This is a genomic window from Arthrobacter sp. 01N442 (genome assembly GCF_056399345.1).
Genome location: NZ_JBFTRD010000003.1, coordinates 284,744 through 381,938, shown reverse-complemented (window position 1 = coordinate 381,938; position 97,195 = coordinate 284,744). Strand labels below are relative to the sequence as shown.

The following is a 97,195-nucleotide window of genomic DNA, read 5'->3' as shown; positions in this document are numbered from 1 at the left end:
AAACGCCCGGTCCCATTCCGAACCCGGAAGCTAAGACCCACAGCGCCGATGGTACTGCACCCGGGAGGGTGTGGGAGAGTAGGTCACCGCCGGACAACCATTACAGCCAGGCCCCGACACACAGTGTCGGGGCCTGCGCCATTTAACCCCAGAACCAACCCGCGGGGCCGGAACATCAGCAGGCGCCTCAGCGTTGATTACCCTTGAGTAGCTCGAACCCCTGAAGGACCAACCACCTCTGGAGACCCCATGACTGCACGGACCATCATCATCACCGGCGCCAGCGACGGGATCGGCGCATCAGCGGCCCGGACCCTCGCCGCACGAGGCGAGCGGGTCGTCGTCGTCGGGCGCTCAGCGGAGAAGACCGAGCGGATCGCGAAAGAGGCCGGGGCCGACTATTTCGTCAGCGACTTCGCCGAACTGGAGCAGGTGCGCCGGCTCGCCGCGCAGCTGAAGGAAAAGTACCCTCGGATCGACGTCCTTGCGAACAACGCCGGCGGCATTATGGGCGCCCGGCAGCTGACTGTCGATGGCCACGAGAAGACCTTTCAGATCAACCATCTGGCGCCGTTCCTGCTCACCACCGAGCTGCTGGACGTCCTCACCGCCAGCAAGGCCACGGTCATCAACACCTCCAGCGCCGCCAATTCGCTGTACGGGCGGCTGGACATCGATGACCTGGAGGTCGCCAACAAGTACTCCGCCAACTTGGCGTACGGCAACGCGAAGCTGGAGAACATCCTCTTCACAGCCGAGCTGCACAACCGCTACCACGCCGCCGGCATCGCCACGGCGGCGTTCCACCCCGGCGTGGTGGCCACCAACTTCGCCGCGGACACCACCAGCCCGTTCCGCTTCATGTACCGCAGCTTCCTGAACAGGTTCATGCTGTCGCCGGAACAGGGCGCAGACACCCTCGTGTGGCTCGCCAGTGCCGTCCCCGGGCAGGACTGGGTACCGGGCGCGTACTACGCCAAGAGGGCCCTGGCGAAGGCCAACAAGCAGGCCTATGATGCGGAGCTGGCCCGGGAGCTGTGGGAGCGCAGTGCTGCCATGGTGGGCAAGGACTCCGAGCGGCTCGATCCCCGCGGTTGAGCCTCACGCCGATCAATGGAATCTTGGGATAATCTGTCCCTGCCCCTCGCCGACACGCGGCCGAGGGCTTCTATTGGGGGAGTGCTCGAAGGTGCGCCTGAAGAAACTCATTATCGCCTCGCTGGCGGCCAGCGCCGTCGTCCTGAGCGGCACGGCCGTACCGGCGTCTGCCGCACCGGCGCCGAAGTCGTACAAGAACTGCACGGAGCTCAACAAGGTCTACCCGCACGGGGTCGGGCGCAAGGGCGCGCGGGACAAGAGCACGGGCAAGCGTGTCACCACCTTCCGCGTGGACAACACGCTGTACAGCTACAACGACGGCGGCGCGGTCCGGCACCGCGGCGAGTACGACCTCGACCGCGACAACGACGGCATCGCCTGCGAGAAGCGTTAAGCCGAGCCGGGCGTCACACCCACAGCGGCCGGATGTGAGGGAGCGACCCGACAAAGGCGGCCGGATGTGAGGGAGCGACCCGACAAAGGCGGCCGGATGTGAGGGAGCGTCGCTGGTTAGCCTGCGGCTTCGACCTTGTCGATCGCCATCAGGGCGCTCTCCATGGTGCCGGCCAGATCGCTGGCCGGGGCGGGCTTGGCGAACAGGTAGCCCTGGAGCGAGTCGCAGCCCAGGTCCATCAGGTACTTGGCCTGCGCCGGCGTCTCGATGCCCTCCGCCGTGACCTTCAGGCCCAGGTTCTGGGCGGCGTTGATCATGGTCCGGAAGAACGGCAGGTGCTCTTTGCCGGTCTTGATCATCGCCACGAACGAGCGGTCGATCTTGACCTTGTCGAGCGGCAGCTCCTTGAGCCGGCCCAGCGTTGAGTAACCGGTGCCGAAGTCGTCCATCGCGATCCGTACCCCGGCCTCACGGAGCTGCGCGAGTTGCCGGAGCACGTCAGAGTCGGCGTCGAAGAATACGCTCTCGGTCAGTTCGAGCATGAGCTGGCGCGGGTCCACGCCGGTGGACGCGACAATCCCCAGCACGTCGGTGGCGAAGTCACGGTGCTGGAACTGCAGGCCGGAGACGTTCACCGCCACGCTGTAGGCCGCGTCGCCGGCCAGCCAGGGCCGGATCTCGGCGCACGCCCGGCGCATGACCTCGTCGCCGATCTCGCGGATCAGGCCGCTTTGTTCGGCCACCGGCAGGAACTGGTTGGGCGGCACCAGCTTGCCGTGCCGCTCCCAGCGGGCGAACGCCTCGAACTGCACAACGGCGCCGATCCCGGGGGACACCACGGGCTGGTAGTGGACCGAGATCTGCCCCAGCTCCACCGCCTGCCGCAGCCCGGTCTCGCCCTGGTCCTTGTGCACGGCCGTGTTCAGCATCTCCGGCCGGAACTCCAGCCAGGTGTTTTTTCCCGCCGCCTTGGCTGCTGTCATGGCCGAGTCCGCCTGCCGCAGCAGTTCCGCGCCGTCGTGGGTCTGGGCCGTCTTGGACGCCAGGCCCATGCTGGCCGCGGGCCGCACCAGCGAACCGCCGATCCGCGCCGGGACGTACAGGGAGTCGGAGATGCGCTTAGCCACGGCCCCGGCGTTCAGGCACTCGGTCAGCAGCACCACGAATTCGTCGCCGCCCAGCCGGGCAACTGTGTCGTGCGGCCGGACGCAGTTACGCAGCCGGCTGGCCACCTCCACCAGCAGCTCGTCTGCAGCGGAGCGGCCCAGCATGTCGTTGTAGCTCTTGAAGTCGTCCACGTTGATCAGCAGCACGTCCACGGGGTCCGGCCGGCGCAGCGCCGCGGCGAGGCGTTCGTTGAACAGGGTCCCGTTCGGCAGCCCGGTCAACGTATCCCGCAGCACGGCCGCCTTGAGCTGGTCGTCTTGTTCCGCGGGGGTGAGCCGGGGGAGCACTCCGGTGGTGCCTGGCACCAGCTCCGCCTCCAGTGAGCTGAACGTCCGACGGCGGGGTGCTGCCGCCGCGGTTGCCGCGGGCACGCCGCCGTCGTGCGATGTTGCGGGCTGCTGGGCGACGGCGCGGGCCGGAACCCCGGGGCGCACGGAGACGGCGACGCTCCCGGCAGCGCCGGGGCCCGCCGGCAGTGCGGCGCAGGTAATCTGCGCCGGAAACTCGGTGGCGTCGCCGCGGCGGCCGGCTCCCGCGAAAGGCGACCGCCCCGCGACGGGACCCACTCCGGAACCTGCCAACCCGGCCAGGACCTTGTGGAAGCCCTCCCGTGACGACTCGGCCAGCAGCAGGCTGTAGTCGGAGCCGAGCAGCTGTGTCCGGGAATAGCCGAACAGCTGCTCCGCGGCAGTGTTCAGGAAAACGATGGATCCATCCGGACCAAGCAGCAAGAGCGCGTCGGGGCTGTGCTCAAGCACTGTCTGTGCGAACGCTGCGTCCATGGTGTGTACTGCCCCCAAAAGCGATGGATCTGTGAATGGCACCGCGCTTCGCCGGGAACCGGAAATGGGTTCGCCGCGGCCAGTGCCTGCTGAAATCATATGTGTTCGGTAGCACAGTCTCATGCCGCCCCGACACTAATCCCGAAAGCGTACGAATATGTCGTCCGGCCGCCCAGACAACGGGCTGCATCAGAGCACGACAGCGGGCTCCTGCAGGGCCGCGATGGCCTCCGCGGACTGGACCACGGCCGCTTCCCTGCGCGCCTCCGGCACGGGACGGGAGAAGAGGTATCCCTGCAGGGCGTCGCACTCATGTTCCATCAGGTACCGGGCCTGGACGGGTGTCTCGATGCCTTCCGCCGTCACCCGCAGGCCCAAGCTGTGCGCCATATGGATCATGGACGTCAGGATGGGCAGCCGCTCCTCGCCGGTGTGCAGCATGGAAACGAAGGACTTGTCGATCTTCACCGCGTCCACGGGAAGCTCCTGCAGCCGGCCCAGCGAGGAGTAGCCTGTGCCGAAGTCATCCAGCGCCACCCGGATGCCCGCGGCGCGGAGGGTGATCAGCTGCTGGATGACGTGCGAGTCGGCGTCGAAGAACACGCTCTCGGTGACCTCAAGGACCAGCTGGTGCGGATCGACCCGGCTCCAGGCCGCGATGTCCAGCACCCGCTCGGCGAAGTCCTTGTGCTGCAATTGCACACCGGAGACGTTGACGGCCAGGGTCCTTCCGGGATCCTCGGCCAGCCAGGATTGCAGTTCGGTGCAGCTCTGCCGGAGCACCTCGGCCCCGATGTCGCGAATCAGGCCGCTGCGCTCGGCGGTCTGGATGAAGGCGTCCGGAGCCATCAGCACCCCGTCGCGTTCCCAGCGGGCCAGTGCCTCGAACTGGATGACCTCGCGCCGGTTCGTGGAGACCACCGGTTGGTAGAAGACGGTGATCTGGCCGAGCTCGACGGCGCGGCGCAGCCCCGCGGTCAGTTGCGTTCGTTCCAGCAGCGTGGCGAGCATCTCCGGCTGGAAGTGCACGTAGCAGTTCTTGCCTGCCTCCTTGGCGGCGTACATGGCCACGTCGGCCTGGCGCAACAGCTCGGAGGAAGACATGCCCTCCGCGCCGCGCGTCGCCACGCCCAGGCTCAGTCCCGGGCGCATCAGGGTGCCTTCGATGGAGACCGGGGCGTTCAGCGTACTGACGATCCGCTGCGCCACCGCGTCCGAGTCGTTGCAGCCGACCAGCAGCACCACGAATTCGTCCCCGCCCAGGCGTGCCACCGTGCCGTGCGGGCCCACGCAGTTCTGCAGCCGGCGGGAAATCTCCACCAGCATCTGGTCTCCGGCGTGGTGGCCCAGGATGTCGTTGACGTCCTTGAAATCATCCAGGTCCAGCAGCAGCACCGCGACCGGGCCGGGGGACTCCAGCGCGTCGGTGGCGCGTTCGTTGAACAGCATCCGGTTGGCCAGGCCGGTCAGCGGGTCCTGGAAGGCGAGGGCTTTCAGCTGGTCGGCCTGCTGGGCCAGTTCGTCGAGGGCGCGCCGGGCCTGGTCCTGCGCCATGGTGCGGGAGGTGACGTCGCGGAAGTTCCAGATCCGGCCCACCACTTCATCGGCCACCTTTTGCGGGCGCGAGTAGAGTTCCACGGTGCGCCCGTCCCGGAACTCGAGCACGTCGTGGCTGTGCAGTTCATGGTTGGCGTACAACTCGGCGACCTTGGCCTTGAACGAGTCCGGGTCCAGCAACTGCTGCGCGATGAATTTGACCAGGGCGTAGGCGTCGTCCTCGGCCAGGATTTCGCGCGGCATGCCCCAGAGCCGCAGGTACTGATCGTTGACGCCGGTGATCTGGCCGGTGTTGGACACCACAAGGATGCCGTCCGCAGTGGTCTCCAGCGTCGCGTCCAGGAGCGAGGCGGCGTGGCGGCGGCCGGCGTCGTCGTCCTGGCGGTGGGTAGTGTCGCGGACCGCCACCGCCATCGCGGTGTCCGCCGAGGTGGTCACGAGCGAGCAGGTGATTTCCACCGGGATTTCGCTGCCGTTCCGGTGCAGCCCGACGGCGGGGAAGGGCTTGGTTCCGAAGGTTCCGGCCCGGCCCAGCCGGCTCAGTACCCGCAGGAACCCGCCGCGATCGTCCTCCACCAACAGGCGGTTGTGCGAGACGCCGATCAGCTGTTCCTTGGCGTAGCCAAACAGGCGTTCGGCCGCCGGATTGAGGAAGGAGATGTTTCCCTCCATGGTCACCAGCAGCAACGCGTCAGGACCCTGCGTGAGCAGGGTTTCCGCCAATCCTTGTTCCACGTCGATGCCAGCCCCCGGGCGTTCGGTATTCCAAGCCACCGCAGGGCGGTGGTCATTAAACTTCAAGCATCATAGGGCCATGAGACCCAAATCACAGCACTTACTGCCTTTGGGCGGCAGTGTCGTGGCTCAGCTCCGTGATGGTCCTGGCCGATGCCGAGAGCGCCGCGGCCAGGCTGGACGCCGGTTGGGGCCGGGAAAACAGGAAACCCTGGAGCGAATCGCAGCCGCGCCGGATGAGGTATTCGGCCTGCTCCCGGGTCTCGACGCCTTCTGCGGTGACCGTCAGGCCCAGGCCGTGGGCCATGTCGATCATGCAGTTCAGGATCGGAAGGTGGTCGGTATCGCCGTGGATCATGGCGACGAAGGACTGGTCGATCTTGAGCGTGTCTACCGGAAGGTCCTGCAGCCGGCCCAGCGAGGAGTAGCCGGTACCGAAGTCATCCAGTGCCACCCGCACCCCGGCGCTGCGGAGCTGCACGAGCTGGCGCTGGACCTGGCAGTCGTCGTCGAAGAAGACACTCTCGGTGACCTCCACGACCAGCTGGTGCGGATCCACACCGCAGGAGCTGGCGGTCGCGAACAGCAGCTCGGGGAAGTTGCCCTGTTGGAGCTGCACGCCGGAAACGTTGACGGCCAGGGATCGGGTGGGGTCCGCGGAAAGCCAGGGCCCCAGCTCGGTGCAGCCGCGCAGCAGGACTTCGGTGCCGATTTCGACGATCAGGCCACTGCGCTCGGCGGCGGGGATGAATTGATGCGGCGGAACCAGGATGCCGTCGCGTTCCCAGCGGGCCAGCGCCTCGACCTTGACTACGGTGCCCAGCCGGGAGGAAACGATCGGCTGGTAGTGAACCGCAATCTCCCCGCTGTCGACGGCGGTACGCAGCCCGGCCTCGAGGTCGGTGCGCTCGAGCAGTGCGGTCATCATTTCCGGGCGGAAGCGCAGGTAGCGGTTCTTGCCGGCCGACTTGGCCGCGTACATGGCGATGTCGGCGCGGCGGAGCAGCTCGGAGGCGTCGATGGCGTCCTCGCTGATGGACGCCAGTCCCAGGCTCAGGCTGGGCCGCAGCATGGTCCCGTCAATCCAGACCGGCAGCTTGAGCGATTCGACGATCTTCGCGGCGGCCGCGTCGGCATCGAGCGATCCGACCAGCAGAACCACGAATTCGTCGCCGCCCAGGCGTGCTACAACGTCGCTGGGCCGGACGCAGGCCCGCAACCGGCGGCCCACCTCGATCAGCATCTGGTCGCCGGCGTGGTGACCGTGGATGTCGTTGACTTCCTTGAAGTCGTCCAGGTCCAGGAGCAGGACGTCGACGGCGGTTCCGCAGGGGCCCGCGAGGGCGTGCGCCAGACGGTCGTTGAACAGCTGGCGGTTGGAGAGCCCGGTCAGCGGATCCTGGAAGGCGAGGGTCTTCAGCTGGCTGGCCTGCTGGGCGAGGTCCGCCATGGCCTGGTTGATCTGGTCCTGCGCGCGCCGGGCCGCGGTGACGTCGCGGAAGCTCCAGACCCGTCCCACCACCCGGTCTTCAACTTTTTGCGGGCGGGAATACCGTTCAAAGGTGCGTCCGTCGCGGAAGTGCAGCACGTCGTGGCTCTCGGCATCCGGGTCGGCGTAGAGGGCCGTGACTTTTGCGAGGAACTGTTCGGGGTCCGCCAGTTGGCCGAGGACGGAGCCCATCACGGATTCGTCGTCGCCGATGTCCACGAGTTCGCGGGGGATGCCCCACATCGAGAGGAACTGGTTGTTGACGGAGGAGATCCGGCCCTCGGCACTGACCACGAGGATGCCGTCCGCGGTGGATTCCAGCGTGGCTGAGAGCAGGGACATGGTTTCGCGGAGCCTGGCGTCCTCCTCGGTGCGCGCGGAAGTGCTCACGCGGCCGTAACCGGACACATTTGAGACCTGCCATGGTGCATTTTGAATCCTCCCCTCAGAAATCATAGGGGGCGATGCGCTGGCCGGACGCCACGGCGCCGTGTCCTGCGGGTTTCCTGCGGGTTTTCGGCGGTTCGCCGGCGCTGGGTGGGCTGCCGGTGCGCCAGCGGCAGGCGGTCAGTCGGCGGTGGCGAAGCCGCCGCGCGCGACGGCGTCCGCAGGGATCCCGGCATTGGCCTGGCCCAGCCCGCGCCCCAATCCCCGCACAGTCCAGCCGGCCTCGGTCCAAGCAGCGGCGTCGAGCGCGTTCCGGGCGTCCAGCACCGCCCGGCGTCGGACCAGTTTCCCGGCCCGCTCCGGCGACAGTGTGCGGTAGGCCTCCCATTCGGTGAGCAGGAGCACCAATTCCGCGCCGTCGAGGGCTTGTTCGAGAGAAGCCTCGAAGCGCAGCTGCGGGTAGCGCAGCCAAGCGTTGTTGATCGCAGCCGGATCGGTAACGGTGACGTGCGCCCCGGCGTCGGCCAGTTGTTGGGCCACATCCAGGGCCGGGGAGTCGCGGATGTCGTCGGTGTCCGGTTTGAAGGCAGCCCCCAGCACCGTCATGCGCCGGCCGCCCAGCTGGCCGCCGCAGAGTTCCCGGGCCGCCTCCACGGTGTGGGAGCGCTGGCCGCGGTTGATGCCGTCCACGGTGGCCATCCAGGCGTCCACCGAGTCCACGCCGAGCGCCGCAGCCTGCACCCGGAGCGAGCGGATGTCCTTTGGCAGGCAGCCGCCGCCAAAGCCGAGCCCTGCGTGCAGGTGGCGGCCTCCGATCCGCGGGTCCAGTCCCATCGCTTCGCCCAGTTCCGTCACGTCCGCACCGGAAGCCTCGCAGAGCTGGGCCATCGCGTTGATGAAGCTCAGTTTGGTGGCAAGGTAGGCGTTCGACGCCGACTTGATCAGCTCCGCCGTCGCGAAGTTGCAGACGAGCCGGGGGATTCCGGCGCGCAGCAGCGGCCCGTACACCGCATCCAGGGCGGCAGTGACGGCCGCGCCGGCGCTGGCCGGGCGCACGGCGCCGTTCGCTTGCTTGGCACCGTCCGTTTGCCTGGCGGTGTCCGGGTGCGTGGCGGTGTCCGCGCCGCCGGGGACGCCGTACACCAGCCGGTCCGGCACAAGGGAATCCTTGACCGCCGTGCCCTGGCGCAGGAACTCGGGGTTCCAGCCGAGGAGTACATCCGGGCGCCCGGCCAGCACACCGCGGAGCATGTCCACCGTTCCCACCGGGACAGTGGACTTGCCCACGACGGCGGCACCCTCCGCCAGGAAGGGGATCAGGGCTTCGACGGCGGAGACCAGGTAGCTGAGGTCGGCACCGTCGGACGTCTTGGACTGGGGTGTGCCGACGCAGAGGAAATGCAGCTCCGCGCCGGCGGCGTCGGCGAAGCGGGTGGAGAAGACGAGCCGGCCGTTGGCGCGGCCGTCGCGGAGGAGCTCGTCCAGCCCCGGTTCGAAAAAGGGGGCGGCGCCCCGGTCCAGCTGGGCCACCTTGGCGGCGTCGACGTCGATCCCCACGACGGTGTGTCCCATCGAGGCCAGGGTGGCGGCGTGCACGGCGCCGAGGTAGCCGCAGCCGATCACGGAAATCTTCACAGGGTTGCTCCTCTGGTGGTAGAACGGGGGCCGGTTGGCCTGGGGGCGCTCGAACGGGGGCCGGGTGAACCGGTCAGGACCGCTTGGTAGTGCTGCACCAGTTCCTCGCCCAGCGCATGCCAGGTCCGGCCCTGCACCGAGGAGTGGGCCGCGGTGGCGAAGGCGCGGCGTTTGGCGTCGTCGCCCGTCAGGTCGGCCACCCGGGACCGCAGCGCGGCGAGGTCGCCCGGTTCGTAGAGCCAGCCGGTCCGCGAATTCTCCACCAGGTCCAGCGGGCCGCCGCGGCCGGTGGCGACCACCGGGACGCCGGACGCCATGGCCTCCTGTATGGTCTGGCAGAAGGTCTCAAACTCGCCGGGGTGGACGAACAGGTCGAACGAGGCGACGGCACGGGCCAGGTCCTCGCCGCCGAGGAACCCCGTGAACACCGCCCGGGGGAGTGCAGCTGCCAGGGCCTCGCGCTGCGGGCCGTTGCCGACGATCACCAGCCGGGTGCCGGGGAGGTCCGCGAGTACGGCGAGATCCTCAACCTGTTTCTCGACCGCGAGGCGGCCGACGTAGCCGATGATGCGCTCGCCGCCCGGGGCCACCTTGGCCCGCCACGCGTCGTCGCGCTTCTCCGGGCTGAACCGCTGGGTGTCCACGCCGCGGCGCCACATTTCCACCCGCGGAATGCCGCGGCCGAGGAACTGGTTCAGGGCGAAGCTGGACGGGACCAGGGTGCGCGTGGCGAGCAGGTGGATCTGTTCCACCCGGTTCCAGGCCCAGTTTTCCAGGAACGGGACGCCGTAGCGGGCCGCGTAGCCGGGGACCTCGGTCTGATAGATGGCGACGCTGGGGATGCCCAGTTGATGCGCGGCCTGCGCCGCCCGCCAGCCGAGCACGAACGGTGAGGCGAGGTGGACGACGTCGGGGGCGTAGCCGGCAAGGATTCGCTTGACCCGGGCCACACCGCCCAACGCCACCCGTACGTTCGTGTAGCCGGCCAGCGGCATGGACGGGAGCCGGTGGACGCGCGCGCCGTGTACTTCGCGGGGGACGTCGGTGTCCTGCGTGGACGGCGCGATCACCAGCACCTCATCGCCGCGCTCCTGCAGGTGCTCCAGCACCCTCAGGATGGAGTGCGTAACCCCGTTTATCTGCGGCAGGAACGATTCGGCGACCAGTGCAATCCTCACGCCTCCACCGTGGCGGCGGCGGCTGACGCCGCGGGGTTACCGGTGTGGCCTGCGGGGGAAGAGTGGGTTAACAGGCGTGGACGGGTCCCGCCCCACCAAGGCCGCCTCTGATTCCCGCAGCCGGGTGAGCTCCAATTGCCGGAGATGGCCGCTAAGCCCACGTCAAAACGGCCGTCTCTGGCAAACGGACCGGAGTTTCCCGGCCACCGATCGTGCCGGCCGGCTTCGAGGGCCACGCTGCCCTGCTTCTTCACCGCGGTGAGCTCCATTTGCCGCAGATGGCCGCTAAGCCCGCCTTTAAGCGGCCGTCTCTGGCAAACGGCCGAGGTGATCGATTGGCCCGGACCTCACGGGCGTCCGGAGGACCCACAGGAGCCGGCGGCGCCAGCCGCGCTATCCGTGCCGCAGCACGTCCGGGAGTTCATCGACGTAAACCGTCTGCGGCGGCTCGAAGTAGATCACCAGCACCTCATCGCCCACGGCGAAGACGCTTTCCTTGTCGAACGGGTGGGCGTGGAAGGCGCTCGTCCCGCCCCGGAACGGCAGCATGACCTCCCCGATCGTGCCCGGGCCCACCCGCCCGGTGACCCGCCCGATCCGGCCAGTCAGGCTACGGTCGACATCCTTATGCATCCGGAGCTTTCGGCGGCTGCTTGGCTGCCTGCCGGCCGTCCTGCCGGCCGTCTTTCAATGCGGTCCGCAGCGCGGGGAGGTAGTCGCCGACCTGGGCCAGGATGCCACCGACCATCCGGTTGATGCCCTCCCCGCCGTTGAGGACGGTCATCTGCCCCACGTGCGCGAACGGCTCAGCGGCCGCCGCGACGATCGCGGGCATGTTCTCGGCCAGTTGTTGCGAGATGACGGCGTCCTGGTTCGTGCCCAGGGCCTCGCCGCGGGCCTTGATGCCGTCGGCTTCGGCGAGGGCTTTGGCCTTGATGGACGACGCCGCGGCGTCACCGCGGGCCTTCGTGGCGGCGGCTTCCGCTTCACCGGTGACGCGGGTGGCCCCGGCGGCGGCTGCGGCTGCCGTCGCGTTGGCCTGCGCCTGCAGCTCGGTGCGCCGGGCGTTGGCCTGCGCTTCGAGTTCGGTGCGGCGGGCCAGCGCCTCGGCCGCGCTGATGTCCGCGGATTTCTGCCCTTCCGCCTCGGTGCGCTTGGCGTAGGCCTTCGCGTCCGCGGGCTTGCGGATGGTGGTCTGGAGCTTTTGTTCCTCGCGGTCCGCTTCCAGCTTGGCGACTTCCGTTTCCTGCACCACCACTTGCTGCCGCGCCGTGGCCTCGGCCAGCGGGCCGGCCTGGGCGGCATTGGCCCTGGCCCGCTCGGCGTTGGCCTGGGCCTCCGACTGTTTGATCGCGGACAGGCTCTGCGCGTCGGCGATCTGCGCGGCCGCCTCCGCCTCGCGCTCCGCGGCCTCCCGGTTACGGGTGGCCTCTGCGATGCGGGCTTCCATTTTCACCTGGGCGATGTGCGGCTTGGCGATGTTTTGAATGTAGCCGGTGGGGTCCTGCAGGTCCTTGATCTGGAGCGAATCCACCACCAGGCCGAGCTTTTCCATCTCCACGCCGCTCGCGCTGCGGACCTGCGAGCCCAGTTTGTCGCGCTCGCGGATGATCTCCTCCACGGTCATGCTGCCGATGATGGAGCGCAGGTGTCCTTCGAAGACGTTGTAGACCTGGCTCTGCATCTTGGGCTGTTGGCCGAGGAACCGGCGCGCGGCGTTCGCGATGAACGGCGGTGCGTCGCCGATCTTGTAGATGACCACGCCTTCGACGATCACCTGGATGCCCTGGGACGTCACGCAGGAGACCTTGAGCTCTGTCTCGTTCAGGGTCAGGGAAAGCGCCCGCACGGTCTGCAGCCCGGGGAACACCAGCGCCCCTTTGCCGGTGACGATCTTGAAGTCCATGCCGTCCCTCGTCTCGAGGGTTCCACGGGTCAGGCCCGAGATGATCAGCGCTTCGTTTGGTTCGGCCACCTTCCACATCAGCTTCACCGCTATCCAGATGACGGCGACGACAACGAGTGCCCCGGCGAGGACCGCGAGGAACGGGATGAACGCTGAGAAGTCCGGCATGGAAACCCTTTCAAGTCGGTGGGTCAGGCCAGTCTGGGGTGCCGCCCTCAAATAAGTCCAGCATTTTGCGGAACGGCTTGGGCAAAAGGAAGCTGGTGCGGACTCCCCAGAAACGTCAGGCGCCCGCACCAGCAGGTAGTACGAATTTGTTGGATTACTGAGAATCGGTCCTCATTCGCGGCTCCCTTTTCCCGGTGTTCGACTACCGGGTTTGTGCGTCATCGGCCAGGTGCCTCGAAAGCAGCCAGCCGGCGCCAATCATTGCCACGCCCAGCACCATGTGTGTCCAGTTGTCCATGGTGTTGAACGCCAGGAAATTGGCCGCCGACCCCACGCCGACGATCAGCCCGTAAACGCCGAAGATGATGTACAGCAGGCCGAAGCCCATCAGGAAGTTCCGGGCTCCCATGCCGTTGCGGGACATGGTCAGGCCGGCGGCGCCGATGGCCAGCTGAACGACGTTCAGCAGCATGGACACCTGAAACAGGCCGAGGAACATGGCCCTGGAATCAGGTCCGAAGAACCTCAGTTCGCTGTACTGCGTGGTGATGCCGGGGATGAACCCCAGGACGCCCACGACAAGTAGGACAATACCCACACCCATGCCGACGTTTTGGACATCAGTCCGTCCGAAATGTACGCCGTGTGCATGTGGGGATGCGGTAGTCATTTTTGCCTCCAACCACTGATTGCGGACACTTAAAATTTTACGGCGGGGTAGCGGAAAAAGCGCCGCCGCAGGGCTAGCCGCGGTGGCCCGTGAAGCCACGGACGCGGCTGGCGGCAGGACCATTCACAGCGCCTGAAATCCGGGGACAAGAGCCTGTCGGAACCCGGGGGAGGGCCCCGCCCATGGCACCATGGAAGACGATGAAACTGCGCGCTGATCAGACCGGAAACCGTGGCCTCCCGATGCCTCTATGGCTGCAGGGGGCGCTGGAGTCCGCGCAGGCCGCCGTGATTTCCGCACTGGTTGTGATCGCCCCCATCATTGCCGTCTGGGCCACCGCAGGATTCAGCGAGGGCGGCTTCGAATTCCTCGCCCGGCTGGCCGGCCAGGCCTGGCTGCTGATCCACGGGGTGCCCCTGCTGCTGGAGACCGTCGGCTCCGGCACCGCCGGTCTGCCCGAATCCGGCACCTTGTCGCTCATCCCGTTGGGACTCACGCTCATCCCGTTCCTGCTCGCCTGGCGCGCCGGCCGGCGGCTGGCCCGGGCGGCCTACACGGACCAGCTCTGGCAGGCGCTGCTCGGTTCCTGGCTGATGTACGGCGCCTTCGGGTTCGCCACCGGCTTCGTCTGCCGGACCTCCGAGGTTGGTGTCAGCCTCTGGTCCGCCTCCATCGTCCCGCTGATCCCCTTCGCCCTCGGCATGGTGATCGGAGCACGAAGGGAAGCCGGCTCCTGGAGCCGGCTGATCGGCGTCGACGCCGTGGCCTGGCTCTCGCGCACCAGCCAGCATTCGCGCTGGGCCGGCTCCTACCTGGGCTCCGCCGTCAAGGCCGGTTTCGTGGCCGTGATGGCCAGCCTGGCGATGGCCGCCGCCCTGCTCGCCGTGGACCTGATCATCCACTGGAACCTCATCATCGCCGTCTATGAGGCGCTCGACGCCGGCCCGGTAGGCGGTGCAGCACTCACCATCGCGCAGCTGGGCTACCTGCCCAACCTGGCCGTGTTCGCGCTGGCCTGGACCTCAGGTTCGGGGTTCGCCCTCGGCGTCGGATCGCAGGCCGGGCCGTTGGCGACCGCCGTCGGACCCCTGCCCTCCATCCCGGTGTTCGCCGCCCTGCCCGCGGGTGCGTTGGACTACGGCTTCGTGGCCCTCGTAGTGCCTGCCCTCGCCGGGCTCCTGGCCGGTTGGTGGTTCCTGCGCGAGGGCGAAAACCATTTCGACGAGTGGCTCTCCATCAAAGTGAAGGCGCGCTGGTTTACCGCCGCGATTTCCACGCTGGTCCTGGGCGCCCTGGTCGGCGCCGTGGCGGGGCTCCTTGCCGCGGGACTGGCCTGGCTGGCGCGCGGATCCGCAGGCATCGGCCGGCTCACGGACATCGGCCCGGACCCCCTCGCCATGGCGCTGTTCGTGGCAGCGGAGACCGGCGTCGGCGTCGTGATTGGCTATGCCGCCGGTCCGTGGCTGGAACGCCGGCAGAGGCTGAGCGAAGCGGAGCTGGAACCGGCCGCCGCAGCCGACTGACCGGGCGTTTCCGGACCTTGGGCCGACGGGACTAGCGCAGTGGCGTGGGCAGCGACTTCTCCAGCTGCGTCCGGCACGCTGACGCCGCTTGCTGGGTCAGGGCGTGGCGGGCGCACTGCTGGTAGTCACGGATCTGGTTGAAGAACACCGCGGAGGCCAGCACCATCAGGACCATGACCGCGGACACCACCAAGCCGGAGATGGTGCCGAACAGCACCAGGCGGGACTCCTTAAGCTTCGTTGCACGCACGATCAGCGTGATGCCGAGCACCAGGGCAGCCACGGTGAGAATCGCGGTGAGCCAGAGGTAGTTCACGTCCAGCTGGAAGACGAAGAACGCCCCGAGCACCGTGACGATGAACATGCGGAACAGGTTGTGCGTCCGGAGCAGCGAGGCCTTGGCCGCTTCGCTCCGGGGATTCTGTCCCCGCTCGGCTCCGCCGGGGTCCTGGGGGGAATTCATGTTTTCCAGCGTACGCGAATGGCCCCATAAGCTAAGTCAATGCGCATAGTTGTCCTCGTCTCAGGCACCGGCTCCAACCTCCAGGCAGTCATCGACGCCGTCACGGCCGGGGAGCTGGACGTGGAACTCGCCGCCGTCGGCGCGGACCGGCCCGGAACCTACGGGGTGGAGCGCTCCGCGGCCGCCGGAATCCCGACCTTCGTGGTGGATTTCAAGGCCTACCCGGACCGGGCCGCCTGGAACGCCGCACTGACCGAAGCCGTGGCTGCCTACCAGCCGGACGTCGTCGTGTCCTCCGGCTTCATGCGGATTGTCAGTGCCGGCTTCATCGACGCCTTCGGCGGCAAGTACCTCAACACCCACCCGGCCCTGCTGCCGGCCTTCCCCGGCGCGCACGGCGTCCGCGACGCCCTGGCATACGGCGTGAAGGTCGCTGGCTGCACGGTGCACTGGGCCGACGCGGGCGTGGACACCGGCCCGATCATCGCCCAGGAGGCCGTGACCGTTGCCGACGACGACACCGAGGAGACCCTGCACGAGCGGATCAAGACGGTGGAGCGGCGCCTGCTGGTGTCGACACTGAAGTCCCTCGCGGCCGACTCCGCAACGTCACCCAGCTGAGGCGTGGACGGCCCATTTTCGAAGGAGAATGGCCCAACCAAGTAGTCGGGTCCGCAAAAGCGAGTACCTCGTGCAAAAGTCGCGTAGTAACCAGCGAAAATCGAGTAGCTCGCCGCCCGTAGGGGAGCAATCCGGGGCCATAGTCTGGCGCAGTCTCATTCGTCTCATGCGTCCCGGGGGTCCATCGTGTCTCACTTCAGCTTTGCCAAAACCAGTCCCAAGGTACTCGGCCTGACCGCCGCCCTAGTCCTCGGAACCGGTGCCGTTTCCGCCGCCTACGCCGTCTCGGCCTCGTCCGGCACCGGCGAAATCAACGGCTGCTACAACATCAACAACGGCGGTCAATTGCGGGTCCTTGCGCCCGGCGGATCGTGCGACGCCAAGAAGGAAACCGCCATCGCCTGGAACATGCAGGGCATCCAGGGGCTGCAGGGCATCGCCGGCCCGCAAGGCATCCAGGGGCGCCAAGGTGAGAAGGGCGACACCGGTGACAAGGGCGTCACTGGTGCGACCGGCGCCACCGGAGAAACCGGAACGACCGGCGCCCAGGGGGAGAAGGGCGACACGGGTGCAACCGGCGCCACCGGCGAAACCGGCGCCCAGGGCGAGAAGGGCGACACGGGTGCGACCGGCGCCACCGGCGAAACCGGCGCCCAGGGTGAGAAGGGCGACACGGGTGCGACCGGCGCCGCTGGTCCGCAGGGGGAGAAGGGCGATACCGGTGCAACCGGGGCCACGGGCGCTCAAGGGGAGAAGGGCGACACCGGCGCAACCGGTGCGACCGGCGCCCAGGGCGAAAAGGGCGCCTCCGGAGCCACCGGCCCCGTCGGGCCCGCCGGTGCCACCGGGGCAACCGGCGCCGTCGGGGCGGCGGCGTCCACTTCCGTGACGGTGGCTTCGGTCACCGGCTCAGGGCTCACCGTCCAGGCCTTCTGCCCGGCCGGCCGCGTCGCCGTCAGCGGCGGTTTCACGCTCAATAGCGGGAACGGCAACCAGGTGACCGGCAGCCAGCCGATCGTGACATCCGGCAAGCCCACCGGCTGGTCCGTTACCCAGTTGAAGGCCAACGACCTCTCGGTGTCCGTCACCTGCATCCAGTAGCGAAACCGCGGGATGCTCTCTCACTTATGGCGCTTTTGAGGTCCTCAAAGCAACCAGAAGTGAGAGAGCATCCCGGGCGGGCGAGTCGGCGAGTCGGCGAGTCCGGCGAGCATCCAGGGCGGCGACGGGAGTGGTCACGGGCGGGTCCGCCGGCAAGGCTCCGCCGGGTTACTCCAGGCGGCTCTGCTTGGTCTCCGGGGCGAAGAACGCCATCCACAGCACCGAGACCAGCACCAGGCCGCCGGCCAGGGCGAACGACGTCGCCAGCCCCAGTTCCGGCCACAGGAATGCGGCGAAGACCAGCGGTCCGAAGCCTGCGCCGAGCCGGGAGAACGTCGATGCCCAGCCGAAGCCGGAGCCGCGGAGCTCGGTCGGGTAGAGCTCGGACACGTAGGCGTACAGCACTGGGATCGCCACCTGCACCACGAAGCCGAACACCAGCAGCCAGAAGACGGCCGCCGTCGGGATGTCCACGACGACGGCGACGATCACCAGCAAGAGTGCCGACAGCGGGCCGGTGACGGCCAGGATCCATTTCCGGCCCGTCCGTTCCACCAGCAGCGCCGCGACCACCACGCCGAGCAGGCCGACGGCCGCCATCGAGGCCGTGGTGAGGAACGCCTTGTACTCCTCGAAACCCGCGCCGATCAGGATCCGCGGCATCCAGGTCAGCGACAGGTAGTAGACCAGCAGGATGCTGAAGAACAGGGCCCAGGCCGCCGTCGTGATCTTCCAGTTGAACTGCCAGAGCGCGCGGAGCTGGGTCCAGGCGCTGCCGGCGGAAAGCCGGGGAGCGTCCTGCGGTGCGGGCAGGCTGTACACGCGGGCCTCGGCGCCGGTGGCCGCAACCAGGTCATCGATCACCCTGGCGGCTTCCTCCCGGCGGCCCTTGCGGATCAGGAACAACGGCGACTCCGGGACGCTGCGGCGGATCCAGAACACCAGCAGCGCGGGCAGCACCATGACCAGCATGGTCAGCCGCCAGTCCGCGAAGGCGGCGACCAGCCCTGCCGAGACGAAGCCGCAAAGCGCCGCGCCGATCGGCCACCAGCCGTCCATCGCGGTGAGGACCTTGCCGCGCTGTTTGCGGGGCGTGAACTCGCCCACCAGCGCGTAGTCCACCGGGATGCAACCGCCCAGGCCGAAGCCTGCCAGGAAACGGAACACCACGAACCAGCCGAAGTCGGGGGAGAAGGCACCCAGCACCGTGAAGATCGAAAAGATCAGCAGGGTGGCGGTGAAGGCCTTCTTGCGGCCGATCGTGTCCGCGATGGTGCCCCAGATGAACGCGCCCAGGGCCATGCCGATCAGGTTCGACGTGCCGATCCAGGCGGCGTCCGCCGGGGTCAGCGACCAGTGCTTGGACAGCAGCGGAATGAGGATGCCGTTGAGCGTCACGTCCCAGGCGTCGAACATGAAGCCCAGGCCGCCGATCAGGAAGATCCGGCCCTGGACCTTCCACCGCCAGGGCAGTTCCTGGACCACCTGTTCGCCGCTGGGCACAGTGGTGTACGTATTCATTTCGGCCTCCTGGGAAAACTCTACGTCGCGGGGCGTGCCGACGGGGAAGCTTCACACTCCGGCGCGCGGGCAGTCCCGGGGGGAGGTAGGGTTCGCCGACGCGATAAACTGGCCGCATCCCCACCACCCGCGGCCGCGCCGCGATATAAGACGGAGACTTTTGTGAGCTTTACGCAGCTTGAACGTGTATCCATCGACCGTGTTCCCATCCGCCGGGCCCTCATCTCGGTCTACGACAAGACCGGTCTGGAGGAACTCGCGCAGGGCCTGCATGCGGCCGGCGTGAAGATCGTCTCCACGGGCTCCACGGCCAAGAAGATCGCCGCCGCGGGCATCCCGGTGCAGGAAGTCGAGGAAGTCACCGGCTCCCCGGAAATGCTGGACGGCCGCGTCAAGACCCTGCACCCGCGCGTGCACGGCGGCATCCTCGCCGACCGCCGCGTCCCGGCCCACATGAAGACGCTCGAGGACATGGAGATCGAGCCGTTCGACCTGGTCGTCGTGAACCTCTACCCCTTCGTGGAGACCGTGAAGTCGGGCGCCGCGCAGGACGACGTCGTCGAGCAGATCGACATCGGAGGCCCCGCGATGGTGCGCTCCGCCGCGAAGAACCACGCCGCCGTCGCGATCGTCGTGGATCCCGCGTCCTACGGTTCCGTGGTGGAGGCCGCCTCCTCCGGCGGCTTTGACCTGAAGACCCGACGCCGGCTCGCCGCCAAGGCGTTCGCGCACACCGCCTCCTACGACACCGCGGTGGCGACCTGGACCGCCAGCCAATTCCTCGACGAGGACGGCGACGGCGTCATCGACTGGCCCGCCTACGCCGGCCTGGCGCTGGAGCGCTCCGAGGTGCTCCGCTACGGCGAAAACCCGCACCAGCAGGCCGCCCTCTACGTGGACAAGGCCGCCCCGGCCGGCATCGCTCAGGCCGACCAGCTGCACGGCAAGGCGATGAGCTACAACAACTTCGTCGACGCCGACGCCGCCCTCCGCGCCGCGTTCGACTTCGCAGAGCCGGCCGTCGCCATCATCAAGCACGCAAACCCGTGCGGCGTGGCCGTGGGCTCCGCCGACGCCGCAGACCCGATCGCCGACGCGCACGCCAAGGCGCACGCCTGCGACCCGGTCTCCGCGTTTGGCGGCGTGATCGCGGCCAACCGCGCCGTCACCGCCGGCATGGCCCGGACCGTGGCGGGCATCTTCACCGAGGTCGTCATCGCGCCCGGCTTCGAGGACGAGGCAGTTGAGATCCTGTCCAAGAAGAAGAACATCCGCCTCCTGACCCTGCCCGAGGGGTACGGACGGTACCCGACCGAGTTCCGCCAGGTCTCCGGCGGCATGCTGGTCCAGGCCACGGACAAGGTCGACGCCGAGGGCGACAACCCGGCCAACTGGACCCTCGCCGCGGGGGAGGCCGCCGACGCCGACACCCTGGCGGATCTGGCCTTCGCATGGACGGCGTGCCGCGCGGCCAAGTCCAACGCGATCCTGCTGGCCGCCGACGGTGCCGCAGTCGGCATCGGCATGGGCCAGGTCAACCGGCTCGACTCCTGCCGGCTCGCCGTCGAACGGGCCAACACGCTGGGCGTGAGCGTGGAGTCCGACGTCGAAGGTGCGGGCGGGGCGTCGAACGCTTCGGACGCCTCCGGGGCGCCCGAGCGTGCCCGCGGCGCCGTCGCGGCCTCGGATGCGTTCTTCCCGTTCGCCGACGGCCTGCAGATCCTGATCGACGCCGGCGTCCGCGCCGTCGTGCAGCCTGGCGGCTCCGTCCGGGACGAGGAAGTCATCGCCGCAGCCAACGCCGCCGGCATCACGATGTACTTCACCGGCGCCCGGCACTTCTTCCACTAGGGATCTGCCCGGCATCTGACGCCAGGAATGGACATGCCCTCCCGTTGCGGGAGGGCATGTCCATTTTTTTGTGGGGGCTTGGTGTGATGGCGGGTGCCTCGGGCTGCGGAGCGGAGTCCCCAGATGCCAACGCGGCACCGCCGGCTGGGCACACAGCAACGCGGGGTCACTTGCCGCCCTGTCGAGGGGGTGGGAGGCAAGTGACCCCGCGTCGCCCTGCTCCTTTCCAGGGTGGGGTTTCGTCGGGGAATGGGCTTTAGGAAGCGGCGGCGGTGCTGTAAGCCTGCTGGATGACCGAGCCCCAGTACGGGCCGTACATCACGGTGGAGCGGGTGCCGTAGCCGTAGCTGTTGATGGAGTTCTGGTAGCCGGTGGAGCTGGTGCCGATGAACCAGGGGCCGCCGGACGAGCCGCCGGTCATGTCGCAGGGGATGCCCTGGGCGTTGAACTGGGGATTGTTGGGATCATCCGAGGCCGGGCCGGTGCAGCTCACCAGCGACTGGCCGTCAAACGGCGACGCGGCAGGGTAGCCGTAGGACTTGTAGGTGAGGCCGCGCGCGGCGTTGAACTGGACACCGGAGGCGCCGACGACGTCGGACAGGTTCTGCCCGTTCAGCGGGGACACGACGGCGAAGCCGGTGTCGTACTGCATGTCCCCGGCCGAGCTCCACTGCGTCGTGGTGTAGAGCGCCTTGGCGGCCCACTTGCCGTAGGGCGCGGCGCCGTTGAGGTAGGCGGGAACGAAGACGAAGTTGGTGGCGAAGGCGCCCGGGCCCTCATTGACGCAGTGCCCGGCGGTGGAGACGGTGCTCTTATTGGTGGAGGTCACCGAGTTGCCGGAGCAGACGTAGTTGCTGCCGCCCATCGTGAAGAACACCTTGCCGATGTTGGCGATCGGCGACTCGTTGGCATGCAGCGTGGTCTTGCCCTTGGCGGCCTTGCCCGAGATCTGCGTGCTCTGGCCCTTCTCCACGGTGGCGGCCGGGGACTTGTTGCCGCGGGCCAGGGCCTTGTCCGCGAGGATGTCGCCCGGGATAGCGGACTTCATGCGCTCGGGCGTCCAGTAGTCGGCGGCCTTCGAACCGTCAACGGACTGGCTGGTCACCTGCGGGGCCTTCTTGTCCTGCGCCGAGGCGGGCGACGCGGTGGCCGCGCCGGCCGCGGAGACGGCCAGGAGGGCCGCGGCGGAAAGGGTGAGCAGGCTGGTGGCCAGAGTCTTGGGTGTTCTCATGGGTGTCCTAACCGGGAGGAATGCGGAACGGCCTGCCGTGACGGGCCGCTGTGATGGGTTAGAAGCTACGTCAACTTGACGAACATGTAAAGAAATTTGTCAACAACTGTCACAGCAGAATCGCGCCGGGTCATGGCAGTCTCCCGCGTCACAGGCCCCTCCCGGCCGTCCCGGATGGGCGCCGAGGCGGCCACCTCGGGTAAGTTAGAGCCGTTGAGATAACACAAGATTTCCGGATATCCGCAGACTTTCAGGGAGACGCCCGAGCAATGGCCAAGATTATCTATACCCACACCGACGAAGCGCCGATGCTGGCTACCTATTCGTTCTTGCCGATTGTCGAGGCATTCGCGTCGACGGCCGGTGTGGAAGTGGAGACCCGCGACATTTCGCTAGCCGGCCGCATCATCGCCGTGTTCGGCGATTACCTCACCGAAGAGCAGCGCGTCAGCGACGCCCTGGCCGAGCTGGGCGAGCTCGCCAAAAAGCCCGAGGCCAACATCATCAAGCTGCCCAACATCAGCGCTTCCGTGCCGCAGCTGAAGGCCGCCATCGCCGAGCTCCAGGGCCAGGGCTACGCCCTTCCGGACTACCCGGACAACCCGGCCTCGGACGAGGAGACGGACATCCGCTCCCGCTACGACAAGATCAAGGGCTCCGCCGTGAACCCGGTGCTCCGCGAAGGCAACTCCGACCGCCGCGCCCCGCTCTCGGTCAAGAACTACGCGCGCAAGAACCCGCACAGCATGGGTGCCTGGACGCCGGAGTCCAAGACCAACGTCGCCCACATGGATGCCGATGACTTCCGCTCCAACGAGAAGTCCGTAGTCATCGAGGCGGACACCAACCTCAAGATCCAGCTGGTCAAGGAAGACGGCACGGTCAAGGTCCTCAAGCGCGCGTTCCCCGTGCTGGCCGGCGAGGTCATCGACGGCACCGTCATGCGTGCCGCCGCACTCGACGAGTTCCTGAAGGCCCAGGTTGCCCGCGCCAAGGAAGAAGGCGTGCTCTTCTCCGCGCACCTGAAGGCCACCATGATGAAGGTCTCCGACCCGATCATCTTCGGCCACGTCGTCAAGGCCTACTTCGCCGATCTCTTCGCCAGCTACGGCGAGCAGATCGCCGCCGCCGGCCTGAGCCCGAACAACGGCCTCGCCTCCATCCTCAACGGTCTCGAGGACCTCCCCGAGGAAATCCGCGGCGACGTCGAAGCCGCCATCCAGAAGGGGCTCAACGACGGCCCCGAGCTGGCCATGGTCGATTCGGACAAGGGCATCACCAACCTGCACGTGCCCTCCGACGTGATCGTCGACGCCTCGATGCCGGCCATGATCCGCAGCTCCGGCCACATGTGGGGCCGCGATGGCCAGGAGGCAGACACCCTCGCCGTCCTGCCCGACAGCAGCTACGCCGGCATCTACCAGGTCGTCATCGACGACTGCCGCGCCAACGGCGCCTTCGACCCGACCACCATGGGTACGGTCCCGAACGTCGGCCTGATGGCCCAGGCCGCCGAGGAATACGGCAGCCACGACAAGACCTTCGAGATCCAGTCCGCCGGCACCGTCCAGGTGGTCGATGACGCCGGCACCGTACTGATCGAACACCAGGTTTCCCCCGGTGACATCTGGCGCGCCTGCCAGACCAAGGACGTGCCGATTCGCGACTGGGTCAAGCTGGCCGTCACCCGCGCCCGCGCCTCCGCCACCCCGGCCGTCTTCTGGCTGGATAAGACCCGCGCCCACGACGCCCGGATGATCGCCAAGGTCGAGGAATACCTCAAGGACCACGACACCGAGGGCCTGCAGCTTGAGATCATGTCCCCGGAGGAGGCCACCGCCTTCACCCTGGAGCGGATCCGCAAGGGCGAGGACACCATCTCGGTGACCGGCAACGTGCTCCGCGACTACCTCACGGACCTGTTCCCGATCCTTGAGCTCGGCACCAGCGCCAAGATGCTCTCGATCGTCCCGCTGATCAACGGCGGCGGCCTGTTCGAGACCGGCGCCGGCGGCTCCGCCCCGAAGCACGTCCAGCAGCTGCTCAAGGAAAACCACCTGCGCTGGGACAGCCTGGGTGAATTCCTGGCCCTCGCGGTGAGCTTCGAGCACCTCGCCACCTCCACGGGCAACGCCCGCGCCCAGGTCCTCGCGGATACCCTGGACCGCGCCACCGGCACGTTCCTGCTGGAGAACAAGTCGCCCAAGCGCAAGGCCGGCGAGCTGGACAACCGCGGCAGCCACTTCTACCTGGCCAAGTTCTGGGCGGACGAACTGGCGCGCCAGAGCGAGGACGCCGAGCTTGCCGCGGCCTTCGCGGCCGTCTCCGACGCCCTGGCCTCCAACGAAGAGACCATCGTCGGCGAATTGCTTTCGGTCCAGGGCTCCCCGGTGGACATCGGCGGTTACTACCGCCCGGACGAGGCGAAGGCCTCCGCGGTCATGCGCCCCTCGGCCAAGTTCAGCGAAGTGCTGTCCCTGCTGAGCTAGTCCGCACAACGCAAACGGCGCACCGGGAGATCCCGGTGCGCCGTTTGCGTTTAAGTGCCGCCGGGCGACGACGGCGGTGCGGCCGCCGTCGTCGTATGGCGGCCGTGGCCCTTCCTAGCGGTCGGAACGCCGGCGGTCCGACCCTGCCTCGCTGGCCGGTTCGGTGGCCAGGTCCGGGTCCGCATCCAGCGGCGCGCCGGTCCCGATGACGTCGTACTCCGGATCGGTCACCGGAGTCAGGCCGCCGGCCAGCCCGTCCCGTTCCCCGCTGTTGACCCGCTCGCGCCACGAGCCGGTCTCGAAGTCGCGGTTTTCAATGAACTTTTTGAACCGCTGCAGGTCTGCCCCCACCTGCCGGGAGTCCAGGCCGACGGCTGCGCCGATCTTCTCGGTTGCTGTGTCGGGCTCCCAGCTGAGTTCGACGTCGACCCTGGTTTCAGCGGGTCCGAGCTCCGCGAAGCGCACGGTTCCCGCATTGCGGGGACTGTCCAGGCTTTCCCACGACACTTGCCGGTCCGGCTCCTGGCTGGTGATCCGGGCGTCGTATTCGCGCTTCACTCCGCCGATGCTGGTCTGGAAGTGGACGGTGGTGTCATCAAGCTGCTGGACGGCGTCGACGCCGCTCATGAACTGCGGAAAGTCCTCGAACTGGGTCCACTGGTTGTAGGCCTGGCTCAAGGGGACATTCACATCGATGGATTCCTGGACTGTTGCCATGCTTGCTTTCACTCCTTCGGCTGGCCGCGGCCTGCGCGTGGATTACGGGACGGATACAAGGTTCTAACAAGGCGCAACGCTCTAGCAAGGATCTGCAACCGCCCGGATGCCGGTCCGGGCGTCTCCAGGCCCGTTTCAGGCCTGACTGACCAAGCTAGCCGGATCCGGCCGATAGTGAAAGTCCGGGGGGAGGGGCGCCGTCAGTGGTCGCCCTTGCCCCTCTTCTTGGGTTTGGCTTTCTCTACGGGGGCGGGGGCCGCGGGGGCCGGCACCATGGCGGCGGCCTTCGCTGCTGCGGCCGCCGCGGCTTTGTCGGCTGCAGCCTTGTCAGCTGCAGCTTTGTCGGCTGCAGCCTTGGCCGCTGCTTTTTTCGCCGCCGCGTCCCGGGCCGCCTTCGCCGCTGCCGCCTGCTTGGCCGTGAGATCGGCGCGGACGGCATTGATGGCCGTCATGATGCTCTGGTGGCGTTTGAAGGACACGTGTCCGTCCGCTGCAGCCGCGTCAAGCCGGGCAACGAGTTCGTCCAGCTGTTTCAGCGCGCCGGCGGTGTCCTCGGCGGCTGCAGCCTTGGTTACGGAAAGGACCTGGGACTGGAGCTGGCCGGCAGCGTCGCCGTCCAGTTCGGGCGTCGCACCCGCGCAGCCGGAGAGCGAGCCGGCGATCAAGGCGGCCGTGATCAGGGGGCCGGCGACGGTTCTCTGCCAACGGCGGGGGCTTTTGGGGATCATGGTTCCACGCTCTTCTGCAGTTGCTTCAGGTGCTCGCCCAAGTCGCCCGGGACGGCCGGATAAGGCACCACCGCAGGCGGTGCCGGAATAGCGAGGGACACTGCGACGGCGACTAGGGCCAGGAGCGCCACCAGGGCCAGGACGACGGCGACCTTTGTGCGGCGTCGGGCCTGACGGAAACGTGCCAGCGGGCGCGCCACAAAGGCCTGCCTGCCGGCCCGGCGCGCCGGGGCGTCCGCCGGGGTCAACGCCTGCTGCCGACGGGTTGCGGGGACGCCGCGCGGGGCCAGCCCGGCCGGGTCCTGCGCTGTGTTGTGGACGGAGTTCTGTGCCGTGTCAGGAGCGGAATCCAGTAGGTCCGTCGCCGAGCGCGGAGGCCTGGCCGGCGGTGCGGGCAGCACCCTGGTCCGCTCTTCAGCCAGGACGCCCGGCAACGAGTCAGGGGAGACCAGGGCCTGACGCAGGGCAGCCTCCAGCTCTGCGGCCCCGGGGCGGTCCATGGGGTCCAGGGCGGTCATGGCCCTGATCAGCTGGGCCCATTCGGCCGGTACACCGTCAGGTATAACGGGGGCGCGGTGCAACCGGGCTACCGCCGACTCGACGGCGCTTCCCGGATATTCCACGGAGCCCTTGATGCACTCCAGCAGGACCAGGCCCAGCGAGTAGATGTCGCTGGCCGGCCCCATGTCAGCGCCGCGGGCCTGCTCCGGGCTCAGGTAGGCGGCGGTGCCCACCATCGTTCCCGTGGCGGTGAGCCTGGTTCCATCGACAATGCGGGCGATCCCGAAATCGGTCAGTTTCGGCCGCAACGGCTCGCCGGGCCGGACCTGCACCAGGAGGATGTTGGCCGGCTTGATGTCGCGGTGGATGATTCCGAGGGAGTGGACGTATGCGAGGGCGTCCGCGAGTCCTGCGCCGATCACGGCCAGTTCGTCGAAAGGCACGGAGCTGTGCCGGATGCGGCTCCGGAGGTCCTGGCCTTCGACCAACTCCATGGTCAGGAACGGCCGGGGCTCGTCCGGGATTCTGGTGTCCGTGCCGGCGTCGAAGAGAGTTACGAGGCTCGGGTGGTTGAGTGTGGCGAGGAGTTCGATCTCTGCCTGCTGGCGCTTGAGCTCATCGGCGTCCGCGGATTGTGGAGCGAAGAGCTTCAGAGCGACCTCCCGGCCGAGGTTCTCGTCGCGGGCGGAGTACACGGATGCCATGCCGCCCCGGCCGATGACTTCGCCCAGACGGTAGCGGCCGCTCAGAATCTCGGTCGTGACCTCACTGGGTAAAGCGTCCACGATGTTCCCCGTCTTTCGTCCTGGCGCCGCGGTGGCGTCCCTAAAGAATAATACGGGTGCGGGTATCGGGTTCCGGCGCGGGGCTTCTCACTCAGCAGTCGTCTGTCGTGGCGCACCAACCTTTCATGCGGAGGTAAGGGGTGCCGCCGGAGCCTGCGAGGCCGTTGAATCCCCCAGCGGACCCAACGACTTCGCTCCGGCGGCAACAGACCTGGACGGGAGCGGCCACAGCTTACGGTGGCCGTCCCGCGGGCGGTTCTTGGACCGGAACAGGGCGCAGCAGCCGGCTTGGGCATTGCCGCAGGGAAATGCAGCGTGACGGGACCGGGGCGGACGCGGAGTGCGCTGAGACGGCGCGACTAGGCGAAACGTTGGGGCCGGGTACCCGGTCGCGGACGGTGGTGTCCATGGGGAAATCTCCTGAATGACTGGTGGCGGGCGCATGAAGCAACCCAAAGGACCGTGCTCTGCGCAGGAAAATGGCAGAGGACGGCCCTACTAGTCAGGAGAAGACCCGGGATCGGCGGCGACAGCAGGATGGACGTGCTGCAGCGGGCCGCTGATGGGGTCGGTGCCCGTTGGGGGGACGAGGAAGAATGCGTTCGGCGTCCAGGCGGCGGTGCCGGAAGGCGCACTGGACGTGGAACCGCTGCCGGATCCAGATCCGGGGGTCGGGGGGAGGGCAACCGGGGCCGGCAGCCCGGTGTCACCGCCGTGGGGGCGTGGCGCGCCGTTGCCGCCGCTGGGCGCCGTGGGTGCGCCTTCGCCGGTCGACCGGGGCGCGGCAGGAGTGCGGCTCCCGGTGGCCAGGACCCCCGGCAGGCTCCCGTGCCACTGGGCTTGGGGCAGTGCCAGAAGCGGTGCGTAGCCGGAGCTGGCCGACACGTAGCCGGCGTCGGCACTGACGCGGGGCGCCGGGGCTGTGGTGCCCGGACCTGCGGCCAGCGCAGGGCTGCCCGCGGTGGGCGCTGCCGGCACGGACTTCACCGGGCGGACACTCGGTGCCCCCGCAGGGATAACCTGGGCCGGGCCGGCCGCCGGACCCGGGACCGGGGGCACCACTACAGGCGTTGCCGGCGGCGTACCGGGAGCTGGCTGCCCCGCGGGCGCCGAAGGATCAGGAGCGGGCTGGATGACCGGCAGGGAGCCGGTGCCCGTGGCCGGATTGCTGACCGGAACCTCCGGGTCAACGGCCGGCGGCACCGGGTTGGGGGCGGGGCTGGGAGAAGGGCTGGGGGCTGGTGCGGGCGCGGGGTCTGTTGGCGGGACGGGCGCCGGCTCAACCACCGGCGGGACGGGGGCCGTCTCAGTGACCGGCGGGACGGGGGCCGCCTCAGTTACCGGCGGAACGGGCGCCGGCTCGGTGACCGGCGTGACCGACACAACTTCAGTCAGCGGCGGGACGGGGGATTCGATGAGTTGCGGGGCCGGTTCCGTCGCGGGCAGCGCAGGGGCGACCGGCACCGGGTCGGTGGCCACGTCGGCGACGGGTGCCGACGTGACTGGGACTGGAGCCGGGGCCGGAGCCGGAGCCGGGGCCGGAGCTGGAGCCGGGGCCGGTGCCGTGGCCGGAGCCGGGGAACTGGGGGAGATCGGATCATCGGCCTTCGGCAGTTGGATCATGGTCGCGATGGCCGAATTGGGGGCGAATGAAACGGCGCTGGAAATCCTGGGTGCGTCGGCGTTCGCCGTGGCTGCGGAGAGCGCCAGCCAGGTCAGCCCGGCTCCCAGGGCCAGCAGGCCCCGGCGCAGGAAGCGGCGCGCACGGGGCCTGCTAGCTGCAGATTCCATGCGCAACACACCTCCCCGAAATCTATCGACGATTGGACTACAGGGTAAGTCCGGGGCCCCGGGCGAGTCCAGAGGCGACGGCAAATTCGGGCCCTGAAAGCCCGGAAAATCAGGGTCAGCGCGCGTCGTTCGGGTAGCTCACTCCCAACTGGGCGCGGACGCCGTCGAACAGCCTCATGGTGTTGAGGGAGTCCTCCAGTGGCATCACGGGGCTTTCGGTGAGTCCCTGCTGGATGCAGCGGGTGACCTCGCGGAGTTCGTAGCTGTAGCCGCGGCCCACCACACTGAACTGTTCCGTGCGCGGCTCATCGAAGCCGACCCGCACGATCAGTTCCTTGGGGTTATTGACCGAGCCCACGCTTTGCAGGAACCCATTGCTCCCGGCCACCGTGGCGGCGCGGGGACCGTGGGCCAGGAGCGAGGAAGTCAGCTGGGCCTGTGCGCCGTGGTGGTAGCCCAGCGTCAGCGCGTTTTGAGCGTCCACGCCGTCGTCGTTGATCCAGCCGGTGGCACTGACCGTCTGCGGGAAGCCCAGCGTGCCCAGCGCCCACAGCAGGGGATAGATGGTGATGTCCAACAAGGCGCCGCCGCCGTCCCTCGGAGCCCAGAGCCGCGAGGTGGGGGAGTAGGGCGCAGGAAAGCCCAGGTCGGCACTGACCCATTTGACCTCGCCGATCTCGCCCGAGGCGGCGATCTCGAAGGCCCGCTGCATGCTGGGCAGGAACCGGCTCCACATCGCTTCCATCAGGAACAAGCCCCGTTCCCGCGCCAGCTCCACAAGCTCGGTGGCCTCCCGGGCGTTCACGGTGAGGGCCTTCTCGCAGAGCACGTGTTTGCCGGCCTGCAGCGCGGCCATTGCGATTTCGTGATGGTGGGCGTGCGGCGTGGCGACATAGATGACGTCGACGGCGTCGTCGGCCAGCAACCGCTCATAGCCGGCCTCGCCGTCGTGATCCCCGTAGGCCCGGGTGAAACCGTAGTCGGCCGCAAACGCGTCGGCGGCGGCCTGGCTGCGCGAGCTGACCGCGTACAGCTCCGCATCGGAGAGCAATTCCAGGTCCCGGGTCACGGCGGCGGCGATCCCGCCGGTGGCGATGACACCCCAGCGCAGGCGGGCGCCCGTGGCGCTCCGCGGGTCCTGGTCGGGTTGATCGGACAGCCAGGGCCTGGCGATGTGGGCGCTCATGCTGCCATCCTCTCACCCGCGCATGAAAAGAGCCCCGGCCCTCCCGCGGTGAACTGGTCACTGCGGAGGAGCCGGGGCCCTAGTGGTGAAGCGTCAGGCTACTTGGTGATCGGTCCGAGTACCGGATCGTCGACGTAGGCCGTCTTGACGTTTTCCTTGGTCACGATGACCGGCTCCAGCAGGTACGCCGGGACGGTCTTGACCTTGTTGTTGTAGGACTTGTCATCGTTGATCTCAGGCGTCTTGCCGGCCTGGATGTCCTTGACCATGGTGATCGCGTGCTCGACGAGCTTGCGGGTGTCCTTGTTGATGGTGGAGTACTGCTCGCCGGCCATGATGGACTTGACGGATTCAACCTCGGAGTCCTGCCCGGTGACAACCGGCAGCGGCTTGCCGGCGGCCTTGACCGAGGTCAGGATGGCGCGGGCCAGCGTGTCGTTCGGGGACAGCACGCCGTCAAGCGTGCCGCTGCCGTAGGTGCCGGCGAGCAGGGTGTCCATACGGCGCTGGGCGTTCTCGGCCTTCCAGCCCTGGGTAACGGCCTGTTCGAAGGACTTCTGGCCCGACTTGACCACAAGGGTGCCGTCGTCGATCTTCGGCTGGAGCACCTTCATGGCGCCGTCGAAGAAGACCTTCGCGTTGGCGTCATCCGGGGAACCGGCGAACAGTTCGATGTTGTACGGGCCCGAGGGCTTCTTGGCCTTCATGCCGTCCAACAGTGCCTGGCCCTGCAGCTCGCCAACCTTGAAGTTGTCGTATGCCACGTAGTAGTCCACGTTGGGGGTGTTCAGGAGCAGACGGTCGTACGCGATGATGGTGGCGCCGGCGTCCTTGGCCTGCTTGAGCTGGGTACCCAGCTGGGCGCCGTCGATGGCACCCACGATGATGACCTTGGCACCCTTGGTGACCATGGCGCTGATCTGGTTCTGCTGTTCCGAGACGCCGCCGTTGGCGAACTGCACATCAGCCTTGAACCCGGCACCCTTGAGGCCGTCGTTGAACAGCTTCTCTGCCAGCACCCAGTTTTCGCTGGTCTTCTGGGGGAGTGCGACGCCGATCGAGGAGTCCTTGGGGAACGCCTCGCCACCGCCGCTCGCGCCACCGGAAGTTCCGCTGTCGGAACGGCCGCAGGCTGTCAGCGCCAGTGCCGCAATAGCAGCGATTGCTGCTGCCTTTCCTGCTTTACCAATCATTTGCATTGCTTGGTTCACTTTCTTTAGATGGTGTTCGGAGATTCAGGGGTTAGGGGAGCCAGTCAGCCGATCAGGCTTCCTTGGCGATGACCTCTTTGGTGGAAGTGGTCTCGTCGGGCTTGATCTCGTTGCCGCGGCCGAAGTTCTTCATCATCATGCCGATGATGGACCGCTTGCCCTGGGACTTGTTGTAGACATCGAAGGCGACGGCGATCAGCAGCACGAGGCCCTTGATGATCTGGGTGAGGTCGGCGCCGACGCCGAGCAGCTGCAGGCCGTTGTTCAGCACAGCCATCACGAGGCCACCGACGATCGAGCCGATCACGGTGCCGACGCCGCCGGTCACAGCGGCGCCGCCGATGAAGACTGCGGCGATGGCGTCAAGTTCCCAGCCGACGCCGTCGAACGGGCCCGATGCGGTGGAGCGGCCGACGAAGATCATGCCGGCCAGGCCGGCCAGGATGGACATGTTCATCATGACCAGGAAGTTGACCTTCTTGGACTGCACGCCGGAGAGTTCGGCCGCGTGGCGGTTGCCGCCGACGGCGTAGATGTGGCGGCCGACGATGGTCTTGGAGGAGATGAAGCCGTAGACCAGGACCAGGACGGCCAGGATCAGGCCCGGGATCGGGAACGAGGTGCCCGGGCGGCCGGTGGCGAACAGGTACGTCGCGTAGAGGATGGCGCCGCAGATCAGGACGAGCTTGGTGATGGACACCCAGGCCTCGGTCACCTCGGCGCCCAGGGCCTTGGCCTTCCGGCGGGAGCGGATCTCGCTGACGATCACGAACGCCACGCCGGCCAGGCCCAGCAGCAGGGTCAGGTTGTTGTAGCCCGTGTTGGGCCCGAACTCAGGCAGGTAGCCGGAACCGATGTACTGGAAGTCGGCGGGAACCGGGATGGTGTTGGACTTGCCCACGAACTGGTTGAAGCCGCGGAAGAGCAGCATGCCGGCCAGGGTGACGATGAAGGCCGGGATGCCGACGTAGGCGGTCCAGAAGCCCTGCCAGGCGCCGATCAGGGCGCCGAGCAGCAGGCCAAACAGGATGCCGAGGTACCACGGGATGCCCCAGTCCTGGATCATCAGGGCGACGCTGACGCCGACGAACGCCGCGACCGAGCCGACCGAGAGGTCGATGTGGCCGGCGATGATCACCAGCACCATGCCGATCGCGAGGATCAGGATGTAGGAGTTGCCGTTGAAGAGGTTGATCACGTTGCCCGGGGTGAGGGTGTTGCCCCCGGTGGCGATCTGGAAGAAGACGATCAGTGCAACCAGGGCGAAGATCATGCCGAATTGGCGGGTATTGCCGCCAAAGAGCTTCTTGAGCGCGTTCATTTTGTCAGTCCTTGTTGTCCGGAATGTTCTGGATGGTCCAGAGGGTCAGGCAGTCTTGCGGGCGGAAGTCATGAGTTTCATGAGGCTCTCCTGGCTGGCGTCCTCTTTGTTCAGCACGCCGGTGATGGCGCCTTCGAAGATGGTGTAGATGCGGTCGGAGAGACCGAGCAGTTCCGGGAGCTCCGAGGAGATCACGATTACGCCCTTGCCCTGGTTGGCCAGTTGCTGGATGATCCCGTAGATCTCGTATTTGGCGCCGACGTCGATCCCTCGGGTCGGTTCGTCCAGGATCAGCAGATCCGGGTCGGTGAACATCCACTTCGCCAGCACCACCTTCTGCTGGTTGCCGCCGGACAACTTGGCCACGCCTTCCTCAACGGACGGCGTCTTGGTGCGCAGCGACTTGCGGTACTGCTCGGCGACGGTGAATTCCTTGTCGGCGTCGACGACGTTGTGCTTGCTGATCTTCTTCAGCGCCGCCGAGACCGTGGTGGCCTTGATGTCGTCGAGCAGGTTCAGGCCCAGGGACTTGCGGTCCTCGGTGACGTAGCCAAGGCCGGCGTCGATCGCCTGCTTGACGGTCTTCAGGTGCAGTTCCTTGCCGTCCTTGTACACCTGGCCGGAGATGAAGCGGCCGTAGGAGCGGCCGAAGAGGGACCGTGCGAGCTCGGTGCGCCCGGCACCCATCAGGCCGGCGAAGCCGACGATCTCGCCGCGGCGGACGAAGAAGTTCGAGTTCTTGCAGACCAGGCGGTCCTGGATCTGAGGGTGCCCCACGTTCCAGTTCTTGACCTCGAAGAACGTCTCGCCGATCTTGGGCTCATGGTCCGGGAATCGGGATTCCAAGGTTCGGCCCACCATGCCCTTGATGATGCGGTCCTCGTCGACGCCGTCGGCCTTGACGTCCAGCGTCTCGATCGACTTGCCGTCGCGGATGATCGTGATGGAGTCGGCGATCTGCTCGATCTCGTTGAGCTTGTGCGAAATGATGATGGAGGTGATGCCCCGGCCCTTGAGGCCCAGAATCAGGTCCAGCAGGTGCTGGGAATCGGATTCGTTCAGCGCCGCGGTGGGCTCGTCCAGGATGAGGAGCTTGACCTTCTTGTTCAGCGCCTTGGCGATTTCGACCAGCTGCTGCTTGCCGACGCCGATCTCCTTGACCGGGGTGTCCGGGTCCTCGCGCAGGCCCACCCGGGCGAGCAGTTCGGTAGAGCGGATCCGTGCCTCGGCCCAGTCGATCACCCCGCGCTTGGTGGGCTCGTTGCCCAGGAAGATGTTCTCCATGATGGAGAGTTCCGGGATGAGCGCCAGCTCCTGGTGGATGATCACGATGCCGGCGTGCTCGCTGGCCCGGATGTCCTTGAACTGCTGGACCTCGCTCTGGTAGACGATGTCGCCGGTGTAGCTGCCGTAGGGGTAAACGCCCGAGAGCACCTTCATGAGGGTGGATTTTCCTGCGCCGTTTTCGCCGCAGATGGCGTGGATCTCGCCGGCCTTCACCCGCAGGTTCACCTCGGACAAAGCTTTAACGCCGGGGAACTCTTTGGTGATGGAGCGCATCTCGAGAATTATCGGATCGCTGTGCGTGTTGAGGGACGTCATCTGCCCTTACGCCTCCAATGCATGACTTCGTTGTCCGCCCCTGCAAACCGCAGGGCCGTCTGATGGAAAAGTAAACTGGATCACGCCGTTGTCGTCAAGTCTTTAACGCAACAGCTGGGTAACGGCTGTTTTAGTTTCGCCTGATTCCGGCGTGTTGGAAGACCAGGGCCGTCGCCCCCAGGGCCTCCGCACGGTCGCCAAGCGAGGACATGGTCAGGACCGTGGTCTCGCCGATGACCGGGACGGCGTGCCGGACCAGGCCGCGGCGGATCGGGTCCAGGAGAAGCTCGCCGAGACCCGCCAGCGGGCCTCCGACGACGATCACTTCCGGGTTGATCAGGTTCGCGACGTTGCCCAGCGCCCGCCCGGCGGCGAGCCCTGCGTCGTCAATCACCCGCATGGTGGCCGAATCGCGGGCGAGGGCCTTCCGGACGATGTCCTCGGCGGTCAGCGGCTTGTCCTCGCCCCGGCTCAGGAGCTCGATCATGGTGGTGGTGGAGGCAATCGTTTCCAGGCAGCCACGGTTGCCGCAGCGGCAGACCAGGCCGTGCTCGTGGATGGTGGCATGGCCGATTTCGCCGGTGATTCCGACGTTCCCGTAGTAGGGCATGCCGTTGAGGATCAGGCCGGCACCGATGCCCGAGCCGATCTTTAGGAAGAGCAGGTTGCTGATGCCCGTGTGCGGGCCCCAGGTCACCTCGGACAGGGCGCCAAGATTGGCGTCGTTATCGACCCAGACCGGGAGATCCAGGGCTTCTTCGAGGCGCTGGAGGATGTTGATGCCCACCCACTCGGGCAGGATGGCGCCTTGCGCCACGGTGCCGGTGCGGCGGTCGATCGGGCCGGGGATGCCGACGCCGGCACCCACCAGCGCGCTGCGTTCGACGCCGCTGTCGGCCAGCAGCCGGTCCAGCACCCCGACGGCGGCCGTGATGCCCTCTTCGGCATGGTGGCCGAGGGGCAGGAGGACCGATTCCTCGGCGATCACGTGGTAGCTGAGCGAGGCCAGGACCACCCGGAGGTGGCGGCGGCCGAAGTCGATGCCCACGGCGACGGCGCCGTTGCTGTTGAGCCGGACGTTCAACGCGCGGCGCCCGGAGCTGGTGGTCGGTTCGGTGGAGGCGAGCCCGGCATCCTGCATGATCTTGACGATGTTGGAGACTGTGGCCGTGGAGAGGCCGGTCTGGCGGGCCAGTTCCGCCTGGGTGGACGGGCCGGCCAGCAGGCATTCGATGATCCGCTGCTGGTTCAGGTGCCGGAGGGCGGACTGTGACCCGGGGTTTTTAGTGCGGCTCCTCGTTGAGCGCGTTGGTGAGGGCATGCAATGAAGAGTGCCCCATCGGCGTCTTGTAGTCAAGAAGTTAACGCAACGGCCCGGGCGCGTCGCCGTCTCCGTTCAGCCTGCGTGCCTGCGCGGAAGGGGCCGTTCGGCCCGGACAGCCCTGCCTGCCGGCGCGATCGCCCCTCGGGCCCGGGACGGGCCCGCTACCGCGTGTGCTGGGCACCAGTCCCGCGTCCGCTGCCGGGACGTTCCGCCCTGCCCGGCCGCCAGCCGGGCCGAATTGCACCGGGCCCGCCGGTGCGGGCCGAGGTTAGGCTGGAAGAAACCCCGCGGCGAGCATGCCGGGGCGTCCAAAGAATCCCAAGGTGGTAATGGTGCTGCTGGCCCTCATGCAAGCGAACTCGGCCGTGCTCGATGTGGCGGCGAACCTGGCCACCGTCGAGGAGGCGGCGCGCGCAGCATCCGCGGCGGGCGCGCAGCTGCTACTGACGCCGGAGCTCTTCCCGGTGGGTTACGCGCCGCGCCGGCTGCGGGCGGCCTGGGATTCCGCCGAGCTTCCGGCGCTCCGAGCGGCCCTCGCCGACGTAGCCCGGCGGCACGACATCGGGCTGGTGTACAGCCTGCCTGACGTGACCCCGGCGGGGGAGTGGCACATCGCGGCGACCCTGGTGGACGAGTCCGGCGACGAGCTGCTCGGCTACCGGAAGGTGCACTTGTTCGGCCCCGATGAGCGGGCTGCGTTTTCGGCCGCCGTCGAGGCCCCGGCCGTCGTCGGGTTCCACGGACTGAGGGTCTCGCTGGTCATCTGCTACGACATCGAGTTCCCCGAGTCTGCCCGGGCCGCAGCCCTGCGCGGCGCCGAACTATTGCTGGTGCCTACGGCCCTCGCCGGCGGATTCAACGCCGTGCCGGAGGTGCTGGTCCGGGCCAGGGCGCTGGAGAACCAGCTGACCGTTGCCTATGCCAACCACACCGGAGTGGAGGACGGCTGCGAGTTCCGCGGCGGCAGCATCGTGGCCGGCCCCGACGGCGATGTCCTGGCCGCGGCCGGACCCGGCGCGGAATTGGTGTTCGCCGACGTCGGTGTCCCGGCGGTCGCCGCCGCGGACTCCGCTGCGGACGGTGACGTGGCCTACCTGCGTGACCGTCGCCCGGACCTCTACCGTTCCTGGGGAGTCTGAGCGGCGGCGACATCCCCGGCGTCGGTCCGCTCCGGGGCGGCCTGGTACTGGAGTGCGACCCAGAGCTCCGCGCGGGCCTGGGCCCGGTTGAGATCCAGGCCCAGCAGCTCGGCAATGACGCCGACCTGACGGCGGACGCTGTTGCGATGCAGCCCGATGGCCTTCGCGGTGGCGTCCCAGCTGCCGTGCTCGCCGAGCCACGCGCGCAGGATCCCGAGCAAAGCGTCGCGCCGGTCCGGCTCGAGCTCGAGCAGGGGTGCCAGCAGGCGGTCCGCGAGCAGGGTGCCCGCCTCGGGGCCGAGAAGGCCCGTCACGGACCAGGTGACATCGTCCTCCCGAACGCTGCGGCGGCCCGTGAGAACCTGGTTCCGCAACGAGGAGGCCCGGCGGTAGGAGTCAGCCAGACCCTCGAAATCGGTCACCCCGCCAATCACCAGACACCAGCCCAGCCGTTCCACCTCGGCGAGCAGGGCGTCATCGACGCGGAGCCGGGTAATGGCGGCGAAGCCGTAGTCGGTGAGCTCCACCAGCTTGGTGTCAAACAGCCGGCGCCATTCGAGCAGCTCCCGCACCGGGCCTTCACCCGTCCGGCGCGGAGCATCCGAGGGCCGGGCGCTGCCGGCGGGGGTGCCGAGCCGGAGGCCCTGGACGACGCGCAGCTGCCCGGACCGGGTTGAGGAAATGCTCTGGGCCAGCAGGTCCTTCAAGCCGGTGACGTGCCGTGCCGTCCCGGAAACCAGGCTGTCCCGATGCAGCAACAACGCTGTGGCCAGCTGGCTCGGGGCCAGCGAACCGCTGGTGCGCTGGCGGACCAGCAATTCCAGCAGTCCGACGGTGGTGGAGACGACGCTGTTCTGCGCCGGCGTCAGCGGTGCGTCGGTGCCGAGGATGAGCGCGCCAAGGTTGGCGTCCCGGGTGCTGCGCAAGGGATGCCCGAAGACCAGCGAGGAGCCGGCGGCGTCGAACGAATCCATCTCCACCCGGGGGCCGCTGCCGGCGAGCAGCCGGACGAGCAGCGGCTGCAGTGCCGCCGAATCGACGCCCGCTGCGGCGCCCGGGCCACCGGGTCCCGGGCCCGCGGCCCGGGACCCGGTGGAACCGGCTGCGCCGCGGGCACGCACCCGTCCGTCCGCGCCGAACAACACGGCCCAGACGGGGACACGCTGCACGAGGGCCGCGAGGAGTTCATGTTCGGGGCGTGCGGACAGGACCGCGCGCATCAGCTGACGGTTGGTCTCGGCGAGCTGGCGGAAGGTGCGGGCGTTGTCGGATTCCAGGAGCCGGGAGAACTCGAGCCCCAGGGCGGCGAAGGGCAGATTGCCCGGGATGGCCACGAGGGTCAGCCCGTGCCGGCGGCAGGCGCTGACCACGGCCTCCGGGACGGCGTTGAAATAGGGTTCCAGGCCGAAACCGAGGGCCCCCACCCTGGCCCGGACCAGACGCTCCACGTAAGCATCCACCGCGGCCTCGGTGCCGCCGGCGCCCTCGAACGGCAGCCCGGCGGTCAACAGGAACTCGCCGTCGAGCAGGTAAGGGGTGGGGTCGTCGAGCTCGCTCGGTTCAACCCAGCGCAAGCGTTCGTCCGCGTTGCCGGCGTCGTGCAGCACAACCAGGGACGGGAGTTGGCGCAGGAACTGTGCCAGCGTGACGAAGCCTAAGCTCTCGGCGTCGTCAGCGGCCACGGCCGGGGCTTTCATGGAGGCAGTCCGAGGACCCCGGCGCCGGTGCATTACGTCTCATGAATGATGACTATAGGTCATTTTGCACCGCGGTGAGAGGTGGCTCACACGCCTAGGGTAGGTCAGGGGAAACCGACCAACACTGAAGATAAGGACGTCAACGATGACTGCGCCAACTCTGATCGGGGAACGCCCGCCGGCCGCTGCTGCCGGCCGTCCCGGGCTTGCCGCCCAACTCCTGCGCCGCAAGCCGATCGGGCAACTGGTCCGCGAGGCCGAAACCGGACACGGCGGCACCCGGCTGGTCCGCAGCTTCGGTGTGCTGCAGCTGACCATGATCAGCGTCGGCGCCACGCTCGGCACCGGAATCCTGGTGATCCTGGGCGAATCGGTTCCGCTGGCCGGCCCGGCCATCTGGATCTCCTTCGCCATTGCCGGCCTGGCCGCCCTGCTCTCGGCCGTTTCCTACGCCGAGATGGCCGGCCTGGTGCCCGCCGCCGGGTCCAGCTACTCCTACACCTACGCCACCATGGGTGAGGGCATGGCCTGGATCTGCGGCTGGTGCCTGGTGCTCGAATACGCCGTCTCGGTGGCCGCCGTCGCGGTCGGCGCGGGCCAGTACGTCAACGAGGCCCTGGCCGTCTTCGGCGTGGCACTGCCGGACACCATCTCGCAGCCGCCGGGCGCCGGCGGCCTGCTCAACGTCCCGGCGATCGTCATCGTGGTCCTGGCCATGGTGCTCCTGGTCCGCGGCGCCAAGGAAAGCGCCTGGATCAACACCGCGATCGTCCTGGTCAAAGTCGGCATCCTGCTGTTCTTCTGCGCCGTGGCCTTCACCGCGTTCAATGGCGGCCACTTCGAGCCGCTGATGCCCATGGGCGCCGCCGGAGTCTCGGCCGCTGCCTCCCGGGTCTTCTTTTCCTACATCGGCTTCGACGCCGCCTCCACGGCGGGCGAGGAGGCACGCAATCCCAAGCGCGACCTTCCGCGGGCCATCCTGCTCTCCATGCTGATCGTCACCAGCATCTACGTGCTCGTGGCCGTCGCAGCGATCGGCGCCCGGCCCTGGGGCTGGTTTGACGGCACCGAGGCGGCGCTCGTGAAAATCCTCGAGGAAATCACCGGGCAGCCGTGGGTCGGAGTGCTGTTCGCCGTCGGCGCCGTGCTCGCCATCGCCAGCATCGTGCTGACCGTCCTCTACGGACAGACCCGGATCCTGCTGTCGATGTCCCGCGACGGCCTGGTCCCCAAGGTCTTCGGCCGGGTCTCAGCCCGGACCGGAACCCCCGTTGCCGGCACCCTGATCGTGGGCACCGCCGTCGCGCTGACCGCCGGGCTGGTTCCGCTCGGCGCGCTCGCGGACGCCACCAGCATCGGCACCCTGTTCGCGTTCGCACTCGTCAACGTGGCGGTCATCCACCTCCGGCGCACCCGGCCGGAGCTTACCCGCAGCTTCCGCGTCCCGCTGTTTCCATTGACCCCGATCCTTGGCGCCCTCATGTGCGCCTACCTCATGGCCAACCTCGGGGCCGAGACCTGGGCGGTCTTCGGCGCCTGGATGCTCGTGGGCCTCGCCGCCTACTTCGGCTACGGCCGGCGGAATTCCAGGGTGGCAGCCCTGAGCCACGAGGAATACCGTGAACTGTCAGGCCGCCAACCCGCTAACTCCACCCCCACCCAGGAATTGAAGGCAGACATCTCATGACCACCGCCACTGAACTGCCGGCTCCCGGCCCGGATTCCACTCCGGCCCAAGTCCCGGCCGGGACGCCCATCACCATGCTGAACCCGGATTTCCCGTTCAGCTACGACCACTACCTGGCCCACCCCGACGGCCTGGGCTCCGTGCCGCCCGAGCTGTACGGGGCGGAGGTCGCCGTCGTCGGTGCCGGCCTGTCCGGGCTGGTAACCGCCTACGAACTCATGAAGCTGGGACTGCGGCCGGTGGTCTATGAGGCCGACCGGATCGGCGGCCGGCTGAGGACTGCCAGCTTCCCGTCCGCCCCGGGCGTCGTTGCGGACCTGGGCGGCATGCGGTTCCCGGTCTCAGGCAAGGCCTTCTACCACTATGTAGACCTTCTCGGACTGCAGACCCAGGAGTTCCCCAACCCGCTGGCGCCGGCGACGTCCAGCACCGTGATCGAGCTCGCCGGCCAGAAGTATTACGCCGAGACCGCCGCGGACCTGCCCCCGTTCTTCCTTGAGGTGGCGGAGGCATGGAAGGCTGCCGTGAACGACGGCGCCGCGTTCGCCCAGATGCAGGAGGCCATCCGGGCGCGGGACACGGGCCGGATCAAGGAACTGTGGAACGCGCTGCTGCCGGAACTGGACGAACAGACCTTTTACGGGTTCATCGCCGGCAGCGAAGCCTTCAAGAAGGCCGGCTTCGCCCACCGCGAGGCGTTCGGGCAGGTCGGGTTCGGCACCGGAGGCTGGGACACCGACTTCCCCAACTCGATCCTGGAAATCCTGCGGGTGGTCTACACCGACGCCGACGACCAGCACCGGCTCATCACCGGCGGCGCCCAGCGGCTCCCGGAGGCACTGTGGGAACACGCGCCGTCGGGAATGGCCCACTGGCCGGACGGGACCTCCCTCGCCTCGCTGCACGCCGGTGCCCCGCGCGGCGCCGTGGACCGCATCGCCCGCGACGGCGCCGGGGACTTCCGGGTGAGGGAACGCTGGGGGCGCGAAGCCAGCTACCCGGCGGTGGTCACGACGTGCCAGTCCTGGCTGCTGTCGACCCGGATCCACACGCAAGAGTCCCTGTTTCCGGCTGAGCTGTGGACAGCGATCGAACGCTCGCACTACATGCAGTCGTCCAAGACTTTCGTCATGGTCGACCGGCCGTTCTGGAAGGACGTCGACGCCGAGACCGGCCGCGAGGTCCTGTCGATGACACTGACCGACCGGTTGAACCGGGCCACGTACCTGCTGGACAACGGCCCGGACCAGCCGGCCGTGATCCTGCTGTCCTACACCTGGAACGACGACGCGCTGAAGTGGCTGGCCCTCGATGCCGAGCAGCGGGTGGAGCTCATGTTGCACTCGCTGGAGCAGATCTATCCCGGCGTCGACATCGCCAGCCACATCGTTGGCCAGCCGATCACGGTCTCGTGGGAGGCCGACCCCAACTTCATGGGCGCGTTCAAGGCCAACCTGCCTGGGCACTACCGCTATCAGCAGCGGCTCTTCACCCACTTCAAGCAGGACGGGCTGCCCGCCGAACAGCGGGGGATCTTCCTCGCCGGCGACGACGTGTCCTTCACAGCAGGCTGGGCGGAGGGCGCCGTCAGCACCGGCTTGAACGCGGTCTGGGGTGTGGTCAACCATCTCGGTGGCCGGACCCCCGCCGGGAACCCGGGGCCGGGCGAGCTGCTGGACGAGCTGGGCCCCATCCCGCTGGACTGAGAGCGCCGCCCGCACCCGGGCAGGGATCAGCCGTGCAGTTCGCGGTGGGCGCGGGCAAGCTCCTGGTAGTGGGCAGCGTTGTGCTTGACGCCCTCAAACTCCTCGTCGCTCAGTTCCCGGCGGACCTTGGCCGGCACGCCGGCGACGAGCGACCGGGGCGGCACGACGGTCCCTTCCAGGACGACGGCGCCGGCGGCCACGAGCGAGCCGGCGCCGATCACCGCGCCGTTCAGGATGGTGGCGCTCATCCCGATCAGGCAGTCGTCCTCGACGGTGCAGCCATGCACCACTGCGCTGTGGCCGACGCTGACCCGGGCGCCAATGGTGCAGGGGAAGTCGGGATCCGCGTGCAGCACGACGTTGTCCTGCAGGTTGGTGCCGGCGCCCACGGAAATCGCGGCGGTGTCGGCCCGGACGGAGACGCCGTAGAAGGCGCTGGAGTTCTCTGCCAGCGTGGCCTTGCCGATCACCGAGGCGCTCGGGGCGACGAAAGCGGATTCGTGGACGGCCGGGGTGTCACCGGCGAAGGCGTAAACGGGACTCATGCCTCCAGCCTAGGACCCTCCCGCAGATCCGGCGGTCAAATAGCCGACGCTCCCTCAGGTTCGGCGGCCCGAAAGCGGACGCTCCCGCAGGTCCGGCGGCCCGAATGGCGACCCTCCCTCAGGTCTGGCGGCCATACTGCAGACCCTCCCGCAGGTCTGGTGGTCAGATAGCGAACCCTCCCACAGGTTCGGCGGCCAAACGGAAGACCCTCCCTCAGATGCGGTGGCTATCGACCAAATCCTCCCGCCGTTTGTGAGGGGGCGTTGGGTGGAAGACGACCGGATGTGAGGGGGCGTTGGATGAATCGTCGCCGGATGTGAGGGAGCGTCGGGTGGAGGGGTGCCGGATGTGAGGGAGCGTCGGGGGTGGGCGGGATTAGCCGGGGGAGCGGAGGATGGTGAAGCCGCTCCCGGGTTCCGGGTTTCCGCGGTCGGGGAGGACGACGGCGATCGGTGCGCCGGGTTCCGCTACGCGCGTCAGTTCCCGCACGACGTCGTCGGCCGCCTCAGGGGCAAGCCCCGCCAGCGCGTCCACAGCCCAGACGGCGGCAAACGCGGCGTCTGCGAACGGCAGCGCCCGGCCTGCCGCGACCGAGGCGGAGAGCCCCCGGGCCCGGGCAGCATGGATGTTCTCCTCGGACGCGTCCACGCCGGTGAAATGGATGCCCGCGCGGACAAAGAGCAGCCCCTCCGCACCGGATCCGCAGTCCAGGCCCAGCACTCCCCGCCGGCCCTCCGCCTTGAGCAATGCGAGGAAACCGGTGAGCTGGTCCTGCCGCGTTGATCCCATGGCTTCAGTTAAGGGTGGGGCAGGACCGAAGGCAAGCCCTAGCTGAGTGCCCTTAGCTGAAAACAACCGTCCGGTTGCCATCCAGCAGCACCCGGTGCTCGGCGTGCCACTGGACTGCCTGGGCGAGCGTACGGCCTTCGACGTCGCGGCCCATCTGGACAAACTGCTCGGCTGTGCGCCGGTGGTCCACCCGGATGACTTCCTGCTCAATGATCGGGCCCTCGTCCAGGGCCGCGGTGACGTAGTGGGCCGTGGCGCCAATGAGCTTCACGCCGCGGGCGTGGGCTTGGTGGTACGGCTTGGCGCCCTTGAAGGAAGGCAGGAAGGAGTGGTGGATGTTGATGGCCTTGCCGGTGAGCTCGGTGCAGAGTTCGTCGGAGAGGATCTGCATGTACCGGGCCAGTACGGTGAGCTCGATGTCGTGTTCGGCCATGAGCTTCCGCAGGGCGTCCTCGGCCTCGGTTTTGGTGTCCTTGGTGACCGGGATGTGGTGGAACGGGATGCCGTAGAACTCGGCCAGCGACTCGAGGTCCCGGTGATTGGAGACAATGGCCGGGATCTCGATCGGCAGGGTGCCGGAGCGCTGCAGGAACAGCAGGTCGTTCAGGCAATGCGCGGAGGTGCTCGCCATTAGCAGGGTGCGTACCTTACGGCCGGCCGGGTTGAGGCTCCACTGCATCCCAAAGGCCTGGGCCACCGGCTCAAGGGCGGCATGCAGCTCGGCCGGCGGGGCCGCCGTCGTCGCCTCAACCCGCATGAAGAACGTTCCGGTGCCCTGGCTGCCGTACTGCTGCGAGTCCGTAATATTGCAGCCGGCCACGAGGAGGGCACCCGCCACGGCGTGCACGATCCCGGGCCGGTCGGGGCAGGAGAGGGTCAGAACGTAGGAGGCAGTCAGCTGGTCTTCAGTCACGAAAGACAGCCTACCTGCGGCTGGGATAGTCTGGACTCGTCGCAACTGGCGTTGGGTGGCTAACCACCAGGGAGCGGCACGCACGCAGACCACGGATCGTACGCCTGGGCCGAGGGTCATGTTTTTCCGGACGGCAGCCCGCTGCCGTCCCGCCGACGGCACCCCACCAAGGGTGCTGCGCTCGCGGTATGGGTCCCCGTTTCCGGGCCCGTAATTTAGCGGCGCCTCGGCGGGCCAGCCGGTAACCTGACCTTAAAGCAGTGACCGTTGCCAAGCCAGGAGTTCTTCGTGACTACTTCCCTTCGCCTTTCCTCAGCAGCCGTAAGCAACCAGCCGCTCGCTGAACTCGATCCCGAAATCGCCGCCGTCCTGGACCAGGAGCTCGGCCGCCAGCGAGGCACCCTGGAAATGATCGCCTCCGAGAACTTCGCGCCCCGCGCCGTGATGGAGGCCCAGGGTTCCGTCCTGACCAACAAGTACGCAGAGGGCTACCCGGGACGCCGCTACTACGGCGGCTGCGAGTACGTCGACGTCGCCGAGCAGCTCGCGATCGACCGGGTCAAGTCCCTCTTCGGCGCCGAGTTCGCCAACGTCCAGCCGCACTCCGGCGCGCAGGCCAACGCCGCCGCGCTCTCCGCGATGATCACCCCGGGGGACAAGATCCTGGGCCTCTCGCTGGCCCACGGCGGCCACCTCACCCACGGCATGAAGCTGAACTTCTCCGGCAAGCTGTACGAAGTTGCCGCCTACCAGGTCGAGGAAGACAACTTCCGGATCGACATGGACAAGCTGCGCGAACAGGCGCTCGCCGAGAAGCCGCAGGTCATCATCGCCGGCTGGTCCGCGTACCCCCGCCACCTCGATTTCGCCGCCTTCCGCTCCATCGCCGACGAGGTCGGCGCGCTGCTCTGGACCGACATGGCGCACTTCGCCGGCCTCGTCGCCGCCGGGCTGCACCCCAGCCCGGTCCCGCACTCCGACGTCGTCACCTCCACCGTGCACAAGACCCTTGCCGGTCCGCGTTCCGGCGTGATCCTGGCCAAGCAGGAGTGGGCCAAGAAGATCAACTCCAACGTCTTCCCCGGCCAGCAGGGCGGACCGCTGATGCACGTCATCGCCGCCAAGGCCGTGGCGTTCAAGATCGCCGGCACCGAAGAGTTCAAGGAGCGCCAGGAGCGCGTCCTGGAAGGCGCCCGGATCATCGCCGACCGGCTGAACCAGTCGGACCTCTCCGACGCCGGCGTCAGCGTCCTGACCGGCGGCACCGATGTGCACCTGGTCCTGGTGGACCTGCGCAACTCCCAGCTGGACGGCCAGCAGGCCGAAGACCTGTTGCACTCGGTCGGCATCACGGTCAACCGCAACGCCGTCCCGTTCGACCCGCGCCCGCCGATGGTCACCTCCGGCCTGCGGATCGGCACGCCGGCCCTGGCCACCCGCGGCTTCGGAGCCAAGGAATTCACCGAGGTCGCCGAGATCATCGCCACGGCGCTCAAGGCAGGCTCGGCAACCGACGTTGAGGCGCTCCAGACCCGCGTGGACAAGCTTGCCGAGGACTTCCCGCTGTACCCGCAGCACGAGCAGTGGTGATTCGATGACTGCCACTGACTCCGTACGCGAGCACTCCGAAGCCGGGACACAGACCGCCCGGATCCTCGACGGCAAGGCCACCGCGGCCACCATCAAGGCTGAACTGACCGAACGCGTCGCCGCGCTCAAGGCCAAAGGCGTTGTCCCGGGCCTCGGTACCATCCTGGTCGGCTCAGACCCGGGCAGCACCTGGTATGTGGGCGGCAAGCACAAGGACTGCGCCGAGGTTGGCATCACCTCGATCCGCCGCGACCTCCCGGAAGACACCACCCAGGAGGAGCTGCTGGCCGTGGTCCGGGAACTCAACGAGAACCCGGAGTGCACCGGGTACATCGTCCAGCTCCCGCTGCCCAAGCACATCGACCAGGACGTCATCCTGGAGGCGATGGATCCGGAGAAGGACGCCGACGGACTGCATCCGATGAACCTCGGCCGGCTCGTGGCCAACGTCAGCGGACCGATGAAGTCCCCGCTGCCCTGCACGCCCAAGGGCTGCGTGGAGCTGCTGACCCGGCACGGGATCGACCTCAAGGGCAAGCGCGTCCTCGTGGTGGGCCGCGGCGTCACGATCGGCCGGCCGGTGGGCCTGCTGCTCACCCGCAAGGACGTCAACGCCACGGTCATCCTGGCCCACACCGGCACGGTGGACCTCCCCGCCGAACTCCGGCAGGCCGACGTCGTGATCGCCGCCGCCGGCCAGCCGCACATGATCAAGGCGGCGGATCTCAAGCCGGGCGCCATCGTGCTCGACGTCGGCGTCAGCCGCGTCGACGACGGCTCGGGCAAGGCCGTGGTCACCGGTGACGTGGATCCGGCCGCGGCCGATGTCGCCGCCTGGCTCTCGCCGAACCCCGGGGGAGTGGGCCCGATGACCCGCGCCATGCTGCTGGCGAACGTGGTGGAAACTGCGGAACGCCAGCTGGAAAGCGGACACACCTCCGGCCTCTGACCCAACTGACTCGCAGTAGTTGTCGTTTTGAGCCCTCAAAACGACATCTATTGCGAGTTACTTGGGTGGCGGAAGCGGAAAACTCCGAAGTTTTTACGAAAAGACTCTTTCATAGTTTGCGCGGATCGACTACCGTGTTCCGGGTGTCTGAACTTGTGTCGAAAGAATCTCCCGGGAGCAGCCCCGCCGGAAGCAGCGAACCGCAGTACGTCATCACCGCCGAAAACCTCACCAAAAGCTACGGCGACGTCACCGCCGTCGACGGCATTTCCTTCCGCGTGCCCGCCGGCGAAGCCTTCGGCCTGCTCGGCCCGAACGGCGCCGGAAAATCCACCACCATGAAGATGATCGGCGGGGTCTCGCAGCGGACCTCCGGCAGCCTGAGCATCATGGGGCTGGACCCGGAACAGCACGGTCCCGAGGTCCGAGCCCACCTGGGCGTTGTTCCGCAGCAGGACAACCTCGACGAGGAACTCAAGGTCCGCGACAACCTGCTGGTCTACGGCCGCTACTTCGGCCTGCCGATGAGCTACCTCAAGCCCAAGGCGGACGAACTGCTGGAGTTCGCGCAGCTGACGGACAAGGCCAAATCCAAGGTGGATGCGCTTTCCGGCGGCATGAAGCGACGCCTCACGATCGCCAGGTCCCTGATCAACGAGCCGCGGATCCTGCTGCTGGACGAACCCACCACCGGGCTCGACCCGCAGGCCCGCCACATCCTCTGGGACCGGCTGTTCCGGCTCAAGGAACAGGGCGTCACCCTGATCCTCACCACCCATTACATGGACGAGGCCGAGCAGCTCTGCGACCGCCTGATCGTGGTGGACAAGGGAAAGATCATGGCCGAGGGGTCCCCGGCCAGCCTGATCCGCGAGTACTCCACCCGCGAGGTCCTCGAACTGCGCTTCGGCTCCGAACGCAACGCCACCGTCGGCGCGGAGCTGGAAGGGATCGGCGAGCGGATCGAAACCCTGCCCGACCGTGTCCTCATCTACGCCCACGACGGCGAAGCCGCGCTGGAGCAGGTCTCCGCCCGCGGGCTGCACCCGGTCACCTCGCTGGTGCGCCGCTCCTCGCTGGAGGATGTCTTCCTGCGCCTGACCGGTAGGAGCCTTGTTGACTAAGGAAGCAGAGTTGACTGAGTCCATTCAGTCGGCGACGGCGGCGCCCCGCCCGGCCGCGGGCCGGGCGCACTCGCCGGCCGTCTCGGCCGCCCGGGCCCGGCGTTGGGGGGCGTTCTACTACGCCGAACAGGTCCTGCGCGTGATGAAGGGCTACGGCTGGACCATCGTCATGTACGGCGTCGGCCAGCCGGTCGCCTACCTCTTCGCCATGGGCGTGGGCCTCGCCACGCTGGTGGACACCAACTCCACCGCGGCTTTCGGCGGCGTGAGCTACCTGGCCTTCATCGCCCCCGCGCTGCTGATCTCCGCCGCCGTGATGACAGCTGCCAACGAGTTCACCTTCCCGGTGATGGACGGCTTCAAATGGCGCCGGGTCTACTACGGCCCGCACGCCTCGCCGCTGACTCCGGAGCAGATAGCCGCCGGGCAGATCATCGCCGTCACGGTGCGGTTCGTGCTGCAGTCCGCCATCTACTTCGGCGTCGTGGCGCTCTTTGGCGCATCCCCGAGCGGCTGGGGCTGGGTCTCGATCCTGGTGGCCACGCTGGCCGGCCTGGCCTTCGGACTGCCCTTGATGGCCTACGCCGCGACCATCAAGAACGACAAGGGCCAGTTCGCCATGGTCATGCGCTTCATCGTGATGCCGCTGTTCCTGTTCTCCGGAACGTTCTTCCCGCTGGATACCCTGCCCCTGGCGGTCCGCTGGATCGGCTGGATCTCACCGATCTGGCACGGCACCGAGCTGGGCCGGGTGTTCAGCTACGGCTACCAGGAGGAGCCGCTGCTCACCCTGGTCCACGTCGTTTTCCTCCTCGGTCTCGCCGTTCTCGGCTGGGTCCTGACCCGGCGCCAGTTCGCTAAAAGGATGGCATCATGAGTGTGCTCGCCGGACGTAACGGCGCCAGCCACCACGACAAACACCACGACGGCGGCCTGAGCGTCACCGACGCCGCCCGGAACCGCCGCTTCGGTCCGCTTTACTCACGCAACGTGCGCGCCGTCGTCGCGCGCGGGCTGATGGCCACCAAGAGCAGCAACTGGATGGTCATGGTCTCCGGTTTCTTCGAACCCGTGCTGTACCTGATCTCGATGGGCGTGGGCCTGGGCGCAATTGTCGGCGCCGTACAGGGCCCCGGCGGCCAGCAGATTTCCTACGCGGCCTACATCGCCCCGGCCCTGCTGGCGGTCTCGGCGATGAACGGCGCCGTGTACGACTCCACCTGGAACGTCTTCTTCAAGATGAACTTCGCCAAGCTCTACCAGGGCATGCTCTACACTTCCCTAGGCCCGATCGACGTCGCGATGGGCGAAATCTTCCTCGCCTTGCTCCGCGGCCTCATGTACGCCACCGGGTTCACCGCGGTGATGGGCGTGATGGGCCTGATCACCACGCCTTGGGCCATCCTGATGATTCCCGCCTCGGTGCTCATCGCGTTCGGTTTTGCGAGCTTCGGCATGGGCATCACCAGCTTCATGAAGACGTTCCAGCAGATGGACTGGATCAACTTCGTGATGCTGCCGATGTTCCTCTTCAGCGCCACCTTCTACCCGTTGAGCGTGTACCCGCAGTGGATCCAGTGGCTCATCCAGGCGATGCCGCTGTGGCACGGCGTGGAGCTGCTGCGCCAGATCAGCGTGGGTGTCTTCACCCCCGCCACCGCGGTGCACATCGGCTACTACCTCGTCATGATCGTGCTCGGCGTCGCCCTCACCACCGGCCGGCTCCGCCGCCTGTTCCTGAAGTAACCGTTCCTGAAGTAAACCCCGGACCGAACGCCCCAAGGAGCCCCATGATCGGCAAATGGCATGCCCTCGTCATCGACTGCGAGGACCCGGACCTGCTGGCGGGTTTCTACCAGGAGCTGCTGGGCATGGTCCGGGTAGAGGAGGACCCGGACTGGATCACCATCGGCGACGCCGCGGACCGCCCCGCCGTCGCCTTCCAGCGCGTCGACCGCCTGGTCCGGCCGCTATGGCCGGATGCCGAGCACCCGCAGCAGATGCATATCGACGTCATGGTTCCGGACCTGGACGCCGCCGAAGCCGAGGTGTTGAAGCTTGGTGCTGCCAACCTGAACGCCGGCGGGAAGTCCTTCCGCGTCTACACCGACCCCAGCGGCCACCCTTTCTGCCTCGTGCTGTCCTAGCGCCGCCGTTCGCCCGGGGTGGAAGCGCCGCCCCGGGTCCGGACGGTTTGCGATAATGGGCTCATGCGCTCTCTGGACAACCCTTCTGCCAAGCCGTCCGCGTTCAACGCGGCCACCGGAAAATTCTCGATGTTCCGCATCGGCGGACTCGGGATGACGGTCTTCATCATCGCCTTCCTGGTGGCCGTCATCTTCGCGGCAAACCAGAACGACGTCGTGGGCTGGGTCGTTGCGGTCATCGCCGCCTTCTGGCTCGCACTGGCGTCCTTCGTGGTGTTCAGCATCCAGCGGGCCGCCAAGAAGGCCGGCGCCAAGCTGAATGAGGCGCAGAACGCGTTCAACTCCGCGGTGGGCCGGGCGCCGTCGTCCGGCAGCGCCGACCACGGCGGCACCCGGCTTGTCGGCGACCGCCGCGAAGGCGACGAGATCCGCGACATGAAGCTTGACCACTCCTTCAAGATTGTCCAGGTGCAGGTCCGGGTGGTGGAGCAGGAGCGGGCCAAGGGGGACGCCTCGGACCAGGACACCATCCGCCGTGCGCTGGAAACCATCGAGATCACTGCCACCAATGCGCGGGACATGCTCAAGTCCGCCGGCGGCACCGACGAACCGGTCCACGGAACCATCATCGACTAGAGTGGAACGGGTGAGCTCGGCATTGAAGAAGGACCACCTTCGCATCGCATCGGTAAACGTCAACGGCCTCCGCGCCGCCTACAAAAAGGGCATGGCGGAATGGCTGGCGCCGCGGGAAGTCGATATCCTCTGCCTGCAGGAGGTACGCGCCCCTGATGCGATCGTCCGGGAGCTCCTCGGCGAAGGCTGGCACATCCTGCACGCCGAAGCCGAAGCCAAGGGCCGCGCCGGCGTCGCGATCGCCTCGCGCATCGAGCCGCTCGCCACCCGTTCCGGCATCGGCGACGACTACTTCGCTACGGCCGGGCGCTGGGTCGAGGCCGACTACATCGTCCGCGACGCCGCGGGCCAGGCCTCGCAGCTGACCGTCGCCAGTGCCTACGTGCACTCCGGTGAGGCCGGCACCCCGAAGCAGGACGACAAGTTCCGCTTCCTGGACGTGATGTCCACGCGGCTGCCCGAGCTGGCCAAGCACAGCGACCATGCCCTCGTGGTGGGCGACCTTAACGTCGGCCACACCGAGCTGGACATCAAGAACTGGAAGGGCAACGTCAAACGTGCCGGCTTCCTGCCCGAGGAGCGTGCCTACTTTGACCGCTTCTTCGGCGAGGAAATTGGCTGGAAGGATGTTCACAGGGGCCTGGCGGGTACCGTCGACGGCCCCTACACTTGGTGGTCGCAGCGGGGACAGGCCTTCGACAACGACACCGGCTGGCGCATTGATTACCACATGGCCACGCCCGCTCTCGCCGCTGCGGCGGTGTCAGCAGTTGTTGACCGGGCGCCGTCCTGGGACACACGTTTCTCCGACCATGCCCCGCTGGTAGTGGACTACCGGCTCTAAGTTCGAAGGCTTTTATCAACATGACTAGCTCAACCGCTGCTGCACCCAAGAAGCGCATTCTCTCCGGTGCCAAGCCGACCGCGGATTCCCTGCATCTTGGCAACTACATCGGTGCCGTGCGCAACTGGGTGGACATGCAGTCCGAATACGACGCCGTATTCTTCATCCCGGACCTGCACGCCATCACCGTCGACTTCGAGCCCTCCGAACTGGCCAAGCGGACCAGGATCGTGGCCGCCCAGTACATTGCGGCCGGGATCGATCCGGACAAGTCCATCTTCTTCGTGCAGTCGCACGTTCCCGAACACGCCCAGCTGGCCTGGGCACTGAATTGCATCACGGGCTTCGGCGAAGCCTCCCGTATGACGCAATTCAAGGACAAGACGCAGAAGTTCGGAGCGGAAGCCGCGACCCTGGGCCTCTTCGCCTACCCAACGCTGATGGCCGCCGACATCCTGCTGTACCAGACGGACCTGGTCCCGGTGGGCGAGGACCAGCGCCAGCACCTGGAGCTGACCCGAAACCTGGCCCAGCGCTTCAACACCCGCTTCGGCGAGACCTTCACGGTCCCAGAGGCCACGATCCTCAAAGCCAGCGCCAAGATCTACGACCTCCAGAACCCGGCGGCCAAGATGTCCAAGACCGGCGAGTCGCCGAACGGGTCGATCCAGCTGCTGGAGGACCCCAAGGTCGCCGCCAAGCGCATCAAGTCCGCCGTGACGGATGCCGGGACGGAGATCCGGTTCGATCCGGAGGAGAAGCCGGGCGTGTCCAACCTGCTGACCATCTACTCGACGCTGACCGGCAAAACGGTGGCGGAGCTGGAGACCGAATACCAGGGCAAGATGTACGGGCACCTGAAGACGGACCTGGCCGAGGTGATGGTCGACTTCATCACGCCGCTGCGTAACCGCACCAACGAGCTGATGGCCGATCCCGCGGAGCTGGACAGGCTGCTGGCCCAGGGCGCGGAGCGTGCCCGCGAGATCGCCTCGGTCACGCTGGCCCGGGTATACGAGCGAATGGGGTTCCTGCCGTCGCTCAGCTTGGCCGGAGTCCACTAGCGCAATGTCGTCCTCCGCCAGCAAAGTCACCGCCAACGACACCGGGCGCGCCGTCCACCACGCCGCGCGCAAGGGATCGGGCGCCGCGCGCCACCAGAGCTCGGCGGCCGGCAACGGCAAGACCCCGGACGAGGGCATCAGCATCGGCGTGATCCTGGGCTTCCCGCCGGAAATCGCCGAGGAGCTGCAGCGCTGGCGGGCCTCCTTCGGTGACCCCATGGCCGCGTCCATCCCGGCGCACATCACGCTGGTCACCACCACCATGACGCAGGACTGGGAAGCCACACGCGACCACGTCCGCGAGGTGGCGCGGCGGCAGGAACCCTTCACCGTGACGATCGCGGGCACCGGGTCTTTCCGCCCGGTGTCGCCGGTGGTCTTCCTGAACGTCGAGGCCGGCTTCGGCGAGTGCGTCAACCTGCACCGGCAGCTCCAGACCGGGCCGCTGGAGCGCGAACTGCCGTTCGCCTACCATCCGCACGTCACCGTGGCCCACGACGTGGCTCCGGAAAGCCTCGACGAGGCCGAAACGGTGCTGAAGGATTACAAGGCCAGCTTCCCGGTGGCTAGCATGGGACTTTACGAGCACGACGACAACGGCATCTGGCAGCTACGGGAAGAGCTTGACTTTGGCACCGAACCTGACGACCACCGAGGCGCGGCCGACGCAGCAGGCACCCGCTGAACCTCCGCTTCCCACCGACCTGGCCCAGCTGAGGCTGGAAGTCATCCGGAAACGGGTGGACTGGGGCAAGGCACGGCGTTCGTCGGGCGGTCCCTTGGCGGCGCCGCTTGCCATGGTCCAGTGGCTGCTTGCCCGGCTCAACGCGCTTCGGCCGATGCGGTCCTTCCGGCACTACAACCTGCAGCACGGCCCGCTGATGAGCGCCGGCATCGGCTTCAATATGTTCTTCTCCATCACCGGCCTGCTGGCTACCGGCTTTTCCGTTGCGGGACTGCTGCTGCGCGGCCAGCCGGCCCTGCTGGACAGGGTGATCAGCAGTGTCGCCACCAGCGCCCCGGGACTGCTCAAAGTCGACGGCCGGGAGGGGCTGGTGGATCCGCAGGAGCTGCTGAACCCCAACGGCTTGGGCTGGACGGCGGTGATCGCTGCCGTGGTCACCGTGGTCACCTCGCTGGGCTGGATCGCCGGCCTGCGTGAGGGACTGCGCGGCGTGCTGCGGCTCGGCCCGCTAAAGATCAACCCGGTCCTGCTGAAACTGCACGATGTCGGCACCCTGCTGCTGCTGGGCGTGGCACTGGTGATCAGTGCCGGCGCCTCGCTGGTGTTTGGTACGGCCGCCGGCTGGGTGGCCGATCAGCTCAACCTCGACCCGCTGGTGGCGGGTCCGCTCACCACGTCCATCAAGATCGCGGTGCCGCTGGTGCTGGGCTGGGTCACCGCACTGATCATGTTCCGGCTCGCCGGCGGCCTCAGACTCCGGCGCCGGGCCTTGCTGGAAGGCACCGTCCTGGCCGCGGTGGGCACCAGCATCCTGCAGATCTTCAGCGCCGAACTCCTGGCCAGCGCCGGCCGGAACCCGATCCTCGCGCCCTTTGCCATCATCATCGGCCTGCTCATCTGGTTCAACCTGGTCAGCCAGGTCTACCTCGTCTCGGCCGCGTGGTCCGCGATCCGGGAAGAGGACCTCACCGCCGCGCCCTCAGCCAAGACGGCCGGCTGGGGATCCCGCCAGGTCCAGCCCGGGAAGACTCCGGCCGAGCCGCGGGAGCGACGCCGCCCGGCGGCTAGTTTCCGGCGTCGAGGTACTGATCGGCCCACGCCGAAATAATCTTGGCCGCGCGGGCGGCCTGGCCCTTGCCGGTGAGCAGGTGGTCCGAGCCTTCAAGCGAGACAAAGCTGCGCGGGTGGCGCGCGGTCTGGAAGATGCTGCTGGCGTTCTCAATGCCCACCGTGTTGTCGGTGGGGGAGTGCAGCACCATGAGCGGCTTGTGCAGCCGCCGGATGCAGTCGGTCAGGTCCGCGTTTTCCAGGTCCTCGACGAAATGCCGCCGGATCTCCACCCGCTTGCCGCCGAGGTCCACCTCGGCGCTGCCTTCGCTCAGGATCCGGTCCAGTGCCGCGTCGAAGACGTGCGCGACGTGCTTGGGCGAGAACGGCGCACCCACGGTGGCGACGGCGTCGAGCCCCGGGATGCTCCCGGCGGCCGCCAGCACCGCGGCGCCGCCGAACGAGTGCCCCACTAGCAGCGACACGGGACTGCCGGAGTCGCGCATGAATTCCGCCGCGCGGACCGTGTCCGCCACCTTGTGGCTGAAGGACCCCTCCGACCAGAGCCCAGCGGACTCGCCCAGGCCGAGGTTGTCGAAGCGGAGCATGCCCACACCGTTGTCCGCCAGCGCCTTGCACATCCGGGAGGCCGACGGGCTGTCCTTGCCCAGCGTGAAGCCGTGCGAGAAGACACCCCAGCCCTTCACCGGCCCCTCGGGGAGGTCGATCACGCCGGAGAGCAGCTCGCCGGTGGAACCTTCGAAGGAGACTTTTTCGGAGCGGGACACGTCGGTCCCCTTTCAGCTGGGCGGGTCGTCTGGTCGGGTAGACGACGGCGGCGCCCCCACCGGAGGGTGGGAGGCGCCGTCGTCGTTGAAGCTGGTAGCAGCAGTGCGTTAGATCTTGCGGGCCAGGATGGCCTGCTTCACCTCGGCAATTGCCTGCGTGACCTGGATGCCGCGCGGGCAAGCCTCGGTGCAGTTGAAGGTGGTGCGGCAGCGCCACACGCCTTCCTTGTCGTTGAGGATCTCCAGGCGCATGTCGCCGGCGTCATCACGGGAGTCGAAGATGAAGCGGTGCGCGTTCACGATCGCCGCCGGGCCGAAGTACTGGCCGTCGGTCCAGAACACCGGGCAGGACGAGGTGCACGCGGCGCAGAGGATGCACTTGGTGGTGTCGTCGAACCGTTCGCGGTCCTCGGCGGACTGCAGGCGTTCCTTGGTGGGCTCGTGGCCCCGGTTGATCAGGAAGGGCATGACTTCGCGGAAGGACTGGAAGAACGGCTCCATGTCCACGATCAGGTCCTTTTCCACCGGCAGGCCCTTGATCGGCTCGACCGTGATGGGCTTGGTGGTGTCCAGGTCCTTGAGCAGGGTCTTGCAGGCGAGGCGGTTGCGGCCGTTGATGCGCATGGCATCGGAGCCGCAGACGCCGTGGGCGCAGGACCGGCGGAAGGAGACGCTGCCGTCAATTTCCCACTTGACCTTGTGCAGGGCGTCCAGGACACGGTCCGTGCCGTACATCGTGACGTGGAAGTCGTCCCAGGTGGACTCGTCGGAGACCTCCGGGTTGTAGCGGCGCACGCGCAGGTGGACGTCGAAGGAGGGGATGTCCCCGCCGCCGCCGACGCCGGCGGGCAGTTCGATCTTGGAGGCTGGCTCAGCGAGTTCAGCGGTCATCTTAGTACTTCCTCACCATCGGCTCGTAGCGCGTAAAGACCACCGGTTTGGTGGCAAGCCGGATGCCCGCGATCGCCTCGGCGGAACCGTCCGCCGGTGCGTGGTCATCCTTGTACGCCATGGAGTGCTTCATGAATTTTTCGTCGTCGCGCTCGGGGAAGTCCTCGCGGAAGTGTCCGCCGCGGGATTCCTCGCGGTGCAGGGCCGCCACGGTCATGACCTTGGCGAGTTCGAGCAGGAAGCCCAGTTCCACGGCCTCGAGCAGGTCCAGGTTGAAGCGCTTGCCCTTGTCCTGGACGCTGATGCGCTGGTACCGCTCCTCGAAGGACGCGATGTCCTTCAGGACCTGGTTCAGCGTCTCGGCGGTGCGGAACACCTGCATGTTGGCGTCCATGGTGTCCTGCAGTTCCTTGCGGATCTGGGCCACCTTCTCGGTGCCGTCGGCGGTGCGGACGTGCTCCAGCAGGTTCAGCGTGTACGCCTCGGGATCGGCGGGCAGCTCGACGAAGTCAGCGGTCTTGGCGTATTCGGCGGCGGCGATGCCGGCGCGCTTGCCAAAGACGTTGATGTCCAGCAGCGAGTTGGTGCCCAGGCGGTTGGAACCGTGCACCGAAACGCAGGCGACCTCGCCGGCGGCGTAGAGGCCCGGGACCACCGTGTCGTTGTCCTGCAGGACCTCGGCGCTGATGTTGGTCGGGATGCCGCCCATGGCGTAGTGCGCCGTCGGGAAGACCGGAACCGGCTCCGTGTACGGCTCGACGCCGAGGTAGGTGCGGGCGAACTCGGTGATGTCCGGGAGCTTGGCGTCGATGTGGGCCGGCTCCAGGTGGGTCAGGTCCAGCAGGACGTAGTCCTTGTTCGGGCCGCAGCCGCGGCCTTCACGGACTTCGTTGGCCATGGAGCGGGCCACGATGTCGCGCGGGGCGAGGTCCTTGATGGTGGGGGCGTAGCGCTCCATGAAGCGCTCACCCTCGGAGTTGCGCAGGATCGCGCCTTCGCCGCGGGCGGCTTCGGAGAGCAGGATGCCCAGGCCGGCCAGGCCGGTCGGGTGGAACTGGAAGAACTCCATGTCCTCCAGCGGGATGCCGCGGCGGAACGCGATGCCCATGCCGTCACCGGTGAGGGTGTGGGCGTTGGAGGTGGTCTTGAAGACCTTGCCGGCGCCGCCGGAGGCGAACACCACGGACTTGGCCTGGAAGACGTGCAGTTCGCCGGAGGCGAGGTCGTAGGAGACGACGCCGGCAACGCGCTTCTGCTTGTACGGGGTGCCGTCCTCGCGGACCGCGTCTTCCTCGACGGTGAGCAGGTCGAGCACGTAGTACTCGTTGTAGAACTCGACGTTGTGCTTGACGCAGTTTTGGTACAGCGTCTGCAGGATCATGTGGCCGGTGCGGTCCGCGGCGTAGCAGGCACGGCGGACCGGAGCCTTGCCGTGGTCGCGGGTGTGGCCGCCGAAGCGGCGCTGGTCGATCCGGCCTTCGGGCGTGCGGTTGAACGGCAGGCCCATCTTCTCAAGGTCCAGGACCGCGTCGATTGCTTCCTTCGCCATGACCTCGGCAGCGTCCTGGTCCACCAGGTAGTCGCCGCCCTTGATGGTGTCGAAGGTGTGCCACTCCCAGTTGTCTTCCTCGACGTTGGCGAGGGCTGCACACATGCCGCCCTGGGCCGCGCCGGTGTGGGAGCGCGTGGGGTAAAGCTTGGTCAGTACTGCTGTTCGCGCACGCTGACCGGATTCGATCGCGGCGCGCATGCCAGCGCCACCGGCACCGACAATGACGACGTCGTACTTATGGACCTGCATACCAGATGCTCTTTCTCTCAAAATTCGCTGTAAAACACCGCCGGCGGAGCCTGCGCAGTGAAATCTTGTGATCCGCTATCCCCGCGGGCAGGCAGGGATGAACGCCCGAAGCCGGGGTCGGCTACGGGGCGGGGCAGAACCCGCCGGGCAGCTGCACGCCGTCGACCACGGGGCACGGGTTGAAGGTGAAGATCACCAGCGTGCCGAGGATGACGATGGCTGCGGCCGCGGCGTAGAGCACGATCTTCAGCCAGAGACGCGTCGCGTCCTTTTCGGCGTAGTCGTTGATGATGGTGCGCACGCCGTTGGTGCCGTGCAGCATCGCGAGCCAGAGCATGGCCAGGTCCCAGACCTGCCAGAACGGGTCGGCCCACTTGCCGGCGACGAAGCCGAAGTCGATCGCGTGGATTCCTTCGCCCACCATCAGGTTCACGAACAGGTGGCCGAAGATGAGGACCACCAGGACGACGCCGGAGAGCCGCATGAACAGCCATGCCAGCATCTCGAAGTTGCCCTTGGACGAACCGCTGCGGCGGTACTGCGGAGCGATCCTGCCGCTGCCCACCTGGGGGCTGCGCGGGCTCTTGATCTCAGTTGCACTCATGGCTTAGTGACCTCCGAGGGCGAGGGACAGGTGGCGGATGGAGAAGCCGACCATGACGACGACCCAGAGGGCCAGGACCGTCCACAGCATCTGGCGCTGGTACTTCGCGCCCTTCTTCCAGAAGTCGACGGCGATGATCCGCAGGCCGTTGAAGGCGTGGAATACGATCGCAGCGACGAGGCCCGTTTCACCCAGGGCCATAAGGGGGTTCTTGTAGGCACCGATCACGGCGGTGTAGGCCTCGGGGGACACACGCACCAATGAGGTGTCCAGCACGTGGACCAACAAGAAGAAAAAGATCACTACACCGGTAACGCGGTGTCCAACCCAGGACCACATGCCTTCACGGCCGCGGTACAAGGTGCCAGCTGGTTTTGTCGGCACTGAATAAACCTCCCTGCAACACAGCGGCGCTGGCATGGGATCCACGCGGGGGGAACGCCTGCTGCGAGAGCACTCGTAAGCTCAAGCCTAAATCTAGGCTTCGCTCTCAGCTTATTCAATTCAGCGGATCGATGGTGACGGCGCCCGGCGCGGTTTTCGACGGGTTTTGAGACGAACGCCACATTCGCGTGCCCCGTCCCCGGCTCCGCTGCCGTGTGCCGCGTGCCAACTCCGGGGTGTTCCGGCGGCGTTCCGCTAAAGTAGCCGTGATGACTACAGACAATATGGACAGCCACGATTCACCCCAGGGCGCTGCGGCGGACTCCCCGCTCAGCCGTTTCATCGCGGTGATTCCGGCAGGCGGTGTGGGGACCCGGCTCTGGCCGCTGTCCCGGGCCGCCGCCCCCAAGTTCCTGCACGACCTCACCGGGTCAGGCAGCACCTTGCTGCGCGCCACCTACGACCGGCTGGAGCCCCTCGCCGGCAGCCGCGTGCTGGTTGTCACCGGAACGGCCCACCGCGACGCCGTGTGCCGCCAGTTGCCCGAGGTGGGCGAGGCGGACCTGGTCCTCGAAAGCGAACCCAAGGATTCGGGGGCGGCGATCGGCCTCGCCGCGGCCATCCTCTTTGAGCGCGATCCTGACACCATCATGGGCTCCTTCGCCGCGGACCAGGTCATCAGCCCGGATGCGCTGTTCCAGGACGCTGTCCGCGAGGCCATCCACACCGCCGCTGCCGGCAAGATCGTCACCATCGGCATCAAGCCGACGCACCCTTCCACGGGCTTCGGTTACATCCGCGCCGGCGACCGGCTCAGTGTGCCCGGCGCCCCGAGCGCCCACACGGTCGTCGAATTCGTCGAAAAGCCCAGCGAGGAAGTCGCCCAGCAGTATCTGGACAGCGGCGAATACGTCTGGAACGCCGGCATGTTCGTGGCGCCGGTCTCGCTCATGCTCAAGCACCTGGAAGCCAACCAGCCGGAGCTCTTCGCGGGCCTGCAGGAGATCGCCAAGGCCTGGGACACCCCGCTGCGCGACGAGGTCACCGCCCGTGTCTGGCCCACGCTGCCCAAGATCGCCATCGACTACGCCGTGGCCGAGCCGGCCGCGGCCGCCGGGGACGTCGCCGTCGTGCCCGGCACCTTCCGCTGGGACGACGTCGGAGACTTCGCCTCCGTGGGCCGGCTCAACAGCGCCAAGGAAGTCGACGACGTCACCGTGATCGGCGAGGGCGCCCGCGTCTTCACCGAAAACGCCAGCGGCGTGGTGGTCTCCGACACCAAGCGTGTGATCGCCTTGATCGGCATCGAGGACGTGGTGATCGTGGATACCCCGGACGCACTGCTGGTGATGACGAAGGCGCACTCGCAGCGGGTCAAGGCCGCCGTGGACGCGCTCAAGGCCAGCGGCGACACGGACGTGCTCTAGGCTCCGTCCGCGTTCCGGGCGGCCCTGCCGTAACCCGCCGACTGCGATGCCGCTATTCATCTGACTCTCGCTAGAGTGATTGTGTGCGCAATTACACTACTGAAGCTGAGCCAACCACCCTGGTCGGGCCGTGGCTGGAGCCACTCCTGCCGGAGCTGATCGCCTTCCGCCGCGACCTGCACGCGCACCCCGAGCTGTCCTTCAAGGAGTTCCGCACCACGGACAAACTGGCCCAGCGGCTCGAGGCCGCGGGCCTGCAGCCGCACCGCCTCGAGGGCACCGGGCTCACCGTTGATGTGGGCGAAGGTCCCATCGCCACCGCGCTCCGCGGCGACATCGACGCCCTGCCCATCATCGAAGAGACCGGACTGCCGTTCGCGTCCAAGAACCATGGCGTGACGCACGCCTGCGGCCACGACGTCCACACCACCACGATGCTGGGCATCGCCCTGGTCCTGCAGCGGATGCATGAGTCCTCGCCGCTGGGCGGCACCGTGCGGATCATCTTCCAGCCGGCCGAGGAAACCATGCCCGGCGGCGCGCACGCCTGCATCGAACAAGGCGTGCTGGAGGGGGTGCCGCGGATCCTCGCCCTGCACTGCGACCCCCGGATCGAGGTCGGCAAGATCGGCACCCGGATCGGCGCCATCACCTCGGCCTCGGACACCATCAAGATTGAACTGACCGGCCGCGGCGGCCACACCTCGCGCCCGCACCTGACCGAGGAACTCGTCTTCGCCCTGGCGCAGATCGCCGTCAACGTCCCCGCCGTGCTCTCCCGCCGGGTCGACGTGCGCAGCGGCGTGTCCGTGGTCTGGGGGCACATCTCGGCAGGCTCGGCCCCGAACGCCATCCCGGCGAGCGGCTACATGGCCGGCACCATGCGCTGCCTGGACCGCGACGCCTGGCACAGCGCGGGGGAGATCCTCGACGAGGTCGTTCAGCAGATCGCGGCGCCCTACGGCGTGGACGTGCACCTGGAGCACACCCGCGGCGTCCCGCCGGTAGTGAACTCCGAGCACGAAACAGCACTGATCGAGGCCTCGGCCCGCGCCGAAATCGGCGAGAGTTCCGTGGTGCTGACGCCGCAATCCATGGGCGGCGAGGACTTCGCCTGGTTCCTGGCCGACCTGCCCGGAGCAATGATGCGGCTGGGCACGAAGACCCCCGGCGGCGAGGAGTACGACCTGCACCGCGGCGACTACATCCTGGACGAACGCGCGCTGGGCCTGGGCATCCGCGTCCTCACGGCAGCGGCTCTGCGCACCCTCCGCGACCTCGAGCAGTAGCAGCGGCGCCTCCTCCCCACCGCCGAATCTCCCCACCTTTGCCGCCCCGGCGCCGCGACGCGCCGTCGGATCCCACGGACACGCCGCACGACGACGTCGAACGTGGGGAAAGTCCGCGCGGTCACCGCGGTCACCGTATTAGGTTGTGCACAATTGAATTGTGGGATACGCTTTTGGAGTGGCAAAAACCGATCCCCTCAACGACGCCCGGCCCGATGCGCCCAGGCTTGAGGCCCCCCGCCTCGACCGGCAGGTGTGCTTCGCCATGTATTCGGCGTCCCGTGCCGCCACGGCCGCCTACCGCCCCATGCTGGACGAACTCGGGCTGACCTACCCGCAGTACCTCGTGATGATGGTGCTCTGGGAGGACCAGCCCCGCAGCGTCCGCGAACTGGGCGAGGAACTCGGACTGGACTCGGGCACTCTCTCGCCGCTGCTGAAGCGGCTGGAATCGCTAGGATTCGTTGAACGACGGCGGTCCGCCGAGGACGAACGGCGCGTCGAGGTCTTCCTCACCGAGGCGGGCGCCGCACTCAGCGCCCGCGCCGCCGGAATTCCGCAGCGGCTCGCGGACGCCGCCGGACTTTCCGCCGCGGAACTCGACCAGCTCCGCGAGACACTGGCCCGGCTCACCGCTGCGTTGCACGCTGGGCGCTGAGCGCCGCGCCCGCCCCACGAACTTCCCTGACCCCCAACAGATTGGAAACCCCATGAAGACCCTCTACACGGCCGAGGCACTGGCCTCCGGCGAAGGGCGCGACGGCAACGCGCAGACCAGTGACGGCAAACTCAATGTCACCCTGGCCAGCCCGGTTGAACTGGGCGGCAACGGGGAAGGAACCAACCCGGAGCAGCTCTTTGCCGCCGGCTACGCCGCCTGCTTCCACTCGGCGCTGCGGCTCGTCGGCCGCCAGCAGAAAGCGGACCTGACGGATTCCGCCGTCGCCGCCCGGATCCACCTGGGCGCACTGGACGGCGGCAACGGCTATGGCATCGCCGCGGAACTCGAAATCGCCCTGCCCGCCGTGGACCGCGAAACCGCCGAGTCGCTCGTGGCCAAGGCCCACGAGGTCTGCCCCTACTCCAATGCCGCCCGAGGCAACATCACCGTAGACATCAAGATCCTGGAGGTCGCCGCATGAGCACCCACACTGAGAACACCACCCTGCCCGCCGCCACCCGCGAAATCCGGCTCGCCTCCCGCCCGCACGGCCGGCCCGTGCCGGAGAACTTCCAGCTCGCCGAGTCGCCGCTGCCCGAGCTGCAGGAGGGCCAGGTCCTGGTCCGCAACCAGTTCATCTCCGTAGACCCCTACATGCGCGGCCGGATGAACGACGTGAAGTCCTACTCCGCACCTTTCGAGCTGGACCGTGCCATGGAGGGCGGGGCCGTCGGTGAAGTCATTGCGAGCCGCTCGGCGGACCGCAAGGTGGGCGACGCCGTCGTGCACTCCCTGGGCTGGCGCGAATACGCCGTCCTCGACGCCGCCGCGACCTCGCCCATCCGCACCGACCTGGCGCCGGCGTCGGCCTTCCTCGGCGCACTCGGCATGACCGGCCTCACCGCCTGGGCCGGGCTGCTCAAGGTTGCCGAGTTCAAGCCCGGCGAGGTCGTCTTCGTCTCCGGCGCGGCCGGTGCCGTGGGTTCGCTGGTGGGTCAGATTGCCAAGGCCATGGGCGCCTCGCGGGTGATCGGCAGCGCCGGCACCCCGGAGAAGGTCGCACGCCTGCTGGACCTCGGCTTCGACGCCGCATTCAACTACCACGACGGCCCGGTTCGTGAGCTGCTGCAGCAGGCGGCGGGGGAGCGCGGCATCGACGTCTACTTCGACAACGTCGGCGGCGAGCACCTCGAAGCTGCACTGTCGGCGCTCACGGTAGGCGGCCGGGTGGCGATGTGCGGCGCCATTTCCCAGTACAACTCAACGGAACCCACCCCCGCACCAAGGAACCTCATGCAGGCCATCGGCAAGCAGCTGACGCTCAAGGGCTTCCTGGTCGGCGGCTACTGGCAGCACATGGGCGAATTTGTCGAGGCCGTGTCCGGCTGGCTGGCGGACGGCACCATCCGCTACGACGAAACCGTGGTCGACGGCCTGGAGAACGCCCCGCAGGCCTTCATGGACCTGCTGGACGGTGCCAACACCGGAAAGATGCTCGTCCGCATCTAACCTGCCCTCGAATAAATAGCGCGAAGCTGCCCGTAAGGCCCCGATTTCTCTGATTTCGGGGCCTTACGCGTGCGTTCATGCAGGCAGGGAGCGGCGGTTGGTAACAAGTTCTCAACAATCTGGGAAACGGCTGTGAAGTGTGTTACTCGACGTGTTCCATGACACTAAAGTAGCTTCCATCAGTGCGCCTCGGCGCAGTGCTGCGAATCCGTCAGTGACAACAGTGTTTCGGGGGAAAACCGGAAGCAGACACTCATTGAACTCCCGTCGTAGCGCCTATCTCTTTCTTCCTGGAGGAACTTTGAAGAACTCACTGCGCGCAACTTTCAAGCGCGGTTCAATGGCCGGCGTCGCCACCGCAGGTGCGGCCGCCCTGATGCTCACCGGTTGCGGGGCTGCCCCGACCGCCAGCAGCACCGCCAGCGCAAGCGCCAGCAACTACACGGGCTGCATCGTGTCCGACTCCGGTGGATTCGATGACCAGTCCTTCAACCAGTCCTCCTACGAGGGTCTGAAGAAGACCGAGAAGGACCTCGGCATCAAGGTCAACCAGGTCGAGTCCAAGACCAACAACGACTTCGAGCCGAACCTGCGCGCCATGGTCACCGCAGGCTGCAACCTGACCATCACGGTCGGCTTCCTGCTCGGCGACGCCACCAAGGCCCAGGCCACGGCGAACCCGGACAAGCACTTCGCGATCATTGACTTCGGCTACGACAAGCCGATCGCCAACGTCAAGCCGATCATCTACGACACGGCCCAGGCAGCCTTCCTGGCCGGTTACCTCGCAGCCGGCACCACCAAGACCGGCACCGTTGCAACCTTCGGCGGCATCAAGATCCCCACCGTCACCATCTTCATGGACGGCTACGCCGACGGCGTGAAGTACTACAACGAAAAGAAGGGCAAGAACGTCAAGGTTCTTGGCTGGGACAAGGCCAAGCAGGACGGCTCCTTCACCGGTGACTTCGAGAAGCAGGACAAGGGCAAGCAGTTCACCCAGAACTTCCTGGACCAGGGTGCGGACATCGTCATGCCCGTCGCCGGTCCGGTCGGCAAGGGTGCAGGCGCAGCCCTGAAGGAAGCGAAGGCGGCCGGCAAGGACGTCAAGCTCATCTGGGTTGACTCCGACGGCTTCCTGACCGCCCCGGATTACAAGGACATCATGCTCTCCTCCGTGATGAAGCAGATGGGCGAGGCCGTTGAGACCGTCGTGAAGGAAGACAAGGACGGCAAGTTCTCCAACACGCCGTACGTCGGCACCCTCGCGAACGACGGCGTGCAGCTGGCTCCGTTCCACGACATGGAGTCCCAGGTTCCGGCCGAGCTCAAGACCGAGCTTGACCAGATCAAGAAGGACATCGCCGACGGCAAGCTGAAGGTCGAATCCGCAGCGAGCCCGAAGGCTTAACTTCCGCCGCCAAGCGCCACGGCCCGGACGGTCCCAGACCGGACGGGCTGTGGCGCTTTTCGTTGCGGCGGCCCCGCCTGCCACGCTGGCGCAGGCACTAGGCTGGTTCTGCAGCCCCATCACCGGCTCCGGGCCCTGACCCGGACACACTTCGAGATTGGTCAGAGTTTTGAAACTTGAACTCAAGGGGATCACTAAACGCTTCGGCTCCCTGGTAGCCAACGACCACATTGACGTGGTGGTTGAACCCGGGCAGATCCACTGTCTGCTTGGCGAGAACGGCGCCGGCAAGTCCACGCTGATGAACGTGCTCTACGGGCTCTACGAACCCACCGAGGGCGAAATCCTCATCGATGACAAACCCGTCAGCTTCCGCGGCCCGGGGGATGCCATGGCCGCCGGAATCGGCATGGTGCACCAGCACTTCATGCTGGTCCCGGTCTTCACGGTCGCCGAAAACGTGGCCCTCGGGGCGGAAGCCACCAAGGCCGGGGGCTTCCTCAACCTCGATGACACCCGCCGGAAGATCCGCGAGATCTCCGACCGCTACGGCTTCGACGTCGACCCCGACGCCCTGATCGAGGACCTGCCGGTAGGCGTCCAGCAGCGCGTGGAAATCATCAAGGCCCTGGTCCGGGACGCCAAGGTGCTCATCCTGGACGAGCCCACCGCGGTGCTGACCCCGCAGGACACCGATGAGCTGCTGGACATCATGCGCCAGCTCAAGAGCCACGGCACCTCGATCGTCTTCATCTCGCACAAGCTGCGCGAGGTCAAGGCCGTCTCTGACACCATCACGGTGATCCGCCGCGGCAAGGTCGTCGGCACGGCCAGCCCCACGGCTTCGACGACGGAACTCGCCTCGATGATGGTGGGCCGCGCCGTCAACCTCACCCTGGACAAGGCACCGGCCAAGCCGCAGGAAACCACGTTCCAGGTCAAGGACCTCACCGTGATCGCGCCCAGCGGCCAGCACGTCGTGGATGGCATCAGCTTCGACATCGCCCGCGGCGAGATCCTCGCCGTCGCCGGCGTCCAGGGCAACGGCCAGACCGAGCTGACCGAGGCCATCCTGGGCCTGCAGGACCGGGTCCACGGCTCCATCCTGCTCGACGGCGAGGAACTCGTGGGCCGCAGCGTCAAGGACGTGCTCAAGGCCGGCGTCGGCTTCGTGCCCGAGGACCGCTCGGTCGACGGCCTGATCGGAACCTTCTCGATCGCCGAGAACCTGATCCTGGACCGCTACGACCAGGAACCGTTTGCCAAGGGCATCAGCATGAGCCCCGCGAAGGTGCTGGAAAATGCCAAGACCAGGATCGACGAGTTCGACGTACGCACCCCGTCCGGCTCGCTCGCCGCGGGCACCCTGTCCGGCGGCAACCAGCAGAAGGTGGTCATGGCCCGCGAGCTCTCGCGACCGCTGCGCCTCTTCATCGCGTCCCAGCCCACCCGCGGCGTGGACGTGGGTTCCATCGAGTTCTTGCACAAGCGGATCGTCGCGGAACGCGACCACGGCACGCCCGTGATGATCGTCTCCACCGAACTCGACGAAGTGATCGAGCTGGCAGACCGGATCGCCGTGCTCTACAAGGGCAGGCTGGTGGGCATCGTGCCGGCCGGCACGGGACGTGACGTCCTGGGCCTCATGATGGCCGGCCTGTCACCCGACGAGGCCCACGCCGACACCACCAAGACCCCGGCAACCGCGGCCGCTGCCCCGGCGCCCGCCGCCCAGCACGCGCAGGAGTCCACCTCCGGCGCCGTAGGAGAGCTCCATGACTGAAACCAACCGGCCACGCCACGCGGCTGAAGCGGATCCGGCGGAAACGCCGGCAACCCAGGAGCCGGCGGCGGCAGCCCCGGCAACGGAAACGCCGAAAACCTCCGCCGTCGAAACCGTCGAAGCCGCCGAAACCGCCGAAACCGCCGACGCCGCCACCGCCACCTCGCTCGACACCGCAGGAGGGGCGATGCGCCCCTCCGCCGTCCCGGTCTCCGGCCAGAGCGGCGTCGTCCCAGGCGGCCCCGATTCCCTGCTGCGCAAGATCTTCACCGGAAGCGGCATGGTCTCCGTACTGGCCGTCCTGCTCGCCCTGATCCTGGGCGGCCTGCTGATCGCCAGCACGGACAAGGACGTCAGCGCCAGCGCGGGCTACCTCTTCGCCCGCCCCAGCGACTTCTTCACCGCTGTGTGGTCCGCCGCGACCCGCTCCTACGTGGCCCTCTTCCAGGGCTCCGTGTTCAACCCGCGCGGCAGCGGCGCGGCCGGGCAGTTCGCCCCGCTGATGGAAACCCTCACCATCGCCACCCCGCTGATCACCGCGGGTCTCGGCGTCGCCCTGGCCTTCCGCGCCGGCCTCTTCAACATCGGTGCGCAGGGCCAGATCATCATGGCCGGCATCCTCGCCTCGTGGGTCGGCTTCGCGCTGCACCTGCCGATGGGCCTGCACCTGCTGTTGGTCCTCGTGGCAGGCATCGTCGGCGGCGCACTCTGGGCCGGCCTGGTCGGCTTCCTCAAGGCCCGCACCGGCGCCCACGAAGTGATCCTGACGATCATGTTCAACTACATCGCGCTGTATTTCCTGCGCTACCTGCTCAACACCCCGGCGTTCCAGCGGCCCGGCGAAACGAACCCGATTTCGCCGATCCTGGACCCCAGCGCTGTCTACCCGCAGATCCTCGGCACCCAGTACCGCCTGCACCTGGGCTTCCTGCTGGCAATCGCCGCGACCGTCTTCGTCTGGTGGGTACTGAACCGCTCCACGATCGGCTTCGAATTCCGTGCCGTCGGCGCCAACCCCAAGGCCGCCCTGACCGCCGGCATCAACGTTCCGCGCGCCACCATCCTGGTGATGGCCATCGCGGGCGCCCTGGCCGGCATGTCCGGCGTCGCCCAGGTGGCCGGCACCGAAAAGGTCCTCACCGACGGCGTCGCCGCCACCTACGGCTTTGACGCCATCACGGTTGCGCTGCTGGGACGCTCGACGCCGTGGGGCACCTTCGCCGCGGGCCTGCTCTTCGGTGCCTTCCGCGCCGGCGCAGTCCAGATGCAGATCCAGACCGGAACCCCGATCGACATTGTGCTGGTGGTCCAGTCGCTGATCGTGCTGTTCATCGCCGCGCCGCCGCTGGTGCGGGCGGTGTTCGGCCTGAACCCGCGCAAAAAGAAGGCCGCCAAGGCCACCAAGTCCAAGACGGCAGCAACCACCGGAGTAGCAGCATGAGCACAACAGCAACGTCGCCCCAGCCGGGGAAGCCGCAGCCTGCCCCCGTCGACGGGGGAGCCCGGCCGGCCGACCACCACCCGACGGCTGTGACCGCCAAGCCCGTGACCTGGAAGCTCCCGGTCACCCTGCTGGTGCTGGCTGTCGTGGCGTTCATCTTCTTCGGATTGATGGGGCCGCACCAGACCGCTAAGTTCGGGATCTCCACCGGCAGCGACTTCTTCCAGCTGCCGGCCCTGGAGGTTCAGGCCTTCCTCGGCGGCATTGTCCTCTCGGTGATCATGCTGGCCCTGGCCGGCTACGCCGTGTTCCTCAAGACCCGGAACCAAAAGGCTCCGGCCTGGCTGACCATCGCCTTCATTGCGCTGTTCGTCGCCGCGTTCCTGATCTGGGTGGTCGGCGGCGCCCGCACCACCAGCATTTCCCTCGCCGGGCTGATCGCAGGCTCCGTCACCCTGGCCGTGCCGCTGGTGTTCGGCTCCCTCTCCGGCGTGCTCTGCGAACGTGTGGGCGTGGTGAACATCGCCATCGAAGGCCAGCTCCTGGGCGGCGCCTTCACGGCGGCGATCATCGCCACCCTGACGCACAACCCCTTCCTGGGCCTGCTCGCGGCGGCCGTCGCCGGCGCGCTCGTGTCCATGGTCCTGGCCCTGTTCAGCATCAAATACGTGGTCAACCAGATCATCGTCGGCGTCGTGCTCAACGTCCTCGTCTCCGGCGTCACTGGCTTCCTGTTCAGCACGGTCATGCAGGCGGACAAGGACAAGTTCAACTCGCCGGCGCACCTGGACCCGATCACCATCCCGGTCCTGGGCGACATCCCGCTGATCGGTCCGATCCTGTTCAAGCAGTCCCTGATCGGCTACCTCATGTACATCGCCGTGATCGTGGTCTGGGTGGGCCTGTTCAAGACCAAGTGGGGCCTGCGCGTCCGCGCCGTCGGCGAACACCCGCAGGCCGCCGACACCATGGGCATCAAGGTCAACGCCACCCGATTCTGGAACGTCACCCTCGGCGGCGCCATCGCGGGCATCGGCGGTTCCTTCTTCACCCTGGTCGCGATCGACAGCTTCACCAAGGAGATCTCCGGCGGCCGCGGCTTCATCGCCCTGGCCGCGCTGATCTTCGGCCGCTGGAACCCGATCGGCGCCTTCTTCGCCGCGCTGCTGTTCGGCTTCGCCGACAACCTGCAAAGCATCGTGACGATCATCGGCACCCCGGTTCCGAGCCAGTTCATGGCAATGCTGCCGTACCTCGTGACGGTGCTCGCCGTCGCCGGACTCGTGGGTCGCTCCCGGCCGCCGGCGGCCAGCGGCATCCCGTACGTCAAGGGCTGACCATGGCGGATAACACAGGCAACACAGCCCCGGCCTCCGTCCAGGCCTCCGGCGTCGACTGGGCGGCCCTCGAGGCAGCAGCGGTCGCGGCGATGAAGAACGCCTACGCGCCGTATTCGAAGTTCGCGGTGGGGGCAGCAGCCCTCACCGCGGACGGCCGGATCGTCAGCGGCTGCAACGTCGAAAACGCCAGCTACGGGCTCACGCTGTGCGCCGAATGCGCGCTGGTGGGCAACCTGCACATGACCGGCGGCGGCTCACTCCGTGCCTTCTACTGCGTCGACGCGGACGGCAACGTGCTGATGCCGTGCGGGCGCTGCCGGCAGCTGCTTTACGAATTCCGGGCCCCGGACATGGAGCTCATGACCACGCAGGGCATCAAGACGATGGACCAGGTGCTCCCTGACGCATTTGGCCCCCAACACCTGGAGGAAACCCGGTGACCCACAACACCCAGAACGCAGAAACCTTCGACGCCGTCGACATCATCCGCATCAAGCGGGACAAGGGCGTGCTCAGCGCCGCCCAGATCGACTGGACGATCGACGCCTACACCCGCGGTGCGATCGCCGACGAGCAGATGGCCGCCCTCAACATGGCCATCCTGCTCAACGGGATGGACCGTGCGGAGATTTCGCGCTGGACCGCTGCGATGATCGCCTCCGGCGAGCGGATGGACTTCTCCAGCCTGCGCCGGCCCGACGGCGGCATGAAGGCCACCTCGGACAAGCACTCCACCGGCGGCGTGGGGGACAAGATCACCCTTCCGCTGGCACCCCTGGTGGCCGTCTTCGGCGTCGCCGTCCCGCAGCTCTCGGGCCGCGGCCTGGGCCACACCGGCGGCACCCTGGACAAGCTTGAGTCCATCCCCGGCTGGCGCGCGGAGCTGAGCAACGAGGAAATGCTGGCCCAGCTGCAGGACGTGGGCGCGGTCATCTGCGCCGCCGGCGCCGGACTGGCCCCGGCGGACAAGAAGCTCTACGCGCTGCGCGACGTGACCGGGACGGTCGAAGCCATCCCGCTGATCGCCTCCTCGATCATGAGCAAGAAGATCGCCGAAGGCACCGGATCGCTGGTCCTGGACGTCAAGGTGGGCAGCGGCGCGTTCATGAAGGACGAGGCGCGCGCCCGGGAACTGGCAGAGACCATGGTGGCCCTGGGCAAGGACGCCGGGGTCAACACCGTGGCGCTGCTGACCAACATGAACACGCCCCTGGGCCTCACCGCGGGCAACGCGATCGAGGTCGAGGAATCCGTGGAGGTGCTCGCCGGCGGCGGCCCGGAGGACGTCGTCGAACTCACCGTCCGCCTCGCCGAAGAGATGCTGGCCTGCGCCGGCGTGCACGACGCCGATCCGCGCGCCGCGCTCAAGGACGGCCGCGCCATGGACGTCTGGAACCGGATGATCGAGGCCCAGGGCGGCGACCCGCGCGCCAAGCTCCCGGTGGCCAAGGAATCCGAGACCATCTACGCGCCGGCTGACGGCGTGCTGGTGGAACTTGACGCGATGGCCGTGGGCGTTGCGGCCTGGCGCCTCGGCGCCGGACGCGCCCGCAAGGAGGACCAGGTCCAGGCCGGCGCCGGTGTGCGGATGCACGCGAAGCCCGGCGCCACGGTCCGCGCCGGAGAGCCGCTGATGACCCTGCTGACGGACACCCCGGAGAAGTTCGAACGTGCCAAGGAAGCGCTCGAGCACGCCGCGGTGATCGCCCCGGAGGGCTCGCGCCCGGCCCAGCAACTCATCATCGACCGCATCGCCTAGGTCCCACCCCCCGTTGCTCTCTCACTTGTGGCCCTCAAACCCTGGGTTTAGGGACCATGAGTGAGAGAGCAACCGGGGCCGGGACCCGGCAGTACACTGGCACCACAGAATTCCGGGAGAAACCGGGCACCGCCGTGCGTTAGGAAACCGTGCAGGCAATCAACGACTTCATCCTTGCCGCCGCAGGACAACCGTGGGTCCTGCTCCTCGTGTTCGCCTGCTGCCTGATTGACGGCTTCTTTCCTCCGGTTCCGAGTGAATCGGTGGTGGTGGGCCTGGCCGCCGTTGCCGCGGCGGCAGACGTGCCCAACCCGCTCCTGCTGGCGGTCGTGGCAGCCGCAGGGGCTTTCTCCGGGGACAACATCGCGTACTTGATCGGGCGGGCCACCGGAACCGGACGCTGGGCGTGGATGCGCGGGTACCGGGCGCAACGGGCCTTCCTGTGGGCCGGCGGCGAACTCCGGAAGCGGCCCGCCTCGCTGATCATGGTCGCCCGCTTTGTCCCGATCGGCCGGGTGGCTGTCAACCTGACCGCCGGCGCCACCAACTATGCGCAATCCCGCTTCGTGGGCCTGACGGTGCTGTCCGCGCTGCTGTGGTCCGGGTATTCCGTGGGCATCGGCATGTTCTTCGGGCAATGGTTTGAAGACAACCACCTGCTCGGCGCCACCATCGCGATCATCTGCGCGATCATCCTCGGCATTGCCATCGATCTCATGCTCAGCAAGCTCCGCGGCCGGGTGCCGGGGGGACTGCTGGCGGATGATCGGGACCAGTCCGCACCGCCGGCCGACGGCTAGGCCCCGCGCCGGGAGGGCCTTGCGCCATGGGCGGAATCATCGCTGCAGTGCGTAGCGCTGGATGGCCGGCCCGTGGGACACTTAGGTGCGATTCGCGTCACGTCTGTGCCGCGGCCGCTCATCCGTCACTCTTGTCCGTCCCGGGTACGTCCCCACCCCTGAAGTTTCTAGGAGCACAGCCCGCGTGGAGTTCATTAATGAAGCCGTGCTCCATGCAGCCGGCCAGTGGTGGATCTATCCGCTCCTGCTGGTGTTCTTCTTCGTCGACGGCTTCGCCATGGTGGTCCCCAGCGAGACGCTGATTGTGGCCCTCGCGGCGTACTCCCGGCACAGCGGAGAGCCCAACCTGTGGATTTTGGGCCTCACCGCCCTTGTCGGCGCCATCGCCGGCGACAATATGGCCTACCTGCTGGGAAGCAAGATCGGCCTCGAACGGTTCCGCTGGATGCGCAAGCCCAAGGTCCAGCGGGTCTTCGCCTGGGCCCGCTACGAACTTGAAAAGCGGGGCGCGGTGCTGATCTTCACCGCCCGGTACATCCCCTGGGGCCGCGTGGCCGTCAACTACGTCGCCGGCACCACCGGATTCCCGCACCGCAGGTTCTTCCTCCTGGACGCGTTCGCCTGCGTCACCTGGGTCATCTACTCCATCGGGATCGGCCTCCTGGCCAGTTCCTTCCCCTGGCTGCACCACAATCCGCTCCTGAGCGCCGGGATCGCCGTCGTCTTCGCGATTGTCCTCGGAGTGGCCGTGGACCACGCGCTGCGCTGGTGGCACAAACGCCTCGCCCGGAACGACGAGCCGTCCGCCGACGAGCCGTCCGCCGAAGAGGCCGCGCCGGCTAACGAAGCGGCGGTCCCAGGGTCCGAGCCGGCGCTGGCCGCCCGGTCGGAAGAATCCGGCGCTTCCCGCAAGTAGCGCACCGGGCCGTCCGACCCTAAGGTTGGAACGTGACTGAGACTATTCTTGACGCTGCCCCTGACCTCGAATTTGACCTGAAGGGCCTTCCCAAGGTTTCCCTTCACGACCACCTGGACGGCGGACTGCGTCCGGCCACCATCATTGAACTTGCCGAAGCTGTCGGCCACACCCTGCCCTCCACCGACCCGGTCGCGCTGGGGGAGTGGTTCCGCGAGTCGGCCGACTCCGGCTCGCTGGTCCGGTACCTCGAAACGTTTGACCACACCATCGCCGTCATGCAGACCAAGGAAGGCCTGTTCCGCGTCGCCAAGGAGTTCGTCGAGGACCTCGCGGACGACGGCGTCGTGTACGGCGAGGTGCGCTGGGCCCCTGAGCAGCACCTGCAGCAGGGCCTGTCCCTGGACGAGGTCGTTGAGGCCGTGCAGGCCGGCCTCGATGCAGGCGTCGACGCCGTTGCCGAGACCGGCCGGGAGATCCAGGTGGGCCAGCTGATCACGGCCATGCGCCACGCCGACCGCGGCCAGGAAATCGCCGAACTGGCCGTCCGCCACCGCTACAAGGGTGCCGTTGGCTTCGACATCGCCGGCGCCGAGGACGGGTTCCTGCCGTCCCGCTTCAAGGACGCCTTCACCTACCTCGCCCAGCACAACTTCCCGGCCACGATCCACGCCGGCGAGGCCGCCGGGCTGGAGAGCATCCAGTCCGCACTGGTGGACGGCCGGGCACTGCGCCTGGGCCACGGCGTGCGGATCGCCGAAGATGTCAGCGTCGAGTTTGAAGAGGCCGACGCCTCGGACATCGACCCGGACAGCGACGAAGTCGATGACAACATCGGCCTCGTGACGCTGGGGGAGCTTGCCAGCTGGGTCCGCGACCGCGGCATCGCCCTCGAAATCTGCCCCTCCTCGAACCTGCAGACCGGCGCCATTGCCGGTTTCGGCGAGGGCATCGAAAGCCACCCGGTGGACATGCTCTACCAGCTGGGCTTCAACGTCACGATCAACACGGACAACCGGCTGATGAGCGGCGTGACCCTGACCGATGAGTTCGAACTGCTCGTCGAGACCTTCGACTACGACCTCGATGACCTGCTCGAGCTGACCCTGAACGCCGCCGAAGCCGCGTTCCTGCCGCTGGAGGAGAAGGAAGCCCTGGTCGAATACATCAACGAGGCCTACGCCGACCTTGGCTAAGGACTCCAACCCGGTGGACGCGCCGCTCGGGGACTTGTTGCGAACCATCGCCGAGTTGCGCGTCCACTGCCCCTGGATGGGCGCCCTCAGCCACGAGTCCCTCGTGGAATACCTCCTCGAGGAGGCCCACGAGGTGGCCGAAACCATCGAGTCCGGCGGCGGTGACGCCGAGTTGCGCGAGGAACTCGGCGACGTCCTGCTGCAGGTGGTGCTGCACGCCCGGCTCGCCGAGGAGCGCGGCGCCTTCGACTTCGACGACGTCGCGCGCGGCTTGCGGGACAAGATGGTCCGGCGCAATCCGCACGTCTTTCGTCCCGACGGCTCCCTGCAGGATTCCTTCCCAGCCACGGTGCAGGAGATCGTGCTGAAGTGGGATGCCGTCAAGAAGGCCGAGAAAGCCGGCCGAGGCCACGCCTTCGACGGGGTCCCCGCGGCGCTGCCGGCGCTGGCCCGCGCGCAGAAGCTGCTGGATCGGGCCGAACGCGCCGGCCTGGCCACCGTGCTGCCGCCCGCCGTCGTCCCCGCCGCCGGAGCGCCCGCTGAGATGGCGTCCGTCCCGGTGCCCACGGCTCCGGCGACCGAAGAGGAGCTCGGAGAACTGCTGTTTGGCATCGTCGCGGCCGCCCGGCGTGAGGGCCTGGACGCCGAACGCGCCCTCCGCGCGGCCAACCGCCGCTTCCAGGACAGCCAGACCGGCGGCAGCGGCGCCGAACCCGGCGCCGGAGTACAGCGTCCGGGGACTGGATAGCTTTCCGTAACTTAGCCCACTCTGGACTAGGCTAGGGGCGACGAGGACGTCGGTTTCCAGCTTGATCCACCGCTAGATTTCCAGCAGTCAGAATCCCAGCAGACCGCTTCACCCAAAGGAGCATATCCATGGCGCTTATCGATGCCATCCACGCCCGCGAGATCCTCGATTCACGCGGCAACCCGACCGTAGAAGTTGAAGTCCTGCTCTCCGACGGCCAGATCGGCCGCGCAGCAGTTCCCTCCGGCGCCTCCACCGGCGAGCACGAGGCCGTAGAACTCCGCGACGGCGACAAGGGCCGGTACCTCGGCAAGGGCGTCCAGAAGGCCGTCGACGCCGTCATCGACCAGATCGCCCCGGCCCTGATCGGCTTCGACGCGACCGACCAGCGCAGCATTGACCAGGCGATGATCGACCTGGACGGCACCGCCAACAAGAGCAAGCTGGGCGCCAACGCGATCCTGGGCGTCTCCCTCGCCGTCGCCAACGCCGCGGCCGCCTCCGCTGACCTGCCCCTCTACAAGTACCTGGGCGGCCCCAACGCGCACGTGCTGCCGGTGCCCCTGATGAACATCCTCAACGGCGGCTCGCACGCCGACTCCGACGTGGACATCCAGGAATTCATGGTTGTCCCGCTGGGCGCCGAGACCTTCTCTGAAGGCCTGCGCTGGGGCGTCGAGGTCTACCACGCGCTCAAGGCCGTGCTGCAGTCCAAGGGCCTGGCTACCGGCCTGGGCGACGAGGGCGGCTTCGCCCCGAACCTGCCGTCCAACCGCGCGGCGCTGGACCTGATCCAGGAAGCCATCAAGAACGCCGGCTACACCCCGGGCAAGGACATCGCCCTGGCCCTCGACGTCGCCTCCTCCGAGTTCTTCAAGGACGGCTCCTACCAGTTCGAAGGCAAGACCCTCAGCTCCGCCGAGATGAGCGCCTACTACGCCGAACTCGTGGCCGACTACCCGCTGGTTTCCATCGAGGATCCGCTGGACGAGAACGACTGGGACGGCTGGAAGACCCTGACCGACTCGATCGGCGACAAGGTCCAGATCGTGGGCGATGACCTGTTCGTCACGAACCCGGAGCGCCTCCAGACCGGCATCGACTCGAAGACTGCCAACTCGCTGCTGGTCAAGGTCAACCAGATCGGTTCGCTGACCGAGACGCTCGACGCCGTGTCCCTCGCCCAGCGCGCCGGTTACACGACCATCACCTCGCACCGCTCCGGCGAAACCGAGGACACCACCATTGCTGACATCGCGGTTGCCACCAACGCGGGCCAGATCAAGACCGGTGCCCCGGCCCGCTCCGAGCGCGTCGCCAAGTACAACCAGCTGCTGCGCATCGAAGAGGAACTCGACGACGCCGCACGCTACGCCGGTCGCAGCGCGTTCCCGCGTTTCAAGGGCTAGTACCCGCGAAAACCAGATACCGGTGGCTATGGTGGAATGACCATGGCCACCGGTTCTGTTTTGACCGGTCTCTGTTCTGGCCTGTTTGAAGGAGTGACATGGCAACCCGCCGTCCCAAGGTTCCACGGGCCGCTGCTGCGGCCCCGAAGTCTTCGGCCACCGGCCGGGTGGAGGCCGACGGCGGCGACGTCATCAGGGCCGACTTCGGCGGACCCTGGCACGGCACCGAACCGGCCGGCCACGCACCCGCACGCACCGCCGGACCAGCCGCCCCTGACGCGCCGGGCGCCGGAAAATCCAGCCCCGCAGGGCATCCCGCTGTTCCCGCGAAGACCGGATCCGGAAAAACCGGCGCCCGCGGGGACAGCCCGGCCAAGCCGGCCGCCGGCGGGGGAGCGGGCCAGAAATCCGGACATACCGGGCAAGCCGAGGCACTCGACCCCGTCCCGGCCAAGGCCTTCTCCGGGCGCCTGTTGGCCCTCGGCGTCGTGATGATTGCCATCACCATCATGCTGGCGCCCACGGTCCGGATCTTCCTGGAAAAACGCGCCGAAATAGCCGCGCTTCAGGCCGACATTTCGGCGCAGCAGGCGAAGCAGGCCGACCTCAAGCGCGAAGTCTCGCGCTGGCATGACCCGAACTACGTGAAACAGCAAGCCCGCGACCGCATTAACATGGTTATGCCCGGCGAAACCGGCTACTGGGTCTACGGCAGCGATCTTCCTGTCGCAACCTCCGGTGCCGGCGCCGCAGCAGGAACAGCCACAGACCCGGCCAATCTGCCGTGGGTGGATTCCCTCTGGGAGTCCATCAGGCGATCGGCAACAGACTAGGAGCGGCGCCCGCCGCCGGATTACCGCAGGCCGGTAATTCCAACAGGGCAGGAAGGTGCCGCGCCAGTGGACGAGAACCAAGCGGTCGATTCCCTGTCAGGGAACCCCACCGAAGCGACCCCCAAGAACGCGACGCCGGCGCCGGAGGATTCACGCCAGCCGTCGGCCCGCGACCTTGACGTGCTCAGCCGCCAGCTGGGACGGCCGGTGCGCGACGTCGTCGAGATCCCCGCGCGGTGCGTCTGCGGAAACCCCCTGGTGGCGGCCACCTCGCCGCGGCTGAGCAACGGGACACCGTTCCCCACCACCTTCTACCTGACCCACCCGGTCATCACTTCGGCCGTGTCGCGGCTGGAAGCAGCCGGGCTGATGAACGAGATGAATGACCGGCTCGGCGCCGATGAGGCCTTGGCGGCGGACTACCGTGCCGCGCACGAAGCGTACCTGCAGTCCCGCGCAGAGATCGGCGCCCGCTCCGGCATCGGCGCTGTGCCGGAGATCGACGGGATCTCCGCCGGCGGCATGCCCACCCGCGTAAAGTGCCTGCACGTCCTCGTGGGGCATTCGCTCGCCGCGGGGCCCGGCGTAAACCCGCTCGGAGACGAAGCCATCGCCGGCATCAGCGAGTGGTGGACCCGGGACCGTTGCTACTGCGACGGCGCGTGGGACACCGGCGGAGAAGCCCCCTCCCGGGACCTGAGCCGGCACGGGCCCCAGGGCCTCCCGGAAATCGTTGGCCGGCCTGCCCCGGTGCGGAAGTCGCGCACCGCCGACGCCGCAGGCGAGGATGCAGCCGCCGACGCCGGAGCCGGCCAGTGAGCCGCGTGGCCGCGATCGATTGCGGCACCAACTCCATCCGCCTCCTGATCGCCGACGTGGCGGACGGCGGCGGCGCCTCGCCCAAACTCACCGACGTCGTGCGTGAAATGCGCGTCGTCCGACTCGGCCAGGGCGTCGACGCCACCGGGGAGTTCGCCCAGGACGCGCTGCACCGCACCCTCGAGGCCACACGCGACTACGCGGAACTGATCCGCCGCCACGGCGCCGGGAAGGTCCGTTTCGTGGCGACCTCGGCCACCCGGGACGCCCGGAACCGGCAGGTCTTCATCGACGGAGTCCGGGAGCTGCTCGGCGTCGAGCCCGAAGTGATCAGCGGCGACGAGGAAGCCGCGCTGTCCTTTGCCGGCGCCAGCAGCGTGCTGCCGTCCCGCGGCAAGGACCCTGTGCTCGTGGTGGACCTGGGCGGCGGCAGCACCGAATTCGTGCTTGGCGACGCCGACGGCGTCATCGCCGCCAAATCGGTCGACGTCGGCTGCGTCCGGATGACCGAACGGCACCTGCAGGACGATCCGCCCACGGCGGAGCAGGTCGCCGCGGCGGAGACCGACGTCGACGCCGCCATCAGCCACGCGGCACTGACCGTCCCGCTGGACCAGGCCACCGCCGTCATCGGCGTCGCGGGATCCGTCACCACGATCACCGCCCACGCGCTGAAGCTGCCGGAGTACTCGCCGGCGGCCATCCACGGCACGGAACTGGACCTGGACACCGTCCGCGAAGCGTGCACCTCGTTGCTCGAAATGACCCGGGACGCGCGGGCCGCCCTGCCCTACATGCACCCGGGACGGGTGGACGTAATCGGCGCCGGCGGCCTCGTCTGGCGGCGCGTGCTGGAACGCATGGCGGACGTCACAGAGGGCCGGATCACGACGGCCGTGACGAGCGAACACGATATTCTTGACGGAATTGCCCTGAGCATCAGCTAGCTCCGCGCCCGCCCGAGCCCACCGGCCCTATCCGGCCGCCCACGGCGCCGGACAGCCGCCACCCGCTGCCGCAGCCTGAGAGCCGCCGCAGCCGCAGACTTACCGCCGATTGGACCCGAATGACCAGAGCAACAGCCCGGTACCGCCGGACCGCCTCCGTGCTGATGGCCCTCGCCCTCGCCGGCGGCAGCGTCGCGGGAGCGTTGTCGACGGCCCCCGCCGCGCAGGCCGACGCCACCCGCGACAAGGAGTACTGGCTCACCGAGTCCGGCATCAAGAAGGCCTGGCAAGTCTCCAAGGGCGCCAACGTCAAGGTCGCCGTCATCGACAGCGGCGTGGACGGCAAGCATCCGGACCTCAAGGGCGTGCTGACCGGGGGAACGGACGTGTCCGGCGCGGGCGCCGCCGACGGCCGCAAAAGCATCGGCGCCAAACCCGAGCACGGCACCCTGGTGGCGACCATGCTCGCCGGCCGCGGGCACCAGCCCAAGAAATCGGGAAAATCCACTGCCAGCCCCTCCGCCGCAGCCGGCGTGGGCCCTGACGGGATCGTCGGCGTTGCCCCCGAAGCAGAGATCCTCTCCGTCTCCACCTGGCTCGGATCGGCCAATCCGGGCGGAAAGAGCGACCAGGACCAGATTCCCGCCGCGGTCCGTTGGGCCGTCGACAACGGCGCCCGCGTCATCAACATCTCGCTCGGCAGCACCTCCCCGGAGTGGCCGCAAAGCTGGGACGCGGCGTTCCTGTACGCCGAACAGAAGGACGTTGTCATTGTCGCCGCCGCCGGCAACCGGGTGGGCGGCAACATCCAGGTCGGCGCCCCGGCGACCATCCCCGGCGTGCTGACCGTGGCCGGACTGGACCGCAAGGGCGCCGCCAGCATTGACTCCTCGTCCCAGGGCATCAGCATCGGCGTGGCGGCGCCGGCCGAAGACCTGGTCGGCGGCCTGCCCGGCGGCGGCTACGCCGAATGGGCCGGCACGTCCGGCGCGACCCCCATCGTTGCCGGCGTCGCCGCCCTGATCCGCTCGAAGTGGCCGGAAATGTCCGCCAACCAGGTCATCAACCGGATTGTCAGCACCGCGAAGGACGCCGGGGCTCCCGGCAAGGACCCGCTCTACGGCTTCGGCGTGTTGAACGCCGAGGCTGCCCTCAAGGCCGACGTTCCAGAAGTCACGGGCAATCCGTTGGGGTCGATCTCCGATTGGATCCGCGTCCACCGGCGGGGAAACCCGGTGCGGCCCGCACCCGCCGTCGTGCCCAGCCCCTCGAGCGCGGCACCCACGCTGCCCAAGGCCACCGTCCCGGTCGCGGAAGCCCCCTCACCGGCTGACAGTGCCGTCCCCGCGATGGTGGTGCTCGGCTTCGGCGCGCTGTTCATCTGCATCATCGCCGCAGCCGCCGTCCAGCTGCGGCGGGCCGTACGCGGACCCGGCGCCGCAACTGCCCCTGACTCGGACGCCGCCCCAAGTGCCGACCCGGGCCCTGAGGCGGGCGCGGGGGCCGTCCCCGCTCCAGGCTCCATTCCAGGACCCGTTCCAGGACCCGGGGAGCAGGGGGCCGAGGCGTGCGATTCCGCGAGGACCAAAGCCCCGGAGTAGTTAGTGAAGTTTTTCACAAACTACGGTATTCTGGATCCATGGCATCCACTCCTCAGCTCCAGGACCGTCCCAGGGTACTCGTCGTCGGCGGCGGGTACGTCGGCCTGTACGTAGCCCTCAAACTGCAGAAGAAGATCGCGAACGCCGGTGGCATCGTCACCGTCGTTGATCCGCTGCCCTACATGACCTACCAGCCCTTCCTCCCGGAGGTAGCCGGCGGCAACATTGAGGCGCGTCACGCCGTGGTCTCACACCGCCAGCACCTGAAGCAGGCCGAATTGATCGAGGGCCGCGTCCTCTCGATCGACCACGAGAACCGCACGGCCGTGGTGGCACCGACCGACGGCGGGGAAAACTTCGAGATCCCCTACTTCGACGTCGTGCTGGCCGCCGGTGCGATCACCCGCACGTTCCCGATCAAGGGCCTCGCGGAGAAGGGCATCGGCCTCAAGACGATCGAGGAAGCCGTCGCCCTGCGCAACGGTGTCCTTGAGCGCATCGAGACCGGTTCGCTCATGACCGACCCGGTCGAACGCGCCCGCGCCCTGACGTTCGTCGTCGTCGGCGGCGGCTTCGCCGGCATCGAGTGCATCACCGAAATGGAAGACCTGGCCCGCGCCGCGGTCAAGAACAACCCGCGCGTCAAGCAGGAAGAAGTCCGCTTCGTCCTGGTTGAAGCCATGGGCCGCATCATGCCCGAGGTCACGGCCAAGCAGGCCGAGTGGGTCGTCGAGCACCTGCGCAGCCGCGGCATCGAGGTGCTGCTCAACACCTCGCTAGACAGCGCCGAGGGTTCGCTCAAGCTCATCAACCTGCCGGACAAGACCCCGGCGCAGGAATTCGAATCCGACACCCTGGTCTGGACTGCCGGCGTGCAGGCCAACCCGATGGTCCGCTCCACCGACTTCCCGCTCGAACCCCGCGGCCGTGTCCGCGTCCTCCCGGACCTGCGCATCTCCGGCGACGAAGGCATCGTCGAGAACGCCTGGGCCGCCGGCGACATCGCGGCCGTGCCGGACCTCACCGGCAGCGGCCTGCCGGACGGCACCTGCGTCCCGAACGCCCAGCACGCGCTGCGCCAGGCCAAGCGGCTCGCCAAGAACCTGTGGGCCTCTCGCTGGGACAAGGAGCTCAAGGACTACAAGCACAAGAACCTGGGCGCCGTCGCTGGCTTCGGTGAATGGAAGGGCGTCGCCAACATCAACCTGGTCGGCCGCATCGGCCTCAGGGGCCCGCTGGCCTGGCTCGCGCACCGCGGTTACCACGGCCTGGCCATGCCGACGGTCGAGCGCAAGATCCGCGTGATCTCCGGCTGGTTCTGGCAGCTCTTCCTGGGCCGCGACACCACCCAGCTGATGGACCTGGACAACCCCCGCGGCGCCTTCGTGGCCGCGGCGACGCCGGCCCCGAAGCCCGCAGCGGCTCCGGCCGCTCCGGCTGTCGAAAAGCCGGCCGAGGCACCCGCTAAGGAAGCTGCCCCGGTTAACTCCAAGTAGCGCACAGCAGCACGACGACGGCGGCCGTTCCCCTCGCAGGGGAGCGGCCGCCGTCGTCGTTGGTGCCGCCGCTGGCCGCTGCCTGGAATGTTGGGCGGATTGGCCGGATGGCTGGCCGACCTGCCTAGACTGGGCCCATGACTCCCGCCGAAAAGGACCTGCTCACGCTGCTCGCGACCATGCGGCCGGTGATCCGCGAGGGCGAATACGTCTACGCGCTGTGGCCGCACGGCAAACCCCTGGCCGGACACATTGCGGCCGCGGTCCGTGAAGCCGAGGGGCTGACCGTGGTGCTGCCGCGGGCCGATGCCGATGACCTGGGCCTCAAGTACGACTTCGTGGCCGCGTGGATCACCCTGCAGGTGCACTCACCGCTTGAAGCCATCGGGCTGACGGCTGCGGTCAGTGCCGCCCTGACCGAGGCCAAGATCAGCTGCAATGTGCTGGCCGGTTTCCACCACGACCACCTGTTGGTCCCGGTGGCCGACGCCGAGCGTGCGCTCGAGGTGCTCCACGAACTTTCCGCCGAGAGCCGCACCGCCAACGGCGGTGGGCCGTCGCCCGCGCCCACGCTGGTGCTGCGGAGCGAACAGCCGGTGGACCGGCCGGCGCTCCTGGCCCTGACCGCGGCGGCGTTCGCCATCTCGCCGGTGACCGGCGAGCGGGTTGAGGGGGAGCCGGAAGAAGTGGAGCTTCTGGCCCGGCTTTTCGAGTGCGGGGAGTACCTGCCTGACTTCAGCATCGTCGCCGAGCTCGACGGCGAGGTGGTGGGACACGTCATCAGCACCCGGGGCTGGGCGGGGGAGCTGGAGCTCCTGGGCCTCGGCCCGATCGGGGTGCTGCCACGGCTGCAGCGGCATGGAATCGGATCGGCGCTGATGAAGGAAACCATCGACCGGGCGAATGCTGCGGGGGAGCGGGGCATCGCACTGCTCGGCAGCCCGGAGTACTACGCACGGTTTGGCTTCGTGCCCTCCACGTCGCTCGGCGTGCAGGCACCGGATCCGTCCTGGGGCGAGCACTTCCAGCTGCTGCCCCTGGCGCTCTGGCCGGGCGGGGTCAGCGGCACGTTCCGGTATGCCAAGCCCTTCGACGCCCCGGCCGTCGCGTCCTAGGGGCCCTCCGGCGGAACAACCTCCGGCGGGATACCATGTAGCGGGCGCCCCAGTAGCCCAATTGGCAGAGGCAGCGGACTTAAAATCCGCGTGTTCAGGGTTCGAGTCCCTGCTGGGGCACTTCATAATTGCCGCGCCGCGCGCCACAATTGCCGTCCGCGGCCCCGGGGAACGCCGCGCGCCCCAGGGCAGTGGTAGCCACCAAAGTGGCCTCCCGGCCCGCCGTGGCGCCAATCACACCGTCCTGGCCACAGGCTGATTTCCTCTATGCAACGAGTGTTATAAGGATGTGACCGTAGTCACTTATGTTCGGGCGGAAATTGCATTAGCTTGAATCTAAATCAGGAACACCTGATCTTTCGCATCAAAGGCCGTTCGCACACCTTTAGATCGAGGAGATTTCTCTATGACTTCACTCCCCCAGGCGGCGCCGCGCATTGCTAAGCTCACAGTGCTTAGCCTCGGCGTCGCCCTTCTGGCTACGGCTTGTGGCGGTTCGTCCACCGCGCCGGCGTCCAGCGGATCGGCATCCGCCCAGGCCGCAGGCATCGCGTGCCCGGCCCCGAGCGCAACCGGCGGCGCCACCAGCTCGGCCAGCGCGGCTGGCTCCGTGCCCGCGTCCTCGACCACCACGGACACCCCGCTCAAGATCGGCTCGCTGTTGCCGACGACCGGTTCCCTGGCCTTCCTCGGCCCGCCCGAAATCGCGGGCGTGAACCTGGGCATCAAGGAAGTCAACGACGCCGGGGGCGTCCTGGGCAGGCCCGTCCAGGTCATCCACCGCGACTCCGGTGACACCAAGACGGACATCGCGACGCAGTCCACCACCGCTTTGCTCGGCCAGGGCGTCAGCGCCATCATCGGTGCCGCCTCTTCGGGCGTCTCCAAGACCGTGATCAACCAGATCACGGGCGCCGGCGTCATCCAGTTCTCGCCGGCCAACACCTCGCCGGACTTCACCACCTGGGATGACAAGGGCCTCTACTGGCGTACCGCTCCCTCGGACGTCCTGCAGGGCAAGGTTCTCGGCAACTACATGGCCACCTGTGGCGCCCAGACCGTTGGCATGATCGTATTGAACGACGCTTACGGCACGGGTCTCGCCAAGAACATCAAGTCCTCGGTGGAGGCCGCCGGCGGCAAGGTTGTCGCGGAAGAGCTCTTCAACGAAGGCGATTCCCAGTTCAGCAGCCAGGTGGACAAGGTCCTCGCGGCCAAGCCGGATGCCATCGCCCTGATCACCTTTGACCAGGCCAAGAGCATCGTTCCGCTCATGACGGGCAAGGGCGTCAAGCCCACCCAGATCTTCATGGTGGACGGCAACATGTCCGACTACAGCAAGGACTTCAAGCCTGGCACCCTGAAGGGCGCCCAGGGCACCATCCCGGGCACCTTCGCCAAGGATGACTTCAAGAAGAAGCTCCTCGCGATCGATCCGGCGCTCAAGGATTACAGCTACGCAGGCGAGTCCTACGACGCCGTGAACCTGATCGCACTCGCGGCTGAGGAAGCCAAGAGCACCAAGGGCGTGGACATCGCCAAGCACCTCAAGGATGTCTCTGAGGGCGGCGAGAAGTGCAACAACTTCGCCTCCTGCGTCACCCTGCTCCGCAACGGCAAGGACATCGACTACGACGGCCAGTCCGGCCCCGTAACGTTCTCCGACGCCGGCGACCCGACGGAAGCCTACATCGGCATCTACGAGTACCAGGATGACAACAGCTACAAGCCCGTCAAGGAAGAATTCGGCAAGCTCTAAAGGCCGCTTCCCAGACAATCAAGAGACCCCCGTCCGTTCCGGACGGGGGTCTCTTGCGTTGGGGCCTCGGCCGCGTCCGGTTGAGCATCGGTCGCCACCGGCTCCGCGGCCCCTACCGAAGAGAAAAATATACTCGACAAGCTGGCCGCCGATGCCGAATAATTTGAAGTGGGCCGGGCGGATGGTCCCCCAATACAGCCGCCCGGCCCTTCCATGTCCAGCGCCGGAGTGGCCGTCTGAAGGCCGGCCGAAGCGCCGACGGCGGGTGACACGGCCCCGCTGTACAAACGTTGCCTTGCGACACCCGACAGAGACCCATCTTCGGCTGGGCGGTCCACGAACCACCTCCAAAGGCCTTGCCCGGCTGTGGGCGTGCCTGTCAGGGAGGGGCTTCGATGCAGGAAAATGATCAACAGGCTTTGACCGCCGCAGTAGTGAAGGAGCTGGGGATCAACCCCCTGGTCCTGTGGATCCACTTCGTCAGCCTGGGCGGAAGAGCCGAGCTCACCTCGGTCCTGAAGTATCTGGCGGACGCGGGACCCTTGCCGGAGCGGGAACGGGACGTGCTGGCTTCGGCCGCCAACGACCTTACCTTGCAGCCTCCTGGCCGGGCCCGGGCGCCGCATTCCCACGAGGACTGACTGCGTCTCCGGGCGGCGCCCCCGAGCCGGCGGACGAGCGCAGGCTCCTGAGACCGGGTATGCCGCGGGTATGGCCCACCCCCAATGCGTCTTTTCGTGTGGGCCATCCCCGCGGTAGCTTATGGGTTTCCGCGCCGCATGACGCCGTTTCCAACAGCGGGGCAGAGCGCAGGTGGCGAGCTAAGGGGCGCGGCGACAGCCCGGCCGCTCACGCCGCCAACCGCGATTCGCGGCGGCGGGCGGCCGTGTTGAAGACCCCGGCTGCGTCGGCGGTCAGTACCGTAGCGCCTTGCCGCAGAAGGTGGAGGGCTTCCGGGGCCGCTGAGCGCAAATGCTCAAGGTCCAGCCGGACGGTGAAGTCGGGGAGTATGCGTTCGGCCCGCTTGACGACGGCCAGCAGCCCTCCAACGTTTTGGCTGCTGAGCAGGCCGGCCACGCTGATGGTGACGGAGGTGAGATCCAGGTTTACGGCGACGGTGACGGAGAGCTTAGTGGTCACAGAAGTCTTCCTCTGAGTGAAGATGAAGAAGGCCGTCTGCATGACCTCACAAACAAGGATAAAACTCGGGGCAGCGGGCGATCAACTTAAATGTGATCTGTGTTACTTCAGGTTTACGGGTGGCCGAAGTCGCTCCGAAGGCTAGGCGGCCGTCCGGGGCGGGGGAGCCCGGATGACCTCAAACCCAGCCGCGTCCGGGCACGCAGAAGGGCCGCCACCGGTGAGGTGACGGCCCTTCAGGGCAACGCTGGGGGACTACTCGACCGTGTCGGCGAGGGTGCCCAGGTACAGCTGGATGACCTTGGGATCCTTCATGAGTTCCCGGCCGGTTCCCGTGTACGCATCCTTGCCCTGGTCCAGGACGTAGCCGCGGTCGCAGATCTGCAGGCAGCGGCGCGCGTTCTGCTCCACCATGATCACTGAGACGCCGGCGCGGTTGATCTCGTGCACCCGCAGGAAGGTTTCGTCCTGCTTGACGGGGGAGAGGCCTGCCGAGGGCTCGTCCAGCAGCAGCACTGCCGGGTCCATCATCAGGGCACGTCCCATGGCGACCATCTGGCGTTCGCCGCCGGAAAGCGATCCGGCGCGCTGGGCCCGTCGCTTGGCCAACTCCGGGAACAGTTCCGCGACGAAGTCGAACCTCTCGGCGAAGTCCTTCGGCCGCTGGAACATCCCCATCTGGAGGTTTTCCTCGATGGTCAGGGCCGCAAAGACGTTGTTGGTCTGCGGGACGAAGCCGACGCCCCGGCTGACCAGCTTGTTCGCCTTCAGCCCGGTGATGTCCTGGCCGCGGACCACCACGGAGCCGGAGTGGACCTTGACGAGGCCGAACATGGCCTTCAGCAGGGTCGACTTGCCGGCGCCGTTGGGACCGATGATGCCGATCAGCTCACCCTTGCGGGCCTCGATGCTGCAGCCGTTGAGGATGTTCACACCCGGGATGTACCCGGCTACGAGGTCGGTGACCTTGACGACCGAATCGCCCTCGTAGGCGTTCTTTGCGGCGGCTGCCGCACTCGTGGCGCTCATTCTGTGTCCTTCTCTGTCCGGTTCGGCTCTGTCCGGTTCGGCTCAGCGCGGTGCGGCTCCTCGGCGCTGCGCCGGCCGTGCGCCGCACCGTTGGCGGTCTCGCTCCCGGACGTCTCCGCCGCGATGACGTCGGTGGAGATGATGCCGGCGTTCTCGGTGCCGATGATTGATTCGTCGTCGGCCTCAAGTTCGGCGGCGAGCACTTTGATGCCCTCCGAGTCGCCTAGATCCACGTCGTGGTGGGCGCCCAGGTAGGCGTCGATCACGGCCGGGTTCTTCATGACTTCAGCGGGCGGCCCTTCGGCCACGATCTTGCCCTCGGCCATCACCACGACCCAGTCGGCGATGTGGCGGACCATGTGCATGTCGTGCTCGACGAACAACACGGTCATGCCCTCGGCCTTGAGGTTCTTGATGTGGTCCAGCAGGGACTGGGTGAGCGCCGGGTTGACGCCTGCCATCGGTTCGTCCAGCATCACGAGCTTCGGCCGGACCATCAGTGAACGTGCCATCTCGAGGAGCTTGCGCTGGCCGCCGGAGAGGGACGCCGCGTAGTCGTCCTTCTTGGCGTCGAGCTTGAACTTCTCCAGCAGCACGTTGGCTTCTTCGGTGATCTTCTTTTCCTGGCCGCCCCAGATGCCCCTGAACAAGGCCTTGGAGAGCTTCTCGCCGGACTGGTTCGAGGCACCCAGGCGCATGTTCTCCATGACGGTGAGCTTGCCCATGACCTTGGTCAGCTGGAAGGTGCGGACCATGCCCATGCGGGCCACCTTGTAGGAAGAGACGCCGGCAAGGCTGTTCCCTTCGAACTGCCATTTGCCCGTGTTGGGCGTATCGAAACCCGTCAGCAGGTTGAACAGGGTGGTCTTGCCGGCCCCGTTGGGGCCGATCAGGGCCGTGATTTTGTGCCGCGGGATCTCGAGGTATTCGACGTCGACGGCGTTGATGCCGCCGAAGCTGCGGGTGACGTTCTCCGCCACCACGATCGGGTCGCGCTTCTTGCAGCCGGGGGCAATCTCCCCGGCCGCAATCGGACGCGTGTCCGTCATGTAGTCGATGGTGTCCGCGGCCCCGGTGGTGCCGGCGCCGGTTGTGGGTTCTTCGCTGTGCATGCTCATGCGAACGCCAGCTCCTTCTTATTGCCGAAGACGCCCTGAGGCCTGAAGATCATCAGCAGCATCAGCGCGATGCCGACCAGGATGTAGCGCAACTGGCCGGCCTGGACCGTGTTCAGCCACGTGACGGCGCCCGATTCGATCAGGCCGTACAGCACACCCTGGGTCAGGGACAGCACGACCCAGAAGATCATTGCCCCGACGACCGGACCCAGCACCGTACCGAGGCCGCCGAGCAGCAGGCAGGTGTAGAGGAAGAACGTCAGCTCCGTGCCGTAGTTGGCCGGCTGCACCGCACCGCGGGGGAGGGTGAAGACCATCCCCGCCAGGGCACCGAGCACGCCGCCGATCACGAGGGCCTGCATCTTGTAGGAGTAGACGTTCTTGCCGAGCGAGCGGACCGCGTTCTCGTCCTCGCGGATGCCCTTCAAGACGCGGCCCCACGGGCTGCGCATCAGGAGCCAGACCAGCAGGCAGCAGACCGCAACCAGGGCCCAGCCGACCACGCGGATGAAGAAGTCGCGGTTGTTCATCCCGAAGTAGGACCCTTCGGGGAACGGGTTCATGGCATAGAAGTCGCCTTCGAAGGCGGCCAGGCCGTTGGCGGAACCGGTCACCGAGGTGAGCTGGTTGGTGGTGACGATGTAGCGGACGATTTCCGCGGCCGCGATCGTCACGATGGCGAGGTAGTCGGCCCGCAGCCGGAGCGTGGGGATGCCCAGCAGCAAGGCGAAGATCGCCGAGCAGACGACGGCGATCAGCAGGCCTACGAAGAACGGCACGTGCAACGTCAGGGTGGAGATGGCGAAGCCGTAGGCTCCCACCGCCATGAAGCCGGCCTGGCCGAAGTTCAGCAGGCCCGAGTAGCCGAAGTGGACCGCCAGGCCGAGTGCGGCAAGCGCGTACGCCGCCGTCGTCGGGCTGAACAGCTCACCGGCAGCGCTGGAAAGAATAAATCCGAAGTCCATGTCTGTCTCCTAACCCACGCGCTCGCGGCGGCCCAGGATGCCCTGAGGCCGGAACAAGAGGACAACGATCATGATGAACAGTGCTCCCACGTACTTGAGGTCGGCCGCGAGGCCGAAGACGGTGGTCAGCTCCACGAAGATGCCGACAATGATGGATCCGAACAGGGCGCCCCAGACCGTGCCGAGGCCGCCAAGGGTCACGCCGGCGAAGATGAGCAGCAGGATCTGCGAACCCATGTCGAAGGTGACGCCGGGACGGTAGTACGCCCAGAGAATGCCGCCGAGCGAGGCGAGCATGCCGCCGGTGACCCAGACGATCCTGATGACCGAGTCGACGTCGATGCCGGAGGCCGCAGCCAGTGCCGGGTTGTCGGCGACCGCGCGGGTTGCCTTGCCGAGCCGGGTCTTGAGCAGCACGACACCGAGGACGGCGATGACGACGACGCTGATGAGCAGGGACCAGAGGTTGTTGGGCGAGATCGAGACGGGCCCGATCTGGATTTCCGCGCTCTGGGCGTAGGGCAGCTGCTGGGTGGCGCCGCCGAAGTAGAACTGGATCACGTAGCGGACGGCGAGGGCTAGGCCGATGCTCACGATCATCATCGGGACCAGGCCGGTGCCGCGGCGCCGCAGTGGCTTCCACAGCCCGGCGTCCTGGACGTAGCCGAAGAGACCGCCGCCCAGGAGCGCGAGGATGATGGAGAGCCAGAACGGCAGGTTCATGGCGTTGAAGCCGAAGACCAGCACGGCCCCGAGCGTGACCATCTCGCCGTGCGCGAAGTTGGTCAGGCCGGTGGTGCCGAAGATGAGGGACAGTCCCACCGACGCGAGGGCCAGCAGCAGGCCGAAGCTCAGGCCCGCGACCAGGCGGTTAAGCAGGTTCTGGCCGAAGTCTTCCTGCTGGACCACGATGCCTTTGCCGAAGGCGAAGATCACCGAGAGGTTGGACGTCTGGCTGAAGGTGACTTTCCGAGGGTTTTCCTGGCCCTCGGCAAGCTTGATGCCCTCGGGCAGCGTCTTCACGTCCAGTTCGACCTCGTACGTCCCCTGGGTGGGGACGCCGATGTTCCAGGAACCGTTGGGACCCGACTTGGTAGTTCCAGTGAAGTCGCCGCTCTTGGCGGTGATGGTGACGCCGGCGAGCGGGGCGCGGTCATCGCCGCGCAGGAAGCCGCTGATGCTGTTTTGGAACGAGGTGCTCGACGGGGATGGTGTCGGCGAGGGGGTCGCGGCCTGGGATGCCGGGGCGACGATGAGCAGAAGGGCGGCCACGGCGGCGAAAATGGCCCCCACAGCTTTCAGCATTCTGCCGCGCCGTCTCTGCGACTGGCCTCTCGGTGTGCTTCTCAAATTGAAAACCTCCACATGGGGGTGGTCTGGGTTGCGCCGTTGCAACCGCTGCGAACGGTCAGGGGACGGGGTAGAGCGGATACTGCGATGCGATAGAGCGGTTCGTGCTTGTGATGTTCGTCACCCTGTTGGGCCAATGTTACAGGCCGGGAGGGGTAACTAATGCCGCTGCGAGCAGGGAGAACGTCGCGATCGCGTAACAACCGTGAAGCCGGCGTCGTGGACTGATTTAGCCAAGCTAAAGAAAACTTTTGTTGATCCCGAGGATTCCTAAACAGTTCCCGGACAGCCGGTCCCGCCGGGGCTGACACCGGCCGGCGGCTGCGCGAGGTCACGGTTTCGTTGCGGCCGGATCCCGCGGGGAACTATCCCTGCCCGCCGGGCGTGGGAATTGGTAGCGTGAGTCTTAACGATCCGCATGTTCGATCATCATCTACCCCCTTAATTTGGAGGACACCAGCAATGGCACTTGGCGGAAACCCGATCTTCAACGGAAAGAACTTCCGTGGAGCCACCCAGGCACCGCCTGCCCCGCACGCGCCCTACGGGCAGGGCTACGGCCAAGGCCAATTTGGCCAGCCCCAGTACGGCCAGCCCCAGTATGGACAGCCCCAGGCCGGCTGGAACCCGGCGCAGCAGGCGATGAGCAGCGACCAGCTGCAGGACATGTACAACCGCCCTGCCGCCGGACCGGCCGACAGCGGCCGGATGACCTTTGACGACGTCATTATGAAGACGGCCGCCTGCCTCGCCGCGGTGATCGCCGGCGCGGCCGTCACCCTCGTGGTGGCGCAGGGCCTGGCCTCCATGCTGATGATTGTCGGTGCGCTGGGCGGCTTTGTGCTGGCCATGGTCAACACCTTCAAGAAGCAGCCCTCGCCGGCGCTGATCCTGGCCTACGCCGCCCTCGAGGGCTTCTTCCTCGGCGGCCTGACCCGGATCCTCGACGGGATGTTCCCGGGCGTCGGACTCCAGGCCGTGATCGGGACGCTCTCCGTCTTCGCCGTTACCCTGGTGCTGTTCAAGAGCGGCAAGGTCCGGGCCACCCCCAAGGCCATGCGCTTCTTCATGATCGCTTTGATCGGTTACGCCGTCTTCGCGCTCATCAACATGGTGATGATGTGGACCGGTGCCGTGCAGTCCCCGTTCGGGCTGCGTACCCAGGTGGAGATCTTCGGGATCCCGCTGGGTGTCTTCATCGGCCTGCTGGCGATCGGCCTGGCCGCGTTCTCCCTGATCATGGACTTCACCAGCATCGAGGCCGGCGTTCGCAGCGGCGCTCCGCAGCGCTTCTCCTGGACCGCGGCGTTCGGCCTCACGGTCACCCTCGTCTGGCTCTACGTTGAGATCATCCGCCTGCTGGCGATCCTCCGCGGCGACGACTAACCGCCGCCGCTCCACCGCGTAAGTGACGAAGCGGGCCCTGCCTTCCGGCAGGGCCCGCTTCGTTAGTTACGCCAAATCCCGGCCGTCAGGCCAGCCGCATGGCTCCCGCCGCCGGCCGCACCGAGAAGATGTCCGGAGCCGCGTAGCCGGCGCGTGCGAAAGCCCGGGAGACATCGGCGCGCACCTGCTGCTCCGCTTCCGCCGGGACAAGGGCGATGGCCGAGCCGCCAAAACCGCCGCCGGTCATCCGTGCGCCGATGGCCCCGCCGGCACGGGATGTGTCCACGGCGAGGTTCAATTCGGCGCAGGAGATCTCGAAGTCGTCCCGCATCGAGGCATGGGAGGCGTCCAGCAGGGCGCCGATGGCCTGCGGTCCGGCGCTCTCGAGGAGGTCCACGGTCTGCAGCACACGTTCGTTTTCGGTGACGACGTGCCGCACCCGATGGAACGTTTCCCTGTCCAGCAGACCGGCAGCTTCCTCGAGATCGCCGACCCCGACGTCACGCAGCGCCCGGACGCCGAGGACGTCGGCGCCCAGTTCGCAGGAGGCACGCCGGGCCGCGTAGCCGCCGTCGGCGTGCGAGTGCGCCACCTTGGTGTCGATTACCAGCAGGACCAGGCCGGCTGCCTCGGCGTCGAACGGCACCAGCCGAACGCTCTGGTCGCGGCAGTCCAGGAACACGGCCCGGCCCGCGGCGCCCCGGAGCGAGGCCGACTGGTCCATGATCCCGGTGGGGGCCCCGACAAAATCGTTCTCCGCGCGCTGGGTGGCAAGGACCATGTCCTCGGCGCCGAGCCCGGCACCGGTCAGATCGTTGACGGCCGTGATGACGGCGCATTCGATGGCATGCGAGGAGGACAGCCCAGCTCCACGCGGCACATCGGAATCCAGCAGGAGGTCCATGCCCGGGACGGTGAGCCCACGTTGTTCCAGGGCCCAGAGCACGCCCAGCGGATATTTGGTCCAGCCCCTGGCCGTGGCCGGGTCCAGGGCGGCTGCGTCCGCCGAGGTCAGCCCCTGGTTTCCGAAGGTGGACAGCATCCGTACCGTGGAGTCGGGCCGGACCCGGACGGCCACCCGGGCGGTCCGGTCGATCGCGAAGGGCAGCACGAACCCCTCGTTGTAGTCCGTGTGTTCACCGATCAGGTTGACCCGGCCGGGGGCCTGCCAGACGCCGTCGGGGGCGGCTCCGAAGGCCTCCTCGAACCGCGACCGAAGCTCAGCGGTGCCCGGTGGGATGTTCATGGTCGGCCGGCGGCAAGGGTGCCGCGGGTGGTCCTGTTGGCGCGCATCCCATCATTCGATCAGACTTCACGAGTTTCCGGCAAAGCCCCGCCGTGTACGGGCGGGTGCGCTGTTCGGTACCGTGGTGCCCATGGACCTCCCAGCTACCGCCGCTTCCCCTTCCGCCGCCGTCGCCTCCGAAGCCGACGGCGTGGCGTCCTCCGCCCGCCGTTACGCGAGCGGCAGGCAATACGAACTGCGCCGGGGCGACGCCCTGGCCGTGGTGACCGAACTTGCCGCCGGCCTCCGGCTTTACAGCCGCGCGGGCACCCAGCTGACCGAAAGCTACGGGGACGCCGACATCCCGCCCGGCGCCACGGGCATCACCCTGGTGCCCTGGGCAAACCGCGTGGAGGACGGCGTCTGGTACCTCAAGGGGAAGAAGCAGCAGCTCGACATCACCGAGGTGTCCAGAAACAACGCCAGCCACGGGTTGCTGCGGAACGCTGCCTACGAGCTGGTGGACGAATCGGAATTTTCCGTGACCCTTGAAGCGGCAGTGTTTCCGCAGCACGGCTACCCGTTCCTGTTGCGGCACCGGGTGCGCTATGAACTGGATGAAGCCCTGGGGCTCACCGTGCAACAGACGCTGGTTAACGACTCCCAGGAACCGGCCCCGTTCGTCCTCGGCGCGCACCCGTACCTTCGGCTGGGGGAGGTGCCCAGCGAGGAGCTCACCGTGAGCGTCAGCGGCCGCACCCGGCTGGTGACGGACGAGCGCCTGATTCCGCGCAGCACCGAGCCGGTCTCCGGTGAATTCGATCTCCGGGCGGGCCGGCTGGCCGGGGACCTGGACCTGGACTGCGCGTACACGGACCTGGATTTCGACGGCGGCAAGGCGAGCAGCACATTGCGTGCCGCGGACGGCCGCAGCGTGAGCCTGTGGCAGGACGAGCACTGCCGCTACGTCCACGTGTTCGTCACCGATCAGTTCCCTGGCCGCGCCACGGCCGTAGCGCTCGAGCCGATGACGGGACCGGCCAACGCCTTCAACAGCGGCGACGGCCTGCGCTGGCTGCAGGCAGGGGAGACGTTCACCACGAGCTGGGGGATCACCGCCGAGCTGGGCGCCTAGCCCCACGCCGACCAGCGGCACCCGCCGCCCGTCACGACGACGGGAGGCGGCGGAACCGCAGCCGTGTCCCCGTTTCCTTTCCTAGCCAAGCTAGGGAATTATGGGGTAATGACGCCAGCTGATGACGCCCGCTCCGACCAGGCCGTGCCCGACGCCACCCTGCCGGGCTACGCCGACCCCGAACTCTCCGCCCCGCCCGCCGGGCAGTCTTCCCCGGCGGCCGACCAGGCTGCGCTCCGTGAACTGGCCGGAGGAACGGCCACCCGTGCCTGCAGCGACCGGGAACTGGACGAGGACATCCCCTACGGCGTGCGGATCGCGGCGTCCTGGGCGTGGCGGATCGGCCTGATCCTGCTTGTCACCGGCGCCCTCGTGTGGCTGCTCAGCAAGATCAGTTTCCTGATCATCCCGGTGATGGTGGCCGCGCTGCTGGCGGGGCTGCTCAGCCCCGTCACCCGCTGGCTGCGCAGGCGCCGGGTTCCCAACGGCGCGGCAGTGGCCATCACGCTGCTCGGATTCATTGGCGTGATCGTCGGCGCGCTCGCCCTGGTCGGCCGCCAGCTCACCGCCGGCTTCGGCGAGCTCTGGAGCCAGGCGCTCACCGGCGTCCAGCAGGTCCAGACCTGGCTCGCCGACGGCCCGCTGCACCTCACGGCTGCCCAGATCGACACCTACATCCAGGACGCCACCGCAGCGCTGCAGAAAAACAGCAGCAGCATCCTCAGCGGTGCCCTGACCTTCGGCAGCACCGCCGGTCACTTCGCCGCGGGACTCCTGATCGCCCTGTTCGTCACAATCTTCTTCCTGCTCGAAGGCGAACGGATCTGGAAGTTCCTGGTCCGGCTGATGCCCCGCAAGGCCCGGCCCGCCGTCAACGGCGCCGGCCGGCGCGGCTGGACCTCAATGGTCAGCTACACCCGCATCCAGATGTTCGTCGCGTTCGTCGATGCCCTCGGCATCGGCGTCGGCGCCGCGATCATCGGCGTCCCGCTCGCCCTGCCGCTCGGCGTGCTGGTCTTCATCGGCTCGTTCATTCCCCTGGTCGGCGCCCTCGTCACCGGCGCCATCGCGGTGCTGCTGGCCCTGGTGGCCAACGGCCTGGTCAACGCGCTCATCATGGTGGGCATCGTGTTGCTGGTCCAGCAGCTGGAGGGCCACATCCTGCAGCCCCTGGTGATGGGCAAGGCCGTGTCGCTCCACCCCGTCGCCGTCATCCTGTCCGTCGCCGCCGGCTCCTACCTGGCCGGCATCCCGGGGGCCCTGTTCTCCGTCCCGATCCTCGCCGTAGCAAACTCGGCCATTCGCTACATTGCGGGCAGAACGTGGGAACATGATGGAGAGCTGGCAGCCGCGAGCACGCAGGGAGCCCCTGCGCTTGCCGGTGCCGGTGAGGACCCGGGCGCCAGGGAGGTCCACCTTCCGGGCGCCGACGCCGGAACCCCCAAAGGAGACTAGTTCGTGAATACCCTCGAGAGCCTGCCCGTCACGCTGGACGATGTCCTGGAGGCGCAGAAGCTGCTCGACGGGATTATTACGCGGACCCCGGTGGAATCATCCCGGGCCCTCGGCGCCCTCGCCGGCGGCGAGGTCTACTTCAAGTGCGAGAACCTGCAGCGCGCCGGTTCGTTCAAGGTCCGTGGCGCCTACGTCCGGATGGCCAAGCTCTCCGCCGAAGAAAAGAAGCGCGGCGTCGTCGCGGCCTCGGCCGGCAACCACGCCCAGGGCGTGGCCGTGGCCGCGAAGGCCCTCGGCATCAAAGCCCGCATCTACATGCCGCTGGGCGTGGCCCTGCCCAAGCTCGCCGCGACGCGCAGCCACGGCGCCGAAGTGGTGCTGCACGGCCACAACGTCGACGAGGCGCTCGCCGAGGCCAAACGCTACGCGGACGAAACGGGCGCCGTCTTCGTGCACCCCTTCGACGACGTCGACGTCGTGGCCGGCCAGGGCACCGTGGGACTGGAAATCCTCGAGCAGATCCCGCACGTTGACACCATCCTGATGGGCGTCGGCGGCGGCGGGCTGCTGGCCGGCGTCGCCGTGGCCGTGAAGGCACGGGCCAAGGAACTCGGCCGGGAGATCCGGATCATCGGCGTGCAGGCCGAAAACGCCGCCGCCTACCCGCCCTCGCTCGCCGCGGACGCCCTGGTGCCGCTCAAGCGCGTCTCCACCATGGCGGACGGCATCGCCGTCGGCCGGCCGGGGCAGCTTCCCTTCAGCATCATCCGCGAACTCGTCGACGACGTCGTCACGGTCAGCGAGGACGCCCTGGCCCGGGCACTGATCTTCCTGCTGGAACGGGCCAAGATGGTGGTCGAACCGGCCGGTGCCGTGGGCGTGGCAGCCCTGATGGAAGGCAAGATCGAGAACCCCGGGACCACCGCCGTCGTGCTCTCCGGCGGCAACATCGACCCGATGCTGATGCTCAAGGTCATCCAGCGCGGCCTCTCCGCCGCCGGGCGCTACATGACCGTGCGGATGATGCTTGATGACCGGCCCGGCTCGCTCGCGACCATCGCCCGGATCATCGCCGAAAACGATGCCAACGTCACCGGACTGGACCACACCCGGGTGGGCGGCTCGATCAGCATGGGCGACGTCTCCATCACCGTCAACCTGGAAACCAAGGGCCACGAGCACTGCGAGCAGGTCCTTGGCGCGCTCCGGGCCGAGGGATTCCAGCCGATCGTGGTGCACTAGGGGCGCCGCAGTGCTCGAAGCATCCGAGCAGGAGCGCCGCGATACGCCCGCCGTCCGGGCCCGCCGGGGGCTGCTGGTGGTGGGCTCCTTCGTGCTGCTGCTCTACGCGATCGAGATCGTCAACTCCCTGACGATGCACTCGCTGAACGCGACCTTCGGGCTGCGGCCGCGCTCTGCCGACGGCTTGCTGGACATCCTGACGTTTCCGTTGCTGCACGCCAGCCTGGCGCATCTACTCTCCAACACCCTTCCGCTGATCATCTTCGGGTTCCTGGTGTTCCTGTCCGGAGTGCGCGTGTTCGCCACGGCGCTGGCCTCCAGTTGGGCGGGCTCGGGAGCGCTGGTGTGGCTGATCGGCGGGCACAACATCACGGTGGGAGCGTCCGGGCTGGTCTTCGGGCTCTTCGCCTTCCTGCTGGTACGGGGATTCTTCAACCGCCACTGGGGCCAGATCCTGCTCTCGGTGGTGCTCTTTTTGGCCTACGGCGGCATCCTCTTTGGCATGCTCCCTTTCGTGGCCGGCTACGTCTCCTGGCAGGCGCACCTGGGCGGGGCCGCCGGCGGCGTCATCGCGGCCCTGCTGCTCAGCCGGCGCCGCTAAGTTAAACGACGACGCCGGCCGCCCCATTGCAGGGGAGACCGGCGTCGGGCGCTGGTGCTATTAGCCGACGTACGGCTTGGCGGAGATGATCTCCACCGCAATGTCCTTGCCGTTCGGAGCGGTGTAG

86 protein-coding genes, 1 tRNA gene, 1 rRNA gene and 1 riboswitch (1 of these 89 only partly in view) are annotated in these 97,195 nt (G+C 67.7%); of the genes, 52 read left to right on the top strand and 36 right to left on the bottom strand.

The genetic code is table 11. The annotated features are described in order from the left end of the window. The 3 genes from rrf to AC1DNC_RS07355 all read left to right on the top strand — a co-directional run. Nucleotides 1-95: ribosomal RNA gene (rrf, locus tag AC1DNC_RS07365) — 5S ribosomal RNA — on the top strand; the annotation flags it as partial. A 154-nt stretch (nucleotides 96-249) separates the two neighbouring features. Beyond that, nucleotides 250-1,098, top strand: coding sequence for an SDR family NAD(P)-dependent oxidoreductase (locus tag AC1DNC_RS07360; protein WP_476861892.1), 849 nt, complete (start codon nucleotides 250-252; stop codon nucleotides 1,096-1,098). A 91-nt stretch (nucleotides 1,099-1,189) separates the two neighbouring features. After that, nucleotides 1,190-1,492, top strand: coding sequence for an excalibur calcium-binding domain-containing protein (locus AC1DNC_RS07355; RefSeq protein ID WP_476861891.1), 303 nt, complete (start codon nucleotides 1,190-1,192; stop codon nucleotides 1,490-1,492). A 116-nt stretch (nucleotides 1,493-1,608) separates the two neighbouring features. Here AC1DNC_RS07355 and AC1DNC_RS07350 read toward each other — a convergent pair whose 3' ends face one another. The 8 genes from AC1DNC_RS07350 to AC1DNC_RS07315 form a co-directional block, all read right to left on the bottom strand. Continuing rightward, nucleotides 1,609-3,441: a putative bifunctional diguanylate cyclase/phosphodiesterase gene (locus AC1DNC_RS07350; protein ID WP_476861890.1), complete on the bottom strand. Its 1,833-nt coding sequence runs from the start codon at nucleotides 3,439-3,441 to the stop codon at nucleotides 1,609-1,611. 189 nt (nucleotides 3,442-3,630) lie between these two features. After that, on the bottom strand, nucleotides 3,631-5,733 hold the full coding sequence (locus tag AC1DNC_RS07345; protein ID WP_476861889.1) for a putative bifunctional diguanylate cyclase/phosphodiesterase: 2,103 nt from the start codon (nucleotides 5,731-5,733) through the stop codon (nucleotides 3,631-3,633). 100 nt (nucleotides 5,734-5,833) lie between these two features. Continuing rightward, the gene (locus AC1DNC_RS07340; protein ID WP_476861916.1) at nucleotides 5,834-7,564 is read right to left on the bottom strand and encodes a putative bifunctional diguanylate cyclase/phosphodiesterase; all 1,731 of its coding nucleotides are present in this window, start codon (nucleotides 7,562-7,564) and stop codon (nucleotides 5,834-5,836) included. Nucleotides 7,565-7,789: 225 nt separating this feature from the next. Next, nucleotides 7,790-9,244 carry a UDP-glucose dehydrogenase family protein gene (locus tag AC1DNC_RS07335; protein ID WP_476861888.1) on the bottom strand — a complete coding sequence of 485 codons (1,455 nt, stop codon included), beginning with the start codon at nucleotides 9,242-9,244 and terminating at the stop codon, nucleotides 7,790-7,792. Continuing rightward, the gene (locus AC1DNC_RS07330) at nucleotides 9,241-10,422 is read right to left on the bottom strand and encodes a glycosyltransferase family 4 protein (RefSeq protein WP_476861887.1); all 1,182 of its coding nucleotides are present in this window, start codon (nucleotides 10,420-10,422) and stop codon (nucleotides 9,241-9,243) included. The genes AC1DNC_RS07335 and AC1DNC_RS07330 overlap by 4 nt, the downstream gene beginning before the upstream one ends. A 393-nt stretch (nucleotides 10,423-10,815) precedes the next feature. Next, a complete protein-coding gene (locus AC1DNC_RS07325) occupies nucleotides 10,816-11,055 on the bottom strand; it encodes a hypothetical protein (RefSeq protein ID WP_476861886.1) in 240 nt (79 codons plus the stop codon). Then, the gene (locus AC1DNC_RS07320) at nucleotides 11,048-12,496 is read right to left on the bottom strand and encodes a flotillin family protein (protein ID WP_476861885.1); all 1,449 of its coding nucleotides are present in this window, start codon (nucleotides 12,494-12,496) and stop codon (nucleotides 11,048-11,050) included. Before AC1DNC_RS07320 ends, AC1DNC_RS07325 begins: the two co-directional genes overlap by 8 nt. 202 nt (nucleotides 12,497-12,698) lie before the next feature. Continuing rightward, the gene (locus AC1DNC_RS07315) at nucleotides 12,699-13,166 is read right to left on the bottom strand and encodes a DUF4383 domain-containing protein (RefSeq protein WP_476861884.1); all 468 of its coding nucleotides are present in this window, start codon (nucleotides 13,164-13,166) and stop codon (nucleotides 12,699-12,701) included. Between the two features lie 200 nt (nucleotides 13,167-13,366). Here AC1DNC_RS07315 and AC1DNC_RS07310 point away from each other — a divergent pair, with 200 nt between their 5' ends. Then, entirely contained in the window at nucleotides 13,367-14,689 is a 1,323-nt protein-coding gene (locus AC1DNC_RS07310) for a cell division protein PerM (RefSeq protein WP_476861883.1), read from the top strand. A 31-nt stretch (nucleotides 14,690-14,720) separates the two neighbouring features. Here AC1DNC_RS07310 and AC1DNC_RS07305 read toward each other — a convergent pair whose 3' ends face one another. Continuing rightward, nucleotides 14,721-15,152 (bottom strand): hypothetical protein, encoded by a 432-nt coding sequence (locus tag AC1DNC_RS07305; protein ID WP_476861882.1) that lies wholly within the window; start codon nucleotides 15,150-15,152, stop codon nucleotides 14,721-14,723. A gap of 39 nt (nucleotides 15,153-15,191) precedes the next feature. On the opposite strand from AC1DNC_RS07305, the gene purN reads away from it, so the two are divergent. After that, complete coding sequence (gene purN / locus AC1DNC_RS07300; RefSeq protein ID WP_476861881.1) at nucleotides 15,192-15,773, top strand: phosphoribosylglycinamide formyltransferase; 582 nt, start codon at nucleotides 15,192-15,194, stop codon at nucleotides 15,771-15,773. Between the two features lie 186 nt (nucleotides 15,774-15,959). Further along, nucleotides 15,960-16,874, top strand: a complete 915-nt coding sequence (locus tag AC1DNC_RS07295; protein WP_476861880.1) for a hypothetical protein — start codon at nucleotides 15,960-15,962, stop codon at nucleotides 16,872-16,874. Nucleotides 16,875-17,042: 168 nt separating this feature from the next. On the opposite strand, the gene AC1DNC_RS07290 is transcribed toward AC1DNC_RS07295, so the two are convergent. Beyond that, nucleotides 17,043-18,395 (bottom strand): MFS transporter, encoded by a 1,353-nt coding sequence (locus AC1DNC_RS07290; RefSeq protein ID WP_476861879.1) that lies wholly within the window; start codon nucleotides 18,393-18,395, stop codon nucleotides 17,043-17,045. A gap of 162 nt (nucleotides 18,396-18,557) precedes the next feature. On the opposite strand from AC1DNC_RS07290, the gene purH reads away from it, so the two are divergent. Then, nucleotides 18,558-20,246 (top strand): bifunctional phosphoribosylaminoimidazolecarboxamide formyltransferase/IMP cyclohydrolase, encoded by a 1,689-nt coding sequence (purH, locus tag AC1DNC_RS07285; protein ID WP_476861878.1) that lies wholly within the window; start codon nucleotides 18,558-18,560, stop codon nucleotides 20,244-20,246. Nucleotides 20,247-20,502: 256 nt separating this feature from the next. On the opposite strand, the gene AC1DNC_RS07280 is transcribed toward purH, so the two are convergent. Next, the gene (locus AC1DNC_RS07280; RefSeq protein WP_476861877.1) at nucleotides 20,503-21,477 is read right to left on the bottom strand and encodes a trypsin-like serine peptidase; all 975 of its coding nucleotides are present in this window, start codon (nucleotides 21,475-21,477) and stop codon (nucleotides 20,503-20,505) included. A 269-nt stretch (nucleotides 21,478-21,746) separates the two neighbouring features. Between AC1DNC_RS07280 and AC1DNC_RS07275 the strand changes: the two genes are divergently transcribed. After that, entirely contained in the window at nucleotides 21,747-23,966 is a 2,220-nt protein-coding gene (locus AC1DNC_RS07275; RefSeq protein ID WP_476861876.1) for an NADP-dependent isocitrate dehydrogenase, read from the top strand. Nucleotides 23,967-24,080: 114 nt separating this feature from the next. Here AC1DNC_RS07275 and AC1DNC_RS07270 read toward each other — a convergent pair whose 3' ends face one another. The 9 genes from AC1DNC_RS07270 to AC1DNC_RS07230 form a co-directional block, all read right to left on the bottom strand. Continuing rightward, nucleotides 24,081-24,683 carry an SRPBCC family protein gene (locus tag AC1DNC_RS07270; RefSeq protein WP_476861875.1) on the bottom strand — a complete coding sequence of 201 codons (603 nt, stop codon included), beginning with the start codon at nucleotides 24,681-24,683 and terminating at the stop codon, nucleotides 24,081-24,083. A 200-nt stretch (nucleotides 24,684-24,883) separates the two neighbouring features. Further along, entirely contained in the window at nucleotides 24,884-25,411 is a 528-nt protein-coding gene (locus AC1DNC_RS07265; RefSeq protein ID WP_476861874.1) for a mucin-associated surface protein, read from the bottom strand. Further along, nucleotides 25,408-26,700, bottom strand: coding sequence for a serine/threonine-protein kinase (locus AC1DNC_RS07260; protein WP_476861915.1), 1,293 nt, complete (start codon nucleotides 26,698-26,700; stop codon nucleotides 25,408-25,410). The genes AC1DNC_RS07265 and AC1DNC_RS07260 overlap by 4 nt, the downstream gene beginning before the upstream one ends. 495 nt (nucleotides 26,701-27,195) lie before the next feature. Continuing rightward, nucleotides 27,196-28,488 carry a hypothetical protein gene (locus AC1DNC_RS07255; protein ID WP_476861873.1) on the bottom strand — a complete coding sequence of 431 codons (1,293 nt, stop codon included), beginning with the start codon at nucleotides 28,486-28,488 and terminating at the stop codon, nucleotides 27,196-27,198. Nucleotides 28,489-28,603: 115 nt separating this feature from the next. Further along, nucleotides 28,604-29,674: a Gfo/Idh/MocA family protein gene (locus AC1DNC_RS07250; RefSeq protein ID WP_476861872.1), complete on the bottom strand. Its 1,071-nt coding sequence runs from the start codon at nucleotides 29,672-29,674 to the stop codon at nucleotides 28,604-28,606. Between the two features lie 98 nt (nucleotides 29,675-29,772). Further along, nucleotides 29,773-30,873 carry a substrate-binding domain-containing protein gene (locus AC1DNC_RS07245; RefSeq protein WP_476861871.1) on the bottom strand — a complete coding sequence of 367 codons (1,101 nt, stop codon included), beginning with the start codon at nucleotides 30,871-30,873 and terminating at the stop codon, nucleotides 29,773-29,775. Nucleotides 30,874-30,937: 64 nt separating this feature from the next. Further along, on the bottom strand, nucleotides 30,938-32,206 hold the full coding sequence (gene mmsB / locus AC1DNC_RS07240) for a multiple monosaccharide ABC transporter permease (RefSeq protein ID WP_476861870.1): 1,269 nt from the start codon (nucleotides 32,204-32,206) through the stop codon (nucleotides 30,938-30,940). 45 nt (nucleotides 32,207-32,251) lie between these two features. Next, entirely contained in the window at nucleotides 32,252-33,808 is a 1,557-nt protein-coding gene (gene mmsA, locus AC1DNC_RS07235; protein ID WP_476861869.1) for a multiple monosaccharide ABC transporter ATP-binding protein, read from the bottom strand. Between the two features lie 130 nt (nucleotides 33,809-33,938). Then, on the bottom strand, nucleotides 33,939-35,129 hold the full coding sequence (locus AC1DNC_RS07230; protein ID WP_476861868.1) for an ROK family transcriptional regulator: 1,191 nt from the start codon (nucleotides 35,127-35,129) through the stop codon (nucleotides 33,939-33,941). 332 nt (nucleotides 35,130-35,461) lie between these two features. Between AC1DNC_RS07230 and AC1DNC_RS07225 the strand changes: the two genes are divergently transcribed. Then, the gene (locus AC1DNC_RS07225; protein ID WP_476861914.1) at nucleotides 35,462-36,271 is read left to right on the top strand and encodes a nitrilase-related carbon-nitrogen hydrolase; all 810 of its coding nucleotides are present in this window, start codon (nucleotides 35,462-35,464) and stop codon (nucleotides 36,269-36,271) included. Here the strand turns inward: AC1DNC_RS07225 and AC1DNC_RS07220 are convergent. Then, the gene (locus AC1DNC_RS07220) at nucleotides 36,250-37,968 is read right to left on the bottom strand and encodes a PucR family transcriptional regulator (RefSeq protein ID WP_476861867.1); all 1,719 of its coding nucleotides are present in this window, start codon (nucleotides 37,966-37,968) and stop codon (nucleotides 36,250-36,252) included. The genes AC1DNC_RS07225 and AC1DNC_RS07220 overlap by 22 nt on opposite strands. Before the next feature lie 145 nt (nucleotides 37,969-38,113). On the opposite strand from AC1DNC_RS07220, the gene AC1DNC_RS07215 reads away from it, so the two are divergent. Beyond that, entirely contained in the window at nucleotides 38,114-39,655 is a 1,542-nt protein-coding gene (locus tag AC1DNC_RS07215; protein ID WP_476861866.1) for an amino acid permease, read from the top strand. Next, nucleotides 39,652-41,361, top strand: coding sequence for a flavin monoamine oxidase family protein (locus AC1DNC_RS07210; protein ID WP_476861865.1), 1,710 nt, complete (start codon nucleotides 39,652-39,654; stop codon nucleotides 41,359-41,361). Before AC1DNC_RS07215 ends, AC1DNC_RS07210 begins: the two co-directional genes overlap by 4 nt. Before the next feature lie 26 nt (nucleotides 41,362-41,387). Here AC1DNC_RS07210 and AC1DNC_RS07205 read toward each other — a convergent pair whose 3' ends face one another. The 3 genes from AC1DNC_RS07205 to purU form a co-directional block, all read right to left on the bottom strand. Beyond that, nucleotides 41,388-41,906 (bottom strand): gamma carbonic anhydrase family protein, encoded by a 519-nt coding sequence (locus tag AC1DNC_RS07205; protein ID WP_476861864.1) that lies wholly within the window; start codon nucleotides 41,904-41,906, stop codon nucleotides 41,388-41,390. Between the two features lie 376 nt (nucleotides 41,907-42,282). Then, a complete protein-coding gene (locus tag AC1DNC_RS07200) occupies nucleotides 42,283-42,696 on the bottom strand; it encodes a methyltransferase domain-containing protein (RefSeq protein ID WP_476861863.1) in 414 nt (137 codons plus the stop codon). A gap of 52 nt (nucleotides 42,697-42,748) precedes the next feature. After that, on the bottom strand, nucleotides 42,749-43,609 hold the full coding sequence (gene purU / locus AC1DNC_RS07195) for a formyltetrahydrofolate deformylase (RefSeq protein ID WP_476861862.1): 861 nt from the start codon (nucleotides 43,607-43,609) through the stop codon (nucleotides 42,749-42,751). A gap of 31 nt (nucleotides 43,610-43,640) precedes the next feature. Continuing rightward, nucleotides 43,641-43,726: riboswitch (ZMP/ZTP riboswitch) on the top strand. Between the two features lie 171 nt (nucleotides 43,727-43,897). On the opposite strand from purU, the gene glyA reads away from it, so the two are divergent. The 11 genes from glyA to AC1DNC_RS07140 all read left to right on the top strand — a co-directional run bounded on the left by glyA (nucleotide 43,898) and on the right by AC1DNC_RS07140 (nucleotide 53,756). Then, nucleotides 43,898-45,199, top strand: a complete 1,302-nt coding sequence (gene glyA, locus AC1DNC_RS07190; protein WP_476861861.1) for a serine hydroxymethyltransferase — start codon at nucleotides 43,898-43,900, stop codon at nucleotides 45,197-45,199. 4 nt (nucleotides 45,200-45,203) lie between these two features. Then, on the top strand, nucleotides 45,204-46,148 hold the full coding sequence (locus AC1DNC_RS07185) for a bifunctional methylenetetrahydrofolate dehydrogenase/methenyltetrahydrofolate cyclohydrolase (RefSeq protein WP_476861860.1): 945 nt from the start codon (nucleotides 45,204-45,206) through the stop codon (nucleotides 46,146-46,148). A 155-nt stretch (nucleotides 46,149-46,303) separates the two neighbouring features. Next, nucleotides 46,304-47,272, top strand: a complete 969-nt coding sequence (locus tag AC1DNC_RS07180; protein ID WP_476861913.1) for an ABC transporter ATP-binding protein — start codon at nucleotides 46,304-46,306, stop codon at nucleotides 47,270-47,272. A 10-nt stretch (nucleotides 47,273-47,282) separates the two neighbouring features. After that, a complete protein-coding gene (locus AC1DNC_RS07175; protein WP_476861859.1) occupies nucleotides 47,283-48,149 on the top strand; it encodes an ABC transporter permease in 867 nt (288 codons plus the stop codon). Beyond that, nucleotides 48,146-49,018 carry an ABC transporter permease gene (locus AC1DNC_RS07170; RefSeq protein WP_476861858.1) on the top strand — a complete coding sequence of 291 codons (873 nt, stop codon included), beginning with the start codon at nucleotides 48,146-48,148 and terminating at the stop codon, nucleotides 49,016-49,018. The genes AC1DNC_RS07175 and AC1DNC_RS07170 overlap by 4 nt, the downstream gene beginning before the upstream one ends. A gap of 44 nt (nucleotides 49,019-49,062) precedes the next feature. After that, nucleotides 49,063-49,419: a VOC family protein gene (locus AC1DNC_RS07165; protein ID WP_476861857.1), complete on the top strand. Its 357-nt coding sequence runs from the start codon at nucleotides 49,063-49,065 to the stop codon at nucleotides 49,417-49,419. 63 nt (nucleotides 49,420-49,482) lie between these two features. Then, nucleotides 49,483-50,055 carry a hypothetical protein gene (locus tag AC1DNC_RS07160; RefSeq protein ID WP_476861856.1) on the top strand — a complete coding sequence of 191 codons (573 nt, stop codon included), beginning with the start codon at nucleotides 49,483-49,485 and terminating at the stop codon, nucleotides 50,053-50,055. A gap of 10 nt (nucleotides 50,056-50,065) precedes the next feature. Beyond that, nucleotides 50,066-50,899: an exodeoxyribonuclease III gene (locus AC1DNC_RS07155; RefSeq protein ID WP_476861855.1), complete on the top strand. Its 834-nt coding sequence runs from the start codon at nucleotides 50,066-50,068 to the stop codon at nucleotides 50,897-50,899. A gap of 20 nt (nucleotides 50,900-50,919) precedes the next feature. Continuing rightward, complete coding sequence (gene trpS / locus AC1DNC_RS07150; RefSeq protein WP_476861854.1) at nucleotides 50,920-51,963, top strand: tryptophan--tRNA ligase; 1,044 nt, start codon at nucleotides 50,920-50,922, stop codon at nucleotides 51,961-51,963. A gap of 4 nt (nucleotides 51,964-51,967) precedes the next feature. Then, nucleotides 51,968-52,648: a 2'-5' RNA ligase family protein gene (locus AC1DNC_RS07145; RefSeq protein ID WP_476861853.1), complete on the top strand. Its 681-nt coding sequence runs from the start codon at nucleotides 51,968-51,970 to the stop codon at nucleotides 52,646-52,648. Beyond that, nucleotides 52,593-53,756 carry a YihY/virulence factor BrkB family protein gene (locus AC1DNC_RS07140; protein ID WP_476861912.1) on the top strand — a complete coding sequence of 388 codons (1,164 nt, stop codon included), beginning with the start codon at nucleotides 52,593-52,595 and terminating at the stop codon, nucleotides 53,754-53,756. The genes AC1DNC_RS07145 and AC1DNC_RS07140 overlap by 56 nt, the downstream gene beginning before the upstream one ends. On the opposite strand, the gene AC1DNC_RS07135 is transcribed toward AC1DNC_RS07140, so the two are convergent. From AC1DNC_RS07135 to sdhC, 5 genes are all read right to left on the bottom strand, one after another. Beyond that, a complete protein-coding gene (locus AC1DNC_RS07135) occupies nucleotides 53,713-54,483 on the bottom strand; it encodes an alpha/beta hydrolase family protein (protein WP_476861852.1) in 771 nt (256 codons plus the stop codon). The genes AC1DNC_RS07140 and AC1DNC_RS07135 overlap by 44 nt on opposite strands. Nucleotides 54,484-54,591: 108 nt before the next feature. Then, nucleotides 54,592-55,374 carry a succinate dehydrogenase iron-sulfur subunit gene (locus AC1DNC_RS07130; RefSeq protein WP_175323589.1) on the bottom strand — a complete coding sequence of 261 codons (783 nt, stop codon included), beginning with the start codon at nucleotides 55,372-55,374 and terminating at the stop codon, nucleotides 54,592-54,594. Between the two features lies 1 nt (nucleotide 55,375). After that, the gene (gene sdhA / locus AC1DNC_RS07125; protein WP_476861851.1) at nucleotides 55,376-57,175 is read right to left on the bottom strand and encodes a succinate dehydrogenase flavoprotein subunit; all 1,800 of its coding nucleotides are present in this window, start codon (nucleotides 57,173-57,175) and stop codon (nucleotides 55,376-55,378) included. 121 nt (nucleotides 57,176-57,296) lie between these two features. Beyond that, complete coding sequence (locus AC1DNC_RS07120; protein WP_476861850.1) at nucleotides 57,297-57,779, bottom strand: succinate dehydrogenase hydrophobic membrane anchor subunit; 483 nt, start codon at nucleotides 57,777-57,779, stop codon at nucleotides 57,297-57,299. 3 nt (nucleotides 57,780-57,782) lie between these two features. Continuing rightward, nucleotides 57,783-58,163 carry a succinate dehydrogenase, cytochrome b556 subunit gene (sdhC, locus tag AC1DNC_RS07115; RefSeq protein WP_082575171.1) on the bottom strand — a complete coding sequence of 127 codons (381 nt, stop codon included), beginning with the start codon at nucleotides 58,161-58,163 and terminating at the stop codon, nucleotides 57,783-57,785. A gap of 269 nt (nucleotides 58,164-58,432) precedes the next feature. On the opposite strand from sdhC, the gene AC1DNC_RS07110 reads away from it, so the two are divergent. From AC1DNC_RS07110 to AC1DNC_RS06990, 25 genes are all read left to right on the top strand, one after another. After that, nucleotides 58,433-59,590, top strand: coding sequence for a mannose-1-phosphate guanylyltransferase (locus AC1DNC_RS07110; protein ID WP_476861849.1), 1,158 nt, complete (start codon nucleotides 58,433-58,435; stop codon nucleotides 59,588-59,590). Nucleotides 59,591-59,673: 83 nt separating this feature from the next. Next, nucleotides 59,674-60,879, top strand: coding sequence for an amidohydrolase (locus AC1DNC_RS07105; protein ID WP_476861848.1), 1,206 nt, complete (start codon nucleotides 59,674-59,676; stop codon nucleotides 60,877-60,879). 265 nt (nucleotides 60,880-61,144) lie between these two features. After that, nucleotides 61,145-61,537 (top strand): MarR family winged helix-turn-helix transcriptional regulator, encoded by a 393-nt coding sequence (locus tag AC1DNC_RS07100; RefSeq protein ID WP_476861911.1) that lies wholly within the window; start codon nucleotides 61,145-61,147, stop codon nucleotides 61,535-61,537. A gap of 52 nt (nucleotides 61,538-61,589) precedes the next feature. Further along, nucleotides 61,590-62,021: an organic hydroperoxide resistance protein gene (locus AC1DNC_RS07095; RefSeq protein WP_476861847.1), complete on the top strand. Its 432-nt coding sequence runs from the start codon at nucleotides 61,590-61,592 to the stop codon at nucleotides 62,019-62,021. Further along, complete coding sequence (locus AC1DNC_RS07090; protein ID WP_476861846.1) at nucleotides 62,018-63,049, top strand: NADP-dependent oxidoreductase; 1,032 nt, start codon at nucleotides 62,018-62,020, stop codon at nucleotides 63,047-63,049. Before AC1DNC_RS07095 ends, AC1DNC_RS07090 begins: the two co-directional genes overlap by 4 nt. Before the next feature lie 301 nt (nucleotides 63,050-63,350). Further along, nucleotides 63,351-64,460, top strand: coding sequence for a BMP family lipoprotein (locus tag AC1DNC_RS07085; protein WP_476861845.1), 1,110 nt, complete (start codon nucleotides 63,351-63,353; stop codon nucleotides 64,458-64,460). 169 nt (nucleotides 64,461-64,629) lie between these two features. After that, on the top strand, nucleotides 64,630-66,243 hold the full coding sequence (locus AC1DNC_RS07080) for an ABC transporter ATP-binding protein (RefSeq protein ID WP_476861844.1): 1,614 nt from the start codon (nucleotides 64,630-64,632) through the stop codon (nucleotides 66,241-66,243). After that, nucleotides 66,236-67,684, top strand: coding sequence for an ABC transporter permease (locus AC1DNC_RS07075; RefSeq protein ID WP_476861843.1), 1,449 nt, complete (start codon nucleotides 66,236-66,238; stop codon nucleotides 67,682-67,684). Before AC1DNC_RS07080 ends, AC1DNC_RS07075 begins: the two co-directional genes overlap by 8 nt. Further along, the gene (locus tag AC1DNC_RS07070) at nucleotides 67,681-69,021 is read left to right on the top strand and encodes an ABC transporter permease (RefSeq protein WP_476861842.1); all 1,341 of its coding nucleotides are present in this window, start codon (nucleotides 67,681-67,683) and stop codon (nucleotides 69,019-69,021) included. Before AC1DNC_RS07075 ends, AC1DNC_RS07070 begins: the two co-directional genes overlap by 4 nt. Nucleotides 69,022-69,023: 2 nt before the next feature. Beyond that, a complete protein-coding gene (locus AC1DNC_RS07065) occupies nucleotides 69,024-69,464 on the top strand; it encodes a cytidine deaminase (protein ID WP_476861841.1) in 441 nt (146 codons plus the stop codon). Then, complete coding sequence (locus tag AC1DNC_RS07060; protein ID WP_476861840.1) at nucleotides 69,461-70,783, top strand: thymidine phosphorylase; 1,323 nt, start codon at nucleotides 69,461-69,463, stop codon at nucleotides 70,781-70,783. The genes AC1DNC_RS07065 and AC1DNC_RS07060 overlap by 4 nt, the downstream gene beginning before the upstream one ends. Nucleotides 70,784-70,932: 149 nt before the next feature. Next, nucleotides 70,933-71,583, top strand: a complete 651-nt coding sequence (locus AC1DNC_RS07055) for a DedA family protein (RefSeq protein ID WP_476861839.1) — start codon at nucleotides 70,933-70,935, stop codon at nucleotides 71,581-71,583. 184 nt (nucleotides 71,584-71,767) lie between these two features. Then, nucleotides 71,768-72,499: a DedA family protein gene (locus AC1DNC_RS07050; RefSeq protein ID WP_476861838.1), complete on the top strand. Its 732-nt coding sequence runs from the start codon at nucleotides 71,768-71,770 to the stop codon at nucleotides 72,497-72,499. Between the two features lie 32 nt (nucleotides 72,500-72,531). Beyond that, nucleotides 72,532-73,695: an adenosine deaminase gene (locus AC1DNC_RS07045; protein ID WP_476861837.1), complete on the top strand. Its 1,164-nt coding sequence runs from the start codon at nucleotides 72,532-72,534 to the stop codon at nucleotides 73,693-73,695. A gap of 76 nt (nucleotides 73,696-73,771) precedes the next feature. Next, nucleotides 73,772-74,443 carry a MazG nucleotide pyrophosphohydrolase domain-containing protein gene (locus AC1DNC_RS07040; protein ID WP_476861910.1) on the top strand — a complete coding sequence of 224 codons (672 nt, stop codon included), beginning with the start codon at nucleotides 73,772-73,774 and terminating at the stop codon, nucleotides 74,441-74,443. 128 nt (nucleotides 74,444-74,571) lie between these two features. Further along, nucleotides 74,572-75,852, top strand: a complete 1,281-nt coding sequence (gene eno, locus AC1DNC_RS07035) for a phosphopyruvate hydratase (protein ID WP_476861836.1) — start codon at nucleotides 74,572-74,574, stop codon at nucleotides 75,850-75,852. A gap of 98 nt (nucleotides 75,853-75,950) precedes the next feature. Then, nucleotides 75,951-76,685 carry an FtsB family cell division protein gene (locus tag AC1DNC_RS07030; protein WP_476861835.1) on the top strand — a complete coding sequence of 245 codons (735 nt, stop codon included), beginning with the start codon at nucleotides 75,951-75,953 and terminating at the stop codon, nucleotides 76,683-76,685. Between the two features lie 93 nt (nucleotides 76,686-76,778). Beyond that, nucleotides 76,779-77,504, top strand: coding sequence for a DUF501 domain-containing protein (locus AC1DNC_RS07025; protein WP_476861909.1), 726 nt, complete (start codon nucleotides 76,779-76,781; stop codon nucleotides 77,502-77,504). Beyond that, the gene (locus AC1DNC_RS07020; protein WP_476861834.1) at nucleotides 77,501-78,451 is read left to right on the top strand and encodes a Ppx/GppA phosphatase family protein; all 951 of its coding nucleotides are present in this window, start codon (nucleotides 77,501-77,503) and stop codon (nucleotides 78,449-78,451) included. Before AC1DNC_RS07025 ends, AC1DNC_RS07020 begins: the two co-directional genes overlap by 4 nt. A gap of 119 nt (nucleotides 78,452-78,570) precedes the next feature. Then, nucleotides 78,571-80,052 (top strand): S8 family serine peptidase, encoded by a 1,482-nt coding sequence (locus tag AC1DNC_RS07015; protein ID WP_476861833.1) that lies wholly within the window; start codon nucleotides 78,571-78,573, stop codon nucleotides 80,050-80,052. A 38-nt stretch (nucleotides 80,053-80,090) separates the two neighbouring features. Further along, nucleotides 80,091-81,548 (top strand): NAD(P)/FAD-dependent oxidoreductase, encoded by a 1,458-nt coding sequence (locus AC1DNC_RS07010; RefSeq protein ID WP_476861832.1) that lies wholly within the window; start codon nucleotides 80,091-80,093, stop codon nucleotides 81,546-81,548. A gap of 137 nt (nucleotides 81,549-81,685) precedes the next feature. After that, the gene (locus AC1DNC_RS07005) at nucleotides 81,686-82,663 is read left to right on the top strand and encodes an N-acetyltransferase (RefSeq protein WP_476861831.1); all 978 of its coding nucleotides are present in this window, start codon (nucleotides 81,686-81,688) and stop codon (nucleotides 82,661-82,663) included. 46 nt (nucleotides 82,664-82,709) lie between these two features. Next, nucleotides 82,710-82,783 (top strand) — tRNA-Leu (locus tag AC1DNC_RS07000). A 286-nt stretch (nucleotides 82,784-83,069) separates the two neighbouring features. Next, nucleotides 83,070-84,422 (top strand): ABC transporter substrate-binding protein, encoded by a 1,353-nt coding sequence (locus AC1DNC_RS06995; RefSeq protein ID WP_476861830.1) that lies wholly within the window; start codon nucleotides 83,070-83,072, stop codon nucleotides 84,420-84,422. A 395-nt stretch (nucleotides 84,423-84,817) separates the two neighbouring features. Further along, on the top strand, nucleotides 84,818-85,063 hold the full coding sequence (locus tag AC1DNC_RS06990; protein ID WP_476861829.1) for a hypothetical protein: 246 nt from the start codon (nucleotides 84,818-84,820) through the stop codon (nucleotides 85,061-85,063). Nucleotides 85,064-85,271: 208 nt separating this feature from the next. On the opposite strand, the gene AC1DNC_RS06985 is transcribed toward AC1DNC_RS06990, so the two are convergent. From AC1DNC_RS06985 to AC1DNC_RS06965, 5 genes are all read right to left on the bottom strand, one after another. Then, nucleotides 85,272-85,562, bottom strand: a complete 291-nt coding sequence (locus AC1DNC_RS06985; RefSeq protein WP_476861828.1) for a hypothetical protein — start codon at nucleotides 85,560-85,562, stop codon at nucleotides 85,272-85,274. Nucleotides 85,563-85,817: 255 nt separating this feature from the next. Continuing rightward, nucleotides 85,818-86,591, bottom strand: coding sequence for an ABC transporter ATP-binding protein (locus AC1DNC_RS06980; RefSeq protein WP_476861827.1), 774 nt, complete (start codon nucleotides 86,589-86,591; stop codon nucleotides 85,818-85,820). Then, nucleotides 86,588-87,709, bottom strand: coding sequence for an ABC transporter ATP-binding protein (locus tag AC1DNC_RS06975; RefSeq protein WP_476861826.1), 1,122 nt, complete (start codon nucleotides 87,707-87,709; stop codon nucleotides 86,588-86,590). Before AC1DNC_RS06975 ends, AC1DNC_RS06980 begins: the two co-directional genes overlap by 4 nt. Next, nucleotides 87,706-88,674, bottom strand: a complete 969-nt coding sequence (locus AC1DNC_RS06970) for a branched-chain amino acid ABC transporter permease (RefSeq protein ID WP_476861825.1) — start codon at nucleotides 88,672-88,674, stop codon at nucleotides 87,706-87,708. The genes AC1DNC_RS06975 and AC1DNC_RS06970 overlap by 4 nt, the downstream gene beginning before the upstream one ends. A 9-nt stretch (nucleotides 88,675-88,683) precedes the next feature. Beyond that, nucleotides 88,684-89,979, bottom strand: coding sequence for a branched-chain amino acid ABC transporter permease (locus AC1DNC_RS06965; protein ID WP_476861824.1), 1,296 nt, complete (start codon nucleotides 89,977-89,979; stop codon nucleotides 88,684-88,686). A gap of 507 nt (nucleotides 89,980-90,486) precedes the next feature. On the opposite strand from AC1DNC_RS06965, the gene AC1DNC_RS06960 reads away from it, so the two are divergent. Beyond that, nucleotides 90,487-91,410: a Bax inhibitor-1/YccA family protein gene (locus tag AC1DNC_RS06960; protein ID WP_476861823.1), complete on the top strand. Its 924-nt coding sequence runs from the start codon at nucleotides 90,487-90,489 to the stop codon at nucleotides 91,408-91,410. A gap of 85 nt (nucleotides 91,411-91,495) precedes the next feature. On the opposite strand, the gene galK is transcribed toward AC1DNC_RS06960, so the two are convergent. Beyond that, nucleotides 91,496-92,656, bottom strand: coding sequence for a galactokinase (gene galK / locus AC1DNC_RS06955; protein ID WP_476861822.1), 1,161 nt, complete (start codon nucleotides 92,654-92,656; stop codon nucleotides 91,496-91,498). 130 nt (nucleotides 92,657-92,786) lie between these two features. Here galK and AC1DNC_RS06950 point away from each other — a divergent pair, with 130 nt between their 5' ends. From AC1DNC_RS06950 to AC1DNC_RS06935, 4 genes are all read left to right on the top strand, one after another. Continuing rightward, nucleotides 92,787-93,770 carry an aldose 1-epimerase family protein gene (locus tag AC1DNC_RS06950; RefSeq protein WP_476861821.1) on the top strand — a complete coding sequence of 328 codons (984 nt, stop codon included), beginning with the start codon at nucleotides 92,787-92,789 and terminating at the stop codon, nucleotides 93,768-93,770. 108 nt (nucleotides 93,771-93,878) lie between these two features. Further along, nucleotides 93,879-95,225: an AI-2E family transporter gene (locus tag AC1DNC_RS06945; RefSeq protein WP_476861820.1), complete on the top strand. Its 1,347-nt coding sequence runs from the start codon at nucleotides 93,879-93,881 to the stop codon at nucleotides 95,223-95,225. A 3-nt stretch (nucleotides 95,226-95,228) separates the two neighbouring features. Further along, the gene (gene ilvA / locus AC1DNC_RS06940) at nucleotides 95,229-96,467 is read left to right on the top strand and encodes a threonine ammonia-lyase (RefSeq protein ID WP_476861819.1); all 1,239 of its coding nucleotides are present in this window, start codon (nucleotides 95,229-95,231) and stop codon (nucleotides 96,465-96,467) included. Nucleotides 96,468-96,477: 10 nt separating this feature from the next. Then, nucleotides 96,478-97,068: a rhomboid family intramembrane serine protease gene (locus AC1DNC_RS06935; RefSeq protein WP_476861818.1), complete on the top strand. Its 591-nt coding sequence runs from the start codon at nucleotides 96,478-96,480 to the stop codon at nucleotides 97,066-97,068. A gap of 60 nt (nucleotides 97,069-97,128) precedes the next feature. On the opposite strand, the gene greA is transcribed toward AC1DNC_RS06935, so the two are convergent. Beyond that, a protein-coding gene (greA, locus tag AC1DNC_RS06930) for a transcription elongation factor GreA (protein ID WP_476861817.1) crosses the window boundary here: on the bottom strand, nucleotides 97,129-97,195 show its 3' end. The gene runs 428 nt beyond the window's last position; 67 of the gene's 495 nt are visible here — the last part of the coding sequence; the start codon falls outside the window, past its right edge — the gene reads right to left on this strand; the stop codon is at nucleotides 97,129-97,131.

What these genes read in the sequence shown, in the direction of transcription:
- AC1DNC_RS07360 (WP_476861892.1), top strand. Translation starts at nt 250, where the DNA reads ATGACTGCACGGACCATCATCATCACCGGCGCCAGCGACGGGATCGGC.
- AC1DNC_RS07350 (WP_476861890.1), bottom strand. Translation starts at nt 3,441, where the DNA reads ATGGACGCAGCGTTCGCACAGACAGTGCTTGAGCACAGCCCCGACGCG.
- AC1DNC_RS07340 (WP_476861916.1), bottom strand. Translation starts at nt 7,564, where the DNA reads ATGTCCCTGCTCTCAGCCACGCTGGAATCCACCGCGGACGGCATCCTC.
- AC1DNC_RS07325 (WP_476861886.1), bottom strand. Translation starts at nt 11,055, where the DNA reads ATGCATAAGGATGTCGACCGTAGCCTGACTGGCCGGATCGGGCGGGTC.
- AC1DNC_RS07320 (WP_476861885.1), bottom strand. Translation starts at nt 12,496, where the DNA reads ATGCCGGACTTCTCAGCGTTCATCCCGTTCCTCGCGGTCCTCGCCGGG.
- AC1DNC_RS07315 (WP_476861884.1), bottom strand. Translation starts at nt 13,166, where the DNA reads ATGACTACCGCATCCCCACATGCACACGGCGTACATTTCGGACGGACT.
- AC1DNC_RS07310 (WP_476861883.1), top strand. Translation starts at nt 13,367, where the DNA reads ATGAAACTGCGCGCTGATCAGACCGGAAACCGTGGCCTCCCGATGCCT.
- AC1DNC_RS07305 (WP_476861882.1), bottom strand. Translation starts at nt 15,152, where the DNA reads ATGAATTCCCCCCAGGACCCCGGCGGAGCCGAGCGGGGACAGAATCCC.
- purN (WP_476861881.1), top strand. Translation starts at nt 15,192, where the DNA reads ATGCGCATAGTTGTCCTCGTCTCAGGCACCGGCTCCAACCTCCAGGCA.
- AC1DNC_RS07290 (WP_476861879.1), bottom strand. Translation starts at nt 18,395, where the DNA reads ATGAATACGTACACCACTGTGCCCAGCGGCGAACAGGTGGTCCAGGAA.
- AC1DNC_RS07280 (WP_476861877.1), bottom strand. Translation starts at nt 21,477, where the DNA reads ATGAGAACACCCAAGACTCTGGCCACCAGCCTGCTCACCCTTTCCGCC.
- AC1DNC_RS07275 (WP_476861876.1), top strand. Translation starts at nt 21,747, where the DNA reads ATGGCCAAGATTATCTATACCCACACCGACGAAGCGCCGATGCTGGCT.
- AC1DNC_RS07270 (WP_476861875.1), bottom strand. Translation starts at nt 24,683, where the DNA reads ATGGCAACAGTCCAGGAATCCATCGATGTGAATGTCCCCTTGAGCCAG.
- AC1DNC_RS07265 (WP_476861874.1), bottom strand. Translation starts at nt 25,411, where the DNA reads ATGATCCCCAAAAGCCCCCGCCGTTGGCAGAGAACCGTCGCCGGCCCC.
- AC1DNC_RS07255 (WP_476861873.1), bottom strand. Translation starts at nt 28,488, where the DNA reads ATGGAATCTGCAGCTAGCAGGCCCCGTGCGCGCCGCTTCCTGCGCCGG.
- AC1DNC_RS07250 (WP_476861872.1), bottom strand. Translation starts at nt 29,674, where the DNA reads ATGAGCGCCCACATCGCCAGGCCCTGGCTGTCCGATCAACCCGACCAG.
- AC1DNC_RS07245 (WP_476861871.1), bottom strand. Translation starts at nt 30,873, where the DNA reads ATGCAAATGATTGGTAAAGCAGGAAAGGCAGCAGCAATCGCTGCTATT.
- mmsB (WP_476861870.1), bottom strand. Translation starts at nt 32,206, where the DNA reads ATGAACGCGCTCAAGAAGCTCTTTGGCGGCAATACCCGCCAATTCGGC.
- mmsA (WP_476861869.1), bottom strand. Translation starts at nt 33,808, where the DNA reads ATGACGTCCCTCAACACGCACAGCGATCCGATAATTCTCGAGATGCGC.
- AC1DNC_RS07230 (WP_476861868.1), bottom strand. Translation starts at nt 35,129, where the DNA reads ATGCCCTCACCAACGCGCTCAACGAGGAGCCGCACTAAAAACCCCGGG.
- AC1DNC_RS07225 (WP_476861914.1), top strand. Translation starts at nt 35,462, where the DNA reads ATGGTGCTGCTGGCCCTCATGCAAGCGAACTCGGCCGTGCTCGATGTG.
- AC1DNC_RS07220 (WP_476861867.1), bottom strand. Translation starts at nt 37,968, where the DNA reads ATGAAAGCCCCGGCCGTGGCCGCTGACGACGCCGAGAGCTTAGGCTTC.
- AC1DNC_RS07215 (WP_476861866.1), top strand. Translation starts at nt 38,114, where the DNA reads ATGACTGCGCCAACTCTGATCGGGGAACGCCCGCCGGCCGCTGCTGCC.
- AC1DNC_RS07210 (WP_476861865.1), top strand. Translation starts at nt 39,652, where the DNA reads ATGACCACCGCCACTGAACTGCCGGCTCCCGGCCCGGATTCCACTCCG.
- AC1DNC_RS07205 (WP_476861864.1), bottom strand. Translation starts at nt 41,906, where the DNA reads ATGAGTCCCGTTTACGCCTTCGCCGGTGACACCCCGGCCGTCCACGAA.
- AC1DNC_RS07200 (WP_476861863.1), bottom strand. Translation starts at nt 42,696, where the DNA reads ATGGGATCAACGCGGCAGGACCAGCTCACCGGTTTCCTCGCATTGCTC.
- AC1DNC_RS07185 (WP_476861860.1), top strand. Translation starts at nt 45,204, where the DNA reads ATGACTGCCACTGACTCCGTACGCGAGCACTCCGAAGCCGGGACACAG.
- AC1DNC_RS07170 (WP_476861858.1), top strand. Translation starts at nt 48,146, where the DNA reads ATGAGTGTGCTCGCCGGACGTAACGGCGCCAGCCACCACGACAAACAC.
- AC1DNC_RS07165 (WP_476861857.1), top strand. Translation starts at nt 49,063, where the DNA reads ATGATCGGCAAATGGCATGCCCTCGTCATCGACTGCGAGGACCCGGAC.
- AC1DNC_RS07160 (WP_476861856.1), top strand. Translation starts at nt 49,483, where the DNA reads ATGCGCTCTCTGGACAACCCTTCTGCCAAGCCGTCCGCGTTCAACGCG.
- trpS (WP_476861854.1), top strand. Translation starts at nt 50,920, where the DNA reads ATGACTAGCTCAACCGCTGCTGCACCCAAGAAGCGCATTCTCTCCGGT.
- AC1DNC_RS07145 (WP_476861853.1), top strand. Translation starts at nt 51,968, where the DNA reads ATGTCGTCCTCCGCCAGCAAAGTCACCGCCAACGACACCGGGCGCGCC.
- AC1DNC_RS07130 (WP_175323589.1), bottom strand. Translation starts at nt 55,374, where the DNA reads ATGACCGCTGAACTCGCTGAGCCAGCCTCCAAGATCGAACTGCCCGCC.
- sdhA (WP_476861851.1), bottom strand. Translation starts at nt 57,175, where the DNA reads ATGCAGGTCCATAAGTACGACGTCGTCATTGTCGGTGCCGGTGGCGCT.
- AC1DNC_RS07120 (WP_476861850.1), bottom strand. Translation starts at nt 57,779, where the DNA reads ATGAGTGCAACTGAGATCAAGAGCCCGCGCAGCCCCCAGGTGGGCAGC.
- AC1DNC_RS07110 (WP_476861849.1), top strand. Translation starts at nt 58,433, where the DNA reads ATGACTACAGACAATATGGACAGCCACGATTCACCCCAGGGCGCTGCG.
- AC1DNC_RS07100 (WP_476861911.1), top strand. Translation starts at nt 61,145, where the DNA reads ATGTATTCGGCGTCCCGTGCCGCCACGGCCGCCTACCGCCCCATGCTG.
- AC1DNC_RS07095 (WP_476861847.1), top strand. Translation starts at nt 61,590, where the DNA reads ATGAAGACCCTCTACACGGCCGAGGCACTGGCCTCCGGCGAAGGGCGC.
- AC1DNC_RS07090 (WP_476861846.1), top strand. Translation starts at nt 62,018, where the DNA reads ATGAGCACCCACACTGAGAACACCACCCTGCCCGCCGCCACCCGCGAA.
- AC1DNC_RS07075 (WP_476861843.1), top strand. Translation starts at nt 66,236, where the DNA reads ATGACTGAAACCAACCGGCCACGCCACGCGGCTGAAGCGGATCCGGCG.
- AC1DNC_RS07070 (WP_476861842.1), top strand. Translation starts at nt 67,681, where the DNA reads ATGAGCACAACAGCAACGTCGCCCCAGCCGGGGAAGCCGCAGCCTGCC.
- AC1DNC_RS07065 (WP_476861841.1), top strand. Translation starts at nt 69,024, where the DNA reads ATGGCGGATAACACAGGCAACACAGCCCCGGCCTCCGTCCAGGCCTCC.
- AC1DNC_RS07040 (WP_476861910.1), top strand. Translation starts at nt 73,772, where the DNA reads ATGGGCGCCCTCAGCCACGAGTCCCTCGTGGAATACCTCCTCGAGGAG.
- eno (WP_476861836.1), top strand. Translation starts at nt 74,572, where the DNA reads ATGGCGCTTATCGATGCCATCCACGCCCGCGAGATCCTCGATTCACGC.
- AC1DNC_RS07030 (WP_476861835.1), top strand. Translation starts at nt 75,951, where the DNA reads ATGGCAACCCGCCGTCCCAAGGTTCCACGGGCCGCTGCTGCGGCCCCG.
- AC1DNC_RS07015 (WP_476861833.1), top strand. Translation starts at nt 78,571, where the DNA reads ATGACCAGAGCAACAGCCCGGTACCGCCGGACCGCCTCCGTGCTGATG.
- AC1DNC_RS07010 (WP_476861832.1), top strand. Translation starts at nt 80,091, where the DNA reads ATGGCATCCACTCCTCAGCTCCAGGACCGTCCCAGGGTACTCGTCGTC.
- AC1DNC_RS07005 (WP_476861831.1), top strand. Translation starts at nt 81,686, where the DNA reads ATGACTCCCGCCGAAAAGGACCTGCTCACGCTGCTCGCGACCATGCGG.
- AC1DNC_RS06995 (WP_476861830.1), top strand. Translation starts at nt 83,070, where the DNA reads ATGACTTCACTCCCCCAGGCGGCGCCGCGCATTGCTAAGCTCACAGTG.
- AC1DNC_RS06990 (WP_476861829.1), top strand. Translation starts at nt 84,818, where the DNA reads ATGCAGGAAAATGATCAACAGGCTTTGACCGCCGCAGTAGTGAAGGAG.
- AC1DNC_RS06980 (WP_476861827.1), bottom strand. Translation starts at nt 86,591, where the DNA reads ATGAGCGCCACGAGTGCGGCAGCCGCCGCAAAGAACGCCTACGAGGGC.
- AC1DNC_RS06975 (WP_476861826.1), bottom strand. Translation starts at nt 87,709, where the DNA reads ATGAGCATGCACAGCGAAGAACCCACAACCGGCGCCGGCACCACCGGG.
- AC1DNC_RS06970 (WP_476861825.1), bottom strand. Translation starts at nt 88,674, where the DNA reads ATGGACTTCGGATTTATTCTTTCCAGCGCTGCCGGTGAGCTGTTCAGC.
- AC1DNC_RS06965 (WP_476861824.1), bottom strand. Translation starts at nt 89,979, where the DNA reads ATGCTGAAAGCTGTGGGGGCCATTTTCGCCGCCGTGGCCGCCCTTCTG.
- AC1DNC_RS06960 (WP_476861823.1), top strand. Translation starts at nt 90,487, where the DNA reads ATGGCACTTGGCGGAAACCCGATCTTCAACGGAAAGAACTTCCGTGGA.
- galK (WP_476861822.1), bottom strand. Translation starts at nt 92,656, where the DNA reads ATGAACATCCCACCGGGCACCGCTGAGCTTCGGTCGCGGTTCGAGGAG.
- AC1DNC_RS06950 (WP_476861821.1), top strand. Translation starts at nt 92,787, where the DNA reads ATGGACCTCCCAGCTACCGCCGCTTCCCCTTCCGCCGCCGTCGCCTCC.
- AC1DNC_RS06945 (WP_476861820.1), top strand. Translation starts at nt 93,879, where the DNA reads ATGACGCCAGCTGATGACGCCCGCTCCGACCAGGCCGTGCCCGACGCC.